This is a genomic window from Tardiphaga sp. GW822-FHT04G09 (genome assembly GCF_058800725.1).
In genome coordinates, this window is sequence record NZ_JBXAMO010000006.1 from 113504 (window position 1) to 227767 (window position 114264).

At 61.5% G+C, this 114264-nt stretch carries 107 protein-coding genes, 1 tRNA gene and 6 pseudogenes (2 of these 114 only partly in view); 63 read left to right on the forward strand and 51 right to left on the reverse strand.

All coding sequences use genetic code 11. From position 1 onward, the window contains the following. From AC1RLZ_RS13385 to AC1RLZ_RS13420, 8 genes are all read left to right on the forward strand, one after another. A protein-coding gene (locus AC1RLZ_RS13385; protein WP_493189021.1) for a polysaccharide biosynthesis/export family protein crosses the window boundary here: on the forward strand, positions 1-555 show its 3' portion. The gene continues 147 nt to the left of window position 1, outside the view; the window shows 555 of its 702 coding nt (coding positions 148-702); its start codon lies beyond the left edge, outside the window; it ends in the stop codon at positions 553-555. Positions 556-861: 306 nt separating this feature from the next. After that, positions 862-2286 (forward strand): outer membrane beta-barrel protein, encoded by a 1425-nt coding sequence (locus AC1RLZ_RS13390; RefSeq protein WP_493189022.1) that lies wholly within the window; start codon positions 862-864, stop codon positions 2284-2286. Beyond that, the gene (locus tag AC1RLZ_RS13395; protein WP_493189023.1) at positions 2267-4579 is read left to right on the forward strand and encodes a polysaccharide biosynthesis tyrosine autokinase; all 2313 of its coding nucleotides are present in this window, start codon (positions 2267-2269) and stop codon (positions 4577-4579) included. The genes AC1RLZ_RS13390 and AC1RLZ_RS13395 overlap by 20 nt, the downstream gene beginning before the upstream one ends. After that, positions 4576-5997 (forward strand): VpsF family polysaccharide biosynthesis protein, encoded by a 1422-nt coding sequence (locus tag AC1RLZ_RS13400; RefSeq protein ID WP_493189024.1) that lies wholly within the window; start codon positions 4576-4578, stop codon positions 5995-5997. The genes AC1RLZ_RS13395 and AC1RLZ_RS13400 overlap by 4 nt, the downstream gene beginning before the upstream one ends. Beyond that, positions 5994-7076, forward strand: coding sequence for a glycosyltransferase family 4 protein (locus AC1RLZ_RS13405; protein WP_493189025.1), 1083 nt, complete (start codon positions 5994-5996; stop codon positions 7074-7076). The genes AC1RLZ_RS13400 and AC1RLZ_RS13405 overlap by 4 nt, the downstream gene beginning before the upstream one ends. 68 nt (positions 7077-7144) lie before the next feature. Further along, positions 7145-8251, forward strand: a complete 1107-nt coding sequence (locus AC1RLZ_RS13410; RefSeq protein ID WP_493189026.1) for an acyltransferase family protein — start codon at positions 7145-7147, stop codon at positions 8249-8251. Positions 8252-8276: 25 nt separating this feature from the next. After that, a complete protein-coding gene (locus AC1RLZ_RS13415) occupies positions 8277-9308 on the forward strand; it encodes an acyltransferase family protein (protein WP_493189027.1) in 1032 nt (343 codons plus the stop codon). 2 nt (positions 9309-9310) lie between these two features. Beyond that, on the forward strand, positions 9311-10750 hold the full coding sequence (locus tag AC1RLZ_RS13420) for an oligosaccharide flippase family protein (protein WP_493189028.1): 1440 nt from the start codon (positions 9311-9313) through the stop codon (positions 10748-10750). A 13-nt stretch (positions 10751-10763) separates the two neighbouring features. Here AC1RLZ_RS13420 and AC1RLZ_RS13425 read toward each other — a convergent pair whose 3' ends face one another. Beyond that, the gene (locus AC1RLZ_RS13425) at positions 10764-11939 is read right to left on the reverse strand and encodes an endo-1,4-beta-xylanase (protein WP_493189029.1); all 1176 of its coding nucleotides are present in this window, start codon (positions 11937-11939) and stop codon (positions 10764-10766) included. A gap of 131 nt (positions 11940-12070) precedes the next feature. On the opposite strand from AC1RLZ_RS13425, the gene AC1RLZ_RS13430 reads away from it, so the two are divergent. The 6 genes from AC1RLZ_RS13430 to AC1RLZ_RS13455 all read left to right on the forward strand — a co-directional run bounded on the left by AC1RLZ_RS13430 (position 12071) and on the right by AC1RLZ_RS13455 (position 17563). Further along, entirely contained in the window at positions 12071-12865 is a 795-nt protein-coding gene (locus tag AC1RLZ_RS13430; protein ID WP_493189030.1) for a WecB/TagA/CpsF family glycosyltransferase, read from the forward strand. Continuing rightward, on the forward strand, positions 12862-14142 hold the full coding sequence (locus tag AC1RLZ_RS13435) for a glycosyltransferase (protein ID WP_493189031.1): 1281 nt from the start codon (positions 12862-12864) through the stop codon (positions 14140-14142). Before AC1RLZ_RS13430 ends, AC1RLZ_RS13435 begins: the two co-directional genes overlap by 4 nt. Before the next feature lie 8 nt (positions 14143-14150). Beyond that, positions 14151-15341 carry a glycosyltransferase family 4 protein gene (locus tag AC1RLZ_RS13440; protein WP_493189032.1) on the forward strand — a complete coding sequence of 397 codons (1191 nt, stop codon included), beginning with the start codon at positions 14151-14153 and terminating at the stop codon, positions 15339-15341. Beyond that, positions 15338-15745 carry a hypothetical protein gene (locus tag AC1RLZ_RS13445; RefSeq protein ID WP_493189033.1) on the forward strand — a complete coding sequence of 136 codons (408 nt, stop codon included), beginning with the start codon at positions 15338-15340 and terminating at the stop codon, positions 15743-15745. The genes AC1RLZ_RS13440 and AC1RLZ_RS13445 overlap by 4 nt, the downstream gene beginning before the upstream one ends. A 19-nt stretch (positions 15746-15764) precedes the next feature. After that, on the forward strand, positions 15765-16160 hold the full coding sequence (locus tag AC1RLZ_RS13450; RefSeq protein ID WP_493189034.1) for a hypothetical protein: 396 nt from the start codon (positions 15765-15767) through the stop codon (positions 16158-16160). A 242-nt stretch (positions 16161-16402) separates the two neighbouring features. Beyond that, positions 16403-17563 carry an acyl-CoA dehydrogenase family protein gene (locus AC1RLZ_RS13455; RefSeq protein ID WP_493189035.1) on the forward strand — a complete coding sequence of 387 codons (1161 nt, stop codon included), beginning with the start codon at positions 16403-16405 and terminating at the stop codon, positions 17561-17563. A 96-nt stretch (positions 17564-17659) separates the two neighbouring features. Here AC1RLZ_RS13455 and AC1RLZ_RS13460 read toward each other — a convergent pair whose 3' ends face one another. The 6 genes from AC1RLZ_RS13460 to AC1RLZ_RS13485 are packed head-to-tail and all read right to left on the reverse strand — an operon-like array spanning position 17660 to position 22633. After that, the gene (locus tag AC1RLZ_RS13460; protein WP_068729678.1) at positions 17660-18064 is read right to left on the reverse strand and encodes a carboxymuconolactone decarboxylase family protein; all 405 of its coding nucleotides are present in this window, start codon (positions 18062-18064) and stop codon (positions 17660-17662) included. A 58-nt stretch (positions 18065-18122) separates the two neighbouring features. Then, the gene (locus AC1RLZ_RS13465; RefSeq protein ID WP_493189036.1) at positions 18123-18845 is read right to left on the reverse strand and encodes an ABC transporter ATP-binding protein; all 723 of its coding nucleotides are present in this window, start codon (positions 18843-18845) and stop codon (positions 18123-18125) included. Beyond that, the gene (locus AC1RLZ_RS13470) at positions 18842-19567 is read right to left on the reverse strand and encodes an ABC transporter ATP-binding protein (protein WP_493189037.1); all 726 of its coding nucleotides are present in this window, start codon (positions 19565-19567) and stop codon (positions 18842-18844) included. The genes AC1RLZ_RS13465 and AC1RLZ_RS13470 overlap by 4 nt, the downstream gene beginning before the upstream one ends. Continuing rightward, entirely contained in the window at positions 19564-20532 is a 969-nt protein-coding gene (locus AC1RLZ_RS13475; RefSeq protein WP_493189038.1) for a branched-chain amino acid ABC transporter permease, read from the reverse strand. The genes AC1RLZ_RS13470 and AC1RLZ_RS13475 overlap by 4 nt, the downstream gene beginning before the upstream one ends. Further along, on the reverse strand, positions 20529-21389 hold the full coding sequence (locus AC1RLZ_RS13480) for a branched-chain amino acid ABC transporter permease (protein ID WP_371424778.1): 861 nt from the start codon (positions 21387-21389) through the stop codon (positions 20529-20531). The genes AC1RLZ_RS13475 and AC1RLZ_RS13480 overlap by 4 nt, the downstream gene beginning before the upstream one ends. A 20-nt stretch (positions 21390-21409) precedes the next feature. Continuing rightward, positions 21410-22633, reverse strand: a complete 1224-nt coding sequence (locus AC1RLZ_RS13485; RefSeq protein WP_493189039.1) for an ABC transporter substrate-binding protein — start codon at positions 22631-22633, stop codon at positions 21410-21412. A gap of 114 nt (positions 22634-22747) precedes the next feature. On the opposite strand from AC1RLZ_RS13485, the gene AC1RLZ_RS13490 reads away from it, so the two are divergent. From AC1RLZ_RS13490 to AC1RLZ_RS13500, 3 genes are all read left to right on the forward strand, one after another. Then, positions 22748-23431: a GntR family transcriptional regulator gene (locus AC1RLZ_RS13490; RefSeq protein ID WP_493189040.1), complete on the forward strand. Its 684-nt coding sequence runs from the start codon at positions 22748-22750 to the stop codon at positions 23429-23431. A gap of 63 nt (positions 23432-23494) precedes the next feature. Then, positions 23495-24385, forward strand: a complete 891-nt coding sequence (locus AC1RLZ_RS13495) for an NAD(P)-dependent oxidoreductase (protein WP_493189041.1) — start codon at positions 23495-23497, stop codon at positions 24383-24385. 12 nt (positions 24386-24397) lie between these two features. Next, positions 24398-25615: an alpha/beta fold hydrolase gene (locus AC1RLZ_RS13500; RefSeq protein ID WP_493189042.1), complete on the forward strand. Its 1218-nt coding sequence runs from the start codon at positions 24398-24400 to the stop codon at positions 25613-25615. 193 nt (positions 25616-25808) lie between these two features. Here the strand turns inward: AC1RLZ_RS13500 and AC1RLZ_RS13505 are convergent, their stop codons facing one another. Beyond that, complete coding sequence (locus AC1RLZ_RS13505) at positions 25809-27683, reverse strand: inverse autotransporter beta domain-containing protein (RefSeq protein WP_493189043.1); 1875 nt, start codon at positions 27681-27683, stop codon at positions 25809-25811. Positions 27684-27897: 214 nt separating this feature from the next. Here AC1RLZ_RS13505 and AC1RLZ_RS13510 point away from each other — a divergent pair. Next, positions 27898-28482 (forward strand): annotated as a pseudogene (locus AC1RLZ_RS13510) (AfsR/SARP family transcriptional regulator); the annotation flags it as partial. Positions 28483-28538: 56 nt separating this feature from the next. Here the strand turns inward: AC1RLZ_RS13510 and AC1RLZ_RS13515 are convergent. The 10 genes and pseudogenes from AC1RLZ_RS13515 to fdnG form a co-directional block, all read right to left on the reverse strand. Then, positions 28539-28688: pseudogene (locus AC1RLZ_RS13515) on the reverse strand (CpaF family protein); the annotation flags it as partial. Between the two features lie 286 nt (positions 28689-28974). Continuing rightward, complete coding sequence (locus tag AC1RLZ_RS13520) at positions 28975-29436, reverse strand: hypothetical protein (protein WP_493189044.1); 462 nt, start codon at positions 29434-29436, stop codon at positions 28975-28977. Positions 29437-29454: 18 nt separating this feature from the next. Next, positions 29455-29550 (reverse strand) — tRNA-Sec (locus AC1RLZ_RS13525). Positions 29551-29676: 126 nt separating this feature from the next. Next, positions 29677-31542, reverse strand: a pseudogene (gene selB, locus AC1RLZ_RS13530) (selenocysteine-specific translation elongation factor); the annotation flags it as partial. Then, the gene (locus AC1RLZ_RS13535; protein ID WP_493189045.1) at positions 31506-32294 is read right to left on the reverse strand and encodes a tetratricopeptide repeat protein; all 789 of its coding nucleotides are present in this window, start codon (positions 32292-32294) and stop codon (positions 31506-31508) included. The gene AC1RLZ_RS13535 and the pseudogene selB, both read right to left, overlap by 37 nt. After that, on the reverse strand, positions 32281-33699 hold the full coding sequence (gene selA / locus AC1RLZ_RS13540; RefSeq protein ID WP_493189046.1) for an L-seryl-tRNA(Sec) selenium transferase: 1419 nt from the start codon (positions 33697-33699) through the stop codon (positions 32281-32283). Before selA ends, AC1RLZ_RS13535 begins: the two co-directional genes overlap by 14 nt. Before the next feature lie 8 nt (positions 33700-33707). Then, entirely contained in the window at positions 33708-34625 is a 918-nt protein-coding gene (gene fdhE, locus AC1RLZ_RS13545) for a formate dehydrogenase accessory protein FdhE (RefSeq protein ID WP_493189047.1), read from the reverse strand. A 72-nt stretch (positions 34626-34697) separates the two neighbouring features. Beyond that, positions 34698-35375, reverse strand: a complete 678-nt coding sequence (locus tag AC1RLZ_RS13550) for a formate dehydrogenase subunit gamma (protein WP_371424856.1) — start codon at positions 35373-35375, stop codon at positions 34698-34700. Beyond that, positions 35372-36313, reverse strand: a complete 942-nt coding sequence (fdxH, locus tag AC1RLZ_RS13555; protein ID WP_493189048.1) for a formate dehydrogenase subunit beta — start codon at positions 36311-36313, stop codon at positions 35372-35374. The genes AC1RLZ_RS13550 and fdxH overlap by 4 nt, the downstream gene beginning before the upstream one ends. Positions 36314-36325: 12 nt before the next feature. Further along, positions 36326-39407 (reverse strand): annotated as a pseudogene (gene fdnG, locus AC1RLZ_RS13560) (formate dehydrogenase-N subunit alpha). Positions 39408-39730: 323 nt separating this feature from the next. Here fdnG and AC1RLZ_RS13565 point away from each other — a divergent pair. The 4 genes from AC1RLZ_RS13565 to selD all read left to right on the forward strand — a co-directional run bounded on the left by AC1RLZ_RS13565 (position 39731) and on the right by selD (position 42248). After that, the gene (locus tag AC1RLZ_RS13565; protein ID WP_493189049.1) at positions 39731-40357 is read left to right on the forward strand and encodes a TlpA disulfide reductase family protein; all 627 of its coding nucleotides are present in this window, start codon (positions 39731-39733) and stop codon (positions 40355-40357) included. Next, positions 40347-40439 carry a twin-arginine translocation signal domain-containing protein gene (locus AC1RLZ_RS13570; RefSeq protein WP_493189050.1) on the forward strand — a complete coding sequence of 31 codons (93 nt, stop codon included), beginning with the start codon at positions 40347-40349 and terminating at the stop codon, positions 40437-40439. Before AC1RLZ_RS13565 ends, AC1RLZ_RS13570 begins: the two co-directional genes overlap by 11 nt. A 143-nt stretch (positions 40440-40582) precedes the next feature. Beyond that, positions 40583-40903, forward strand: coding sequence for a hypothetical protein (locus tag AC1RLZ_RS13575; RefSeq protein WP_493189051.1), 321 nt, complete (start codon positions 40583-40585; stop codon positions 40901-40903). A 295-nt stretch (positions 40904-41198) separates the two neighbouring features. Continuing rightward, positions 41199-42248: a selenide, water dikinase SelD gene (gene selD / locus AC1RLZ_RS13580; protein ID WP_493189052.1), complete on the forward strand. Its 1050-nt coding sequence runs from the start codon at positions 41199-41201 to the stop codon at positions 42246-42248. A gap of 431 nt (positions 42249-42679) precedes the next feature. Here selD and AC1RLZ_RS13585 read toward each other — a convergent pair whose 3' ends face one another. From AC1RLZ_RS13585 to AC1RLZ_RS13650, 14 genes are all read right to left on the reverse strand, one after another. Next, a complete protein-coding gene (locus AC1RLZ_RS13585) occupies positions 42680-44095 on the reverse strand; it encodes an aldehyde dehydrogenase family protein (RefSeq protein WP_493189053.1) in 1416 nt (471 codons plus the stop codon). A 91-nt stretch (positions 44096-44186) separates the two neighbouring features. Further along, entirely contained in the window at positions 44187-44957 is a 771-nt protein-coding gene (locus AC1RLZ_RS13590) for an SDR family NAD(P)-dependent oxidoreductase (RefSeq protein ID WP_493189054.1), read from the reverse strand. Positions 44958-45043: 86 nt separating this feature from the next. Further along, positions 45044-46012: a Bug family tripartite tricarboxylate transporter substrate binding protein gene (locus AC1RLZ_RS13595; protein WP_493189055.1), complete on the reverse strand. Its 969-nt coding sequence runs from the start codon at positions 46010-46012 to the stop codon at positions 45044-45046. 221 nt (positions 46013-46233) lie between these two features. After that, on the reverse strand, positions 46234-47760 hold the full coding sequence (locus AC1RLZ_RS13600; RefSeq protein WP_493189056.1) for a porin: 1527 nt from the start codon (positions 47758-47760) through the stop codon (positions 46234-46236). Between the two features lie 492 nt (positions 47761-48252). After that, on the reverse strand, positions 48253-49023 hold the full coding sequence (locus AC1RLZ_RS13605; protein WP_493189057.1) for an SDR family NAD(P)-dependent oxidoreductase: 771 nt from the start codon (positions 49021-49023) through the stop codon (positions 48253-48255). An 18-nt stretch (positions 49024-49041) separates the two neighbouring features. Further along, positions 49042-49719 (reverse strand): NAD(P)H-dependent oxidoreductase, encoded by a 678-nt coding sequence (locus tag AC1RLZ_RS13610; protein ID WP_493189058.1) that lies wholly within the window; start codon positions 49717-49719, stop codon positions 49042-49044. 28 nt (positions 49720-49747) lie between these two features. Next, positions 49748-50635, reverse strand: coding sequence for a branched-chain amino acid ABC transporter permease (locus AC1RLZ_RS13615; RefSeq protein ID WP_493189059.1), 888 nt, complete (start codon positions 50633-50635; stop codon positions 49748-49750). Continuing rightward, a complete protein-coding gene (locus AC1RLZ_RS13620; protein ID WP_493189060.1) occupies positions 50628-51401 on the reverse strand; it encodes an ABC transporter ATP-binding protein in 774 nt (257 codons plus the stop codon). Before AC1RLZ_RS13620 ends, AC1RLZ_RS13615 begins: the two co-directional genes overlap by 8 nt. A gap of 2 nt (positions 51402-51403) precedes the next feature. Continuing rightward, a complete protein-coding gene (locus AC1RLZ_RS13625) occupies positions 51404-52387 on the reverse strand; it encodes a branched-chain amino acid ABC transporter permease (RefSeq protein WP_493189061.1) in 984 nt (327 codons plus the stop codon). Beyond that, complete coding sequence (locus tag AC1RLZ_RS13630) at positions 52359-53087, reverse strand: ABC transporter ATP-binding protein (protein WP_493189062.1); 729 nt, start codon at positions 53085-53087, stop codon at positions 52359-52361. Before AC1RLZ_RS13630 ends, AC1RLZ_RS13625 begins: the two co-directional genes overlap by 29 nt. Beyond that, on the reverse strand, positions 53084-54235 hold the full coding sequence (locus AC1RLZ_RS13635; RefSeq protein ID WP_493189063.1) for an ABC transporter substrate-binding protein: 1152 nt from the start codon (positions 54233-54235) through the stop codon (positions 53084-53086). Before AC1RLZ_RS13635 ends, AC1RLZ_RS13630 begins: the two co-directional genes overlap by 4 nt. 66 nt (positions 54236-54301) lie before the next feature. Further along, positions 54302-55066 (reverse strand): HpcH/HpaI aldolase family protein, encoded by a 765-nt coding sequence (locus AC1RLZ_RS13640; RefSeq protein WP_493189064.1) that lies wholly within the window; start codon positions 55064-55066, stop codon positions 54302-54304. 39 nt (positions 55067-55105) lie between these two features. Continuing rightward, entirely contained in the window at positions 55106-56005 is a 900-nt protein-coding gene (locus AC1RLZ_RS13645) for a cupin domain-containing protein (protein ID WP_493189065.1), read from the reverse strand. Positions 56006-56084: 79 nt separating this feature from the next. Further along, complete coding sequence (locus tag AC1RLZ_RS13650) at positions 56085-57026, reverse strand: DUF6282 family protein (protein WP_493189066.1); 942 nt, start codon at positions 57024-57026, stop codon at positions 56085-56087. A 214-nt stretch (positions 57027-57240) separates the two neighbouring features. Here AC1RLZ_RS13650 and AC1RLZ_RS13655 point away from each other — a divergent pair, with 214 nt between their 5' ends. Continuing rightward, complete coding sequence (locus tag AC1RLZ_RS13655) at positions 57241-58062, forward strand: IclR family transcriptional regulator (protein WP_493189067.1); 822 nt, start codon at positions 57241-57243, stop codon at positions 58060-58062. Here the strand turns inward: AC1RLZ_RS13655 and AC1RLZ_RS13660 are convergent. From AC1RLZ_RS13660 to AC1RLZ_RS13685, 6 genes are all read right to left on the reverse strand, one after another. Beyond that, the gene (locus AC1RLZ_RS13660; RefSeq protein ID WP_493189068.1) at positions 58059-59105 is read right to left on the reverse strand and encodes a tRNA-dihydrouridine synthase; all 1047 of its coding nucleotides are present in this window, start codon (positions 59103-59105) and stop codon (positions 58059-58061) included. The genes AC1RLZ_RS13655 and AC1RLZ_RS13660 overlap by 4 nt on opposite strands. Positions 59106-59119: 14 nt before the next feature. Further along, a complete protein-coding gene (locus AC1RLZ_RS13665) occupies positions 59120-60022 on the reverse strand; it encodes a beta-keto acid cleavage family enzyme (RefSeq protein WP_493189069.1) in 903 nt (300 codons plus the stop codon). A gap of 89 nt (positions 60023-60111) precedes the next feature. Further along, entirely contained in the window at positions 60112-61158 is a 1047-nt protein-coding gene (locus tag AC1RLZ_RS13670) for an Ldh family oxidoreductase (protein WP_493189070.1), read from the reverse strand. 18 nt (positions 61159-61176) lie between these two features. Further along, on the reverse strand, positions 61177-62217 hold the full coding sequence (locus AC1RLZ_RS13675; protein WP_493189071.1) for an NAD(P)H-quinone oxidoreductase: 1041 nt from the start codon (positions 62215-62217) through the stop codon (positions 61177-61179). Further along, positions 62214-63554, reverse strand: a complete 1341-nt coding sequence (locus AC1RLZ_RS13680) for an MFS transporter (RefSeq protein ID WP_493189072.1) — start codon at positions 63552-63554, stop codon at positions 62214-62216. Before AC1RLZ_RS13680 ends, AC1RLZ_RS13675 begins: the two co-directional genes overlap by 4 nt. Positions 63555-63612: 58 nt before the next feature. Next, a complete protein-coding gene (locus AC1RLZ_RS13685; protein ID WP_493189073.1) occupies positions 63613-64575 on the reverse strand; it encodes a DUF6282 family protein in 963 nt (320 codons plus the stop codon). Between the two features lie 249 nt (positions 64576-64824). Here AC1RLZ_RS13685 and AC1RLZ_RS13690 point away from each other — a divergent pair, with 249 nt between their 5' ends. The 7 genes and pseudogenes from AC1RLZ_RS13690 (at position 64825) to AC1RLZ_RS13720 (ending at position 73098) form a co-directional block, all read left to right on the forward strand. After that, a complete protein-coding gene (locus AC1RLZ_RS13690) occupies positions 64825-65601 on the forward strand; it encodes a DNA-binding transcriptional regulator (protein WP_493189074.1) in 777 nt (258 codons plus the stop codon). A 419-nt stretch (positions 65602-66020) separates the two neighbouring features. Beyond that, positions 66021-66312, forward strand: a pseudogene (locus tag AC1RLZ_RS13695) (hypothetical protein); the annotation flags it as partial. A 254-nt stretch (positions 66313-66566) separates the two neighbouring features. After that, on the forward strand, positions 66567-67067 hold the full coding sequence (locus AC1RLZ_RS13700) for a MarR family winged helix-turn-helix transcriptional regulator (protein ID WP_493189075.1): 501 nt from the start codon (positions 66567-66569) through the stop codon (positions 67065-67067). Between the two features lie 8 nt (positions 67068-67075). Continuing rightward, positions 67076-68989: an FAD-binding monooxygenase gene (locus AC1RLZ_RS13705; RefSeq protein WP_493189076.1), complete on the forward strand. Its 1914-nt coding sequence runs from the start codon at positions 67076-67078 to the stop codon at positions 68987-68989. Positions 68990-69356: 367 nt separating this feature from the next. Continuing rightward, positions 69357-70523, forward strand: a complete 1167-nt coding sequence (locus AC1RLZ_RS13710) for an OpgC domain-containing protein (protein ID WP_493189077.1) — start codon at positions 69357-69359, stop codon at positions 70521-70523. Positions 70524-71105: 582 nt separating this feature from the next. Next, entirely contained in the window at positions 71106-72374 is a 1269-nt protein-coding gene (locus tag AC1RLZ_RS13715) for a M20 family metallopeptidase (protein ID WP_493189078.1), read from the forward strand. Positions 72375-72465: 91 nt separating this feature from the next. Then, positions 72466-73098, forward strand: a complete 633-nt coding sequence (locus AC1RLZ_RS13720) for a trimeric intracellular cation channel family protein (protein WP_493189079.1) — start codon at positions 72466-72468, stop codon at positions 73096-73098. 117 nt (positions 73099-73215) lie between these two features. Here AC1RLZ_RS13720 and AC1RLZ_RS13725 read toward each other — a convergent pair whose 3' ends face one another. After that, the gene (locus AC1RLZ_RS13725; protein ID WP_493189080.1) at positions 73216-74556 is read right to left on the reverse strand and encodes a PQQ-dependent sugar dehydrogenase; all 1341 of its coding nucleotides are present in this window, start codon (positions 74554-74556) and stop codon (positions 73216-73218) included. A gap of 11 nt (positions 74557-74567) precedes the next feature. After that, on the reverse strand, positions 74568-74990 hold the full coding sequence (locus AC1RLZ_RS13730) for a DUF2231 domain-containing protein (protein WP_493189081.1): 423 nt from the start codon (positions 74988-74990) through the stop codon (positions 74568-74570). A 186-nt stretch (positions 74991-75176) separates the two neighbouring features. On the opposite strand from AC1RLZ_RS13730, the gene AC1RLZ_RS13735 reads away from it, so the two are divergent. The 4 genes from AC1RLZ_RS13735 to AC1RLZ_RS13750 all read left to right on the forward strand — a co-directional run bounded on the left by AC1RLZ_RS13735 (position 75177) and on the right by AC1RLZ_RS13750 (position 77250). After that, on the forward strand, positions 75177-75332 hold the full coding sequence (locus tag AC1RLZ_RS13735) for a hypothetical protein (RefSeq protein ID WP_493189082.1): 156 nt from the start codon (positions 75177-75179) through the stop codon (positions 75330-75332). Between the two features lie 403 nt (positions 75333-75735). Further along, entirely contained in the window at positions 75736-76038 is a 303-nt protein-coding gene (locus tag AC1RLZ_RS13740) for a hypothetical protein (RefSeq protein WP_493189083.1), read from the forward strand. Further along, positions 76039-76434: a c-type cytochrome gene (locus tag AC1RLZ_RS13745; RefSeq protein ID WP_493189084.1), complete on the forward strand. Its 396-nt coding sequence runs from the start codon at positions 76039-76041 to the stop codon at positions 76432-76434. A 342-nt stretch (positions 76435-76776) separates the two neighbouring features. Next, positions 76777-77250, forward strand: a complete 474-nt coding sequence (locus tag AC1RLZ_RS13750; RefSeq protein ID WP_493189085.1) for a CYTH domain-containing protein — start codon at positions 76777-76779, stop codon at positions 77248-77250. A gap of 1022 nt (positions 77251-78272) precedes the next feature. On the opposite strand, the gene AC1RLZ_RS13755 is transcribed toward AC1RLZ_RS13750, so the two are convergent. Then, positions 78273-78779, reverse strand: coding sequence for a cysteine hydrolase family protein (locus AC1RLZ_RS13755; RefSeq protein WP_439062502.1), 507 nt, complete (start codon positions 78777-78779; stop codon positions 78273-78275). Positions 78780-78869: 90 nt separating this feature from the next. Between AC1RLZ_RS13755 and AC1RLZ_RS13760 the strand changes: the two genes are divergently transcribed. The 22 genes from AC1RLZ_RS13760 to AC1RLZ_RS13865 all read left to right on the forward strand — a co-directional run bounded on the left by AC1RLZ_RS13760 (position 78870) and on the right by AC1RLZ_RS13865 (position 100797). After that, positions 78870-79805 carry a GlxA family transcriptional regulator gene (locus AC1RLZ_RS13760; protein WP_439062501.1) on the forward strand — a complete coding sequence of 312 codons (936 nt, stop codon included), beginning with the start codon at positions 78870-78872 and terminating at the stop codon, positions 79803-79805. A 359-nt stretch (positions 79806-80164) separates the two neighbouring features. Continuing rightward, positions 80165-81784 carry an FAD-binding protein gene (locus tag AC1RLZ_RS13765; protein WP_439062500.1) on the forward strand — a complete coding sequence of 540 codons (1620 nt, stop codon included), beginning with the start codon at positions 80165-80167 and terminating at the stop codon, positions 81782-81784. Beyond that, complete coding sequence (locus AC1RLZ_RS13770; protein WP_439062499.1) at positions 81781-82101, forward strand: 4Fe-4S binding protein; 321 nt, start codon at positions 81781-81783, stop codon at positions 82099-82101. The genes AC1RLZ_RS13765 and AC1RLZ_RS13770 overlap by 4 nt, the downstream gene beginning before the upstream one ends. Positions 82102-82146: 45 nt before the next feature. After that, a complete protein-coding gene (locus AC1RLZ_RS13775) occupies positions 82147-82974 on the forward strand; it encodes an ABC transporter permease (protein WP_439086149.1) in 828 nt (275 codons plus the stop codon). After that, on the forward strand, positions 82971-83774 hold the full coding sequence (locus AC1RLZ_RS13780; RefSeq protein ID WP_439062497.1) for an ABC transporter permease: 804 nt from the start codon (positions 82971-82973) through the stop codon (positions 83772-83774). Before AC1RLZ_RS13775 ends, AC1RLZ_RS13780 begins: the two co-directional genes overlap by 4 nt. 10 nt (positions 83775-83784) lie before the next feature. Beyond that, entirely contained in the window at positions 83785-84534 is a 750-nt protein-coding gene (locus tag AC1RLZ_RS13785) for an ABC transporter ATP-binding protein (RefSeq protein WP_439062496.1), read from the forward strand. Positions 84535-84551: 17 nt separating this feature from the next. Beyond that, positions 84552-85616, forward strand: a complete 1065-nt coding sequence (locus AC1RLZ_RS13790; protein WP_439062495.1) for an ABC transporter substrate-binding protein — start codon at positions 84552-84554, stop codon at positions 85614-85616. A gap of 45 nt (positions 85617-85661) precedes the next feature. After that, complete coding sequence (locus AC1RLZ_RS13795) at positions 85662-85934, forward strand: hypothetical protein (RefSeq protein WP_439062494.1); 273 nt, start codon at positions 85662-85664, stop codon at positions 85932-85934. A 300-nt stretch (positions 85935-86234) separates the two neighbouring features. Then, on the forward strand, positions 86235-87278 hold the full coding sequence (locus AC1RLZ_RS13800; protein WP_439062493.1) for an ABC transporter substrate-binding protein: 1044 nt from the start codon (positions 86235-86237) through the stop codon (positions 87276-87278). Continuing rightward, the gene (locus AC1RLZ_RS13805; RefSeq protein ID WP_439062492.1) at positions 87275-88054 is read left to right on the forward strand and encodes an ABC transporter ATP-binding protein; all 780 of its coding nucleotides are present in this window, start codon (positions 87275-87277) and stop codon (positions 88052-88054) included. Before AC1RLZ_RS13800 ends, AC1RLZ_RS13805 begins: the two co-directional genes overlap by 4 nt. Further along, complete coding sequence (locus AC1RLZ_RS13810) at positions 88051-88911, forward strand: ABC transporter permease (protein ID WP_439062491.1); 861 nt, start codon at positions 88051-88053, stop codon at positions 88909-88911. The genes AC1RLZ_RS13805 and AC1RLZ_RS13810 overlap by 4 nt, the downstream gene beginning before the upstream one ends. Beyond that, a complete protein-coding gene (locus AC1RLZ_RS13815; protein WP_439062490.1) occupies positions 88908-90581 on the forward strand; it encodes an amidohydrolase in 1674 nt (557 codons plus the stop codon). Before AC1RLZ_RS13810 ends, AC1RLZ_RS13815 begins: the two co-directional genes overlap by 4 nt. Positions 90582-90609: 28 nt before the next feature. After that, positions 90610-91626, forward strand: a complete 1017-nt coding sequence (locus AC1RLZ_RS13820; protein WP_439062489.1) for a pyridoxal phosphate-dependent aminotransferase — start codon at positions 90610-90612, stop codon at positions 91624-91626. Positions 91627-91979: 353 nt separating this feature from the next. Then, positions 91980-93419: an amidase gene (locus AC1RLZ_RS13825; RefSeq protein ID WP_439086151.1), complete on the forward strand. Its 1440-nt coding sequence runs from the start codon at positions 91980-91982 to the stop codon at positions 93417-93419. Beyond that, entirely contained in the window at positions 93416-94837 is a 1422-nt protein-coding gene (gene atzF / locus AC1RLZ_RS13830) for an allophanate hydrolase (RefSeq protein ID WP_493189086.1), read from the forward strand. The genes AC1RLZ_RS13825 and atzF overlap by 4 nt, the downstream gene beginning before the upstream one ends. A 1-nt stretch (position 94838) precedes the next feature. Beyond that, on the forward strand, positions 94839-95822 hold the full coding sequence (locus AC1RLZ_RS13835) for an ABC transporter substrate-binding protein (RefSeq protein WP_439062486.1): 984 nt from the start codon (positions 94839-94841) through the stop codon (positions 95820-95822). 24 nt (positions 95823-95846) lie between these two features. Further along, positions 95847-96644 (forward strand): ABC transporter ATP-binding protein, encoded by a 798-nt coding sequence (locus AC1RLZ_RS13840; RefSeq protein WP_439062485.1) that lies wholly within the window; start codon positions 95847-95849, stop codon positions 96642-96644. 3 nt (positions 96645-96647) lie between these two features. Next, on the forward strand, positions 96648-97472 hold the full coding sequence (locus AC1RLZ_RS13845) for an ABC transporter permease (protein ID WP_439062484.1): 825 nt from the start codon (positions 96648-96650) through the stop codon (positions 97470-97472). A gap of 86 nt (positions 97473-97558) precedes the next feature. After that, positions 97559-97849 carry a gamma-butyrobetaine hydroxylase-like domain-containing protein gene (locus AC1RLZ_RS13850; protein WP_439062483.1) on the forward strand — a complete coding sequence of 97 codons (291 nt, stop codon included), beginning with the start codon at positions 97559-97561 and terminating at the stop codon, positions 97847-97849. Between the two features lie 10 nt (positions 97850-97859). Then, a complete protein-coding gene (locus AC1RLZ_RS13855; protein ID WP_439062482.1) occupies positions 97860-99596 on the forward strand; it encodes a fumarate reductase/succinate dehydrogenase flavoprotein subunit in 1737 nt (578 codons plus the stop codon). 12 nt (positions 99597-99608) lie between these two features. After that, a complete protein-coding gene (locus AC1RLZ_RS13860) occupies positions 99609-99842 on the forward strand; it encodes a 4Fe-4S dicluster domain-containing protein (protein ID WP_184517127.1) in 234 nt (77 codons plus the stop codon). Between the two features lies 1 nt (position 99843). After that, entirely contained in the window at positions 99844-100797 is a 954-nt protein-coding gene (locus tag AC1RLZ_RS13865) for a HEAT repeat domain-containing protein (RefSeq protein ID WP_439062481.1), read from the forward strand. On the opposite strand, the gene AC1RLZ_RS13870 is transcribed toward AC1RLZ_RS13865, so the two are convergent. Then, complete coding sequence (locus tag AC1RLZ_RS13870) at positions 100794-101516, reverse strand: Crp/Fnr family transcriptional regulator (protein ID WP_439062723.1); 723 nt, start codon at positions 101514-101516, stop codon at positions 100794-100796. The genes AC1RLZ_RS13865 and AC1RLZ_RS13870 overlap by 4 nt on opposite strands. Positions 101517-101974: 458 nt before the next feature. Between AC1RLZ_RS13870 and AC1RLZ_RS13875 the strand changes: the two genes are divergently transcribed. The 5 genes and pseudogenes from AC1RLZ_RS13875 to AC1RLZ_RS13895 all read left to right on the forward strand — a co-directional run bounded on the left by AC1RLZ_RS13875 (position 101975) and on the right by AC1RLZ_RS13895 (position 105503). Further along, positions 101975-103384 carry an ABC transporter substrate-binding protein gene (locus tag AC1RLZ_RS13875; protein WP_439062480.1) on the forward strand — a complete coding sequence of 470 codons (1410 nt, stop codon included), beginning with the start codon at positions 101975-101977 and terminating at the stop codon, positions 103382-103384. 32 nt (positions 103385-103416) lie between these two features. After that, a pseudogene (locus tag AC1RLZ_RS13880) lies at positions 103417-103977 on the forward strand (ABC transporter permease); the annotation flags it as partial. Next, positions 103972-104826 (forward strand): ABC transporter ATP-binding protein, encoded by an 855-nt coding sequence (locus tag AC1RLZ_RS13885; protein ID WP_493189137.1) that lies wholly within the window; start codon positions 103972-103974, stop codon positions 104824-104826. The pseudogene AC1RLZ_RS13880 and the gene AC1RLZ_RS13885, both read left to right, overlap by 6 nt. Before the next feature lie 282 nt (positions 104827-105108). Continuing rightward, entirely contained in the window at positions 105109-105261 is a 153-nt protein-coding gene (locus tag AC1RLZ_RS13890; protein WP_493189087.1) for a hypothetical protein, read from the forward strand. Positions 105262-105356: 95 nt separating this feature from the next. Beyond that, positions 105357-105503: a hypothetical protein gene (locus AC1RLZ_RS13895; RefSeq protein ID WP_439086154.1), complete on the forward strand. Its 147-nt coding sequence runs from the start codon at positions 105357-105359 to the stop codon at positions 105501-105503. Between the two features lie 157 nt (positions 105504-105660). Here the strand turns inward: AC1RLZ_RS13895 and AC1RLZ_RS13900 are convergent, their stop codons facing one another. The 6 genes from AC1RLZ_RS13900 to AC1RLZ_RS13925 all read right to left on the reverse strand — a co-directional run bounded on the left by AC1RLZ_RS13900 (position 105661) and on the right by AC1RLZ_RS13925 (position 110901). Continuing rightward, positions 105661-106173 (reverse strand): Lrp/AsnC family transcriptional regulator, encoded by a 513-nt coding sequence (locus AC1RLZ_RS13900; protein WP_439062477.1) that lies wholly within the window; start codon positions 106171-106173, stop codon positions 105661-105663. 211 nt (positions 106174-106384) lie between these two features. Beyond that, entirely contained in the window at positions 106385-107260 is an 876-nt protein-coding gene (locus AC1RLZ_RS13905; protein ID WP_439062476.1) for an ABC transporter permease, read from the reverse strand. After that, positions 107257-108444: an ABC transporter substrate-binding protein gene (locus tag AC1RLZ_RS13910; protein ID WP_439062475.1), complete on the reverse strand. Its 1188-nt coding sequence runs from the start codon at positions 108442-108444 to the stop codon at positions 107257-107259. The genes AC1RLZ_RS13905 and AC1RLZ_RS13910 overlap by 4 nt, the downstream gene beginning before the upstream one ends. Positions 108445-108457: 13 nt before the next feature. Then, positions 108458-109225 (reverse strand): ABC transporter ATP-binding protein, encoded by a 768-nt coding sequence (locus AC1RLZ_RS13915; RefSeq protein ID WP_439062474.1) that lies wholly within the window; start codon positions 109223-109225, stop codon positions 108458-108460. Next, positions 109222-110310 (reverse strand): acyl-CoA dehydrogenase family protein, encoded by a 1089-nt coding sequence (locus AC1RLZ_RS13920; protein ID WP_439062473.1) that lies wholly within the window; start codon positions 110308-110310, stop codon positions 109222-109224. The genes AC1RLZ_RS13915 and AC1RLZ_RS13920 overlap by 4 nt, the downstream gene beginning before the upstream one ends. A gap of 18 nt (positions 110311-110328) precedes the next feature. Beyond that, positions 110329-110901 (reverse strand): carboxymuconolactone decarboxylase family protein, encoded by a 573-nt coding sequence (locus AC1RLZ_RS13925; protein WP_439086156.1) that lies wholly within the window; start codon positions 110899-110901, stop codon positions 110329-110331. A gap of 114 nt (positions 110902-111015) precedes the next feature. Between AC1RLZ_RS13925 and AC1RLZ_RS13930 the strand changes: the two genes are divergently transcribed. Together AC1RLZ_RS13930 and AC1RLZ_RS13935 are read left to right on the forward strand one after the other, a co-directional pair. After that, the gene (locus AC1RLZ_RS13930; protein ID WP_439062471.1) at positions 111016-111411 is read left to right on the forward strand and encodes a hypothetical protein; all 396 of its coding nucleotides are present in this window, start codon (positions 111016-111018) and stop codon (positions 111409-111411) included. A 14-nt stretch (positions 111412-111425) separates the two neighbouring features. After that, the gene (locus tag AC1RLZ_RS13935; protein WP_439062470.1) at positions 111426-111758 is read left to right on the forward strand and encodes a hypothetical protein; all 333 of its coding nucleotides are present in this window, start codon (positions 111426-111428) and stop codon (positions 111756-111758) included. 75 nt (positions 111759-111833) lie between these two features. Here the strand turns inward: AC1RLZ_RS13935 and AC1RLZ_RS13940 are convergent, their stop codons facing one another. The 3 genes from AC1RLZ_RS13940 to AC1RLZ_RS13950 all read right to left on the reverse strand — a co-directional run. Continuing rightward, positions 111834-112406, reverse strand: a complete 573-nt coding sequence (locus AC1RLZ_RS13940) for a helix-turn-helix domain-containing protein (RefSeq protein WP_439062469.1) — start codon at positions 112404-112406, stop codon at positions 111834-111836. Between the two features lie 691 nt (positions 112407-113097). Then, positions 113098-113745, reverse strand: coding sequence for a 2-hydroxychromene-2-carboxylate isomerase (locus tag AC1RLZ_RS13945; RefSeq protein WP_441228869.1), 648 nt, complete (start codon positions 113743-113745; stop codon positions 113098-113100). 24 nt (positions 113746-113769) lie between these two features. Next, positions 113770-114264, reverse strand: partial view of an ABC transporter ATP-binding protein gene (locus AC1RLZ_RS13950; RefSeq protein WP_439062467.1) — the 3' portion only. It continues 222 nt past the right edge of the window; the window shows 495 of its 717 coding nt (coding positions 223-717); the start codon falls outside the window, past its right edge; its stop codon occupies positions 113770-113772.

A 114264-nucleotide genomic window follows, 5' to 3' on the forward strand; every position in this document is an offset into this window, starting at 1 on the left:
ATCTTGATAGTGCCGGTGCTTTCACTCCTGCTTGCTGCAGTCGTTCCGTCGATCGCGCTCGCGCAAGACCAACGGATTTCTGCAGCCTCGCCGTCAGGCACCTATCTTCTTGGACCGACTGACAGGATCCGTCTGAAGGTCTATGGCGAGGCTGATATCACCGGCGAATACGAAGTCGACAGCAACGGATTCGTATCGATTCCACTTGCGGGCCACGTGAAGGCCGCTGGGCTGACCACACGGCAACTGGAAAAGGGCATCGCGTCCGCACTAGCCAAGGGAATCGTGCGAGACCCACGCGTGAATGTGGAAATCGCGCTGTATCGCCCCTTCTATATCCTCGGCGAGGTGAAGAAGAGCGGTGAATATCCTTATCGTACGGGTCTCACAGTGATGGACGCGGTCGCGACCGCAGGTGGATTCACCTATCGCGCCAATGAGAACAAAGTGTATTTGCGTCGATCGGGCTCAACCGTCGAAGAAATCCATGCTCTCGATTCACCCGTGCTGATATTTCCCGGCGACAATGTTCGTGTCCCGGAACGATACTTCTGAGCTCATCATTTTTGATTTTGTCTGATGTGTAGTGACAACGCGCGCCTTCATGTCGCGCGTCGCCATAGTCTCGACTTTTTGCGATGCGTATTCTTGTGCACTGCGATGATTTCATTTCGCACTTCACACTGAAGGCAGCAAGGAGAGGACGTTTCATCAGACGAGTGTTGAGTGCGCTAGTGGGGGCGCGACATTCATCACGGGCTTGCTGAGTTTGTAAGCGCCGAGGTGAATTTCTAAGCGGCAATCAAGTCTCGACGACAGTTCGATAGCGGGGAAATGCAGTTCCTTCGCAAGGGATGAGTGATGAAATGTATGCTTGCGTCAGCAGGATCGGATGCGATCAGCGAAGGACCGGAGGGGCTGCGGTCGATTGCCGTCGCGCGCCGCGCCCTTCGCATCGCTCCGTGGCCAGCCACCGTGATCCTGCTTGGTATTGCATCACCCGCCAATGCTCAGGCGATTCCGGCGACCAACGACGAACTCGCGCCGCCCTGGAATGCGCAACGGATTTTCGAGCCGACCGCGCTGCCCGATCTGGCCGATCGGGATAGTCGGGAAGAAGTAGCGCCCGAGGACATGCCAGTGAAAAAGAGACAGCAACCTGGTTATGAACCCGTCGGCATCCGCCAGGGATCCTGGATGTTCAACCCGTCGCTGATGACGGGCGCGCTCTATGACAGCAATGTGTTTGCCTCGAACACCCAGAAGCGCGGCGACGTCGCGGCGGTGATCGAGCCGAGCCTGCGTGCTCACACGCTGTGGGAACGACACGGCATCGACATCAAGCTCAATTCACGAACCACGGCCTATAACGAAAATTCGAGTCTCGACCAGACCGATGTGAGCCTGAAGGGCGCCGGCTGGATCGATATCGCCAATGACATGGTCGTGCTGGGCAGTTTCCAGATCGCGCATCTCAACGAGGGTGTGGGCTCACTGAGTTCGCCCGCCAACGCCGTGACGCCGACTCCTTATAACCTGATGTCCGGCGACCTCACCGTCCGCAAGGAATTCAACCGGCTCGCGACATCGATCGGCGCGCGGGTCGATTCGTACGATTACGGCACGGCGCGTGCGCAGGATGGCAACCTGATCGACCAGAGCAGCCGCGACGGCCAGATCTATGCGCTTCATGGCCGCGTCGATTATGCGTTCTCGCCGGTGCTCGGCTGGTTCGGCGGCGTCGAAGGCAACCAGCGCAATATCCGCGGCATGCCCGGCCAGACGCTGGACTCCACCGGCTATCGCGCCCTGTCCGGCTTCACGGTCGGTTTCGGCAATTTGATCCGCGGTGAATTCGGCGGCGGCTATGTCGAACAGCGTTTCGACAATCCGCTGATCGGCACCGTCGACGGACCATCCTATCGCGCCAAGCTCACCTGGAGCCCGACGCGGCTGATGGACATCCACGTCAAGGCCGAACAACTCGTGACGCAGACATCCGATACGAGTTCGACCGGCGTGCTGGCCAATGCCGTGCAGGTCGGTGTCGACTACGAACTGCGTCGCAACGTCATCCTGTCGCTGACGGGCGCCTATGAAGTCGACCGCTTCTTCGGCCAGTCCCGCAAGGACCGCGTAACCACGACGAATGCCAGCGTGAAGTATCTGATGAACCGCTTCAGCGCGATCTCGGCCTATCACCGCTACACATCGCGCGACAGCGATATACCCACCTTCAGTTACGACAAACATCAGGTAGGGCTCAATGTTACAGCGCAATTTTGACCAGCCCTTTCCGGCGCCCCCGGAGCCGGTCCCGACTGCGGTTGCAGGCTGGCAGGCGCCGACCGTCGATCTCAGGGAGATGGCGCGCATCCTGCGGCGGCGCTGGCGTGCGGTCGTGTTGCCCGCTGCCGTGCTGGGCGGAATCGCGCTGGCATATGTCCTGACAGCCACCACTCTTTATACGGCGACCTCCACGGTGCTGGTCGATCCGCGCCGCGCCAATGTGGTCGAGACCAACCAGTCGGTGCTGACCAATTTCGGCACCGATGATGCGACCATCGAAAGCCAGACGCTGCTGATCCAGTCGCTGACCATTCTGCAGCGCGTGGCCGACAAATTGAAGCTGACGCAGGACCCCGAGTTCATGGCGAAGCCGGGGCTGCTCGATCCGATCCGGAACCTGTTTCGCAGCGGCAGCCCCGTCGACGGCGTGAGCCCCGAGGACGCCGCGCGCGCATATTCTATCTATCTGCTCCAGCGCCGCATGAAGGTGACACGGCAAGGCACCACTTTCCTGGTCGATATCGCCGTCAGTTCGGAATCGCCTCAGAAGGCCGCCACCATCGCCAATGCCGTCGCCGACGCCTATTTCGAGGAACAGGTGCGCGCCAAGTATGATGCGACGCGCATCGCAGCCAAATGGCTCGGCGGCCAGATCGATGCGCTGAAGAATCGCGTCGTGACCTCGGAACAGGCGGTCGCGGATTATCGCGCCGCCAATAATCTCGCCGTTGCGCAGGGCGTGACCGTCAACGACCAGCAAATCACCGATCTCAACAACAAGCTGATTGCCGCCCGGGTGCAGACCGCCGAGGCGCGCGCCAAGTTCGATCAGGTGCAGCAATTGGCGAAAACCGGCGGCGATGCCGGCGGGCTCAACGCCGCCGTTTCCTCGGAGATGGTGAGCAAGCTGCGCACGCAATATGCGGATATCGCCAAGAACGAAGCCGACCTGACCAGCAAATACGGCCCACGCCATCCGCAGGTGGCGAATGTGCGGGCGCAGCTCAGGGACACACAGCGGCTGATCAATGAGGAAATCGCGCGCATCGTGCAAAGCACGACGCATGATTACGACGTCGCGAAATCCCGCGAGGCCTCGCTGCAGGATAGTTTCGACAAGCTGCAGGGCGTCTCCAGCACATCCGGTCAGGCCGTGGTCCGGCTGCATGAGCTGCAGCGCGAGGCCGAGGCCAATCGCACGCTCTACGAATCGTATCTGGCGCGTTCCAAGGAGACGACGGCGCAGGAAAGCCTGGAGATGCCGGACTCCCGTATCGTCAGCTTTGCCAGCATCCCGCTCAAGCCCTCCGCGCCGAAGACAGCCCTCATCCTCGGCTTTGCCATCCTGCTCGGCCTCGGCGGCGGCACTGTGCTGGCATTCCTGACCGACTACCTCGACGGACGGATCAAGACACTGGAACAGGCCGAAGAGATTTCGGGTGTTCCCGCCCTCGCGGCCTTGCCGTCGATCAGCAGCCGCGAACTCGCCGGACGCGCCAAACGCGGCCGCACCGAACTTGGCAATTACGACCCGCGCACCATGCGACTGCTGCCGGCCGCATTGCAGCCTCCGCTGATGCGTTATGCCATCGAGGAGCCCGGCACATTCTTCGCCGAAGCGATCCGTGCCGTGCGTCTGGCAATCCAGCGCGCGCGCAAGATCGACACGGTCAAGGTGGTGCTGGTGACGTCGGGCCTCGAAAGTGAAGGCAAGACGACTTTCGCCGGAAATCTTGCTTTGTCCTTCGCCACGCTCGGCATCAACACGCTGCTGATCGACGGCGATCTGCGCAATCCCGGCCTGACACGCGCCGTCAGCCCCAATGCCGATGCCGGCCTGCTGCAGGTGGCAACCGGCGAAGTGCCGTTGGAACATGCCATCCTGCGCGATCGCAGCACCGGCCTCTCGATTTTGCCCTCCCCTGCTATCAAGGACGTCGATGCCATCACCGAGTTGATGTTCTCCGAGCAGATCGTCGAAATCCTCGACCGCCTGAAGTCACATTATGAACTGATCATCATCGACTCGCCGCCGTTGATCCCGCTGGTCGACGGCCGAGCACTGGCCGAACTCGCCGACCGAATTCTGCTTGCCATGGCCTGGAATCAGACACCGCGCGAGGTTGTCGCCCACACGATGGAACTGTTGGCTCCGGTGCATGACCGCATTCTCGGTACCGTGCTGACCCAGGTCGATCTCAACAAGATCCGCTTCTATGACTATTACCGCAGCTCGGCCTATCTGAAGCCCTACGGTGTCGCCGCCGCCAGCGCGGGGGCCGCGCGTTGACATTGGTCCGGACCGCGCCGCTCAGGCTCCATCGCAACGGCGGTCTCGCCGCGGCAGGCCCGCGTGCGCGCGTTCCGCAACGACGGCAGATGGTCAATGCCGCTCAGCTCATCAATCTTATGATCATATGCGTCCTGCTGGGCGCCATCGTCGCGATCTTCACGCTGTCCGGCGGCGTTCTGACCAATCTCAAGATCCACTATCTGACACCCGGCGGCAATTTTCTGGAGAAGCTGCACCCCGGCACCTATGCGACTTTCATCGCGACGCTTCTGCTGCTGATGCGCGATGGCGATCCGATCGGCGAGATCAACCGTGCCTTCACGGACGCCAAGCTTTTGCTGGTGCATCTGTTCTGCTGGTTCGTCCTGCTGATTCAGATGTTCGTGCTGGAACGCCCGTTCACCGTCATCATCGACACATTCCTGCTGCCGGTCTTGCTGTGCCTGCTGATCTGGCGGCTGACACCGGCGCAGCGGCGGCCACTGGTCTGGGCCATCCATGCGACGCTGCTGCTCAACATCCTGATTGGTTATTACGAATATTTCTCCGGCCATCGCATCATTCCGCTGACGCTCGGCAGCGTGCTGGTGGTCGGTGAATGGCGCTCGGCCGCGCTCCTTGGCCATCCCTTGACGGCCTCGGGCATCGTCGGCGCCTATATCATGGCGCTGGTGCTGCGACCGGCCATCTGCCCGCCGATCATGATCCGCGTGCCACTGATCGCCTTCAGTCTGGGCTCGCTGATGGCCTTCGGCGGCCGCACCGCGCTGATGACGGTATTGTTCGTGCTGGCCGGTCTCGGCCTGCTCGAAACGATCCGGCTGATCCGCGGCAAGCGCGTGCCGCTGCTGTTTGCAGTTGGCGCAATCTGCTTTCTTTTTGCAGCGGCAGGCGTCGTGTTCGCCGCTCTCTATCTCGGCATCTTCGACAAGATGCTGCTGCGCTTCTCGTCGGACAAAGGCAGCGCCCTGGCCCGCTTTGCGACCTTCGACATGCTCAATCATTTCCAATGGAGCGAACTGATCCTTGGGCCCAATCCGGTTCGCGCGAATGCGCTGCAGTCGCAGCTCGGGCTGAATTACGGCATCGAGAATTTCTGGGTGTCCTGCATCGTGCAATTCGGCCTCATCCACACCATCCTGATCACGCTGGGCCTGACCTGCTTCTTCGTTGAACTTTTGCGCCGGTCTGATCGCGCCGCATGGGCCATCGTGCTGCTGATCCTGATGATCGCCGCGAGTTCGGTGAGTTTCTCGTCGAAGAACATCCAGCTGGCGCAGCTTGTCCTGCTCATCGCGCTGCTGCTGCCGCGCGAACGGGCACCGACCAAGGCGCCGCCCCGTCCACTTCACGCGAGGCCACCGATGGCCGCCCCGCATGTCCGCGCCATCCCCCGGGATCAGGAGTTCGCATGACCATCTATGTCGATCACACCCATCTCGGACGCCACGTGACCGGGCTCGAACGAATCACACTTGAGCTGTTCTCGGAGCAGGCGCTGGCGCCGCTCGATGTCGTGCCCATCACCTCGCGCGGCACCGGCCAGATGGTGGCGACGCAGACTTTCGGTCTGCCGATGCGCCTGGCGTCTCCCTCGTCGTTCCTGCTGTGCCCCGGCTTTCCGCCAAGCCCGCTGCTGCGGATGTTTTCATCGCGTGTGCTGCCCTATATGCATGACGACTTCCTGCTGACGCGACGGGCTGATCTCAATGCGCGTGCGCGACTCTATATGGCGGCCCCCTTCAAGATCGCGCTCAAGAACTATCCGCGCTTCCTGACCAATTCGCGCGACACCCAGCGCAAGCTGGCCGAGCATTGTCGGCCGGACGCCGAGATCACGCTGTATCGCCCGCCAGTGCGCAACGTGTTCAACCTGCAATCCGCCGAGCGCGCCGAACGCGAACCCGAGACGTCGCCGCTGCGCGTCGTGGCCCTCGGCACCGTGGAGCCACGCAAGAACTTCATCGCCGCGGCCAATATCGTCCGTGAACTGCGCCAGCACGGCTTTCCCCGCGCCACCCTCGATATCGTCGGCCGCAAGGGCTGGGGCGATGACTGGAAGACGCTGGAACGCATGTCGTGTGTGAACTTGCATGGCTACCAGTCATCCGAGAATGTGACACGGATTCTCGATGAGGCCGATATCTTCCTGTGCACCTCGCATGACGAAGGCCTCGGCTTGCCGCTGCTCGAAGCCCAGTATGCCGGCCTGCCGATCGTGGCACCGAATGCGCCCGTCTTCCATGAAGTGCTGGGAACATCCGGAATCTTCATCGATCCATCGAACCACGGCACCGCGGCGTCGCAGATCGGCGGAGCCATCGCGGCGTCTCAGTGGCGCAGGCAGTATGTTGCGTCGGCCACCGAGAACCTCGCGCGCTGGAACGCGCTGGCGGCAAGCGACCACGACATAGTCATCGATCTGATCGCCGAACTTGCCGGCGGGCAGTTGGCCGGCCGTCGTCCGGCAGCGAAGCCCACCGTCGCGCATTAGGGCGGCGACGCCTGCTTCCACACCGGATCGAGGGCTCGCCCGGTCCGTTCAACAGAGGATATTGCTTCTTGCAGGATAGCGACACCAGCACACGACATCTCGACGGGCTGCGCATCGTTGCGGCCAGCGCCGTCGTGATCCTGCATTATTCGGATTACATCAAGGAACTGCCAATCGGTCGCTTCATGGTGGACCACACCTGGCACTTCAATCTGTTCGTCGACCTGTTCTTCGTCATCTCCGGCTTCGTCATTGCCAGCCAGTATCTGGCCAAGGTCGGCTCACCCGCTGCGGTCGGCCGCTTCCTGTGGCGACGCCTCGCGCGGATCTATCCACTGCATCTGGCGACGCTGGCTTTCTACATCCTGATCGCACTGGCGCTTCATGCGGGCATCGCCAAGACCGACAACCCGGCGCGTTATCCGTTCTCAGACCTGCCGGCGCAGTTCCTGCTGCTGCACGCCATCGATGGCGACCGGCTGACCTTCAATTTTCCGAGCTGGTCCCTGTCGGCGGAGTTCTTCTGCTATGTGCTGTTTCCGCTGATGGTGCTGACGATCACGCGGAGCAGGATGGTGATCGTGGCCCTCGTCTTGCTGCCGCTGCTGGCCAACAGCATCTATGCCCTGACCATGGGCACCGACCCCTGGCCGGACTGGATCAACAAGGGCGGCGCCTTCCGCGCTTTGCCTGCCTTCAATCTCGGCATCGCCTGCTGGCTGTTTCGCGACAGGATCGCACGGCTTCCGGCAATGCCCGGCCTGCTGACGGCCACCCTCGTCCTGTTCCTGATCTTCGGCGCGCAGCTCCCGATCATGGCAGCACTGGCAGCCATCTATCTCATCGCGATGCTCGCCATCCATCACGACCTCTCCGGCCAGACCACGCTGTTCTCGCGCCTTGGCTTCGAGCGCTGGTCGTCGCTGACCTATTCCTCCTACATGCTGCATATTCCGGTCGCGACTGTCGTTCTCACGCTGGCGGCACGCTTCCTTGCCCCCGTCATTCCCGGCGGCAAGCTCGCTCTGGTGCCGCTGGCCATCGCCATTCTTGCCGCTGTGAGTATTCTGTCCCTGCGCTATTTCGAGACGCCCATGCGGCGTGCTCTCAATGAGGCTTATGATCGCCATTTCAGCACGCGAATTGCCGCGGCGACGGTGCCAAGGCAGACGTGAACTGATGGTGGATGCAACACAGACAATGTCCGGGACGGCGCAGCCGCTGGCTCAAACGAGGACGGCCAGCCGGGATGTGGCCATCGACAGCATGCGCGGCCTCGCGATTCTGATGGTGATCGGCATCCATTCGCTGCAGCAGCCGCTCGACGCATCGTGGAAGACCATGCTCGATGCGGCGCTGCGTCCCTGCGTGCCGATCTTCCTGTTTGCGTCCGGTTATCTGACCGCGCTGTCGGGCCGCGTTCCGCTCGGCAAGCGCGTGATGGCAGCACTGATCCCCTACACAATCGCTTTCGCTGCGGCCTATCTCTACATGGCGCTGCAGAATCCGGCGATGGACCATCGACCGACAACGACGGTCGCCCGTTTCGTGCTCGCCTACGTCTTCGTGTATTACTATGTCTTCGTCTATCTCGGTTGTACGCTCATGCTCTGGCTGACGCTGTGGTTCGCCCATCACGTGCCGACCCAAGCCAATGAGCGACTGCGCATCGTCCTGATGCTTGCCCTCGTCTTCGGCCTGATCATCGGCAGCTATTTCGATCCCCTGCTGATCCAGCGCGGGCTGTCCGAAGGGCTGATCGAGGAAGTGCGCATGCGCGACATCCCGTTCTGGTTCAGCTTCATGGCCCTGGGAATGCTGGTCGCCGGATCGACGGCGCGGCCGGCCCTTCCGGCGATGCGCCTGACACTCACTGCTGCGGCGCTGCTGGCCTATGTGATCTATGCTGCGGTCCGATTGCTGAAGATCGGCGACGCCGCCGATTATGATTCGATGGCGTTCTTCGGCTACGCCGCTGCGCTCTGCGTTCTGTTGCTCGCGCTGGGCATCCGCGCGTCGGTCCTGGCCATGCTCGGATCCGGCAGCTACTTCATCTATCTCTGGCATATTTTCATTGTCATGGCCTTGCGCAATCATGGCGGACTGCGCCAGTTCGGCCCGGTTGCGGGGACATTTCTGATGTATGCGATCACCGTCGCCTTGAGCCTTGGCGCATTGCTCGCCGTGCAACGATGGGCGCCGCCCCGCGCGGCCCGCTGGCTCGGAGCCTGACCATGCTGCTGAAGCGCACGATCCTTTATCTTCCGGCGCAAATCGTCGGACCGATGTTCCAGCTGATCGCGATGATCGTGTGGACCCATGTGGTCAACGAGCACACGCTGGGTGTGATCACGCTGATCACCGCAACGCATGAGCTGCTGCAGATCGCGTTCCTAGCGTGGTGGTCGCAATATGCGCTGCGCTTCTTCGGTCGCTATCAGGACGGCGAACAGGCGGAACGCTTCTACCGCACCGAGAACGTGGTCATCCTCGTGTCCCTGGTGTTGCAGAGCGCCGCCGTGATCGGTGTACTCTATGCGGTCATCGCTACTGACACCAACCCTGCGCTGCTCGGCGCGACCGTCGCTTATGTCATCAGCCGCTCCCTCAATCTCTATATCGCCGAACGTGCCCGGGTCCGGCACCAGATCGGCGTCTATTCAATCCAGCAGATCGTCGGGCCGTCGATCGGTTTCATTTTCGGCCTGGTGCTGATCAAGCTGATCAGCCCGTCGCCGGAATGGCCGCTGCTGGGCTATGCCGCCGCGCAGCTCTTTGCCGCTTTGGTCGTCCTGCCGCGCATTGGCTACAGCCGCCGATTGTGGCCGATCGATCGCGAGATCATTCGCCATGCGGTGAGCTATGGCATTCCACTGATTATCGGCGGCGCGCTGGGCTGGGTCGGCCTCAATGCCTCGCGCTTCATCGTCAACGACATGCTCGGCGTCGCCGCCGCGGGCCTTTTTGCAGTTGGTTACGGTCTGGGGCAGCGCGCCGCGGCGGTGGCAGCGATGCTGGTGACGGCGGCGGCGTTTCCGCTGGCGGTCAAGAGCATGGAGCAAGGCGGCAGCAAGGCCGCGATGCGCCAGCTTGCCGACAACAGTGCGCTGCTCATCGGCATTCTGGCGCCGAGCATTGCGGGCATCTTCCTGCTCCGCGCCGAGATCGTGCACCTGCTGATCGCCACGCCGTTCCAGCAGGTGACGCTGGCAATCCTGCCTCTCTCGGCCCTGGCCGGTTCGATCCGCAACATCCGCGCCCATTTTGGCGACCAAGTGTTTCTCCTGCACAGCAGGACGCAGCTGATGATCGTCGTCTCAAGCATCGACGCGCTGGTGACGATCATGGCGAGCTTCATCTGTATCCACTATTGGGGACTCGTCGGCGCGGCCGGTGCGACGGTGCTGTCCGCCATTGCCGCAGCGCTGGTCAGCTTCATCATCGGCTTTTCCAAATTCGGCCTGACGCTGCCCTGGGCGCATCTCGCCCGCATCGTCATCGCAACCGGGGCCATGGGGGCACTGCTGACGCAACTGCCCGAAGCGCCAAACTATGTCCTGCTGGCGGCCCATGTCGCCGCGGGCGCGGCGATCTATGTGCTGGTCCTTGCCATCCTTTACGGGCCGACATTGCTTCGGATGCTGCGCCGTCAGCCGCAACTCTCGGAGCTCTGATGTCGCGAAAATGTCACGACCGTTTGGCGGTCTCCAGGGCACGGGCCATTGCGTACCACAGCGGCTTTTTTTGCATGTTCTCATCGAACGGCAGCGGCCGCGGCAGTCGCTCTGCGAGAGGAGTCTTCTTTCGCGCGGCGTCCGTATAGAATGAATAGTGATCGGACAGCTGCCACGCGATCACAGCCTTGACCGCCGGAACCTGCAGCACCGTTTCGAGGAATTTCCCGCCGGTCTCCGCGATCATCTTGTCGCGCGTGGCCACATCATCGGGGAACGTGTCGTCACGAACATCGAATTCGGTGATGTAGATATCGACCTTGCGTTCGGCCAGCGCGTGGACGAATTCCAGAAACCGCTGGGGATCATGCGGATAGCGCGGCTGCAGGTGGCCCTGCAAACCGACGACATCGAGCCGGACTCCCGCGTGCTGCAATTCATCGACCAGACGCAATAATCCGGCGCGCACTGCAAGACCGACATCGTCATCGCGTTCCGCCTGTGCCTCATTGAGCACAAACTTGGTCTTCTTATCCACCGCACCGGCGCGGGCGAAGGCGCGCTTGATATAATCGGTTCCAAACGCATCGTACCACGGGCCGAGACGATAGCCGCCGGGCGCCTTGTGACCGGGCCAGAACGGCTCATTCACGACGTCCCATGACTGTAATTTTCCGGCATAACGTCCCGCGACTTCATCGATATAACTATCGAAGAAGGCCTGTCGCTCGGAATTGCTCATGGACTTGATCCATTGCGGAACCCATTCGTTCCAGATCAAACAATGACCGCGCATTGGAATGCGATTGCTCGCACAAAATTGCAGCAATCGATCAGCGCTCTCGAATCGCTTCGGGCCGGCCATCGGCGCAAGCGTGCCCATTTTCAGAGCGATGTCTGTCGTTATAATTTTCGTCTGTGTTGTGTAAAGCTCACGATATCCAACATCCTTGTCGATCACGGGCCCCGCAGCCGCGCCAAACATCAAACCATTTTTTGCCGCAATTGTACCAAGGCTCTGCGTTTGCGTCGCGCCGAGTGCATGTCGTTGCATAGCAAGCGTCGCGCCGGCGATGACTGCGAGCGACTTTCTCCTTGAACATTCGAACATATCCACTCTCCATCGATTCAAAATCGTGACTGCTATCTTTCGATATTGCGCGACAGCATCGCCATCGTTGCGTCGCAATAGTTCGTTTTGATGGCATCACGTCGAGGAGATGATTTTCGACTCACCCTCTTTCTTCGCTGCATCTGTAGCAAGCAAGTTGTGTACTTCGTTCAAGCGTAACTCGGCCACATTGTCATCAGGGGAGCGACATGTTGCAGACGCAGGCGCCACAAGCCCGAAATCTCACCGTTGACGGTGTCACCGTCAACATTTCGTCACTCGACGAAGCCGTTTCATCGATCGTGGAAGCGGCCGAACGCGGCGATAACTTCAGCGTATGCACGCTCAATCTCGATCATGTCGTCCATCTGCAACAAAAGCCGGACTTTCGCGCGGCCTATCGGCGCGCACGCTTCGTGACTGCGGATGGCTTTCCGATCGTCATTCTCAGTCATCTGCTAGGCAAGCCCATTTCGCGAACAACCGGCGCTGATCTTGCTGCTCCCTTGTGCGAAGCTGCAGGCAAGAAGGGGCTTCCCATCTTTCTGTTCGGTTCCGACAGACCGACACTGGACAAGACGACAGCGGAATTGCGTAAGCGATATCAGGGCTTGCAGATCGTCGGCACATTCGCGCCCGGTCGCAACTTCGATGCCTATTCAGCGGAGGCGGATACAGCGATTGCACAGATCCGCGCATCCGGTGCAAAGCTCTGCTTCCTCGCGCTGGGCGCTCCGCGACAGGAAGTGTTTGCCTCGCGTTGTATCGATGAGCTGGACGGCACCGGCTGCCTCTGTTTTGGCGCGGCGCTCGACTTCATCGCAGGTACGCAAATTCGCGCACCCATGTTCACCCAGCGTACCGGCCTCGAATGGGCGTGGCGCATGTTGCGCAATCCGCGCCGCCTTGCGCCTCGTTACGCGCGCTGCGCTGCCGCCGTACCACGTTTGATCGCCAGTACGCTTCCACAAATCCTGAACGCCCGCATGAGGAAAGCCGCATGACCTCGACACTTACTCTGGGGCTTCGCGCCCGGAACGCCGCACCGGCCAAGCAACGCTATCAGATCTGTCTCATCCATCCGTTCGATCCGCGCGGCCAGAAGGTGGGTGGGCTGGAGACCTATATCCGCGACTTCATCACCTTCCATCCCACGGACACCGACATCCTGTTCGTCGGCGTGGATTCGATCGGCGACCTCAAGCTCGGCGAAGTGCGACGGCTGACGTTCCGCGGGCGCGACTTCGACTTTCTCCCGATCCTGCACTATTCCGACCAGCAGGCCCGAGAGGCCGCGCGCACCATCCGCTCGTCACTGACCGGCCAGTTCTTCATGGCCTTGCTGCGTTACTTCGGCCCGGTCTCGCGGTTAATTCGCGAACGCGGCTGCACGGTCGATCTGCGCCGCGTCGAGTTTTCCTGGCTGCCGACGCTGCTGCGCCGCCCGTTCATCCAGATGCTGCATGGCGAGGGTGCACCGAAGCTGCAGATGGATTCGCTGCTACGGAAATATTCGTTCGTGCACAATATCGGCGAGCGTTTCGCCGTCACGACCAGCGCGAAGTTTCTGTGCGTGAACCCGTTCATCACCGAACGCCTGCAAAAGACATATCCCGGTCAGAGCGGCAAGATCGACACACTGTGGACCTGGGTCAATACCGACATCTTCAAGCCGCAGCCGTTTCCGGCGATGACCGAACCGTTCCGGATCATCTTCGCGGGGCGCCTTGACGAGTTCAAGGATCCGCCGTTGATGTTCAGCACCATCGCCCGCCTGCGCGAGCGGCTGCATGGCCATCTCGAATTCCACTATATCGGGACCAGCGATCCGCATCGCTTTGCCGAATTCGCCGCGATCGAAGACATCACGATCCGGCACGGATTCAAGGACGCCGTCGGCATGGCCGCAACACTGGCCAATGCCCATGCAGGCATCCTGACGTCGGAATTCGAGGGCATGCCGCGCTGTGTGCTCGAGACGCTTGCGGTCGGCCGCCCGGTCGTCGCCGTGCATCTGCCGCAACTGGAATCGGTGATCCATGATGGCGAGAGCGGTTACCTGATTTCGCGTAGCGCGTCGCGCGACGAGATGATCGAGAACCTGGCCCAACGTTTCCTCGATACCCGCGATGCGATCGGCACCGGCGAGATCAATCCGGAGCAGGTTGCCAGCGCCATCAATGATTTCACGCCGGCCACGCAACTGGCGCGCGTCTTCACTTATCACCAGGACATCCAGAATTCGCGCAACATGACGATGACGCCCTCCGCGGCACACTGAGGCTATTTGTGAATATCCTGTTGCTATCGAGCGAATATGCTCCCGCACGCGGCGGGATTGGCACCTATGCCCGCGAGATCGCCCTCGCTGCAACACAGCTCGGCGCGCGGGTGACGCTGGTCGCTCCCGATTACGCACAGGATACGTCAACCGATGATCGCGCGATGCCCTTCGCAATCCACCGCTTCAGCGGCGGATTGCATTCGGCGCGTGATCTGCCCGCCAAGATCATGCTGGCGCGCAGCCGCATCGGTACGGCGCCGTACGATGTGGTGCATGCCGCCGACTGGCCGTTCTTTATCCCGATCGCGCTGGCCCGCGGCCGCACGCCGGCGCGAATGCTGATGACCGTGCACGGTACGGAGATCAACGAGACGCAGACGCCGCTGAAGCGGCTGGCGATCCGCTGCAGTGGCGTATTCGGGCCACGCACCGAGGTCGCTGCCAATAGCAACTTTACACGCGACCTGTTCCGCAAAAGATTCGCAATCGACGAACGCCGCATCCATGCCATTCGCCTTGGCGTCTCCGATTTCTGGTCCGGCCGGCGCAGCGATCGCGCCGCCACGCGTGCGATCTATGACATTGCGCCCGACCGCATCGTCATGGTGACCGTGGCGCGGCTCACGCGGCGCAAGGGCCACCACCTCACGCTCGCCGCACTCACGCAGCTTCCTGGCGAATTGCGTCAGCGCGTCACCTGGCTGGTCATCGGTCCACAAGGCGAGGCTGACTATGTCGATGAGCTTCGCGGCATGATCGCGGCGTCGGACTGCGACATCAGACTGCTCGGCGCGCTATCGAATGAAGAAATTCGTGACATCTACGGTGCGGCGGACTTCTTTTGTCTGACCGGCGTGCCGGAGTCGTCCGGCCGCGTCGAAGGCTTCGGTCTTGTCTATCTCGAGGCCGGTGCCACAGGCTTGCCGAGCGTGGCGAGCAATATCGGCGGCGTGCCCGATGCCGTGCTCGCCGGCCAGTCGGGCCTTCTGGTCGCTCCCCGTGTCGACATGATCACCGGCGTGATCCGGCAACTGGCCGAAGATGATGAGTTGCGGGCACGCCTCGGCGCCGGTGCCGCCGCCCATGCGCGTGATCTGTCGTGGGAACGCTGTGCCGCAGAAACCTATGGCCTGAAGCGACCATCGTCATCGGGGGATGCGTTGCAGACCGGATCGGAGCTGAGGGCATCGGCATGAGACAATTTGCCGCCATCATCGCACTGCTCGTGCTCACCGCAGGTGCCGCGCAAGCCGACAATTGCAACAAGAGCCGGGAATATCTGCTCGGCGGCCTTGCAGGCGATCTCACCATGCCGCCCCAGGCCTATGAAGGCCTGTTCAAGGTCTGCACCGAGACGGCGACGATGCCGAACGTCAAAGACGCCTACATCCTGAAGGATGGCGGCATCGCGGTGATCCCGAAACAGGATACGATACCCGCCACGGCGGCGACGCTGTCGCGATTCTGCGAGGCCAACCCCAGAGCCACGCTACGCTTCATCTCCGCCAAGGAGCTTGCGCTCACGAAATCGACGTCGGGCATTGTGCAGATGTCGTCAGGCTCCGCAACATCGTGTAAGAAGATCAAGGGTCTCACCTGAGCCAGAGGGAAATGCCGCCATGCTGAAGCGCATCTTTCGCTCCTCCTCCGAGACGTTCCGGACACGCTCCCCGGAGCGCGATCGCATCACCGATGAACGACTGGTTCTTGCCATTGCGGCGACCATCGACTCCGGCCTGCGCAGTGCAGAATACGAGCATGACGGCCTGAAGCGTCGGCTGGAAGACGTCATCTCCATCGCCGCAATTGTCGGTGGTAACGAAATCGAGGACGTCAACAGCCAGGCTGACCCACGGGCGGAGCTCCTGCAGAAATCGGACGACGAGATCCGCATCGGCGAAGCACGGCTGCGCACGCTCGAGACAAATATCGAACATTTCAGATCGCTGAAGCGGGACCTGAGACGGCGCTTTCCGGGCATCAATCTCGACGCGGCCGCGCCGGCGCCGAAATAGAGCTTTTCCTCCGGTCAAGGGCTTGGACGATCGGCATGTCATACGCGGTCAGCGACGGCCCACGCCCTCCGGCATGATCGATACATCGTAGCCGAGTTCGATGCGATCGGGCATACTGCTCGTGCAGATGTTATCCCACCGCGTCGCTGCCATCACCCCTGCAGGCCGTGATCGACCGCGCATAACTGAATCCCGCCACCACGGCCCCGCCCAGCTGCGGATCGACCGGAGTATCCACATCCATGACTGATCGCGCCGACGCCATTGCCGCCAGGATCGAGACCTTCATCCGCGCCGAAGTCATCCCCTATGAGAAAGATCCACGGACAGGACCTCACGGCCCGAGCGACGAACTGGTGCAGGAGCTGCGCGACAAGGCACGCAAGGCCGGCGTTCTGACCCCGCACATTCTTGCGGATGGATCGCATCTGACGCAACGCGAAACGGCAAAAGCCCTGATCAAGTCCGGTCTTTCGCCGCTGGGCCCGCTGGCCTGCAACACGATGGCGCCCGATGAAGGCAATATGTATCTGCTCGGCAAGGTCGGCACCGCCGAACAGAAGACGCGTTTTCTTGAACCGCTGGTGTCAGGGAAAGCGCGTTCGGCATTCTTCATGACCGAGCCGGCAGACGCTGGCGGCGCAGGCTCCGATCCGTCGATGATGCAGACCACCTGCAGGCTCGATGGCAATCACTGGGTGATCAACGGGCGGAAGAAGTTCATCACCGGCGCGGAAGGCGCCAGGGTCGGCATCGTCATGGCGAAGTCCGAGGACGGCGCCTGCATGTTCCTCGTCGATCTCCCTGATCCTGCGATCCGCACCCTGCGCGTGCTGAATACGATCGACAACTCGATGCCCGGCGGCCATGCCGAGATCGAGATCGACAACCTGCGTGTCCCTGCAGACCAGATGCTGGGCGCGTCAGGCGACGGTTTCAAATACGCGCAGATCCGCCTCAGCCCGGCGCGCCTGTCGCATTGCATGCGCTGGCTGGGTCTTGCGATCCGCGCCAACGAGATCGCCACCGACTATGCCTGTCGTCGCCATGCGTTCGGAAAAGCGTTGATCGATCACGAAGGCGTCGGCTTCATGCTGGCGGAGAACCTGATCGATCTCAAACAGTCGGAACTGATGATTGACTGGTGCGCGGACGTACTCGACACCGGCTCGCTCGGCACGGCCGAAAGCTCGATGGCCAAAGTCGCCGTGTCGGAAGCGCTGATGCGGATCGCCGACCGTTGCGTGCAAGTGATGGGCGGCACCGGCGTTTCGGGTGAAACGATCGTCGAACAGGCCTTCCGCGAAATCCGAGCGTTCCGCATCTATGACGGCCCGACCGAAGTCCACAAATGGTCGCTTGCCAAGAAGATCAAGCGCGACTGGAAGGCGGAACAGCAATGACGCGCACGGCGAAAGTAACCGCCCGAGATACCCGGCTCGCGTTCGCGAGAAGATCGGTATCTCGAGCGTCGACAAGGGACGTGAGGGCTGTCGCTGCTATTCGACCTTGCCCATTTCCTTGAGCACTTCATTGGCGGCCTTGAAGGCGTCGAGGCCAGCCGGGATCCCGCAATAGACGGTGGCGTGCAACAATACTTCCTTGATCTCATCCACGGTGACGCCGTTGGTGATCGCGCCGCGGGTGTGCAGCTTGATTTCGGGCGCGCGGTTCAAGGCCGTGAGCATCGCCAGGTTCAGCATGCTGCGGGTCTTGCGATCGAGGCCGGGACGATTCCAGGCATAGCCCCAGCACCATTCAGTGGTGATGTGCTGGAACGACATCATGAAGTCATTGGTCGACTGCATCGATTTGTCGACATAGGCAGCGCCAAGCACTTCGCGCCGTGCGGCAAGACCGATATCGAACATTCCGCCGAGGGTGATCGTCTGATCGTAGCTCATGTTTATTCCTTCCATTTGCGATTGCCAGGGGTCGACGTCGTTCGCCCGTCTGCCTCTATCATATGCCGAGATAGGCCGCGCGAACGGCAGGATTTTCATTCAATTCTGCAGACGTGCCCTGCAGTGCGATGCGACCGCTTTCCAGCACATAGCCGCGCGTCGCGACATCCAGCGCCAGTCCGACATTCTGCTCGACCAGCAGGATCGACGTTCCACGGCTGTGGATCTTGGTGAAGGCGTCATGCATCTCCTCGACCACCTTCGGGGCGAGACCGTGGCTCGGCTCGTCGAGCAACAGCAGTTTCGGCTTCAGCATCAAAGCGCGGCCCACCGCGACCATCTGCTGCTCGCCGCCGGACAGCGTACCGGCCAGCTGGCTGCGACGTTCGCGCAGACGCGGAAACAACTCGAAAATGCCTTCCATGCGCGCCGGCAGATCGTCGGCATGGCGCGCCGTGAAAGCACCGAGCAGCAGGTTTTCCTCGACCATTATGTCGGGGAACACATGGCGGCCTTCGGGAACATGCGCGATGCCAAGCGTCGGGATGTCGTGGGATGCGCGACCGGAAAGATCATTGCCGGCAAAGCGGAGGGTGCCTGTGACATGCGGGACCATACGCGAGATGGTGCGCAGGATGGTACTCTTGCCGGCGGTATTGGCGCCGATGATGCAGACGAATTCGCCTTCCTGCATCTCGAGGTCGATACCGTGCAGTACCTCGATCTCGCCGTAACCGGCATTCAGGTTTCTGATTTCGAGCAATGGCTGAGGCGCGATCATTTGTGGGCCTCCATCGACCGACCCAGATAGGCTTCCACCACGTTCGGATCGTTGGCGATCTGCTGCGGCGTTCCGTCGGCCAGAAGGCGACCGAAATTGAGGACCAGGATGCGATCGCAGATGGTCATGATCGCCCGCATGTGATGCTCGACCACCAGCAAGGTAATGCCGTCATCGCGCAACGATCTGATCAGATCCATGATCTCCTGCATTTCGACCGGGTTGAGGGCGGCCATGACCTCGTCAAGCAGCAGCACCTTCGGGCCGGTACACAATGCGCGTGCAAGTTCGACGCGCGCGCGCTCGGGAAATGACAGGTTGCCGGCCTGCTTGTGCGCGACGGATTTAAGCCCGACGCGGTCGAGGCAGATCAACGCCTGTGCACGTGCGGTCTCCACGTCATGGCGCAGCAGACCTGCGGTCAGCACGTTGTCGAGCACCGAACTTTCGGCAAACAGCGCCACGTTCTGAAACGTCTTGGTCATGCCCAGTGCCGCGACCTTGTGCGGCTTCTGGCCGACCACACTGGTGCCGTCGAGCTGGATGCTGCCGCTGTCAGGGTGAATGAGTCCCACCAGCGTGCTGAAGAACGTCGTCTTGCCGGCGCCGTTGGGGCCGATCAATCCGACGATCTGGCCCTTCGGCACCGAGAAGGTGACATCGGACAGGGCCTGCAGGCCGCCGAAGCGGCGCGAGATGCCACGCACATCGAGAATTGTCATGAGCGTGCTCCCGTCAGCCGCGCCTTCAGCGCGTCAAACACGGTGATGAAGCCTCGTGGCCGCCACAAAATGACGGCGATCAGGATGATGCCGAAGATCAATTGCGACAGACCGGCCGCGCCCGACGAAAACAGATCATTCATCAGTTCCTCGACCGGTACAATAAACAGCGCCCCAAGGATCGGGCCGATGGCCGTTCCCACGCCACCGAGAATCGCGATCAAGGCCACACGAATGGAGATCGAAGCGGCGTTGAACACCGTATCCGGATCGAAAAACACCGCGACCTGCGCGTAAAGCGTACCGAGCATCGCCATCAAGACGCCGGAGATCACCGCGGTCTGCAGCTTCACCTTGGTCGTATCGATACCGATCACCTCCGCGGCAGCCGGGTTTTCCTTGATGGCGCGCAGCCGGTAGCCCATCGCGCCGCGACGGATGACTTCGAAAATGGCAGTGACGATGACCAGCGCCGCCAGGGCGATGTAGGCGTGCGGCAGCAACTGCTTGAATGAATAGCCCAGGAAATTCGGCGGCACGAAGGGCACCGAGATGCCGACGGGACCGCCCGTCAGCGGCGCCCAGACATTGGCGATGACGCGCATGACTTCACCAAAGGCCAGCGTCGCCAGTGCAAAGTAATGTCCCTGCAGCCGCATGGTTGGAATCGCGATGATCAATGCGGCGACGCCACCGAGCACACCGCCGGCGAGCATGCCAAGCCACGGGCTGATGCCGAACTTCAGCAGCAGCAGCGTGGACGTATAGGCGCCGATACCGAAGAACGCCGCATGACCGAGCGAGGTCTGGTTCGCCAGCCCGCCGATGATGTTCCAGGCCTGCGCCATGGCCGCAAACAGCAGCGTGAAGGTGAGCACGCGAACCCAGTACCCGGTGGGACTGAGCAGCAGCGGCAACACACAGGCGACCGCCAGAACGGCCGCAATCGCAATCCAGCGTTTCATCGGCTAGCTCCCACCAGACCTTGCGGCCTGACCGCGAGTACGAGAATGAAGACGAGGAACAACACCAGATTCTGCAACTGGATCGGAAAGAACAGTGACGACAGCGCCTGAATGACACCAACCGCAAGTCCGCCCACGACGGCGCCGGCAACGCTGCCGAGACCGCCAAGCACCACAACGGTGAACATCAACACCACATACTGACCACCGACGCCGGGGAACACAGTGACATAAGGCAGGATCACTGCACCGCCAAAGGCGGTGAGACCGACGCCCAGGGCGAACGCCATCTTGTACATCAGCGCCGTATCGATCCCCATCAACTGTGCGGCCATGGGGTTCTGCGCCGTCGCGCGCATTGCCCGGCCGAACCAGCTGGTGCGCATGAACCACCACAGCGCCACGCCAGATGCCAGCGACATGCCAAAGGCGATCAGATAGGGCACGCTGATGAACAGCGAGCCAAGCGACAGCGACATGGTCTGATAGGACGTGGTGACCGACCGGAATTGAGAGCCAAACAGCAGCAGCGACCCGTTCTCCAGCACGATCAGCAGACCGACCGTCAGAAAGATCTGCGCCACCGACGGCGCCTTCAACACTCGCGCAATCAATTGCCCCTGCACCAGCCAACCGATGCCGAATGCCACCGCAAACGACAACGGCGCAGCCAGCACCGGATCAAGGCCGAGATAGGCCCATGCGAACCAGGAGACGAACATGCCGATCATCAGGAATTCCGCCTGTGCGAAATTCACGATGCCCATCACGCCGTAGACCAGCGTCAGGCCGATGGAGATGACGGCGTAAACGCCGCCCACCAGCAACCCGTCGAGTATTGCTTGAAGAAATGACACAGGGATCTTTCGTTAGCTCGTCAGGATTTCCAGACCGCGGTGCCCTTGGCGACGTCCTTCGGCCAGACCGTCACGAGCTCCTTGTTACGCCACTGCACCATCACCGGAACGGACAGGACGTTTAGGCCGGTACTGTCGAATTCGACGGCGCCGCCGGTCATCGTCTTGGTCCAGCCACCGGTGAACTTGGTGCCGCGCAGCGCCATGGTGACGTCCTCGGCCTTGGCCGACTTCGCCTTCTCGATAGCCTGCACGAGTACGTCGAGCGCAACGGCGTGTTCGAGCGCCTCATGCACCATGAAATAGCCGTAGCGCTTGCGGAAGCGTTCGGTGAGATCGGGCGCGAGATCGTAATTGGCCGGCGCGATCGAAAGGACGTTCTCTGCAAACTCGCCGAGACCCTTCTCGAAATCCGGAATGACGTAACCGGCTGCACCGCCGATCGCCGGCATGGTGATGCGCTGTTGGCGCATGGTGCGGATCAAGAGCAAGCTGTCATTGAGATAGGACACCGGGAACACGGCCTGCGCACCGGACGTGCGCAGCTTGTTGATCAGCGGCGTGGTGTCGGTGATCCCCAGCGGATAGGCGTCGTCCATGGCGATCTCGATATTCGCCGCCTTGGCTGCCGCGCGAAGGCCTGCCGCCTGCGCGGTGCCATAGGCCGTGTCCTCATACATGATCGCGATCTTGTCGATCTTGGTGCCGGAGGCCTGCGCAATCGCCAGCGTGTAGTCGAGCTGCGCCTTGCCGAGCGCCGACGCCTTGGCAACGATCTGGAAGATGTTCTTGAAGCCGCGGCCGGTGATCTGGTCTGCGAAGGACATGGTGAGCAGCGGAATGTCGCGGCGCTCCGTAACCTCCGAAATCGCAATGGTCAGCGACGATGCAAAGGCACCGAGAATCGCCGTGACGTCATTCTGGGTGATGAGGCGCTGCGCAACGGTGCCCGCCGTGGTCGGCGTCGACGTCGCATCGGCGACGATCAGATTGATCTTGGCGCCGCCGAGCGCCTTGATGCCGCCGGCTGCATTGATCTCGTCGGCGACCAGCTCGATGCCGTTGCGTGAATTGATACCGAACTGCGCATTTGCGCCGGACAGCGGCATGATGACGCCGATATTGACCGGCTTGGCCTGTGCGCGCGCAGGCGACAGCACCATCGGACTCGCCAGCAGCGAAGCCGTTCCGGCAAGCAGCGAACGGCGGCTCAGGCCACCACGATGGGAAGTTGTCTTGGACATGGGCGCTTTCTCCGGATGCAGGAACGGCCTTGGCGGCTTCGTCGCTTATTCGACACAAAACAGACGAACGGTCAAGCTGCTTGACAGATTGTCTGATAGGCGGTCAATTGACGCATGGCCAAGATCGAATCGAACCTGAATGTCTCGCGGGAATCGACCAGCCTGCGACTGCTGGTTGAAAACAGGCTGCGCTCCGCAATCGGAAGCGGGCTGTTCAAGCCCGGCCAGCGGCTGATCGAACGTGAATTGTGCGAACAGGTCGGCGTCGGCCGCACCTCGATCCGCGAGGCGCTGCGGCAGCTCGAGGCAGAAGGGCTCGTCACCACGATCCCGCATCGCGGCCCGATCGTCAGCACCATCAGCGTCGAGGAAGCCGAGCAGCTCTATGATCTGCGCGCACTGCTGGAAGGCTATGCCGGACGTGAATGCGCGCGGCTGCGCGATCCCGGGATCATCGCCCGGCTGCGCAAGCAGTTCGTTCAGATGGGCGCAGTTGCCGGCCAGGAAGACCGCAGCGACCTGTTGGCCGCCAAGACTGAATTCTATGCCGCGCTGCTCGAAGGATGCGGCAACACCTTCGTCGAACGTTTTCTCAAGATGCTACTGAACCGCGTCACTGTGCTGCGGATGACGTCGATGACCCAGTCCAACCGCATCGGCCGCAGTCTTGCCGAAATCGAGACCATCCTTGTCGCCATCGAGGCCGGCGACCAGGATGGCGCCGAGCAGGCTTGCGTCCAGCACATCAAGAATGCCGCCGCGATCGCGCTGGAAGCGTTGCGGCGCGATAATCCCTGAATAGCGCAGCCACCCGCTGCCCGCGAAGTATCCGGTAAGATAAGAACGTAAAGAGGAACGCCCGTGTCGAATTCAGCCGCCATCAATCCGCCCGCCAAGATCGCCGTCATTGGTCTCGGCAATATGGGACGCCCCATGGCCGCATGCATTGCGCGCGCCGGATATCAGGTCGTCGGCTTCGATACATTTGCGGAAGCACGCGCCAAATATGCCGAAGCCGGCGGCACGTCGGCGGCGACCGTCGATGAAGCCGTCAAGGATGCAGCCGCCGTCATCACCTTGCTACCGGATGGCAAGATCGTTCGCGCTGCCGTCGAGGGCTTCAAGGCCAAGCTCGCACCGGGCACGGTGGTGATCGACATGAGTTCGTCCGCACCGATGGGCACGCGCACGCTCGGCGAAGAACTGATCGCAGCGGGTCTCGCGTTCATCGACGCGCCGGTGTCAGGCGGCGTGAAGCGCGCCATCGACGGCACGCTGGCGATCATGGCCGGCGGTGATGGCACGACCATCGATCGTACAGAACCGGTACTGAATGCCATGGGCAAGTCGGTGTTCCGTACCGGCCCGCTCGGCTCCGGTCACGCCGCCAAGGCGCTGAACAACTATGTCTCGGCCGCGGGCCTCGCCGCTGCCGCCGAAGCCGTTGCCATCGGTGGAAAATTCGGCATCGACCCGAACGTTCTCGTCGACGTGCTGAATGCCTCCACCGGACGCAACAACTCGACCGAGAACAAGCTCAAGCAATTCATCATTCCGGAGAAGTACACGTCGGGATTTGGGCTGGCCCTGATGGCGAAAGATATCCGCACCGCTGATGAACTCGCCCACCAGATCGGCGTCAATGCGCCGCTGGCAGATGAAGTCGCCGCGCTGTGGGATGCCGCGCTGGAGAAACTCGGACCATCGGCCGACCATGTCGAGATCGGCCGCTATCTCACTGCCAAGAAGTAGGTGACACCGGGCATGAGCCTGATCGACGAGCTGCGCAATCGACTTGCGGTCGCGATTGCCGCGCCGGAGGTGCAGTCCTTTGCACGCGGACTGGATCTTGAGATCCAGTTTCGGATCGACGGGGCCATCGTCGCGATCGCTTGTCGCAGCAACCAGCCGGTTGTCAGCATACCGAGCCATGCACCGGACATCGCGCTATCCGGGCCAGCGACGGCATGGCTGAAGGTGCTGGCGCCCTGCCCGCCGCCGACCTATCATTCGTTTTCATCGATCCAGCTGCGCAACACCAGCTTCACCGTGACCGGCAATGCGCTGGTCATTGCGCAGGCCCGGGCATTTCTCGAGGCCGTGTTCGCAAATCTGACGACGCCGGCCGCGCATGCGGTCGAAGTCGATCTCACGCGCCTTGAAGGCCGCTATCACCGCGTGCACAGTGCCGGCGGGCAGATTGCCGAAATCTATTCAGAGGCCACGGGCACCGGCAGGCCGGTGCTGTGCCTGCATACGGCGGGTGCAGATACCAGACAGTTTCACGGCGTGATGTGCGATCCGGAACTGGGACGCGACTGGCGCCTGATCGGATTCGACATGCCGCATCACGGCCGCTCGATGCCTCCGATCGGTTGGGACGGCAGCATCTATCAGCTCGATCAGCCGACCTATCTGGACTGGTGCGCGAGCTTCATCGAACAGGCGATCGGCGAACCCGTGGTGGTGATGGGCTGCTCGATGGGCGCCGGCATCGCCATGGCGCTCGCCGCAGAGCGACCCGATCTCGTGAAGGCCGTGATCGCGCTCGAAGCGCCGCTGCGTCCCCGCGGCCGTCGCAACGAGTATCTCACGCATGCAGGCGTCAATGGCGGCTGGCATTCGGCAGCATATGTGCGCGGATTGATGAGCCCGTCCAGCCCCGCTGAGGATCGCCGACGTGCTGCATGGATCTATTCACAGGGTGCGCCGGGCATCTATGACGGCGATCTGGCTTTCTATTCCGACGAGTTCGACGGCGAGCAGATCGCCAAGCTCATCGATGGCCACAAGATCCCCGTCCATCTCCTGATCGGGCACTACGACTTCTCCGCCACCGTGAGCGATGCCTATGCGCTCGCCGAATGGATCGAAGGCGCGGTCGTGACAGAGATGCCGGAGCTCGGGCACTTTCCGATGACGGAGAACCCACCAAAGATGCGTGAGTACCTGCGGCCTGTCTTTGCGGCACTCAGGCGCTAGGCCTTTCGAACATCCGCTTCGCACCAGAAGGCCACTTCTGCCTTGACGTCATTGGGCGAAGCGATCCGATCGCGGCCAGCAATCGCGCTGTGCTGCGACCTCCATCTCAAGCGACTCGAGTTCGACCTCGCCGATGGCGTACTCCGAAGCTCCCCTGCGTGTGTCGCACACGGCCACGAGAGATGGAACATTCTCATGGATAGACGCAGTTGATGCCGTCGGTGAAATACACCGTGCCGGATGAAGCTGGCCCTATGCTGCTGCAACGTTGGTTCGCAGGGCCGTTTAGAACGTTGCCCGTCGAACCGGACATGAAGCTGCTCCTGTCCCCCGGAAGGATCACCGCACCACCGATCGGGCCAAAGATGTTGTCCGTTACGACGGCCGAGGCGTCCCAAGGATAGATGCCCAGCGCGTCGGTGCCTGAGGTCGTAATGTTGTTGCCACGAACATAGGCAGTATGCGAGTTCGTGATTGCGATGCCCGCACCTTGATCGCCCGACCTCGTAATCTGGTTGCCAAGGACCCGGCCATTATTTGAATCGAGAAACTGAACACCAACACCACCCTCGCCCGACGACGCGATCCGGTTGCCCATCGCCTGGCTATTATCGGACCGCAGGAACATCACACCCACCGCAAATTCACCCGTCGTGATGCTGTTACCGAACACAACGGCTCCGTTTGCGCCATCGCCAAAAATTCCGTGTTCATCGCCGGCCCCGGTAGAAGAGTTGGCCACGGTCAACCCGCCAACGACACTCCCCGCACCGACGCGGACGATCCCGTCGCCCTGCCCCCCGGCACTTGCGTGCCCGCTGATGGCACCTGCCGCTCCGGGTGCGATGAAGTTCACCGCCATCCCTGTCGTCGCGCCTTTCACAGCCAGCGCGGTGCCGCCGCCAATGAGAGTCTGGTTCGCGTTGACGCTGGTGCCGGTGGTTACGCCGGTAATTGTGCCGTTAAGAATAACCACACTGCCCGCACCCTGCGCATTGAGCGCGACTTGCAGTGCTGCCTCCGTGCTCGCGTCCACTTGCGTCGCTGTCGTGACAGCCTGGCTGTTCCAGGTGTTGACGGCCGCTTCGCGCACCTCGGCGCGTAGTTGTGCGCCCCGGCCGGTGCCGCTGACGATATCGACATCGCGCACGACACGCTCGGTCATCCGCCGTTCCTGTGCCGTCAGCCGCGCCGCCGGTCGATCCACCTGCAGCGGTACGCGCAGGCGCGCGATCGCAAAGCCCTGCGTGCCGCGCACGTCATCATGTTGCACTTCCGCGCCGAAGGTGAGACGTGCGGCCGAGAATCCTGCGAGATCATCGATCGAGAACTCGATCCGGCCGCGCGGCCCGGCGATATCTTTTGTCACCCCGCCGCCACTGAAGTAGTAACCGCCCCCGTAAACTCGAACCTGCGTCAGCGCCTCGACATCGAACACCGGTGCGCGCCAGCCGATCTCGCCGTCGAACCCGGTCATGGCCCGCTCGACGATCTGACCAATCCCGGGCGTAACGACCTGGATGGTACCGTTAGCAAGTTCCGCGAACGGGGCGCCGCCGCCGGTCGTACCAATCTGCCGGCTCGTATCGCCGAACGGCGCGTAGAGATTGGCGCGGATATCGAGATCCGCCGATATCGCCTCGACGCCCAATGTCACCTGATTGAACGTATTGCCGAGCGCGGTGCGACGCGCGTCGTAATAACCGTAAGCGCCGAGATTCCAGCCGTTATTGAACATGCGGCGGATGCCGAGACCGAAATTGCCTTCGCGGCCATCCTGGGAGTCGAACCGGCCGCGAATGTCCGTGAAGAACAACGTGTTCGGATCTTGCCACAATGGCGCAAACAACCCGGCATCACCGAGTGAGCGGACATTGCCCCAGCGCCCCTCGAAATCGAGATGCGCGCCCCATTTCGGAGTGTCGGCGAGTAGCGGGGAAATTGACAGCGCGACCACAGCCACAACCGCAGCCAACCTGCGAGCTCCCGCCAGTACGGCGGCGGCGAGGCGGCCCGCGGTCGGCAAAGCGAGCGCGGCTATGGAGAACAGCTTCGCTTGCTCCCGCACGCGAAAGGAATCTGAATTATTCATATTTCTCCGCATACATGACCCAACGACCGCGGTTCGGAAAAGGAACCTGAATGATTCTTAAATCCGACCGCCGTCGTCGCAGGTGTTAGCGAGGCGTTACACGGCCGTTAATTCCACTTGCAACGCGTTGAACCCACCTAGAGTGTGCTTTCAAGGAAACGATCATCGTCAACATGTCGCCAGTGGAATGATGGACAGCACGCAACTCCCTAGATTCAGCCTGTCATTGCTCGGGCGGTTCGAACTGACGACAAAGGATGGCGTTGTCCGTCTGCCGAGCAGGAAGCTCGCGGGGCTGTTGGCCTATCTGGCTTGCAAGGCGCCGCAGCCGCGTGAAAAGCTGGCTAACCTGCTCTGGGGCTCGCATTACGAGACCCAAGCCCGGCAGAACCTGCGCCAGGCGCTTTTCCGGCTACGGCGTATTCTGGGCCAAGATGCGCTCATCAACAACGACGATGACGTCTGGCTCGCTCCCGGCCTGATCGATTGCGATGCGGTCCGTTTCGAAGCTTTGAGCGTCGAGGGAAGCTGCGCCTCGCTCGCTGCGGCCTGCGATCTTTACGCGGGGCCACTGTTAACAGATTTGAATATCACAGAAGACGCATGGTCAGATTGGCGCGGCTCTGAACGCGAGCGGTTGGAGGGCATCGCGCTCGACGCCATGGTCGGCCACAGTCGACAGGCGATGCATGCGGGGAATGCGGAGATCGCGTTCAAAGCGGCCAACCGGGCGATCGCAGTGAATGCCCTGCGTGAGGATGCTCACCGGCTGATTGTACAGGCGCTGGTCGCCACGGGGCGCAAGGCCGAGGCGCTCAGGCACTATCAGGATCTCGCCATGGAAATGCAGGGACTATGGATCGCCAGTGGCGGGAAGATGATGTTGACCCGGCTGCCGTCCGGCAAGCGGCAATCGACCATCGGACTGGATTCATCAACGCGCCGTCCAACCTGCGACGCAATCTTCTGCGCCACCTCAATCGGGACATGACGCATGCCCCGCTTTTCCGAGCCGCACGGAGGAGCGGTCATGACGGCGCATGCAGATTTGCAGCACGGTGAGCATTCAACGCGCTCGATCGAATCAATCCTGAAGGCGACTGGCCTGCCGCTGGCGATTGTCGTCGCAGCCGCGATCTGGTTCGCCCGGACGCCGGACAATCTGTCCATCGAAGGCCACAAAGCGCTGGCGCTGTTCGTCGCTGTGAAGGCCCCCGTCTTCGAAAACTCCGTAGCGATCCAGCGATCGAAATCGGTGAGAATTGCGTCAGAAATCGACAACGGGCGTCTCCGGCATGTAATTCTCAAACAGGACCCAGAACGGATTTGGATGCGTTGCCGCGTACCAGGTTTCGAATTCGCGGAGAGACTCGATCACATCGGGCTTCTCTTCGTTGTCATCCGCGCCGGGCGCGAGACTCGCAAACATGGCCTGAGCGACCGGCGCAAAGCGTGACAGGACCTCACTCCGGGCTTCACTGTCATTCACCCATCCCAGTTTTGCACGCAGAACGGCGGTCGCGACCGCGACCGCAATTTCTTCGCTTTCAGCCTGGGCAATGACGCCGGAGAGCTCCTTCATGAGATTCAGTCTTCGAAATGCGAAGGACCGCTGTTTCTCCAGCTCTTTCATCCGCTCGGCGATACTGCGGCGAAACTCGTCCTCCGCCACAGAGCTTCGATCCGCTGATAGTTTCAGCACGTCAATGAAGGATGCTGCGGGATCCATCGCATTTCCTTTCTAGCGTGGCGGAAGAGAGAGGGAGTCGAACCCACCAAGGACCGGCTCGCGGCCCCTCCCGGATTTGAAGTCCGGACGCCCCACCGGGGACGCTTCCCTTCCAAAATTCGAAGCGTTGTCAGGAGCGGCTTCTATCGTTCCGCCGAACAAATCGAGCCGATGCCTATTAACGCGGCGAAGATCGCCTCGGCGAAGCGTTACGCCGTGACGATCGAAGAATTCAAGGATCTGGATCGCGACTTTGCGGCCATTGTCTACCTGATCGCGAAACTGCGAGGCTGTGAACTGTCCAAGCGGCTGACTCTGGCTCAGGCCTGCGACAATCCGGACCATTTCGGCAACCGTCTCCCGCAAGAAGAAATGATCGTGTGCGACCTCGTCGACTCGGCCCATCCGCCCAAGCAGCTTCAACAAGCGCCGTATATCGGTTTCATGCGATCCCAGCACGCCTGCAATGTCACGCACCCTTGGCGGACGAAAACGCTCCGAGCCGGAAAGCAACATCGCTATCCTCGGCCAGAGTTTTTCATCCTCGACGGTCAGGCGCACTTCATGCCCAGCCAGGCGCACCCACGCCCCATCCAGAGCGATCTCCTTGCTGCGGACAAGTCCGCCGAGAATCGACTGCAGCACCGGTGCCGGCAGACGCGGCTCAAGCTGCATCCTCAAGCGCTCGAGACTGATACCCTGTAAATCGGGGTTATCCGCATGGAATGCCTGCAGCGTCGCGAGCAAACTTCGCTTGAACTCAAGCCATACCGATGCGGACATGGCGAATACACCGCCGGCTGTACGCGAAGTGACAGCGGACAAGTGATCGACGATTTCCTGAACGCTATTCTCCGAAAGAACGCGGTCACGCGCAAACGCCGACAGTTCGACAAACCACGGCGGGATCTCAAGCAAGGTCGCCAGCGACACCTCGGGATCGTCGATATGGCAAGCACGCAATTGAGCCATCCGCTCCGGCGACCGCCGCTTGCGGGCCGGGGCGCGCAGATCCAGAAATTTCCCGCCGCCGATTGTCCGCTGGCTGGTGGTGTCGCGCACAACGAATCTATCCCCGACCGCCGCGGCAATGGGCCGATCCAGCACAAGCTGCACCACGCCGGTTTGACCTGGCACTAGCGGCGTATCTTCCAGCAAAACCAGGCGCGCCCCGGCGTCCACGGACGCATGAAAGAGATGGAGGGGCATCCATTGCGTGACTGGCTTGGCCTCCGAAGCGAGCAGCTGTAACTCCACATCAATTCGGTTTGTCGGTGCATGCAGCCTCTGGTCAAGCACCATGTCACCGCGGGTAATCGCGTCCTTGCTGATACCCTCCCCCGCCAGATTGAGAGCACAACGCTGACCGGCAATGCCGCGCGCGCATGGACGGCTCTGCGCATGAACGGAGCGCACGCGAGCCGTCACACCAGGAGGAGAAATCATGACATGATCGCCGTTCGATACGGCTCCGGACAGGACCGTTCCCGTGACGACGGTTCCTGTGCCGGGAAGCGTGAAAGATCGATCGACAGCAAGGCGAAAAAGGTCCGAAGACACTCGCGCGCCGATTGTCTTGGCGACATCGAACAAATGATCCCGCAACTCGGCTATGCCTTCGCCGCGAACGGTCGAAACCCGAAAGATGTCAGAGCCGGCCAGCTTCGATTGCCGCAGCAGTTGCTTGATATCCCTCGACACGCTGTCCAGCCGCGACCGGGAAACAATGTCCGTTTTTGTCAACGCGACAACGCCTCGCTCGATTCCCAGAAGATCGACAATCGCCAGATGCTCCAGCGTCTGAGGCTTGATCCCGTCATCGGCCGCGACGACCAGAATCACGAAATCGATTCCCGTCGCTCCTGCGAGCATGTTATGAATAAATTTTTCGTGGCCCGGAACGTCGACAAACCCGAGGACCGTTCCATCCGGTGCCGGAAGATAGGCAAAACCAAGATCGATGGAGATGCCGCGGGCCTTTTCTTCCTTCAGACGATCCGTTTCCACGCCGGTCAGTGCACGCACCAATGACGTTTTGCCGTGATCGATATGGCCCGCGGTTCCGATAATCATGATGATGGTTCGGGTAGCGGCAGCGCCGCGCATTGTTCAGCTTCCGCGACTTCGGAGTCCGAAAGGATTGAACGTGCCGCAGTGAGAAATCGCGATGCGAGCGGGCTTGCACCGGCATGAGCCCGCAACAGCCAGATCAGAGCCTGGCGCGGATGCCGTTCGACGCCGGCTCCGAGATAATATGCGGCCCCGAGCATCGCCTGACCGTCCGCATCTCCACGCTCTGCACCCCGACGCCACCAGTAAACCGCCAGCGCAGGATCGCGCTCGACGCCAATGGCGTTGTGATAGAGCATTCCAAGACGGGTCATGGATGAGGCAATGTTCTGTTCGGCGGCCGCCAATGCCCATTTTCGCGCATCAGCATAATCGTGAACAATCACTTCTCCTTCGAGCAGCATCCAGCTCAACATGTCCTGCGCTGGCCCATCGCCAGCCTCCGCAGCGGAGCGATAGAGCGCGGCCGCGCGCCTGAAATCCTCCTTGACGCCGTCTCCCCTGAAATAGAGGGCAGCCAGATTTCGTTGCCCCGCCGGATCACCTGCATCCGCCGACAATGTCAGCCAGTTTGCTGCGAGCACGAAATCCGGCTCGACACCCAGGCCTTCGGCAAAGCATGTTCCGATATGGGCCTGCGCCCGGGCTATTCCGGCGTGAGCGAGCGGTCCCCATATTTCAAGGGCTCTCGGATAATCTCCGCGGTTCGCGGCTTCAGAGGCGGCATCCATCTGAGCCGAAACCGATTGCGCATCGATCGTCCGAGCAACGGCGTCAGGCGCTCTCATCGCTTTTCTCCGAAAGGTCGAGCGATTCGAGATTCCTTGCGAACGCGCGTTCGTCATCGAGGCACCGCAGGTCCAGAACCAGCGCCTGCTCCTCGATTCTTCCGACCACAGGAATATCGAGATCGCGCAACTCTTTTGCCAGGCGTTTCAGGAGACGCCCCGCACCACGTGCCGACGACGAGCGGATGGCAAGGCCGGCGCTCGGTATGGTGACCAGCGGCAAAGCTCCCGAACCGATCTGGCTTTCGCAGACCGTAACCTCAACGGAGAACAAAGGGCCGACCGCCGCCTGCACATCTGGCAGCAGCCGGCGCGAACGCGCTTCAATCGTTGATTGGGAAAGCGACAACAGCCGGATAGTGGGAAGCCGCTCGGCAAGCCTGTCCGGGTCGCGATAGAGTTTCAGCGTTGCTTCAATCGCGGCAATCCGCATCTTGTCCAGACGCAAGGCCCGCTTCATCGGATTGCGATTGATGGCGGCGATCAAATCCTTGGATCCCACGATGAATCCGGCCTGCGGACCGCCCAGCAACTTGTCGCCGGAGAAGGTTACGACATCGGCGCCATCCGCAATCGCCTCAGCCACTGTCGGCTCATGGGCAAGGCCGAGCTGCGCAAGATCGACCAGCGTTCCCGACCCCAGATCGTGAACCATCGGGATCTTGCGTTCAGAGGCCAGCGTCGCCAGTTCGCGGGCGCCTACTTCTTTGGTGAAACCTTGGATCCGATAATTCGAGGTGTGAACCTTGAAGATAATTCCCGTCTTCGCGCCGATCGCTCCAACATAATCTCTTGTGTGTGTGCGGTTGGTCGTCCCGACCTCGACGAGTTTCGTGCCCGCACGGGACATGATCTCGGGCATCCGAAACGCCCCGCCGATTTCGATCAACTCCCCGCGCGAAACAATTGTTTCGCGCCGATGCGCAAGGGTGTTGAGCACGATCAGAACCGCCGCGGCATTGTTGTTGACAACAGTTGCATCCTCGGCGCCGGTGAGTTCGCACAAGAGGTCACGCAGGTGATCGTCGCGCTCGCCACGCCGGCCGTTCTCAAGATCGAATTCGAGCGCCATCGCCGAGCGCATCGCGGTAACCGCAGCCTCGATCGCAGATTCGGCAAGAACAGCGCGGCCAAGATTGGTGTGCAGGACAGTTCCGGTCAGATTGAACAAAGGCCGGAGCTTCGGCCGCTCCTGCGCTTCGAGCAGCGAAACAGCCGCTGCGGTCACCTCCTCCGGCCGGTCCGGCACGGCCCCGTTTGCGCGGGATTGAGAGATCACATGACGGACTGCGCCGACGACCGCCGACCTGCCGAAGCGCCTGATCGCATCAGCCGCAACCGCAGTCTTGAGCACTCCGTCCACCGAGGGAAGTCCGCGCAGGTTAGCGAATACGGTTTTCTCCATGACTTGCCTCAATAGCCAAGCAAGAAGAGGTTGAGGCCGCCGCGGTGGTAATCTTCCTCTCGCAGCAAGAGATCCAGTCCCAGGCTGGCGACATCGTCGGCCATCGGATCAAGCTCTTGTTTTTTGTGCTGGTGCAGAATCTTAACGTAACCGCGGCATGACTCGCAGGTTTCCGCCAGGACGGTTCCATCCCCTCCCTCGATCTCGCGGTAGGAAATGCCTTCGGTTGAATTGCACAGCGTGCATTTTATCCTGACATAGTGCCACTGCGTCGCGCACATGGAACACGCGCAGTACCTTGCCCCACGCGCGCCCCGCCATCCCACAACCATTGACGCAACCGGGATTCCGCCGCAGCTCGGACATATGCCGTCACCGACCGGAACGAGCTTTTTCGGGTCCAGCCGTGACGCCAGACGAGCATAATGAACCTGCAAAGCTGCAGCGATAAAAACATGCTCGGCGAATTCCTCGACGGGAATTTCGTTGGCGAGCACAGCCCGCGCCATACAGATCCGCGCTTCGGAATCCGCATCGGTAACACGCGCCAGCGCAGTCCTGGCAGTGTCCGGCATTTCGATCAGCGATACCGCCTGCAGCAAGCGACCGAGCGTTGCATCAAAAGCGGTATCGATCGTGAAGCGGTTGCGATCAAGCGGCGGCATCCCATGGGCGCGTGCGCGCTCGCGGTCCTCGGAGATCGGGAGGTCAATGTCAGGCAGACCGTCCTGCAACCGGTGCTGACATGACGAAAGGTCTGCTAGAAAATAGAGAAAGGGAGCTAGTTCACTTCCGACAGCCAGATCGCGGAAACGCTCTGCTCTGAGTTGAAATAGTGTCGACGGATCGGGGAGACGCGCAAACGGCGGCTCGGCGATCTCGCCGATCGGCACAGCGTCATGCCCAGGCGCGTCGACCTTATCCATCAATGACCTCACGAACCCGCCGGGCCACGTGCACCTCGACAACTCCCTAAGCCGACATGATATAACCCGCGATCAAGAACGACGTCCCTTCCCTCCGACCAATTCCCGTAGCCATTTCCGGTGGTGCCGCCATGCCCACCCGCCGGTGACGCGGCCTCGTGTCATCGCACTGATCGTGCCGCGCACCCAGATGGCTGCATAGACGTGCACGATCCAGACGCAGATGATAGTCACCGCGGCGACCGCATGGACGAGAACGGCGATACGCTTCTGGTCGATCGTCGAATATGCAGCGAAGTACTGGTCCCAGATCACAAAACCGCTCGCGATCAGAATCAGGATGAGAAACGACATCCCCCAGAAAACCGCTTTCTGACCGGCATTGTATTTGCCAACCTCCGGCAAGCGTTCTTCGTGGCCGGTCAGAACGTCCTTGAGCCGCGCGAGCCAGGTGCCATCCTCAGCCTTCCACAAGTTCGCCCGCCAGAACCGAATGAACAGGCCGGTAAAGCTGAAAAACAGCACAACACCGATCCAGGGATGGATCGCACGCGTCCACTGCCCTCCACCGAACAGCCCGGTCAGGAAAAACAGGCTCGGATGAAACAATGCGAGTCCGGACAAGGCCAACAGGACCAGGCAAGTCGCCGTGATCCAGTGGTTGATGCGCGCACCGCCGGTATAGCGGTCGACCGTGACCGGCTTACCGGGGTGAACGGCATCACCCCGTTCAACGTCATAAGCGGTCATGACACGTCACTCCTGGTCAATTGCTCAGCTTTCTCTTCATCCTCTTCGGAAACCTTGTTGGGACCCGAAATCAGATAGTGAAGGAAACCGAACATCGCGAAACCACCCATCGCGGCCAGACCTGCATACTTCGTCACACCCTTCCACAATTCAACGACCGGGCTGATCCTCGGGTCCTTTGCAAGATTCGCGTAAATCTCCGGTTTGTCGGCGTGATGCAGCACGTACATGACATGAGTTCCGCCTACGCCGGGTGGATCGTAAAGACCGGCATTCTTGAAGCCGCGTGACTTGAGATCCTTGATGCGGCCCTCGGCGTGCTGCTTCATCTCTTCCTTGGTGCCGAAGACGATCGCTTGGGTCGGACAGGCCTTCGCACAGGCCGGGCCTTGTCCGACGGCGACGCGATCCGAACAGAGCGTGCACTTGTACGCCTTGTGGTCTACCTGGGAGATGCGCGGGATATTGAAGGGGCATCCCTTGATGCAATACCCGCAACCAATGCATTTATCGTGGTCGAAATCGACAATGCCGTTGGAATACTGCACGATCGCGCCGGGTGCCGGACACGCCTTGAGGCAGCCTGGATCTGCGCAATGCATGCAGCCATCCTTGCGGATCAGCCATTCGAGATTTTGTGTCTCGGGATTGATCCACTCGCTGAACCGCATGACGGTCAGACTGGCCGGCGTGAGATCGAGCGGATCGTCCAGGACGCCAGAATTGTATCCGACCTTTTCGCGCAGATCATTCCACTCAAGGCACGCGGCTTGACACGCCTTGCAACCGATACACTTGGACGTATCGATCAATTTCGCCACGGACGTGAGTTGCCGCTGCGGTGCAGGCACGCTCGACGCCGAACGACGAACCAGATCCTGCTCGCCAAATTGAGCAGGCGTCGGCTTCACGGTTGGGTTCGGAAGCGGAGGAAACATGTGCGTGCCTCCCTATGCCACCGGCCCGGCGATGGGCTCGATATTGACCAGAAACGCCTTGTATTCGGGCGTTTCGATGTTGGCGTCGCCGACAAAGGGCGTGAGCGAATTCGGCCCGAACCCTTTCCTGGCTGCGCCGGTAAAGCCCCAATGCAGGGGAATGCCGACGACATGGACCGCCTTGCCGTCGCAGATCAGCGGTGCGATCCGCTTGGTCACGACGGCTTTCGCCTTCACCGATCCGCGCTTGGACCAGACCCGGACCCATCCGCCCGGCTTGATGTTCTTCTCCGCGGCCAACTGCTCCGAAATCTCGACGAAGAACTCTGGTTGCAATGACGCGTTGATCTGGGCGTGCTTGGTCCAGTAGTGGAAGTGCTCAGTAAGCCGATAGGAGGTCGCCGCGTATGGAAACTCGCTGGCTTCCCCGAACTGCTCCATATCGCCCTTGAAAACGCGGGCGACCGGATTGCCGCGAATCTTGGGTGCAATGACGTTAACGATAGGCGATTCGAAAGGCTCGTAATGCGTCGGGAACGGTCCATCGCGCATCATGCCCCGCGTAAACAGTCGTGCGGTGCCTTCGGGGTTCATGATATAGGGCCCCACCACACCCGGCTTGGCGTTGGGGGCGATGTCCGGCACGTCATAGCCGGTCCATTTTGCGCCGTCCCACCACAGTAGCTTGCGGCTCGGATCCCAGGGGTTGCCGTTGATATCCGCCGACGCACGATTGTAAATAATTCGGCGGTTGACAGGCCAGGACCACGCCCACTTCGAGAACGCACCGGTCTCGTCCGGATCGCTATTGTCGCGGCGGGCCATGTTATTGCCTGCCTCGTTGTAGCAACCGGAATAGATCCAGCAGGCACACGCGGTCTTGCCGTCGTCGCGCAGGGCGGCAAAGCTGACCACCTGCTTGCCTTTCTCCAGCACAACCTTGGTTGGATCGTTCGGGTCGATGACCGTTTCGAGCACCGAACCGTTCAACTCCTTGGCCAGTTCTTCCGGGCTTGGCTCTTCCGGATCCTTGTAATCCCAGGCCAGATTGAGCATTGCATCCGGAAATGCACCGCCCTCTTTCCTGTACAGCTCGTTCAGACGCTGATGGAGCTGCGCCATGATCCATGTGTCGTGCCTGGCTTCGCCCGGCGGCGTGCCCGCCGCCCAGTGCCAATGCAACTGCCGTCCCGAATTCGTGAGCGAACCGGTATCTTCGGCAAAGCAGCTCGTGGGAAGCTGGATCACCTCGGTCTGGATACTCGCCGAGTTGACGTCGTTATGTTCGCCGTGATTTTCCCAGAACCGCGCCGTCTCGGTCTGCAACGGATCCATGACGACGAGGAACTTGAGTCTGGACAGCGCGTCCGTGACTTTCTTGCGGTTCGGGAACGCCAACAGGGGATTGAATCCCTGACAGAAGTACCCGTTCATCCTGCCCTCGTTCATCAGTTCGAAGGCGCGCAAGATGTCGTAGCCCGGAAGATCGAGCTTCGGCAGGTAGTCGTAGGCGAAGTTGTTCTCCGGCGTCGCCGCCGGACCCCACATCGACTTCAAGAAGCTGACGAAGAACTTCTTGTAGTTCTGCCAGTAGCTCATCTGATCCGGACGCAACGGCTTGAAGCCGCGCGTCGACATATAGGTGTCAAAGGTCGGCTCTTTTTCCGTCGGGATGGTCAGATAGCCCGGGATCAGGTTCGACATCAGACCGATATCGGTCAATCCCTGAATGTTGGAGTGACCGCGCAGAGCATTCATGCCTCCGCCGCGCATCGCCGATATTGCCCAGAATGAGCTGCAACATCGCCATGGCTCTAATGTTCTGCGAGCCTTTCGAATGCTGGGTCCAGCCGAGCGCATACATCGATGTCATCGTCTTGGTCGGTGACGAGCACTCCGAGATCATCTGCGCCACTTTCAGGAACTTGTCCTTCGGTGTGCCACAGATTCGCTCGACCATTTCCGGCGTGTAGATCGCAATATGCTGCTTCAGTAGGTTCCACACGCAACGCGGGTTCTGCAGCGTATCGTCGGAGACCACGTAGCCATCCGGGCCAAGCTCATAATCCCAGCTCGACCTGTTGTAATCGCGCTTGGCCTCGTCATAGCCGGTGAACAGGCCATCCTGATAGCCGAAGCCCTCTTTCACGATATAGGGCGCGTTGGTGAATGCCTTGGTGTACTCCCACTGGACCTTGTCGTTATCGATACAGTACTTGATCACGCCGAGCAGGAACGCGATGTCGGTGCCCTGGCGGATCGGCGCATACACATCAGCGACCGACGCCGAACGCGTAAATCGCGGATCGACGACAATCAGCTTCGCACCACGGTTGGCTTTCGCCTCCGTGACCCATTTGAATCCACACGGATGCGCTTCAGCAGCGTTGCCACCCATAATGATCACGAGATCCGTGTTCTTGATATCGGTCCACGAATTCGTCATCGCGCCGCGGCCAAATGTTGGAGCCAGACTGGCTACCGTGGGGCCGTGTCAAACGCGCGCCTGATTATCGAATACCAGCATCCCCGTGCTGCGAACGACCTTGTAGGTCGCCCAGGCCGTTTCATTGGTCGTTGCAGAAGCGGCGAGGAAACCGGTGCTCAGCCAGCGGTTGACCGTAACGCCGTCGCCATTTCTGGCGACGAAGTTCTTGTCCCGGTCATCCTTCATCAGCCGCGCGATGCGATTGAGCGCCACATCCCAGGAGATCTGCTCGAACTTGTCCGAGCCGGGTTTGCGAAGCATCGGATATTTCAGGCGGGTCTCCGCATGCACCATGTCGAGAAGTGCTGCACCCTTGGGACAGAGCGTGCCCCGATTGGTCGGGTGATCTGCATCGCCTTCGATGTGGAGGATGTCGGCCCTCTCACCCTTCGCCAGGCTGCCCTTGGAGTGGATGATGATGCCGCAGCCGACGGCGCAGTAGGTGCAGGTGTTGCGGGTTTCCGTGACTCCGGCCAGTTTAAAAGGGCGGATCGACGATGCCAGAGCCGCCTCAATTCCGCCGAAACCAAGAGCGCCGAGTGTGGTGCCTGCAAGCCCCCCGCCGGCGCTTTTCATAAATTGACGTCGCGAGATTTCCATATTCATGGCTGGTTCTCCTTCGAGATCACGGCCCCACCGGGGGACGCCATGTCGGGCGCGCCATAGGCGCGCTGGAAGTAGAATCCATCTAAGCATCGGTAACGTAATGTTCAGAGATAGTTAAAGTCAACGTATACAAATGTCGCGCATGGAAGAATGTCTGCGGCGCCGCAACATTCAAGCTGATCGGGAAACAGATATCGGATGGCGTTGTAGCAGGTAGTCGCTGCAGTGCGGCAAGCGCTCGATTTCGTCAGCTGCGCTGAAGCGCCTCTGCAAACACGCCGAATTGCGTTGACGCCAGCGCGCGTTGATCCCCAAAATGTAGCGTGACCTATCCCTCGGCTCCCGAGTTTCGGGGCGCGCAATTTGGAGATATAGGGCTCGCGTTCAGAATCGCGATTCTGGCGACATCCTTTGTGTTGGCGTTCTTGTCGGACTCGCGCGCGACTGAATTGAAGCGCATCGACGAACCTGCAAAGCCCGATTTTTCCTTGCCGGGGTTGGACGGGACGACCGTTCCTCTGAAAGCCTTCAAAGGCCACACCGTGCTCATCCATTTCCTTGCGACGTGGTGTGCACCGTGCCGCGAAGAGCTGCCCGCGCTGGCCCGCTTTCTCGACCGCTCGGCAGCTCACGCATCAGTCATCGCTGTATCCGTTACCGATGTCGATCAACGGGTCAAACGTGTCCTCGAACAGACGCCGGTCAATTTTCCCGTGCTGCTGGATCGCGAGCGGACCGTGACGAAGTCATGGCATGTCACCACGCTCCCCACGACCTACGTTCTCGACGCAAACATGAAGCCTTTGCTCGTGGTCGAAGCCGATTTCCAGTGGGACACGGTCGACATTGAGCCCGCAACCGGAAAGCTCATCAAGAACAAGATCCGGGAGCCTGAAACGACCTCCGATTATTCACATCAGGAAAAAAGAGGAAGCGATCATGACCTTTAATCGACGCGATCTCTTGAAGGCCGGCGCCGCGGTCTCACTGGTGGCAGGACTTCCCCGGCACGCGATGGCTCAGGCGCCATGAGGGCGACGTGATGCGGAGTTGCTACCATATTCAGCGGGCCCCGCGCTTGCGCCACCCGTTTTATTTCGTCGGCTCTTCTCCGAGACCAGGAACCTTTTGTTCCGGCCAGCCGTTTTTCATCACATCCCACATTGGAGGCAATGATGAAAAACATCGGTCTTATTCCATTGGCCGCCGTTATCATGGTGTCGGGGACGTATTCGTTTGCCCAGAACAACGATCCGTCGACCAATGCGATGGAACGCCCCGCAGCCGCTCCGCACTCCAGTGGCTCCGGCACCACGCCGGATGGCAAGGGCTCGACGGGCTGGACTGGCGGAGCGCGCGACCAGAACTCTCAAACGATCGGTCAAACCACCGGTTCGCAAGATGCCGAAGCGGCAAAGGATCAGCCTGCGATGGCAACGGGCAAAGATCTGAAAGGGCCAGCGAAGCAGTTTTCTCCTCGTCAAACGCCGGAATAGCATCCAGGAGCAGACTTTCGCGGTCATGTCCTGGAATCTGCGGGCCTGATCGCAGCGGCCTGAATCGCCACAACGGTGCAGATGCGCGCCGGAGGTCATCGCTTGAAGATCGTGAAACGACAACGATCACTGTGAAGCCCATCTACCTGGACTGCAGCACCACGCCACCAATCGATCCTGCTGTCCTCAGCGCGATGCTGCCCTGCCTGCGCGTAGCATTCGGCAATCCGTCGTCGGCGCATGCGCGTCTTCCGATCCGCGGGAATGCCACATCCACACCGCATGAGTTGAACACATGAAGATCCACGACATACGTCTCACCAGCCTTGCGCATGGCGGCGGCTGCGGCTGCAAATTGGCGCCTTCGGTTCTGCAACAGTTGCTCGCGCATCAATCCGCGGCGCAGCCTTTTGCACAGCTGCTGGTCGGCACCGAGACCGGTGACGATGCTGCGGTATGGCGGCTTGAAGATGGAACGTGCGTTATTGCAACGACGGACTTTTTCATGCCGATGGTCGACGATCCCTACGATTTCGGGCGCATCGCCGCGACAAACGCGATATCCGACATTTACGCCATGGGCGGAACCCCGATCATGGCTCTGGCAATCCTCGGAATTCCCATCGACAAGTTGCCCACCGAGATGACGGCAAGGATTCTCGCGGGCGGGGCGGCAGTTTGCGCGACCGCCGGTATTCCAGTCGCGGGTGGTCACTCCATCGATTCTCCCGAACCGATCTACGGACTTGCGGTCATCGGCACCTGCAAGGAAAACGATATCCGCCGCAATTCCGAAGCGCAGGCCGAAGACGCCCTCATTTTGACCAAACCGCTCGGCGTCGGCGTCTATGCGGCTGCTTTCAAGAAAGGCGCGCTATCGGACGCCGCGTATGCCGATATGATTGGTTCGATGACACGGCTCAATCGCGTCGGAACGAAGCTCGCTGCAGATGCGTCGGTACATGCCATGACGGATGTGACCGGGTTCGGCTTGCTCGGGCACAGTTTGGAAATGGCTCGCGGATCGAACGTCAGCATCATATTGAACGCAGCGGATATTCCCCTGCTCCCCGAGGCTCAACGGTTGATTGAACAGGGGTTCCTGACCGGAGCCTCCGGTCGCAACTGGGCGAGTTACGGACACGAGGTTCGCCTCGATCCTGGTTGTCCCGAATGGCAACGCCAACTCCTCACCGACCCGCAAACATCAGGCGGATTGCTGATTGCCTGCCGTGCAGATCGCGCGGAGGCGATCACGCGCCAGATCGTCGAGGATGGTTATCCGTACGCGCGTATTATCGGACGGGCAGAGAGCGGCCAACCTGTCGTTACGGTGATCGGGTGATCGCCGGGGACCACTTTTCCGGCGACCACAAACCGGGGCCCCTTCGCGACATAAATAACGTGTTCAGCCCCGAGGTCAGGTAGACCGGATCAAGCTGGAAGCGGTCTGGCTGTTTGGCCCTGCCGTGCGGATGGCTTCATAGGGGCGCCCATGGCTTCCGGTCCAGCCTGATAAGCAGAAAACGCACTCCTAGAGCATGATAACGGGTTTTCGAAAGGGCTCTCAGAGTAACTATCAATAGCGCCCTATGTTGATCTGGGGACGGGCACGGGCTCAAAGTCGAAGCCCAAATTTCCCCGCGGGAAGAAATGTGCGGCCGCGCGCCAACTTGGAGGAAGCGCGCGACCGCGGCGCCGCGAGAACTACGACATCCTCGCGGCGGACTACTTGCGGCAAACCGCTATTATGTCTTGAGGGCGAAGCTGGCCTCGCTACCCAACGATCGCTTTGACCTCCAGATATTCTTCGAAGCCGAAAACCCCGAACTCGCGCCCATTACCGGACTGCTTGTATCCTCCAAACGGCAGGCTGCGATCGAATGCAGCGCCGTTGAGGTAAACACGTCCTGCGCGGATGCGATTGGCGACGGTGCGCGCTCGGTTGCGATCACGCGATTGCACGAAACCCGCCAGCCCGAACGGCGTATCGTTGGCGATCTCGATGGCCTCATCCTCGCTGTCATAGCTCATGATGGACAATACGGGACCGAACACCTCCTCGCGCGCGATTCTCATTTGGGACGTCACGTCGCCGAACACGGTGGGGCGAACGTAATATCCGCGGTTGAGACCAGCCGGCCGGCCCGTTCCGCCTGTTACCAAGGTAGCGCCCTCGTCGATCCCGGACTGGATCAGGTCCTGCACTTTCCCAAACTGTGACTGGCTGACCAAAGGTCCCATGGTGGACGCCGGATCGAGCGGATCGCCAAGACGAATGCTGCCGACGGCTTCATTTGCCGCGGCGAAGGCTGCGTCGCGCTGTGCGCGCGGAATCAGCATGCGCGTTGGCGACTGGCAGTTCTGGCCAGCATTTGTGTAGCAGGCGTGAACGCCCTGTATCACGGCAGCTTTCAGATCGGCATCCGGGAGGATGATATTGGCGGACTTGCCGCCCAGTTCCTGCGCGACACGCTTGACCGTATCCGCCGCCAGCTTCGCCACCCGAACACCGGCCGTCGTCGATCCGGTGAACGACACCATGTCGATCTCGGGATGGCCGGCGATTGCCTCGCCCACCGTCGGACCATCGCCGTTCACCACATTGAACACACCCGCTGGAATACCGGCGTCATGCACGATCTCGACGAAAAGCATGGAGCTCAGCGGTGCGATCTCACTCGGCTTGAGAATGACCGTGCAGCCGGCGGCCAGCGCTGGCGCGACCTTCGAAGCCACCTGGTTCAACGGCCAGTTCCACGGCGTGATCAAGCCGCAGACACCGATCGGCTCGCGGCGAACGACCCCGCCTGCCATCGGTTCTTCAAACCTGTAGTCCGCAAGCACGCGCGCAGCTTCCTCGAAATGAAACAGCGCAACGGTCGCCTGGCGTTCCATCGCAAAGGTAATCGGCGATCCCATTTCCAGCGTCATCATCCGCGCCAGTTCCGGCAGACGCGCCCGGAAGCCTTCAATGATCTTCTGAAGATAGACGAGGCGGTCTTTCACGCTCACTTCGGAATAGGTTGCGAAGGCGCGGCGGGCCGCCTGCGCGGCCCGGTCAACATCCTGGCGGGTGCCCAGGCTGATCCGCGCGAACGCCTCCTCCGTCGCAGGATTGAAAACTTCAAGAGTTGACGGTGTGACCGGATCCACCCAGGCGCCGTCGATATAGAACTTCAGCTTGTCCATTTTCTCCACCTGTGACGCCCATACGAGGCGTAGTCATTGTGTCCGGGGCTCGCGTTCCCGCCGTCTTGCTGCAACTCCCATCGCAGCGTGTTTAAAGATGCCTGCCCTCGTCTACGGGCACGATGATCCCCGTCGAGCTCGTCAGGTTGACGATGCAGGCCATTACCGCTCTTGCGACATCGTCCGGCGTCGTGATGCGGGCAAGCGGAAGTTTCTCGGCGACCCGCTGCAACTGCTCCCGCGTCCGCCCGGCGACGAAATCTGTATCTACGCCGGCCGGCGAGATGGAAAACACGCGGATTTTGGGCGCAAGCACTTTCGCGAGCGCGATCGTCAGCGCATCGACGCCCGCCTTGGCTGACAGATAAGCGAGGCTGCTGCCCAGTCCCGTGCGGGCGGCAATGGATGAAATATTCACAATGGCGGCACCGCTGCCGCGTTCCAGCAATGGACGGAAAGCACGCACCATGGCGAAAGGCCCCCGCAAGTTGATGGTCACGGTGCGGTCGAAGATCTCGTCGGTCAGCGCGTCGAGGTCTTGGGCGGGTACTGGCGTCGTGGCGCCTCCACAATTGACCAGCACATCGAGCCGCCCATACTCCTTCTGAACCCGCGCCGCCGCTTCGGCGATGGAGGATGGATCGTCGATCGAGATGCGCAGCGCGCGATGTCCGGTGCCCTGTAGCCCGCTCACGACATCTTCCGCCAGTTCCTTGCGGCTGTTGTAACCGACCACGACAGCCGATCCACCGGCGGCGAGGCGTGCCGCTGTCGCCCTGCCGATCCCGCTGCTGCCGCCTGTGACGAGCGCCACTGTGGGAGTCGATAGCACGGGAACATCGATGCGGATCACGTCAGTCACTTAATCACTCCCGATCGTCAGGCGACATGCCTGCACTCAGCTCAAGCAGGACAATGCTACACTGCGCCGTGCCAGCCTCGTTCTTGCTACATTGCAATCTTTGCCGCTTCGATGACCGGCCGCCACTTGGCGAGTTCGGCCGCGACGAATGCCTTGAGATCATCGGGTGATCCGCCGACGCCCAGCAATGCATTCTGCCCGAGAATAGCCTTCCCCTTTTCACTCTGGAGAAAGCTGTTCACGATGCTGTTCAACTTGGCGACGATCTCCGGCGACGTTCCGGTCGGCGCCACCATGGCGTACCACGCTGATGCCTCGAAGCCCTTGAAGCCCGTCTCCTGCACCGTCGGTACGGCCGGCAATTGCGCGGCTCGCTGGCTGGTCGTGACGGCAAGCGCCTGAACTTTCCCGGAGGCGACCAGCGCTACATAGGTCGGCATGAAGTCGATGGCGATGTCGATCTGACCGCCGAGCAAATCCGTCATCAGCGGTGACGTGCCGCGATATGGCACGTTGGTCATCTTGACGCCGACGGACCTCTGCACCAGTTCCGACGTGATGTGCCCGAGCGTGCCGTTGCCGGGATGTCCCACATTGACTTTGTCGGGGTTCTGCTTCGCATAAGCGATCAGCTCTTCGAATGTCTTTGCTGGAAAGTCGGCGCGCGTCGTCACAATGAGCGGAGACTTGGCGACGAGGACGATCGGCGTGAAATCCTTTTCGGAATCATAGGCCATCCCTTTGTACATCAGCTTGTTGAGCGCAATCGGCGCAGGCGTGCCGAACAGAAGCGTGTAGCCGTCAGCGCTCGCCTTGGCCACGGCCGCGCCACCAATGCTGCCGCCTGCGCCCGCACGATTGTCGACAATGAACTGCTTGCCGAGCGCCTCACTCAGCGCCTGGCCAACGGCGCGCGCGAGCGTATCGACGGCGGATCCTGCTGGAAACGGCACGATCATGGTGACCGTCCGTTCCGGCCATCCTTGCGCGACAGCACCGTGGATGGGCGTCAGGGCGAACACGAGACCGCATAGGCCAGCTAACAATGCACGCATGTTTCCTCCGATTTATACAGAGCGGGCTGTGCCCGCTTGTTCGGCGCCGTCTTCCGCAGCGCTTTCCCTGTTCGATGTCCTACAATCAAACCGCCATCGAAGTTGCGGAATGTGCCGTCGTTCCACTGTACGGCATGCCTGCTCACGCGCTTGCGTGAACAATCCCCCGGCAGATCTGCCGGGGCTGTTGTTTTCAACACCGATCCGGTGGTCGACCAGGCTCAGAACGACCGCAGGATCTGAACCGCGCCGTTGTAGAGGTTCTGATCACGCACGGCGTAGGATGTACCGGCCGGCTTGCCGACTACATTGCCGGTGTAGGTGCCACCTAGGCTCTGATCCAGGCGGCTGTAGATGAATTCCGCCGAGAGCGTCAGATTCTGAACGGGCGTCCAGGCTGTTCTGGTGCCGACCTGCGTGGTGGCAAAGTCGAAGTTGTTGCTGGTCCCGGACAGAACGCCGGCGGACGAAGCCGCTGCCGAGGACGAACTGGTGCCGAAGCCCCGCGTGGTCGAGGCAAATGCCCCTGCCAACAGAGCATTTCCCGCGTCGCCGTAAGAGATGTGGCTGTAGTTGGCGAACAGAGAGGTGCGCCACGCCGGGTTCCAGTAATGCTCGAAGAAGCCGCTGACTTCCCAGGCCGAGCTCTGCACGATCTGACCGCCTGGCGCATAGACGCCATCGAGAACGTAGCCGAAGCCGACCGTGTTGCCGTCGAACTTGGCGAACCGGCCGCCGCCCAGTGTATCGACGGTGCCTGCGAAGACATATTTCGCGGCGCCCTTGGCGTAGGAGGCTTCCAGCTTGAGACTGTCGCCCGCGCCGGTGGGCAGGTTCTTGAACTCGACAGCGCCGCTCACGGCGAAGCCGTAGGCATCGTCAGGGTGGCCGGAGGGTTCATTGGTGTAGTATTGAGCCGTCGCCTGATGAAGGGCTGCGGCGAAATGCAGCGTGCCCCATGCCTGATCGAGGCGCAGGTTGCCGACGACGTCCGGCATATGGTTTCCGCCGGTGGCATTACCGAGGAAGGTGTTCGACGACGAGCCATAGAATGCACCGGTGAACTGCGAGGCACCGGGCGCCACGATGAACGTGTTCACGTTCCAAAGGCCGGCATTGCGATAGGGCGACGCATTCTCGAGCGAGATAGTACCAGAGACGCCGTTGCCGAACGACGCCGTGTAGGCCAGTTGGGGGATGCCAGTCGCATTGTTGGAGCCCGCGAAGAAACCGGAGGCAATTGTCGGTTTGGCGAGCGCCCACTGCGGGTCGAATTGCGAGACGGCCTTACCGAAGGTGAAGCCTGCGAACTGGATGAACGCGAAATCTACCTCGACAAAGCCGCCGGCGATGCTCTCACGTCCCTGCGCGAAATCGAAATGGATGTTGGAGAATGTGCGGAGCAGACCATATTCGGTCGCCGTGCGCGTATCGGTGGTCAGCGTCAAGCGCGGCTTGGTGTTGAAATAGTCCTTCGTATAGAGATTGTTGCCGCCGGCGCCGCCGAACCAGTAGGGCACGTCATAGTTGCTCGCGGCATTGAACGCGGTATCGATGCGAAGTGCACCGCCGATCTTAATGCAGGTGTCGGTGCCCGGGATGTAATAGAAGCCCGCGCCGTAAAGCGAGCAGATCTTCACATATTCGACCGCCTTGGCCTTCACCGGCAGATCGGCTGCGTGTGCACCGCCGATCGCGAGAATCCCTGCCGCCGAACCGAGAACAAGAGTCTTGATAGTCGTCGTCATTATAGCCCTCCGAATTGCCTTCGTTTCCTCAGTGAAATCTTACCTAGCCGCGTATCGCCGGCTCGCGTTGTTCGCGAGCGCGTAACGCCGTTTTGATATAAGATATTGATGAGGTGATCAGTCTGTCAACGACGGCGGTGAATTCCTGGCCAATGATGAAAGGAGTGTGTCATTCGCGTTGCATTGACGCACAAAGGAAGGGCGTCGTTTCGTCATCGCGAACAACTATCGAAACACATGCGCGCAGCGCGTCGAGAATGATGATCGCGAACCCGCCAATGGAGGTCGTATCGCCTCGCTGCGGCGTTGCGGCGATCGCTTTAGTGAGTCGCTCCGCAAAATGGAGTGCCTACCGCGGCTCGCAGGCGTGATGATATCATCGGGTATGCAAGGCGCGCGTCCGACATGGTCGGCGTATGAATGTCGCCGTTATTATCGAGCCTGCGTCATTTGGTCCCACAGCGGATGCGAACTGCTGTTCGACGCCCCCTGTCAGCTCACCCCGCCATCGGCGATGATCGTGCGCCCGGTAAGCCATTTCGCCTCCGGCGACGCCAGAAACAGCGCAACACCGGCAATGTCGTCGGTCTGCCCGATGCGCCCCAGCGGCGTCATTGCCGCAATCCCCGCGCCGCGCTCAGCCAGAATCTGCGTCGTCATATCGGTTTCAATCACACCAGGGGCGATCGTGTTAACTGTGATCCCGCGCGGGCCGAATTCCTTGGCGAGCGCATGCGACAGGGCAGCCACCGCCGCCTTGGAGGCTGCATAGATCGAGGTGGTCGGGATTGGCCGGGTGGCCAGCGCGGAGGAGAAATTGATGATCCGTCCTCCCGGCGCGGTCAGATGCGGGAGCGCCGCCTGAATGACCGCGATCGTGCCCAGGACATTGGTATCAAAGGTGGCGCGAAACATTTCGGAGTCGATCGCCTCGAACGGCCGATATTCGGCAATACCGGCGCAGTTCACCAGAATGTCGAGATGCCCGAACCGCGCAAGGACCTGCGCAACCATCGCCCGCGCGTCGTCCGGATTGGAAATGTCACCGGCGACGCCGATGCCCTGCGCGCCCAATTCGGCGATATCACCGAGTACCGCATGTGCCGCTGGGGATTCATTGCGGTAGCCGATCGCCACGCGACTGCCCACGCCGGCAAAACGCCGTGCGATTGCAGCTCCCATCCCGCGCGAGCCGCCCGTGACCAGCACGACCTTGTCGCGCAACAAATCCCGGTCTGGCCGCCCTTGATCGCTGGTGCTCATGATCTGCCTATTTCGATCTTAAGTGACTGCTGTGATGCTGGCGTGCGACGCCATGTCTTCGACGGCCTGCTGCAGCCGCTGGCTCCATTGCCGCAGATACGCTTCGCGGCCTTCGGCATCGACACGCGGTGCTGCGTAAGCGACGAACGGCTCAAGAGCTGTCATGCCGAGATACTCGATCATCAGGCGCTGTGCCGGCCAGAGTACGGTGCCGATGTCGCCATAGACGTCGGCGGCCGAGAACCGTTGCCGGGTGCCGCCGGTGCAGAGGCACAACAGTCCGCGCTTGTCGGGAAAGAAACCGCTATCAAAGCGGCGACCGTCAGCATAGGCGAAGCCATAAGCAAGCACACGGTCGAACCAGCCTTTCAGAATGGCCGGCATGCCGCCCCACCAGATCGGATAGAGCCAGACGACAAGATCGGCGTCGCGAAAGCGCTGCTGCTCACGCACGAGGTCGGCCGCGAAACCGCCGGTGCCATGCGCATGGGCCTGTTCAGTCTGATAGTGAAACCGGTCCGCCTGGGCCACGGCGCTGAAATCGTGTCGTCCGGCAACCGGATCGAATTGCTCGGCATAGAGATCGGACACCACCACCGTGTGGCCGGCCTGCCGCAGCGTCGCGACGCCGGCATCCTTCAGAGCCGCGGTGAACGACGTCGGCTCGGGATGGGCATAGACCATCAGGACATTCATCGCTGTTCTCGTCTGCTGCTTCATCGGATCAGGCGCTCTTGGCCCGGCCGGCGAACAAGCCGCTGGGGAAGAACAGAAGAACGATGAGCAGCACCGTCAGCGCCACGATGTTCTTGAAGCCGGCGCCGAAGAACACGATGGCGCCGGACTGGATGACGCCAAGGAAGATGCCGCCGATCAGCGCCGCCGGCGCACTGCCGAAGCCTCCGATGATCGCCGCGATGAAACCGTTGATGCCGAACGGACCGCCGACGCTGTAGGCCGTGTATTGCGTTGGCGTAATGAGAATGCCGGCGGCGGCGCCCAAAGCGGCGCTAAGTGCAAATGACACGATCAGCATGCGCTCGACGGGAATGCCGAGCAGTGCGGCAGCCTCGCGGTTCTGCGAACAGGCTCGCAAGGCCCGCCCCATCCGCGTGCGGTTGAAGAATTGCGTTAGCGCGAACACCATCAAGGCGCCGCATCCGAGCACCCAGAACAGCTGATAGCCGATCGCGATCGGCCCGATCTTCAGCGGCCCGCCGGAGGTGAATTCCGGATAGGTTCGCGGCTGATCGCCCAGCGTGAGAATGACGACCTGTTCGATCAGAAGCTGGATGGCCAGAGTCGCAAGAATGATCGCGAACAGGGGCGCCTTGCGCCGCCACATCGGGTTGATGATGGCGATCTGAACGAGAACGCCGATCCCCGCAACCAGGATCGTGGAGAGTACCGCGGAGACATAGATCGGCAGGCCGAATTGCGTCAGCAGCGTATGTGCGAACATACCGCCGAGCATGACGAACACGCCCTGCGCGAAATTGACGATGCCGCTGGCATTGTAGATGACGCAAAAGCCGATCGCGACCAGTCCGTAGATCAGTCCGATACCGACGCCGTTGACGAGGCTCTGAACGAGTTCGACTGCGCTAGGCATTTGCTGCCTCCTCCACGCCGAGATAGGCGGCGATGACTTCGGGATGGACCTTGATTTCGTCCGGCGTGCCTTCGGCGATCTTTCGTCCGAAATCGAGCACGGCGATCCGGTGTGCGATCCGCGTGACCAGACCGACATCGTGCTCGATCAGCAGCACCGTGGTGCCCTGGCGATTGATCTTCTGGATGATATGCGCGAGCCCATCGGTCTCCTGCGTATTGAGACCGGCGGCCGGCTCGTCGAGCAGCAGCAGCCGCGGCTTGGATGCGAGTGCGCGCGCAACTTCGAGCAGCCGTTGCTGACCATAGGGCAGCAGTTCGGCATTGAGATCGGCCTGCGCGCCGAGCCCGACGAAATCGAGCAGTTCGCGCGCCCGTTCATGAACTTCGGCTTCCTGCCGGCGGAACCAGGAGGGCCGCAGCAACGCCGCGGCGACGCCGCCTCGGGTCGCGAGGTGGCAACCGACCTCGACATTCTCGGCGACGGACATGCCCTTGAACAGCTGCACGAGCTGAAACGTCCGGATCAACCCCATAGCGGCGATCTGATCCTGGCGCATGCGGGTGATGTCGCGGCCATCGAAGGCGATGCTTCCCGAGGTCGAATTGAGGAAGCCGGAGATCATGCTGAAGAATGTGGTCTTGCCCGCACCGTTCGGACCGATGACCGCGAACAGGCTGCCTTGCGGCACATCCAGATCGATCTCGTTATTGGCGAGCAGGCCGCCGAAACGCTTGGTCAGACCTCTGACCTTGAGGAGAGCCATGGTCACGCTTCCTCTTTGTCTTTGCGCGGGCGAAACAGTCCGCCGAGCGCCGAGAGGCCCTTGGGCGCATAGATCAGCATCAGCAGCAGCACCAGCGCATAGGCGATGTCCTGGAAACGGCCGGTGCTGCGGAAGATTTCCGGCAGGAGGGACGCAACAATGGCACCGACGACCGGACCGATCAGCGTGCCGACGCCGCCGACATAGAGCATCGTGAAGGTCACAATGACCATCTGCGGGCCGAACACTTCGGGACTGATGAAACCGACCGTATGCGCGAACAGCGATCCGGCCGCCGACGCATACAGTCCGGCGATCACGAAGGCGATGAGCTTGAAACGCGAAATGCGAATGCCGAGCGCAGCAGCGCCGTTCTCGCTTCCGGAAATGGCGCGCAGACCGCGGCCAAAACGGGAATCGCGCAAACGCTGCGAGATCCAGAAGCCGACCAGCAGCAGCCCGCCGAGGCAAAGCAGCTTCAGCCGTTCGTCTTCGACGGTCAGGCTACCGATGCCGAGCGGCGGAATGCCGGCATAGCCCATGTAGCCCTGGGTCAGGCTGGTCCACTGGACCGAGATGTCATAGGTAATGAGGCCCAGCGCGAAGGTCGCCATCGCGAGATAGTGGCCGCGCAGGCGCAGCGTCGGATAACCGATCACCAGCGCGGCCATTCCTGCAACACCCATCGAGGCGATGAGGGCGAGCGCAGGCTCCCAATTATACTGCACGCAGAGGATGGCGCTGCCGTATCCGCCGATACAGGCAAAGGCGTTCTGACCGAAGGATGCCTGGCCCGTATAGCCCATGAAGAAATTCAATCCGAGGCAAAAGATGCCGTAGATCATCGCGAGCTGCATCACCGTCAGCAGATAGCCGCCATAAATGAGTACGGCCACGAACAGCAGCGCGCCTGCCCCAAGCAGGCCGATGGAGAACCGGTCGAGACGCGCAACCGGCTTAGGTGAAGTAATAGCGAGCAAGGTCATGGTGCGATTCAATCTCGTGCGTCGGCAACTCGGCCCGAACGCTTCCAGAGGCAAGAATGTAAACGCGCTGGGCGAGCTTGAGCGCGAGCGGCGCTTTCTGCTCGACCAGCAAAATGCCGAGGCCCTCCTTGTTGAGAGCACCGAGCGTCGACAGGATTTCGGAAGCGACGCGCGGCGCAAGGCCGAGCGACGGCTCGTCGAGAATGAGCAGTTTCGGATCCGCCATCAGTGCGCGCCCGACGGCCAGCATCTGCTGCTCGCCGCCGGACATGGACGACGCGGTCTGGTCGATGCGTTCGCGCAGCCGCGGAAACAGGGAGAACACCTTCTCCAGCTGCCGCTCGCTGTGAGCCTGCGGTCCGGACAGTTTGTAGGCGCCCAGTTGCAGGTTTTCCCGCACGCTCATGTCACCGAACAGGCCGCGCCCTTCCTGCACCATGATGATGCCCAGCCCGGCCAGTTCATGGGTGCGCAGATGGGTGACGTCCCGGCCGTTGAAGATAATCTGGCCGGTGCTGGCGATGAGCCGCGTGATGGCGCGAAGCAAGGTGGTCTTGCCCGCCCCATTCGGCCCCAGAATGGTGACGAACTCGCCCGGCGCCACGTAAAGCGCCGTCGACCGCAGCGCTTCGATATGACCGTAGCGCGCCGTCAGATCGCGCACCGCGATCAGTGGGGTGATGTCCGCCGCCGCCGTCATTTCTTGAGAACCAGAACGCCGTCCTTCACGGACGCGATCACATAAGGATTCCGGGTGATGCCAATGTGATTCTCGGCGCTGAAGTCGTAGGACGCGCCTGCACCGTCGTAATGGCCGAGTTTCTCGAAGGCGTCACGCACGGCCGTCCCATCGGTCGAGTTCGCCTTCTTCATGGCGGCGGCCATCATCATGATGGAGTCCCAGGCACGCGAGGCCTGCGCGTTGTCGGACTTGCCGAACCTGGCTTTCATCGCCTTCACGAACGGCTCGGCGGCCGCGCGCGCGGCGGGATCCGTGATGACGCTGATGTCATCGGCCGCCACCTGGATGAGCGGCGACGGAACCAGATACTGGTCGCCAAGTACCTTGCCCGCAGAGAGCAGGATATCGAGCTCGTTGATGCTGCCCAGCATCAGCATCCTGGTCAGGCCGAGGCTCCGGATGTTGTTGGCGACGGTCACCACCGCATTGCCCTGTCCGAGCATGATGATCGCACCGGCGCCGGCCGCATTGATGCGCCCGATCTGGACGCTGAAGTCGGCATCGTCCTGCTGGTAGGACTCGTTGGCGACGACAGTCAGTCCGAATTCATCGGCGCCCTTTTCCGCCAGGCCGCGCATCAGCAGGCTGTAGGGGCTCGGATCGGAGAGGATTCCGACCTTACGGATATCGGTCTTGTCCTTGAGATACTGATAGCGCGCATCCACCTCGAATTTGGGTGGCGGCAGGAACTGGAAGGCCCACTTCTGCTCATCCGGCTGACGCGGCAAGATCGAGCAGAGAAACATCGGCAGTTTGGCTCTGGAGACGAAGCTCGCGGCGGCAAAGTTGCCAGCCGAGATGCAGCCGCTGTCGAAGGCAGCGACCTTGTCATCCGTCATCATCTTGCGATAGACGACCACCGCCTGCTGCGGCGTCGACTTGTTGTCCTCGATCACCAGTTCGAGCTTCTTGCCGAGGACGCCGCCCTGCGCATTGATCGCTTCGACGGCGATCTGCATCCCGTCGCGCCAGTGACCGTCGGTCGCTGAGCCGTATCCCGTTAAACCCAGCGACGACCCGATCTTGATCGTCTGCTGCGCAGACGCCGGCAGTGCCAGCGTGAGCGCGAACAGCGCGGCGAACACTGACGCCTTGCGTGGTCTCATTTCCGTCCCCTGTCTGTTTTTCTTCAGCTTGAGCGCTGATTGCAGATTAATTGGTCTAGCGCGTGCTCATCCGACCTTGTCCCGGACATCGCGCAGGCCGGCAGTCGCCGCCTGGCGCAGGAAGCCCTGATCCGAGGAGAGCACGAAGACGCTGGCGCCGCGCGAATTCAGCCACGCGGCCTCGCTCGAATTGCCGACATAGACGCTGATCGGCTTGTTGGCCTTGCGTGCGGCTTCCGAGATCCGCTCGACCGCGCGCAACACATCGGGCGGGTCCTTCGATTCATCGCCGAAGGCGGCGGTCAGGTCGCCCCGCCCGATAAACAGCGAGTCGACGCCGTCGACGGCAGCGATGGCGTCGATCTCGTCCAGCGCCACCGGATCCTCGATCTGGGCCACGAACACCATCCGGGCATCCGCATCCGCAATGTGCCGCCACATCGGTATGCCGGAATAGCGACCCGCACGCGTGCTGGTCGCAAAGCCGCGGCTGCCGCCGCGATACCGCAACATTGCCGCCACCTCGCGCGCATAGCCCGCGCTCTTCACATGGGGGACCAGGACGCCGGTGGCGCCGCAATCCAGCACCGAGAGAATGGCCTCCGGTCCCGGCACCCGAACCAGCGCCGGCGTGTCGGTTGCCCGCGCAGCCATCAGCGCGATGTCGCTGCTGGTGCGATCGAATGGACCGTGCTCCTGATCGATCACGACGAAATCATAGCCGATATCGCCGAGGATTTCGGTGCCGTGACCGGTCGGTGTCTTCAGAAACGTGCCGACAAGTTTCTCGCCGCCAAGCATGCGCTGCCGAAATGTGGAAGCAGTTGTCATCATTGATAATCCTGTTGCCGTTGTGGGGTGGGCTGCCGGTTACGGCATCGGATATTCATCGGCGTTCAGGATCCAGCCGGGCTTCTGCGAGAAGTCGAGCCGCGGCGGGCAGAAGATGTCGACGAGCTGGTTGAAGTCACTTCCACAGGCCTCGGTGGTGTGAATCGAGGGCGGCGGAATGACGGCGATCGACGGCGTTTTGCACAGTTCGTGATCGTCCTTGCGCCAGTTCTTCTTGTTGATCGTCCAGGGCCAGCGCAGGTGGTGAATGAATTCCCCCTCCACCGCGAGCGAGCACTGCTCGAAATCATCGTGATGATGCGGCGACAGTTTGCTGGCATCGCGGGGGCCGTTATAGCCGTCGAGATAGTTCACCATGATAGTGGTGCAGCGCCAGATGCGACCGAAGCGGCCCGGCTCCGGCGGCACGTCGAGACTGTAGACGCGCAGACGAAAGCCGTCTTTCGGCGCCGGCCATGGTTCCAGCGGTGCGACGTAAGGCTTGGCCGTGGCATATGATGCTGCATTGGCGCATTTCGCCGCGAGATCTTCCGACCGCGTGGTGAAGATGCGAACGATCTTGCCGGCTTCGACGATCTTGATGCTGGACCGTCCAGGCGGCACGAAGGCCAGGGAGCGGCCATTGACGCGCTTGGTGCCCTCCGCCGTGGTGATCTCCACGACCACCTTGGGATCGGACAACAGCACGGCATATTCGTCCGGCTGCTCCTCGCGCGCCAGCACACCGCCCGCCTTTCCTTCCGTATGCACGAGCAGGAAGTTCTGACCGCGCCCATACCAGCTCTTGCCTGACGGTCCATCCTCCTGCGGCGGCTCGTCGTAGAAGCGGAGATATTCGGCCTGGCCGAAAGGACCCGCCGGCGCTGCGTTTGCAGCTGCAGGTGCAAGCTTGGCTCTCGGATCGGTGGTGTCGTACATGTGGGATCTCCCTTGATGTCAATTCTGGGAGCCGGCATTTCACGATGCGCCGGCCTGAGATTGTGCCTTGTCCGGAAAGCTAACTGGCCCGCGCCGTGGCTACGTCTGCTTCGATACCCAGCGCACGCGCGGTGTTGCCGGAGACCATCTTGCGGATCTGATCGTCGTCGTAACCGAGATCCATGCAGAGCCTGATGCCGCGGCGGAAGCCATCGAGCGGGCTGAAGGTTCCGGTCTGGCCGAGGTCGGAGCACAGCATCGTCCGCTCCACACCCGCGGCCTCAATCTGGTCGCGCAAATCCGCGGCCTCACGGCTCTTGAACTTGCAGCCGTCGAGAAACATGCAGAGCGAGTGTTCGACGAAGGCCCCCATCGCCGCGATGCCTTTGACGTCGTTCAACGACGCATCGACGATGTCCTCCGGATGAGTGAACACCAGGCGCTTGACGCCCCGGCGCTGCGCTTCTTCGAAGATCACCCAGGTCTCGCTGACATGCAGGTGGCCGCTGGCCAGCACCATGTCGTTGCGCGCGACGATGTCGAGAATTTCCTTCATGTCATCGCGCACCGACTTATCGTCGTTCAGGACGGGAATTGCGGTGACCGGTCGCATCCGCTCGGTGGAAGCCGGGTGCACCCATTTGGCCGACGCCTGCCATCGCAGATGGTTGGCGGCGGCCAGCGTGGGGAGCCAGACAATCCTGCCACCCAGCGCGGCGGTGTGCTCAACCGCGTAGGGATTGAGACCGCCCACCACATTATTGAGCACGATGCTGGAATAGATCTTCGTCTTCAGCTCGGGAAAGTGCTGCCGGATCAGCTCGGCCGTCATGACACCGCTGTAGTCGTGATCCTTGGTAACGACCGCGGCGAAACCCGCCTGCGAGGCCTGCTGAAGCAACGTGACGTGGTCGATGCCGCGCGGCGCGATGGACGGCCCGCTATGCACATGCGGATCAATCGCGCCTTTCAACAACGCGTCGATGCGCGCCTCGACCTTGGGATCAGCTAACTCTGTCATTCCCTCACCGCATTTTATCCCGACAGCCTCGACCGTCGACTTCGTTAACGTTCGCGACAGCGGAACGTTGTTTCATTTAAGGATACTGGTCGGCGCGAGGGCGTGTCAATAGCTTCCGGCACTGCAATTGCGAACCTCCACGCATCAATCACATTGCACTTGCAATCCACTGCGCTACGTTGTTCAGCACTCGGGAACATGAAATTGAGAAATGATGAGCGATTCAGCATCAACCCGCGTCCACTCCGTGCAACTGGCCATCGACGTACTGGAAGCCGTGGCATTCTCGGACGATGAACTGGGCGTGACGCAGATCGCCGACCGTCTGGGCATGACGAAGGGATCGGTGCATCGGCATCTTCAGACGCTGGTCGACCGCGGCTATCTCACGCAGAACTCCAGCACCTCGCGCTACAGCATCGGTCCGAAAGGCCGGTTGCTCGCCCGGCACGCGCCTGATGCGGATCTCATCCAGCTCGCGGAAGGACCGATGCGGCAGTTGCGCGATGCCCTTGGCCATTTCGTCGTTCTTTCCGAGATGACGCCGCGCGGCGCATTGATCCTGCACAAGCTGTCGGGCACGGCGGCGATTGAACTCGGCGTTCGCCCGGGGAGCGAATTGACCTTCCATGCGTCGGCGCAGGGAAAGGTCCTGCTGGCTTTCGCCCCCAGCCCCATGAGGGCGCGCGTCCTCGCGCAGCCCTTGCAGCGTTTCACCGACAAGACCATTGTTTCCGTCCGCAAGCTCGAACAGGAATATCTGGAGATTGTGCGTCTTGGTTTTGCCACGGCCCCGGAGCAGAGCTTGATCGGGATGAATGCGGTGGCCGCGCCGATCTTCGACGCGCAGGATGCCTGCATCGCCTCGGTCGCCATCGTGGCATCGATCCAGGTCCTGCCGGAGAAGACACGGCCGTCCGACGTCGCCCAACTCATCGAGGCGGCACGCCAGATCTCGCACAAGCTCGGGCACGGTCGCGGCGCTCATCCACCACCACCCGTCAAGCGCAGCGCGCGGACGGCGCGCCCGCGTTAGAGCTGATCGGCAATGTATTTTCTCCAGTTGTCGGTGCGCAGCGGCATGTCGGCAAATGTCTTGCGCTGGTCTGCAGCCCTGCCAACCAGTTCGGCAGCGGTCATCCGCTTGCCGCGCAGGTAAGCGTCGAGTTCATCCAGCGCGGATGAGAGCACGGCCGCGCCGCGCAGCATCACGGCCGATGCCATCTCCACCGCGCCGGCGCCAGCGAGCATCATGCGCGCGACATCGAGACCGGCGCGTGCGCCATTGGTCGCAATCAGCGGCTTGTCGGCGCCAAGCTGTTGCCGCGACACAGCCAGCCAGTGACACGTCAGCGGCAGATTCCAGTATCCACCGACGCCGAGCGTCGTTCCCAGAAACGGCTGCATTGTCTCGACATCCGGTATGAAGCCGAGCAGCCGCCCGGCCATCACCACGGTTTCGCCGCCTGCGCGAAATGCCGCATCTGCCAGGTCCGGCACGCGCTCGCTCTGTCCGGTGATCTTGACCCATAGCGGGATGCCGATCGCCTGCCGTACCGCAGACACGATCAGGGATACCCGCTCAGGATCCAGTTCGGTGGACACCACACCTTTTGCCTGACTGGCATAGGGCGTGCCGATATTCAGCTCGAGAACGCGCACGCCGGCCTGCTCGACCTGCCTTGCCATCTCGACCGTTCGCGGGAGGTCCGCAACGATCAGGCTCGCGACCGCATAGGCGTCCACTTGTCTGGCCTCACGATCGAGCTGGACGGTCTGATCGAGCCATGCATCGAAGCTCTGTGGCGTCAGGCCAGAGCGACAGGCGATGAATGCCGTGTCAGGCGCATTCGGCGTCCACACCATTTCGCGCCACTCGCTGTCGAGCAGCATGTATTCGGCGCGCTGCAGCTGATCACGACCACGCTTGGATTCGTTGACGGATTTGACCACCACCGCGCCGACCCCGGCGCGCAACGCGCGACGTACGCCTTCGGGGTCGATATGGTGCTCCGCGGATCCGGCGATCAGCGGATTCTTGAGGGCCGTCCGGCCGACGGTAACGTTGAGACGCGTCATCCAGCAGACCTCCGTCAACTTGCCGCTAGGCGGGTGGGAACGCCGATGATCTCGCGCGCTTCGCGTGGCGACGCGATCGCTCCGCCGAGTTCCTCGACGATGCGACGAGCTTTCTCCACCATGGCCGCGTTCGATGGCGCGAGCTGTCCGCGCGACAGATAAACGGCATCTTCCAGACCGACACGAACGTGTCCGCCGCACAGATAGGATTGCGCGACATTGTGGAATGACGTCTTGCCGATGCCGATTGCGGTGAACTGAGCATCGGGCGGCAACATGTTGCGGGCGTAGATGACCGTCTCGGGACTTGGCTGGAAACCATAGCGAACACCCATGACGAACGAGCAGAGTACGGGCCCGTCGAGTGTGTTGTCCTTCAGCAAATCATTCATCAGCGCGATATCGCCGGAATCGAACAGCTCTATCTCCGGCTTGACCCCGGCTTCGCGGATCACTTTCGCCATCCGCCTGACATTGCCGGGTGTGTTGATGACGACTTCCCTGCCCGAATTCATGGTGTTGAGATCGAGGGTACAGATATCCGGGCGAAGCGCGGCGATGTGCTCAACACGTTTTTCCGGTGCGATCAGCGTCGTTCCCGCCGCTGCGACGCGCGGCTGGTCCGTGGATGGAACGAAACGGCCGCCGGGCCCCGTGGTGATATTGAGGATCAACTGGGTGTTTTTCGCGCGTATCCGGTTAACGACGTCCCGGTAATATTCGAGCTCCATCGAAGGCTTCCCGGTGGAGGGCTCCCTTACATGGATATGCACGATCGCCGCGCCGGCCTCGGCCGCCCCGAGACAGGCCTCGGCGATCTCCGCCGGCGTGATCGGCAGATGCGGTGTCTGCTCCGGCGTGGTCAGATTGCCGGTGACGGCGCAAGTGATGAAAATCTTTTGACGCGGCGCCTGCATCGCCCGTGCTCCTGTCCATTCTGCGGCCATCGACATGACGGCCGGTCTGATTTCATTTCTACGGTGATGCTTTTTGGCAGCGCGTGCCGTTAAGACGGCAGACGCTCCGGCGATCCCATTTCCTCTGCCAGCGCGTTCAACGTCGCGGACAATGCGCGTGGAATATCGATTCGGCCGCCATCGCTCTCGCGCTTCGTCCAGCTGCGTTCACCCGGCGTACGTGGCGGCACCTGCGCGCGCGACGCGCGAATTTTCGCGAGCTCGGCCGACGCTTCATTGCGGAAGTCTTCGGCCGACCGGAAGTGTTCGATATCGATCGCCAGAAACAGCAGCGAACACAGAAACGGCTTCGAAAGGTCGCCATAGAGCGGCGCGACCTCGTCACCGCCGGGCCCCTGCGACAGCAGGCTGCACATCAGATTGATTGCCAGCGACAGGCCGAAGCCCTTCGCGCCGCCTGACGGCAACAGCATGCCGTCGATCGCGGCCTTGGCATCCGTCGTGGGGTGGCCATTGCGGTCGACAGCCCATGTCGGCGGAAGCGGCTTCCCTTCCCGCTCATAGACACGGATCTTGCCGAGCGCCGCCTCGCTCAGGGCCATGTCCAGCACAAACTCCGGCCCTTCCGACACCGGAAGCGCAATCGAGAGCGGATTGTTGCCGACCAGTTTCTCCAGCCCGCCAGGAGCTGGCATCATCGGCTTGGTGTTGCACATGGCGATGCCGATGCAATCACGGTCACTTGCCTGACGTGTATACCGAGCCGCCGCGCCAAAGTGAAAACTGTTGCGAACGGCCACGACACCTACACCCGTCTCCTTACTGCGCTCAATGGCCATCTGCATGGCCGCGTCACCCACCAGATGGCCGAACATGCCCTGCGCATCCAGCACAGCCATTGCCGAGCGACTCTCAACCACAATCGGCCGTACGGCGGACGACACACTCCCGAGGCGAAGCCGACGGATATACATGTCGGCCTGCGACAGACCGTGCGACGGCAGGCCGGCCACATCGGCATCGACCAACGCACATGCCATCTGCCCGGACGCCAGCGGCGGAAGACCGGCGCGCTCGAACAGATCCGCGAGAAACTCTTCGGCCTCCGCGACCGGCATTGACAGGACATCACTCATCTCGTCGTCTTTCGCGCTCTAGTTCGGTCGACCGTCCGGCACCACATAGGCAAGGGCCGGATCGACAATCAGCACGACCTTGCCGATCTGCTCATTGGCATCCATCAGGGCATGCGCCTTGGCCATGTCCTCCAGCGGAAACGCTGCGCAGATGCTGAGCCGCATCCGACGATCCTCGAGCAGTGGCCAAACCTCGCGCATCAGGGCCTTGGCAATCCAGCCCTTGTATTCGGGTGGACGCGGCCGGATCGTCGAACCGGTCAGCGTCAGCCGGCGGCGCACGATCTGCCGAACATTGATATCGGCGCGTTCGCCGAGATGACTCGCGATCAGGACGAGGCGGCCATCGAAGGCGAGCAGTTCGAGCTCCAGATTGGTGTAAGGACCAGCCTGCGAGTCGAGGATGACATTGATGCCCTGCCCCTTGGTCGCTTCCACCAGGGGCTTGACCCAATCGCAGCGATAGTCGAGCGCGATCTCCGCGCCGAGATCGCGACAGATCTGCCGCTTCGTTTCCGACCCGGCCGTGGCAAAGACACGCGCGGATCGCAGCAGCTTTGCGATCTGGATGGTCGCCATGCCGACACCGCTGGTGCCGCCCTGCACGAGGATGCTCTCACCCTCCGCCAATTTGCCGAGAAGAATGACGTTGTTCCAGCAGGTGAACAGCACTTCGGGGAGCACCGCCGCTTGCGCGAAGTCGTATCCCTGAGGGATCGACATGCATTGTACGGCAGGCACGCTGCAATACTCCGCATAACCGCCGCCTGTGACCAAGGCGCAGACCGCACTACCGACCCGCGGCCAGTTCACATCCGGCGCTGTCGCGACCACAATGCCCGCGATATCGAGACCGGGAATTTCCGTCGCACCGGGCGGCGGCGGATAGAGTCCGCGGCGCTGCTGGATGTCCGGCCGGTTCACGCCGGCCGCCACCACACGCACCAGTACTTCGCCGCGCGCTAAATTCGGCAAGGCCTCTTCGCCAAGTGAAAGCACCTCGGGACCGCCAAAGCGGGCGATCCTCACGGCCCGCATGTCCGACGGAAGCGCTGTCATGACACGGCCTGCCGGCGAGTAGCAGCAGCCGCAACAGTGACCTCGCTCTCGCCATCCGTCTTCGGCAGGACGCGCCATGTCAGCAACATCGCGAATGCACTGGCGGCCAGCAGACCCAGGCTGAGCGCGGGTACCGACATCGCAGCCAGCGCGCTGCCCGACAATCCCGCGACCCACGGCATGAGATTCTGCGCAGCAAAGCCGCCGAGACTGCCGATCGTGCTGATGGCTGCAATCGCCGCTGCCGCATGCGCCCCCTTGAAGATCTGCGACGGCAGATACCAGAAGCATGGAAACATCAGCGAGACGCATGGCGTGCCGACCGCGAGCGCCACATAGCGCATCCAGTTCTCAGTCAACAGGGTCGAGGTGAAGAACGCCCCCATTCCGCACAAAGCGATCACGGCCATGCCGATCAGGACGGTGCGGTGCTCGCGCAGATGGCGGGGGAGCCAAACAAGGACCGCGGCAGCCACAGCCCATGGCAGTGCATTCAGCACACCGTTCTGCGTGCCGGTTGTGCCGAATCCTTTGACGACCGTTGGCAACCAATAGATGATTCCGTAGAGCGACAGCGTGATCAGCGTGTAGACGAAGGAAAACCACCACACCCTTGGGTCGATCAGGACGCGGAGCGGACTGGTATGCATGGTGGTGGCAATTTCATCGCGCCCGAGCGCGGCCGCCAGCCGCGACTTCTCTTCGGACGACAGGAAACCGGCCGTCTGCGGATTATCGGGGAGATAGCGCATCACCAGGACGAACAGGATAGCCGCAGGCGCACCGGTGGCAATGAAGACCCACTGCCAGCCGGCGAGGCCAAGCATGCCGTCGAAATCCAGCAGGATGCCGCCAAACAGCGAGCCGAACATGTTGCCGAGCGGACTACCGATGGTGAGAAGCGCCACGGCCTGCACGCGGTAGCGCTTGGGAAACCAGAGGGTGAGGTAGAAGATGATGCCCGGATACGCCCCCGCCTCGGCCACGCCGACCAGGAAGCGTACCGCCGCAAACATCGAGCCGGTCATGCTGAAACCTAGCAGCACCGTCAGCATGCCCCATGTCAGGAGGATGCGCGCAAACCAGAGCCGCGCACCGAACTTGTGCGCGGCCAGCGCGCTCGGGATTTCAAAGAACGAATAACCGATAAAGAACAGCGAAGACGCTAGTCCGTACACGGTCTCGGACATGCCCAGGCTGTTGGCCATCTGCAGTTTGGCGTAGCCGACATTCGACCGGTCGATCACGGCCAGCATCATCATCGCCATCACAAGCGGCATGACCCGCCACATGATGCGATTCATCAAAGCTTCTTCGCTTTCGCGATCCACGTTCATGGTTCCCTCGTCGATCTTATTTACCGACCTTAGCTGGTCGTTCTTGTCGGTCAGGATTCTATTGAGCGGCGCGCTTCGCCGGCAGATCGAGAAATGCCGCCGCGTTCTCGCTGATCAGTTTCTTGATCGAGGCATGCGGCATCTGCAGATCGAGCAGCATTTGCGTGACGCTGCGGAAACCATCCACCGGACGCTGCGAACCGAGCAGGCCCAGATCGGACGACAGAATGGTGCGGTCCACGCCGGCGACCTCGATGAGATGGGCCAGATCGTCCGCACTGAACTTCTTCGACTTGCCTTCGACGAACATGCAGATGGAATGTTCCATCGTCACGCCGAGCGCGACCAATTGGCGAATATCGCTGTCGGCGAAGCCGACCACATAGGTCGGATGATTGACCATCATCTTCCTGACGCCGCGGCTCACGGCTTCCTCGAACAGGACGTGCTGCTCCGAGACGTGGAGGTGGCCGCCAGCCAGAATGATATTCGCCTCCGCGATCAGATCGATGACCTTCTTGGTGTCATCGGTGAGCTTGCCATTGGCGTCGAGCGCCGTGAGCGGGACCGGATCCAGCATCTTCTGGGCTGTCTTGGGGAACGTCTTGGCCTGACCGCTGGCCTGGACATTAATATGGTTGGCCGCCGACAACGTCGGCATCCAGACGATCTTGCCACCGAGCTTGATGGCATGATCGACCGCATGGGGATTGATACCACCAGACGCATTGTTCAGCGCCACGCCCGAATACAGGTGTACACCGAGCTGCGGAAACAGCTTTTCCAGAATGATCGCGTGCGCCATTCCGGGATAGAAGTGATCCTTGTACAGCACCGCGCGAAAACCCGCGGCGGCAGCGTCCAGCATCTCCTCATGGTGATCGAGTATCCGCGGCATCGCGGCGGGCCCGCTGTGACAATGCAGATCGATCGCATCGACCAGCAGCTCCTCGACCTCCTTTGGACGCGAGAGCGGCGGGAGCGCGACAGTGTCAGGATATGAAACGGAATTCTCGGCCATGATGGCTGCCCTTCAGTGGATGCTGGTTCTGGGAAAATGGCAATCTGCCGATGAATGGCGGGGCTGCAGCCGGCGCGATGACGCCATTGACGCCCAGACCTCTCCGCAAGATACGGCACTTCCTCCCTCGACACGGCTGCGCTTCGGTGGCCTGAACGGACACCGGCGCATTCTGTTGGGCGGATATTGCAACCGGCCAGGCCATTTGCCATACCTATTCGCCAGCGTTCCGCAGAGTGGAATCTTGGCATGGCCCCACGTTCACTGAAGGTCGAAGCGGCAGCACGGACTCTCATCCTGCTGGAGGAGTTGAACCGGCATCGCGTCGCCTCGATCCAGATCCTTCATCTCGCGACGGGCCTGCCGAAATCGACCATCGTGCGGTTGATGAAATCGCTTTGCGCCATGGGCTACGTCGCCAATGACCGCAGGCAAGGCGGCTACACGGTGGCGTCGCGCGTCAAATCCCTGAGCAACGGCTTTCACGGTGACCCACTAGTGGTCGAAGCCGCGCGACCGTGGGCGCTGTCCTTTACAGCCCAGCATCAATGGCCATTGGCGATCGGCGTTCTCGACCACACGTCCGTGGTCGTGCGCTTCAGCACCATTGCGGACAGTCCGGTGTCGCCGTTCCACGGAACGATCAACATGCATCTCAGCCTGCTGCGCCGCGCATTGGGCCGAGCCTATCTCGCCTTCTGCCCCCCTGCGGAGCGCACGATGTTGCTGGACCTTCTTTCACGATCGACGGATGACGAAGATCAACTCGTCGGCGATCGCGCCCAGACATTGTCGATGCTCAGAGCAATCCGGAAGCAAGGCTATGCCGAGCGGGATCGCGCCGTCGACCCTCGCTCATCCGGGACGATCGCCATCCCGATCATGAGTGGAGACAAGGTGCTTGCGACCGTTGGCATGACTTATTTCATCTCTGCCATCGATCGACGTGAGTTGCTCAAAACCTTCCTGCCCAGCCTTCAGACCTTGGCAGAGAACATTTCTCAAAGCGCCGCGGCACTCAAGTGAGTACGATCAATAGCAACCGCGATTTCCACGAAGGTCGCTGGACCCGACGATCGTGGCGCCACGTCAAATACGGCCAGATCAATAGGTCAAATTTGCATTTCGGCGTCAGCTCTGCGCGAATAGCTGCCGCTCTCAGAAACGGAACTCGGCTGGCAGCGTCATCCAAACGCTTCACGACACCGCGCGCGGCGCTGGAAGGCACAGTGACAAGCCATTTAGAAGGGTTGCCCAGATCATCACTTGCAGGTCTGGGATGGTCTGATTTCTTTGGCAATCAGATTTTGCCCGATGAAGCGAGCGCCCTACCAGTACGCATCGCCGCCGTCCATCGGCCGCGCATCACAGGGATATCCCGGATTGGGCGGATCACCCTGTTGCTTCCGACCCATACCAACACCGGTGATATCGCCGTCGGCCATGTCAGCGATGCCGCAGCGGGTATCGGTGAGTCGTTCGCAGAAATCATCGAAAGTCGCCCCGCTCTGCAAGTTTCGCGATTGCACTCACGCCCATTGAACCGGCTGCGCGGTCCGCGCCGCGGTGTCTGACGGCACGCTCCAACCGGAGCGTCTGACCCGATGGCGCACGATGGTGGCGGAGAACCGCAACAATAAACCTAAACCCGTTAAGGCGTCTCGCCAACACAGGAAAACCATTGCGTATAGGCGAACAAGCGGTCGTCGTTGCAGATTCACGCAGCGAGTTTATTGACAGTATACTGAAAGACTGTACACTGTCGATTATCGTTGATGAACGACGACCAGAGTAATTCCGCAGGATGTTAGGGCGCGCGGCTTTCCGCTGCGGCATGTCATCGCGTCATCATGCTCTTGGATATCGAGGGGCCTTCGACGCTTCAGTCCCGATAGCCTGGAATCCGATCTGTCGTATACCTGCCGCGGTAACGCACCGCAGCTTGAGAAACATGAAGGCGTTTGTGGATGCAGGCCCGGACCAAGAGTGCGATGACGGTCAAGGATCCATTGACGTCACTGGACGATGTCTACGGCATGCCGGGCCATCTGTTTCGCAGAATGCAGCAGATCGCCGTCGCTATCTTCATGGAGGAGTGCAAGGCGTTCGACATGACGCCGCTGCAGTATGCTGCGCTTGTGGCAATTCGCGCGCATCCGGGGATTGATGCCACGCGGCTCTCTGCGCTGATTGCCTTCGACCGTTCGACGCTTGGCAGTGTCATCGAACGACTCGAGACGAAAGGACTCCTCGCGCGCAAACCCGGCCCTGACGACAAGCGCATCAAGCTGCTCTACTTGACACGCGCCGGAGCAGACGAGTTGCGCGGTGTCGAGCCGGCCGTCAGCGGCGCCCAGTCCCGAATGCTTGCGGCGCTCAAGCCAGCCGATCGCAAGACCTTGCTCAAGCTGATGGCACGGCTTGTCGATCTAAATAACGAGACATCTCGAGCCCCGGTGCGCCCAGCCGATGCCGGGCGGCGTTCGACATAGGAGGCTTCGTGCAATTTCATTTCAATGGTTTCGAACCCGGTGACCCGGATATTTCGGATACCGCAAAGCGGCACCTCACTTCCGGAAGTTCCGGGACTCTTCCGGAGAAAGTGGACGTCCTCATTGTTGGCTGCGGACCTGCCGGACTAACATTGGCCGCCCAGCTCTCGGCCTTTCCCGAAATAATGACCTGCATCGTCGATCAAAAAGCAGGCCCGCTGCTTCTCGGCCAGGCCGACGGTGTGGCTTGCCGCACGGTCGAAATGTTCGAGGCCTTCGGTTTCAGCGAGCGGGTGCTGCGGGAAGCCTGCTGGATCAACGAGACAACCTTCTGGAAGCCCGCGAAAAACGGGCAAGCAACCATTGCCCGCAGTGGCCGCGTGCAGGACACCGAGGACGGGCTGTCGGAGTTCCCGCATGTCGTGCTGAACCAGGCGCGCGTCCATGACTTCTATCTCGACGTGATGCAAAAATCCCCGGCAGCGCTGGAGCCTTATTACGCGCGCCAGCTACTCGATCTTCAGATCGATACCTCGGTCGCGGCCGACGATGCTGATGCGTATCCGGTAACGGCAAGGCTCGAGCATGCCGGGCAGATCGAAACTGTCAAAGCCCGCTACGTGGTGGGTTGCGACGGCGCGCGCAGCACCGTGCGAAAGTCGATCGGACGCACCCTACACGGGGACTCGGCCAACCATGCCTGGGGTGTGATGGATGTGCTGGCCGTTACCGACTTTCCCGATATCCGGTGCAAGTCGCTGATCCAGTCCGCCAACGAGGGTACCATACTCGTGATCCCGAGGGAGGGCGGCTATCTCGTTCGGCTGTATATCGAGATGGAAAAGCTCGAGGCTGGCGAGCGGGTTTCGAACCGCAAGATCACGGCCGAGGACCTGATAGCGGCAGCGCAGCGCATTTTCAAACCATACGTGTTGGACGTGAAGGAAGTGGCGTGGTGGTCGGTATACGAGATCGGCCAGCGCATCTGCGACAAGTTCGATGACGTGCCGGACGAGGAAATCGCACGGCGCTCGCCGCGCGTGTTCATTGCCGGGGATGCCTGCCATACGCACAGCCCGAAGGCGGGCCAGGGCATGAACGTTTCCATGCAGGACGCTTTCAATCTCGGTTGGAAACTGGCGTCGGTGCTGAACAAACGGTGCGTACCGGACTTGCTGCACAGTTACTCGGCGGAACGTCAGGCCGTCGCGAAGGAACTGATCGACTTCGACCGCGAATGGGCTGCCTTGCTTGGATCGAGCGAAGGATTCGATGCCGCCGAGACCCAGCGATATTTTGTCCGGCACGGACGCTATACGGCAGGCACCGCGGCACATTATCGTCCGTCGATACTCACCGGCGAACCGCCCCATCAGCATCTTGCGGAAGGGCTGGTGATCGGCATGCGCTTTCATTCCGCACCCGTGATCCGCCTAGCAGACGCCAAGCCACTTCATCTGGGTCACGTGGCCAAGGCCGATGGCCGATGGCGGATTTTTGCATTTGCCGGAACCGAGGACCCCGCCGCTTCCGACTCCGGCATCCGAGCCTTGTGCGAATTTCTGGACAGCCCCAGTTCTCCCGTGCGGAAATTTACCCCGGCGGGCCAGGACATCGATTCCGTGATCGACGTTCGTGCGGTGTTCCAGCAGGACCGTCGCGAACTTGCCATCGAAGCCATGCCACCATTTCTATTGCCCCGGAGGGGGCGTTACGGACTGTACGACTACGAGAAAATGTTCTGTTCGGACGTGAAGGGCGGCGACATTTTTACTATGCGCGGCATCGATCGCCGATCCGGCTGCATGGTGGTCGTACGACCGGACCAATATATCGCGGACGTTCTTCCGCTCGACGGATTTGGCCAGCTTGCTGCATTCTTCGATAACTTCATGATCCAGAAAAACGCAGTATTCGGGTGATTGGTACCGCCCTTCGATGTTGCCGGCGAGCATCAATACGGACAGCGAGATGCAATTCGCCGCGTGACAGAGAGCCCGCCGTCCGGTTGCTGCCGAGCCTTGATCTTTGCGCCACGACGCATACGGGGCGCCTCGTTACTTCGGCTCCAGCTTCAGCAGCCGGGCCGCGTTGTCTTCCGACATCATGGGCGTTGGGTATTGAAGAATTTGATTCAACACCGAGGAAGGTCGATCCAGCGCGTCGGAAGATGCGACGTTGATATTGGCGGCCAGGGCGAGTACCGCAGCTATCTATCGGCACGTGCTTCCAACGAAGGGGGGCCGGCCGTAAATGCCGCGTCGTAAATGAGGCAGAGGGAGCAACACTGTGACAATCGAGGTCGTTTTGCCGCCAAGAGGGCGAGACTATCGCCTTGATCTGCTTCGCGGGTTTGCCAACTGGGCGATTTTTCTCGACCACATTCCGAACAACGTGGTCAACTGGATCACTCAACGCAATTATGGATTCAGCGACGCTGCCGACCTTTTCGTTTTCATCTCCGGCTACACGGCATCATTCGTCTACGGGCGAATGATCGTTGAACGAGGCTTCGTCATAGGTGGGACCCGTCTCATCAAGCGTGCTTGGCAGATTTACGTCGCGCACATCATCTTGTTCGTGATGTATATCGCTGAAATCGGATATCTATCTCACCGCTATGGCGATCCAAACCTGAATAATGACTTCAACGTTGCTGGATTTATGAATGATCCAGCCAGAACCTTGTATGAAGGCCTCATGCTTGCGTTCAAGCCCGTAAACATGGACGTTCTGCCGCTATATATTCTCCTCATGGTCATTTTCCCTCTTGTATTGTGGGTGATGTTGCGACGGCCGAACTTAGCGCTCGCACTATCCTTTCTTCTTTATCTGGCAGCGCGTTATTTTGACTGGAATCTGCGCGCTTACCCAACCGGTTACTGGTACTTCAATCCATTTTGCTGGCAGCTTCTTTTCGTCTTCGGCGGATGGTTCGCACTTGGGGGATCAATCGAGTCGAGGCCGTTAATTCGGTCACGAGCGCTACTGGTGCTAGGTAGCGCCTATCTCGTCTTTGCTCTGGTCATGACGATGGCCGGTCGATTTCCGGAAGTCGCCCACCTGATGCCCGCAAGGCTCGTCGATACATTTAACCCGAACGACAAGACTAATCTTGCACCTTACCGCCTTCTCCATTTCATCGTACTATTCTTCTTCATCTCACGGTTTATGGCGCGCGACTGGCCGGGCCTGCAATGGCCCATTCTGCAACCTATGATCAAGTGCGGCCAGCAATCTCTTGAGGTGTTCTGCATCGGCGTCTTTCTCGCGGTCGCAGCCCATGTCATTCTGGTTGAGGTTTCGAGCGCTATCTGGATGCAGATTGTTGTGAGCGTCGTCGGCATCGCATTGATGACGGCGGTCGCTTACTACCGCTCCTGGTCTAAGCTTGCCGACAAGAAGCCGGAAAAGTTGCACCCATCTCCTCCGCCGGACAGACAACAGACAGTGTGATCGGAGATGTCCGCCGGATGTGCGGCTCGTCGTGGGTATGACCGCGACCGTCGAAATCCATCCGAAATCGGCAAGCGTATCCGGCGCTGCTCCTGCCACCGTAGTCAGGTCGAACCACCCATGACCGGGAGATATCAGCACGGATATTGACGCTCGCAGCATGTAAGGCAGATACGAGGAGGCTTATTCCACGCCGTCCAAGGTTACGCGTAATGGATTATTGCGCGATGAGACTTGGTGCGTCCGCAGATGAGACTTGGTGCGTCCGCAGATGAGACTTGGTGCGTCCGCACCAGCAAAGAACGATAAATGAGTTTTGTGAGCATCGCCATCGTGTTCGATGACTCGTCGAATGGGGACCTCTTTCAACAGATAGACGATCAGGTTGAGAAATAGGCTACCAGGCTTGATTTGGACTGAGCACCTGGGGCCACTTTGCGAGGACTTGGTCGCGCCAGTCCAGCGGCGCCGACTGTCGCAGGATGACCTCGCGGCAATTTGATTTCGTTCCTCGCTAGCGGCTTGTGCTTCGACCAAAAGAGGGCAAGGTTGCATGACTTTGAGAATGCGAGGGAGGCGTCGATGAACACGAACAATGCGAACTCTTCCGACCCGGTCTTACGCAATCTTGACGGCCTGCTCCCCGATTTGACCGAGTTCTACAAGGATGTGCATGCACACCCGGAATTGTCGATGCAGGAGACGCGAACGGCAAAGCTCGCGGCGGACCGCCTGCGCGCGGCCGGCTATGAAGTTACGACGGGCGTCGGCAAGACCGGTGTGGTTGGCCTGCTTCGTAATGGCGACGGCCCAACTGTCATGCTGCGCGCTGATATGGATGCGTTGCCAATCCAGGAAACGACAGGCCTGCCCTACGCCAGTAAGGTTACAGCGACAGATCGAGAAGGCCAGACGGTGCCTGTTTCGCATATGTGCGGCCACGACATGCACGTGGCCTGGCTCGCCGGTGCAGCCAGGCTGCTCGCCGACGCTCGATCAGCCTGGCAGGGTACTTTGATGGCGGTCTTTCAGCCAGGAGAAGAGACGGCGGAAGGTGCAAAGGCCATGATCGAGGACGGTCTGTTCAAGCGTTTCCCAAAGCCCGACGTGATCCTCGGCCAGCATGTCATGGTGGGTCCTTCGGGTACGGTCGCCGGACGCGCCGGCGCCATCACGTCCGCGGCGGACAGTCTGCAGATCCGCCTGTTCGGACGCGGCGCGCATGGCTCAATGCCGCAGGCAAGTATTGATCCTGTGATCATGGCCGCATCCACGGTCATGCGGCTTCAAACTATAGTGTCGCGCGAGCTTGCGGCCGCTGAAGCGGCGGTAGTTACGATTGGCGTTTTGCAGGCAGGCACCAAGGAGAATGTCATTCCCGACGAAGCCATCATCAAGCTTAATGTCCGAACGTTCGATGCCGGCGTCCGGACACGGGTACTGGCCGCAATCGAACGGATCGTCAACGCCGAGGCGGCCGCTTCCGGCGCGCCCCGCCCGCCCGAGATCACGACGCTCGATAGCTATCCGCTCAACGTCAATAATCGAGACGCAAGCAAGCGGGTGGTCGACGCGTTCCGGGGATATTTTGGAGCGGACCGGGTCCGGGAAACCGGCCCGGCGCCGGCCAGCGAGGATTTCGGATCGTTTGGATCGGGGTGGCACGTTCCCTCGGTTTTCTGGTTTGTCGGCGGTACTGATCCGGAGACTTATACGAAGGCGAAAGAGGCAAACCGGCTCAACGAACTTCCGGTGAACCACAGCCCAAAATTCGCACCCGTTCTCCATCCCACCTTACAAATGGGAGTTGAAACGCTGGTCGTGGCAACCCGCGCATGGCTGACGGTGTAAGATATGATAGTCGATTGGGTCCCATTTACCGAAAGCGCATCTACCTTTCGGTTGAACGCCTGAGAGCCCGCTTATGGAGCAACTCCCGCTTGTGCTCGATCTGACTGGTACCTTCGTCTTTGCGCTTAGCGGCGCATTGGCAGGCGTCACACGAAAGCTGGATTTATTCGGCGTTCTGGTATTGTCGTTTGCGGCGGCTACTGCGGGCGGCATCGCCCGAGACGTTCTGATCGGCGCGATTCCTCCCGGCGCCATCAATGACTGGCGCTATCTCGCCGTGTCGCTCTTTGCCGGCGTAGTCACTTTCTATTTCTCCCCCCTGGTCGTTCGGATGTCGAACCCGGTCTCTCTATTCGACGCCGCAGGACTCGCTTTTTTTGCCGTCGCAGGCGCGTCCAAAGCGCTCGCCTACGGACTGAACCCGGTCATGGCGATAGTGCTCGGCATGGTGACCGGGATCGGCGGCGGTATGGTTCGCGACGTGCTGCTGGCCGAAATCCCGACCGTGCTGCGTGCAGAACTTTATGCGGTCGCGGCGCTGGCCGGCGCGGCAGCTGTGGTCATAGGGCATGCACTAGAGCTTCCTCAAGTCCCCGTAACGACCGTGGGGTTGGCATTATGCTTTTTTCTTCGCGTGATGGGGATCAGATATAGCTGGCGGCTTCCAACCGCCGGTGGAGACAAGCGATCCCCCGGGAGCACCGACACGACGATCGATCCGTAGCCATCGAAAAGGAAGCGCGAGCAGAGCATGACTGCTTCAACAGCCAATTCAGTGATGTTCGGACTGACTACAGCCCGCGGAAAATTCCGCGCGCCATCGCGAGGAGTCCCGACGCGTCTACTGATTAGTCGATAACTTTTCTCGGCCGACCGAGCCGCTCACTCTCCAGACCGTATTCCCGACATCGTCAGCAACGACCAGAGCACCGGTCCGGTCAAGCGCCACGCCGACCGGCCGCCCGTGAACCGTTTTTTTATCCGGTGCAAGGAAGTTCGTCACCACCGGGGTCGGCATCCCGCTCGGCTGTCCATTCACGAAGGGAACGAAGATCACCTGGTAGCCGTTCAGCGGGTCGCGGTTCCAGCTGCCATGCTGGCCCACAAACGCGCCATCGGCGAACGCCGGTGACAGCGTTTCTCCTTGACTGAATGCGAGGCCGAGTGCCGCAACATGGGAGCTGAGGCCGTAATCCGGCTTGATCGCCTTCGCCACCATCGCAGGATTCTGCGGATGGACGCGTTCATCCAAGTGCTGTCCCCAATAGCTATAGGGCCAGCCGTAGAAACCGCCGTCCTTGATGGACGATAGATAATCCGGAACCAGATCCGGCCCGATCTCGTCCCGCTCGTTGACGACAGCGAACAATTGCCCCGTTCCAGGCTGGATGGCGAGGTTCGTCGGATTGCGCGTTCCAGTCGCGAAGAGGCGCTTGGCCCCCGTCAGGCGATCGACCTCGTAGATGGCCGCACGCCCTTCTTCGATGTCTATCCCATTCTCGGCGATGTTGCTGTTAGAGCCGACCCCGACATAGAACTTTGACCCGTCCGGGCTGGCCACCATGGACTTGGTCCAGTGGTGGTTGATCGGGCCTGCGGGCAAATCGGCAAGCTTTGTGCCGGGCGCCGTAATCTGCGTCTGTCCCGGTGTGAACGGAAAGGCGATGATCGCGTCGGTGTTGGCGACGTACAAGGTGTCCGCCACCCACGCTACGCCGTATGGCGAGTGCAGGTGATCGACCAGAACAGCCTTCATCTCCGGAACGCCGTCGCCATTGGCGTCACGCAACAAAGTGATGCGATTGCCGCCCTTGTCGGACGCACCGGCTCGCGCCTTAACTTTTCCTGAGATGTAATCCTTGGGGCGAAATGGCATGGTACCGGGACCGTTGCTTTCGACGACGAGGATATCGCCGTTGGGCAATGGATAGACGATGCGCGGATGCATCAGTCCGGTCGCCATCGCCTGGATGCGCATGCCGGCGGGAACTGTTGGCGTTTCCTCGGTCTTCCAGCCAACCGCCTGCGGTACGCTCATGGGCGGCACCAGATACTGGTGAGGTTCGGGAAGCTCTGGATTCGATCCATATTGTTTTGATGGATCGCCGCCTTGGTCACTGCAGGCGGACACCAGCGTGAGAATCATCAGCCCCGCAACCGCTCGAACTCGATTCGCGATCATTCGCTTTCTCCCTAGCCCGCAGTCTTGACGGCGGTAACACACCAACCGCGAAGACCGGCGGCAAGCAGCAGCATCGTAACGATGATCGATAGGCCAATGCCGGTCGGGACAACCGAAGTCCACCCGTCTCGCGTATGAACGAAGACGTTGACCAGCGAAAGAACTGCGGCAGCCCCTACCAAACAAAAATCAAACCAACGGATCGGCCCGGCCCTCCCGAGCGCGAAGTCAATGACCAGGAAGATCGTGGCGATAAGCGCCAGCACGAGCCCCCCAGTGATCAGCCAAACAGAGAAGTTGGCCCACTGCATCAGCGAGTTGCTCGTGTACATATAGTCGGTGAATAGAGCGGCCATGAGCAACGCGCCACCCAATCCAACAAAAAACGGATGCAGCGGCGCATGTGCACGGCTCCTGTCATTTGGACCGACCATGTCTTTCTCCTCGCTTCCATACTCGCCTGAGATCTGTTGCATAATCCTGCACGCCCCCGGGGGGGGCGAAAACAACCGACTTCTCAGTTTCGATACTTAGCGGAAGACTCTTATCGGGACTAGGATGTAAGCATCACCATATATTGATGCTAACGTGGAGAAGGAAACGCAGCCTTCGCCGTAGCGATGCCCGCCATTATCGGCGACGTGTCGCCCTCGCGCTGCGGCCGCTCGATCTTCCAACTGCTTGGGCTTCATCCTCAATCTTTAGAAATTCGCCTGTGCTTCATGGCGTTCGATCCGTTGATCATAGCCGTCTCCACTCTGTCGATGGCTGAGTGAACGGCCGCCTTCTGTCGAGGCGCGATATCTTCATCGGGTCTTGCACGGTGTTTGGCTATTTCGACGGAATGTATCCGTGTCGCGCGTACCCTTGTTGCTCTGGGGATAGGTCAGTTTCGTTTACGCATTTTCTCCCATGCTCCCGGTGCATCGGGATCGGGCGCGACTATCGAATTGCAGTTCATCTGAGGCTCATTCCGGCGCGCTCGCTCCGAAATTTCTGATGGTTCAGATTTCATTGAGTGATACGTGTTGCAAACTGACCATACCGAAAGTGGCCGGTGTCACGAGGTGGGCTGGGACGGTAATTTCAGTGAACTTCGTGTGCAGGAAGGTCGGCGATGATAGAACAAGGCTGTTTCAAAGGTCTCACACGACCAGTCTCACGTAATGGAGCGCCGTGATGCCGAACCCATTGAAAGCCCCTGCAGTGAGAAAGATCGGTGTGGGTCAAGCCGTTATCTTGCTGTCGTTATTCGCCATGTTGCTGTTCGCCGTGGTGTGGGCCTCCATGGCTTGGACATCAGCGGAAGACGTACAGATGTCAATCCACGGATGGATCGCGCTCATCCTTGGCGTAACGTTTTCCTTGCTTATCGGCTGTGGTCTTATGGCCTTGATGTTCTACAGCAGCCGTAGTGGGCACGATGAAGCGGCAACACCTGACGTGCGACGGCAGTCGGATACGCTTGAAAAGGACGACTGAGTGAGAGCGTCAATCCGCTGCGCGGCATACTTACTTATCTTATTTACCGCCTCTCAAACTGTCGCGGAAGATATTGAGCGCGGGCGGCGTATCTACCAGGCTTGCGCATCTTGTCACACTCTCGAATCCGATCGCAGTACGTTTGGTCCGAGCCTTAAAGGCGTCCTCGGCAGGCATGCGGCCGCGGTCCCTGACTACAAATATTCAACAGGAATGCGAGACGCAGCTAACGCTGGCCTGGTATGGAATGACAGTTCGCTAGCCGCGTTCTTGAAAAATCCAAAGAAAGTCGTTCCCGGCACAACGATGCGGTTCTGGGGGCTCTGGGATGGAGAGGTTGGCGACCTTCTTGCCTTTCTGAAAGCTTCAACCGTCGCCCCCTCAGGTCGGCGTTAGGCGCATCGCGCTTACACGCGAGAACCTAATTGACAAGCTCACCGAAGCGCCATTCGGCAGCGACGATCATTCCCTTCACTTGGGCGGGCTCATCGCTATGAGCGTATTCGAGCCCCAACATGGATACGAAAATACCTTCATCAACAGCCTCGTTTCTCTTCGTCAGTCCTTCAAGGTCGCCAAGGAATCTCCAATTCCACACGACACATCGCCATGATCGCATGTCCGTTGCGCTGCCGCTGGCACCCGGACTTCGATCGGGCGCATCCGAAATTGACGCGCATGCACCCGGCGGCATAGGAAGTAGCCACTCGGCACTTTGATAAAGGGTAGGCTGCCGTCATGGCCCAGGAAATTGAGCGAAAATTTCTGCTCGCCGACGATCGATGGAGATCATCCGTCGCCGAGAGCGCTCGAATAAAGGATGGGCTCGTCGCCAATACCAATGGCCGCAAGACGCGGGTTCGGATCATCGGAGAACGCGCCACGATAACCCTCAAAGGTCAACGTCATGGGCTGGCACGCTCCGAGTTCGAATATGCGATCCCGGTATCGGATGCCGAGGAAATCCTGCACACGATGTGCGATGGCCGCATTGTGGAAAAGATCCGGCACTACGTTCCGCATGCGGGAGTGACCTGGGAAATCGATGTCTATCACGGCAGCTTGACGGGGATCGTGATCGCCGAAGTCGAATTGAAGCGAGAGGATTTCGAGCTCAAACTGCCGGACTGGATCGGAGAGGAAATAACTGGAGATCCGCGATACAGCAAAATCAATATGGAGGCGGCGGCGAACCGGCCCGAACAGCCGTAAACTTCAGTCGTTCACCGCCCGAGCGGTCCGCTTCTCGTTGCTCAATCCAAATGCAGCCTGCGACACGCATTGCGACGTGAGGCTCCATTTCCGGCTTTGTCTGCGACCGCCTTAAAGGCAAGATGATCGGCGGCAATGATCGATAGAGAAGATCGGGCAACCTCCGAAGGGACCGGCCTCGCACGGGCGGGGCTGGAAATGATCGAAAGATGTGGCCAGGAAATGCGCGAGAACATCGCGAAATGGCGCTCCGTAAGGGATATCACGGAACGGAAAGAAACCAATTTCCCCAATAAAATCAATAGGCGAACCTGCCCTATGTTGGGCATGTAGGACGTCATGTAGGACGTCGCAAAAACCGTTTTGTTCACGGTCTATCTGATCACCGCGACGCCATCCCCCTCCGCGAGGCGCAACTTATTCTCGCGGATTCGATACAGCCGCCGGGCCAAAAAGCTAGGGTTGCAACCGATACCGGACGACGGAAAGATCCTCTAAAGCCGATGGCCTACGCTAAGGCCGCATGGATGACTGAAATCCCTAACCGCCGGTCATTCGTTCGTTTAGCGAGCAATGTGATTGCGCTCGCCGCGGTCGGCGCCGCTGGCATTCGCTTCGTTGGGAGCGATTGACGCGTTCACGGCCTCAATAAGAATCATCCCGGCAGCTCATCCTGATCGCATCGATTTCATTCACGTTCGGAAAGTCGATTGGCATTCGCCATTTCGGGCCCGCTTTTCGCGTTTGCCTATGCGTCTTCGGCCTTTGCACAGTCCGGGCCAACGCCTGACGTTACCGACAATGAAATCGTCGTCGGGCAGACAATGCCGTACGGCGGACGCGACTTCCAGCGCCAGTAGTAGCGAAAGCCGGCCTTGCGCCAACGCCCAAGCGTCTTGGGCCGGATGATTGTGAGAACTTTCAGGATGGCTGGAAAGCAGCTTTATTGGACCGTGATCGCTGCCATCACTTTCTGAGCACGAAATGACGCTGCCGGATTGACAGGACTATCTGTCGATATCTCACGAGCTCCATAGGTCCGTTACGCTGACGATAAGACCCTTCGATCCCAGAGCATTTAACGCGATATTGTGAACTGTCTCAGTCGGAGCACTGCAGAGTTCACCGATGACCCGGACCGACAGGTCGTCAGCCGCGCGCGATAGGGCGGTGAAGACGACACAGTTCTGCGTCATCATTCCACAGATCAGCAATTCGTCGGTTTTCGTTAAATGAGACAATAGTTCCGTCTCTTGGAAAGCGTCGGCGAACTGTTTGATGACGACAGGAGCATCGGCTGCAGCTGCAAGAACGGCTGGTCGGATGGCACTACCTGGGCCGTTTGCCGCGAACAAACCGGCGTCTGCCTTCGACACGTGTCGAACGAGGACGACGTTGTCTCCTGAAGCTCTTGCCCGCGCGATGGCGGACACGATGCGAGCCTCAATTTCATCGGGCTTCCATAGTGGAAGAAGGCCACCGGGGAAATATTCGTTCTGGACGTCGATCACGAGAAGCGTGCGGGTCATAATGGGGCTCCTGAGGTTTCAGCGACCTTTACTCGCGCACACCAGCGTCCGTCAGTGGCCCGATGGACATTTTTGGTGTAGATCGGGCCAATGCGAATTGCCGTCCTCGCCTACGATCACATCAGTCCTTTCATGCTGTCCACGCCGCTCGCAGTGTTCGGCGAACCGTTCCTGGCCAGCGGTCATCGGATCGACGTCTGCTCAAACGAGCCTCGTTTAAAGACCGCAGGCGGATTGACGATCGAGGCGAGCTATCCGTTGGAGGCGGCCCGCGAGGCTGACGTCGTGATCCTGCCGGGCTGGCGGAACGTCGACGAACCGCTGTCGTCGGATATCATCGCGGAAGTGCAAATGGCAGGCGAGCGCGAGGCGATCGTCGTCGGCCTTTGCCTCGGAGCCTTTGGTCTGGCCGAAGCCGGCTTGCTCCATGGACGCCGCGCGACAACGCACTGGGCTCAAGCGAAGACGTTCGCGCTACGTTATCCCACGGTCGACGTCGATGCCGGCGCACTCTTTATCGACGAAGGGCAGATATTGACCTCGGCGGGCATCGCATCCGGGCTGGACTGCTGTCTGCATCTGCTCGCCCGCATGTCCGGGCTCGGCGAAGCCAACCGCGTCGCCCGTCACCTCGTTCTTGCGCCGCAACGCTCGGGCCAGCAACCGCAGGTGCTTGAGCGCCCGGCGATCGGATCGTCCTCCGATCGGCGTGTCACCGAAATTCTGGAAGGGCTGCGCGCAGATCCGACCCGGACGCCGTCGCTCGACGAACTGGCGGAGCGTGCCGGCATGAGCCGCCGAAGCCTGTCGCGTCATATCCGCTCGCGGACCGGCGGCAACCTCGGACAATGGCTGAAGCAAGTGCGCCTGTCGCGCGCCCAGGAGATGCTGACATCCGGCGTACATGGCATGGAAGATGTCGCCCTTCGCAGCGGATTTCCAGATGCGCACGCATTGCGGTCAGCATTTCGTGCCGAGCTCGGGCTGACGCCGACGCAATGGATGGCGCGGCAGAAAATCGGCTGATCGCAGACCAATCGATCTGGAGCTGGCGATCGCCAGAGCTCCGTCATTCTAGAACCTCAATGACACGAAGATAGTTTTCGCCTCTCAATGATGGCGGCAACATCTCGATCATTTTCGATAACGTTCATTAGCCGAAATGAAATTCTTGTTCTTGCTGAACGAAGAGCGCACTCAATCGCGGATTGCGACGTCGGTCTCTCAAGGAAGCGATAGTTCTTTCTTCACCCCGCGCCATTGCGGCGTGTTTGTCCTCCGCTTGGAGCAATATCTGAAATTGCCAGAGCGAATGTTGTGGGCAAACATTCACGATAGCTTCTGACGCCTTGCGGGCGTATCTCGATTTGCAGCGGAGATATTAAATGAGCGACAACGCGCCTCGCGTCGATGCACGCACAGCGGACGCCGTCGAGCTCGATGCAGATGTGCTGGTGCTCGGCGGCGGCCCGGCCGGCACCTGGGCGGCAATCAGCGCTGCCGGCGAAGGCGCGCGCGTCGTGCTCGTTGACAAAGGCTTTTGCGGGACCTCCGGCGCCACAGCACCATCCGGCACCGGTGTCTGGTACATCGATCCATCGCCTGACAAGCGCGAGGCCGCGATGACCAATCGCGAGAAGATGGGCGGCTATCTGCAGGATCGCCGCTGGATGTCCCGCGTCCTCGACCGCACCTACGACCAGAGCAACAGACTGGCGGAATGGGGCTATCCCTACCCGACCGATGACAGCGGCCGATCTCAGCGCAATTCGCTGCAGGGGCCGGAATATATGCGGCTGATGCGCAAGCGCACCAAGGCCGCGGGTGTCACGATCCTGGATCACAGTCCGGCGCTGGAATTGCTGGTCGATGAAGCCGGCGCCGTCGCTGGCGCCGGGGGCCAGCAGCGCCAGGACGGAAAGCCATGGCGCGTGCGCGCTGGTGCCGTCGTCATCGCGACGGGCGGATGCGCCTTCCTCAGCAAGACGCTGGGCTCGAACGTTCTCACCGGCGACGGATATCTGATGGCCGCCGAACTCGGCGCCGAGCTGACCAGCATGGAGTTCTCCAATCCCTATGCGATATCGAGCGCATTCGGATCGGTGACCAAAACGCTGTTCTTCGGCTGGGGCACCTTCACCTATGAGGATGGGACGCCGGTGCCGGGTGCTGCGTCGAAGGGCGGCCGTTCGGCCATCGCGCGCGCATTGCTGCAGGGTCCCGTCTACGCGCAGCTCGACAAGGCCGATGCTGACATTCAGGAGGCCATGCGCGTCTCGCAGCCGAACTTCTTCCTGCCTTATGACCGCACGGGCGTCGATCCTTTCACCCAGCGCTTTCCGGTCACGCTGCGTCTCGAAGGCACGATCCGCGGCACCGGCGGCCTGCGCATCGTCGATGACAGCTGCGCCACCACCGTGCCCGGCCTCTATGCCGCCGGCGATGCCGCGACGCGCGAACTCGTTTGCGGCGGCTTCACCGGGGGCGGCAGCCACAATGCGGCGTGGGCGATGTCGTCCGGCTACTGGTCGGGCCAGGGCGCGGCACGTTACGTCAAGGGCACGCGCCGTATCCGCCGGAATGCAACGGGCGCCGGCACCGTGGGCCTGCAGGAAAGCACGCGCCCGACATTGAACGGCGCGACCCTTGCCACAGCCGTGCAGAACGAGGTCTTCCCGTACGAGATCAACTATTTCCGCGAAGCTGGTCGCCTGACGGCATCGCTCGCGCGCCTCGACACACTCTGGCACGACGCCACCAAGGCAGGCGCTGTGTCGGGCATCGACGCGGTCCGCGCGCGCGAAAGCGCCGCGATGCTGGCGACGGCACGCTGGATGTATCGCAGCGCGCTGGCGCGCAAGGAAACTCGTGGCATGCATCGGCGCGACGACTTCCCCGAGCAGGATCCGTCGCAGCGCCACTACATCACCACCGGCGGCCTCGACGAGGTCTGGACAGCTACCCGTCCGCACGCCGAAGCATCTCTTGCGGAGGCTGCAGAATGATCGAGGTCATCGATTCCGAAACTTGCACCTCCTGCAATATCTGCGTCCGCGTCTGCCCGACCAATGTGTTCGACAAGACCGACGGCATGCCCGTCATCGCCCGGCAGGACGACTGCCAGACCTGCTTCATGTGCGAACTCTACTGTCCGGAAGACTCGCTCTACGTTTCGCCCTTCGCGGACGAGCCGGTCAGCCTCGCAGCTGCGGAACTCAAGCAGTCCGATGTACTCGGCAGCTATCGACGCGCTGTCGGCTGGACCAAGGAAACGCGGGATCAGCGCGGCATCGATCGCAGCTATCGACTCTTCGGCCACTGACAATACCCGGCGGTGTCGGACGCATTGCGCGTCCCGGAGCTTCGCATGAACGTCAGATCCGTGGCCGTCGACCGTGTCGTCGATCGCTTTCCCGCCGTTCGCCGCATCTGGACGGCGCGCGCGGTCGGCCATCGGCTGCTGCCGCTTGCGATTCCACTGATCATCCTGATCGCATGGCAATGTGCGGCATCGCTGCGGCTTCTGCCGGTGCAGATCCTGCCGCCGCCGCTACTGGTGGCGACCACCGCCATCGACCTGATCCGTGGCGGCGAGATCGTCGACGGGCTTCGCATCAGCCTGTGGCGGATCGGGATCGGCTTCGCCATCGGAGCTGGCGGCGGCCTCGTCTTCGGCGCGCTGCTCGGCCTGTCGCGCACCGTCGAGGCCTATTGCGGACTGACCTTCAGACTGCTCGCCCAGATTCCGTCGCTCGGCTGGCTGCCGATCCTGCTGCTGATCTTTGGTCTCGATGAGACGCTCAAATTCGTTCTCATCGCGAAGGCCAGTTTCGTCCCGACCGTCATTGCCACGTCCGAAAGCGTCAAACAGATCCCTGCCCCGTTTCGCGAGGTTGCGCGCGTGTTGCAGCTGCCGGCGCGATCCTATCTGCGCCGCCTCGTTTTGCCTGCAACCATTCCCGGTATTTTCGGCGGCCTGCGCACTGCCTTGAGCCATGCATGGATCGCGCTCATCGTGGTCGAGATGCTCGCCGCCACCGAGGGCGTCGGCTACACGATGGTGTGGGGACGCACCCTGTTCCAGATCGACATCGTCATCGTCGGCATGGTGGTGATCGGCCTGATCGGCCTCGCCATGGATACCGGCCTTGCGCGTATCGAGCAACGACTGCAGCACTGGGAGGCGCGCCCATGAGCGGCGCGATACCTTCCGAAGCTCTGCGAGCAACGCGCGGCGGCGCATTGCCGTGGTCGCGCGGTCTGGTATTGCCGCTCGCCCTCGCGCTCGGCTGGGCCTGGGCGGTACATGTCGGCTGGCTGTCAGGCCCGCTCGCCATTCAGCCCGAGCGGATTCTGCTCGCACCGTTCGACGATGCGGCCGGCCGCGAGATCTGGCGAGCGATCGCCGCCAGCGCGCTCCGTTACGCCGGCGGTGCCGGCATCGGCATCGTGCTGGGCCTCGCGCTAGGCACTGCGATGGGCCTGTCCTCCACCGTCGAACGGGCGAGCGGCGGCTCCTTCCATGCGCTGCGCCAGATCACGCTCTTCGCCTGGATTCCATTGCTCACGGCCTGGTTCGGCAACGGCGAGGCCAGCAAGATCGTCTATATCGCGCTGTCAGCCTTCTTTCCGGTCGCACTGAACACCGCCACCGGCCTGCGCAACGTGCCGACATCCTATCGCGAAGTGTCGCGCGTGCTCAGCCTGTCGCGCCGGCAAGAAATCCGCCGCGTGCTGCTTCCCGCCGCCCTTCCGGCCATCACCATCGGCATCGAGATCGCACTGATCAGCGCGTGGATCGGCACCGTCGGCGCGGAATATGCGATCGGCAACGGGCGCGGCATCGGCACCTTCGTTTCCGAAGGGCGTGAACAGTTTCGCATGGACATCGTCATCATCGGCGTCATCGCGCTCGCGGCCACCGGCTATCTGGCGACACGTGTGTGCCGCCGGCTGTCGTCGCTGGCCTTGACGCGCGCCTCCGGCCTCACGTGATGGAAACCGCATGACAGAATTCACCGAACTCGCGATCCGGCATGTCACCAAGACCTATGTGGTCGACGAGACGCCGCTGCCCGTGCTGCAGGATGTGTCGCTGTCCGTGTTGCCCGGCGAATTCGTCAGCATCGTCGGCGCCTCCGGCTGCGGCAAGTCCACGTTGCTGCGTCTCATCGTGGGGCTCGACGACGACTATCGCGGCGAGATCCTGCTCGGCGGCACGCAGGTGAGCGGCCCCGGCGCCGACCGCGGCATCGTGTTTCAGGATCACCGGCTGTTTCCGTGGTTGACGCTGACAGAGAATGTCACGCTTGCGCTCGATGCCTTTCCGCTGCCGACGGAAGAAAAAGCGCGGCGCGTCCGCGACTCCATCGCGCTGGTCGGTCTGTCCGGCTTCGAGTGGGCACGCCCTGAGCAGTTATCCGGAGGAATGGCGCAGCGCGCCGCGATTGCGCGTGCGCTGGTTCGGCGGCCTGCAATCTTGTTGCTGGACGAACCGCTTGGCGCTCTCGACTCGCTGAACCGCACGCGACTTCAGGACGCGCTGCTGGACATCTGGGAGGCGCAGCGGACCACCGTGATCATGGTGACCCACGACGTCGAGGAGGCCGTCTATCTCTCGACCCGCATCGTGGTGATGGAGCCACGCCCCGGCCGCATCCGCAGCGTCATCCCGGTTGAACTGGCCGCACGCGACCGCGCCGCGCCCGATTTCCTCGCGCTCAAGCAGCGCGTTCTCGCCGATCTCCGACACTGAAACCAGGAGCAACCATCATGGATAGGATCACGCGACGCAGTTTCACCGCTGGCGCCGCCGCGCTGCTGGCAGCCGGCACAGTGGCCCGCGCCGCCACCGATACGCCGGAGACGATCCGCTTCGGCGCCTTCGGTGCCGGCTTCGGACAGCCCTACGGTGTGGCGACCTTCGGCGTCGCCCAGGCCAAGGACTTCATCGCCAACGAATTCAAGGACACGCCGGTCAAGCTGGAATGGACCTATCTCGCGGGCACCGGACCGGCAGTCAATGAAGGCATCGCCAACGGACGTATCGATTTCGCTCAGTACGGCGCATTGCCGAATGTGATCGGCCGCGCCAACGGCCTGCCCACCCGCGTGCTCTTGAATTACGGTCCTACCACGATCTTTGGCGCCGCACGCAAGGGACTGCCTATCCATTCGATCAAGGATCTCAAGGGACGCAAGGTCACCTTCCAGAAAGGCACCATCCTGCATTGGGCGTTCCTGCGCGCGCTGCAGGCAAATGGCCTGACGGCCAAGGACCTGACCGTCGTTGATCTCAAGACTGCCGATCAACTCGCTGCGCTGGCCGCCGGCAGTGTCGATGCCAGTATCGGTTCGAGCTCGGTGCTGTCGCTGCGCGAGAAGGGCATCATCGATATCTTCTACACATCGAAGGACATCGGTCCGAAGGCCACCGGCTTTGGCGGCATTCTCGTCACCGATCAATTCCGCGAGAAATATCCCGACGCGACGCGCCGCGTCGTCACCGGCCTTCTCAAGGCGGTCGCGTGGATCGGCGACGAAGCCAATCGCGACGAGGCGTTGCGTATCTGGTCGAAATCCGGCACGCCCTACGAGGCCCTGCAGGAGGAGTTCCACGGCCAGTCGCTGAAGGAGGCGTTCAATCCGCTCGTTGACGAATTCCTGCTGGCCCAATTCCAGGATGTCGTCGATTTCTCCAAGTCCGAAAAGCTGATCCGCAGCGATATCGACGTGAGGGAATGGGTGCTTGCGGCGCCGATCAACGAGGCACTTGCCAGCCTCAAGCTCGAGAAATTCTGGACGCCGCGACATGCCGATGGATCGCCGAAAGCATAAGGCAACGATTCCGGTTGTCCGGATCGTACTGGGTGGGAGATTGTGATGATCGATTTTCCGCTCAAGCGACGCTATGAGCGCGATCCCGTCGATCTCGACGAAGCGGACACACGGGCGGCATTCGACGCCTGCGACGCCATTCCATTGGCGATGCGGGCGCGCGCGCAGACCTTGCGCTCGCTGGACCGCTGTGTCCGGCTGCGGCGAACGCTGCGGACACAGCGCCCGGATCGTCCGCAACTGCGCTCCGCCCTCAAGGCCGAGCAACGCGTGCTGGCCCTGATCCGCCAATGGGCGGACGGCCAACGCATGCGGTGAAGTGAAAAGCCTCCGGCGCGCTACCCTAAGAGTAGGTCCGTTGTTCTCCCGACACGCTTTCGGACAGAAGCTTTATCCAAGAAATGCAGCATATCCGAAATTGCCGCTGGCCCACCGCGCAACGTATCTTCTGCGCATATGCACAGTCCGCTCACCATTGCGGCGAACAATGCGACCGCGGCTCATCCAGCACAGGAGCCCGGACCGGCTCGCGGTGTGCCGGCGGATGCGGCGCGCCGAAGCACGGATATTTGCGACCGACGACATCGACATTTGGCCAACCAACCCAGGATCCGATACGTGACAATTTCCCGCCGAGGCGTTCACCCTCCTTCGCTCAGCCGCCGCAATCTTCTGATCGGCGCAGGCGCTACGGCCGCCACCGGCCTTCTCGGCGCTCCGGCCATCGCGCAGACGCATAGCAAGGCCGTGCTCGCCTATGGCAGCACCGGCTACACTTGGGCCCTCCCCTATGTCGCCGAAGCTGCCGGCCTCTGGGAAAAAGCCAATGTCGACCTCACGACTTCATCCTTCGAGACCGGGCGCGACGCCATGCAGGCACTGCTGTCCGGCTCAGCCGATTTCTCAGCCTCCACGGATACGCCGCTGGTGTTCGCTGCACTGACCGGACTGCGTCCCGTCGCCGTGATCAACTACAGCCGCTACTCGCGCGACATGAAGCTTGCAGTGCGCAAAGGTGGCGCTATCGATCCGAAGAATCCCGCAAGCCTCAAGGGTCGCAAGATTGCCACCCGCATCGGCACGTCGGGCCAATTCTTTCTCGCCAAATATCTCGAACTCGCCGGCCTTAAACTGCAGGACGTCACCGTCGTCGATCTCGCGCCGAATAACATGACGACGGCGCTGGCGCGCGGCGATATCGATGGCTTTGCCTGGACCAGCCAGACCGTCGGCGTGGCACAGAAGCAGTCGAATGGCCAGGTCGATGAAATGACGCTCGACGGGATAGAGAAATATTTCCAGAGCCACCAACTCCTGCTTACCACCGAGCGCGTGCTTAAGGAGAAGCCGGATTTGGTCAACACTGCGGTAAAGGTATTCCTGCAAGCCGAAGCTCGCATCGCCAGCGATAAGAACTGGCCGCAGATCATCGCCGACCGGATCAAGACGCCAGCCGGCGACATCACCGAGGCAACCTCGACTTTCACTTTCAAGCTCACCTTCGACGATCGCTTCGTCGACGATCTCGTTAGCCAGGCCCAATGGGCGATCGATGCCGGACTTGCTAAGCCCCCGAAGGGCGAGTTGCGTCCGCTGCTGCGCAGCCTTGTCGTCGATTCGCCGGTCAAGGCTGCGCAGCCAGACCGCGTGACCCTGACGTGAGCCGAGGTACTGCATCGCTGATCGACGTCTCAGGCGTTTCGCAAATCTATGCGGGACGCGACGGTGCTCCCACCTGGGCGCTCCGCGACGTCTCGCTGCAGATCGGCGACGGCGAGTTCGTCTGCCTGATCGGGCCGTCGGGCTGCGGCAAGACCACGCTGCTGCATCTGATCGCCGGCTTCCTGCAGCCGAGCCGCGGTAGCGTCGCATTCCAGCAGCAGCCAATTCTGGGCCCGGGCCCCGACCGCGGTGTCGTGTTCCAGGAATATGCACTGTTCGCCTGGATGACGGCGCGGCAGAACGTCGAATTCGGCCTGCGTGCCAAGCCACTGTCGCGCGGCGCGCGCAGGCAACTGGCGCTCGATGCGCTCGGCCGCGTCGACCTGCTCGCCGCTGCGGACAAATATCCGCACGAACTTTCCGGCGGCATGCGCCAGCGCGTCGCCGTCGCGCGTGCGCTCGTGGTCGAACCGAAAGTTCTGCTGATGGACGAGCCATTCGCTGCCGTCGATGCGATGACACGGCAGACCCTGCAGGACGATCTGCTGCAGCTGTGGAAAGAAACCGGCGTCTCGGTCGTCTTCGTGACCCACAATATCGACGAGGCGATCGTCCTCGCCCAGCGCGTCGTCGTGATGGCGCCTCATCCCGGCACCATCGTCTCGGAGCGCATCATCGACGCCGACTATCCCCGCGACCGCGGCTCGACAGCGTTCGGTGAACTCTACGGCTCGATCTCCGGCGAACTGACCAATGGTACGCGAAGGGCCGCATGACGACGATTTCAGATATCGATCTGGCCGACGATGCGCATCCGGCGTCGCCCTCCTTCGAGGCCCAGTTCCGTGCCGCCAATGACCGCGCACGGCGGAAGGCTCAGCTCACGCGTCTGGCCTTGAACATCCTCGGCCTCGTGCTGTTTATCGCCATCTGGGAAGCGATCCCGCGCTATTCGGACTGGGTCAACGAAGTCTTGTTCCCGCCGCCAAGCACCGTGTTGCAGGCCTTCATCCCAATGCTGACGTCGGGCGAGATCGGCCGCAACATCGCCATCAGCCTGCAGCGCGCCGGGCTCGGCTTCGTCATCGCGCTCGCTTCGGGCATCGGCCTAGGCCTCGTCACCGCGCGTGTTCGCTGGCTGCAATATCTCACCGAGCCGCTGCTGCACGGCTTTCGCGCCATTCCGACGATCGCGCTGGTGCCGCTCTGCGTGCTCTGGTTCGGCATCGGTGAACCGTCGAAGGTGGTGCTGGTTGCATGGGGCGCATTCTTTCCGATCTGGATCACCACCTTCATCGGCGTGCGTGACATCAATCTCATCTATCTGCGCTCGGCCGCCTGCCTCGGCGCCAGCCGCCGCGACACCTTGCTGCTGGTGGTGTTGCCGGCCGCGCTTCCCTTCATCCTGTCGGGCATCCGCCAGTCCATCGCCGTATCATTGATCGTGCTGGTTGCCGCCGAACTGTCCGGCGCATCGGCCGGTGTGGCCTATATGATGTCGCAGGGGCACCAATTGTTCCGCGTCGACATCATGTTCATCGGCCTCGCGCTGCTCGGCACCTTCGGCTTTCTCGCCGACCGCGTCTTCGTCGCGCTCGCGCGCTGGCTGTTCCCCTGGTACGCGGCGTCATGACAACGCCTGCACTGCGACAGCGGATCTTCGAGAATGCGAAGATCTGGACGTTCGACCGCGAACGGCCCACCGCGCAGGCCATCGCGATCGACGGCAACGTGATCGTAGCCGTAGGCGACCGCGACGCCGTGCGCGACGCCGCGCCGGATGCTGAACGGATCGACCTGCAGGGCGCCTGTATCATTCCGGGCTTCAACGACACTCATGCGCATATGGAGCGTGAGGGGCTGAAGACGCTGCGCCCCTCACTCGCCGGCGCCAGGTCTGTCGGAGACATCCTCGCGCGCATCCGAAATGCCGCCGCCAACACGCCGCCGGGCGAATGGATCGTCACCATGCCGGCGGGCACACCGCCCTTCTTCTTCGACGGCGTCTCCGCCCTCGCCGAGCAACGCCTGCCGAACCGCCACGAACTCGACGCCGCAGCGCCCAATCATCCCGTTTATATCCAGGGCGTGTTCGGCAACTGGGGCAAGCCGCCGGGCCACTCGGCACTCAATACGCGCGGGCTCGAACTCAACAATATCGGACCCGACACACACCCGCGCATCGGCGGCGTGGAGATCGAAGTCGATGCGCAGGGCGCACCGACCGGCATAATCGTCGAGCACAACAACCGTCCGACGGTGGAATTAGACATCCTGCCCGCGGTGCCGCGCTTCGGCTTTGCCGACCGCCTCGAAGGTGTCCGCCGCTCGCAGCGGCTCTACAATGCCAAGGGCACCACCAGCATCTATGAAGGCCACGGCTCCGCCGCCGAGACCATCTCGGTCTATCGCCGGCTCTGGGAACTCAACGAACTCACTATCCGCGCGGGCCTCGTGCTGAGTCCGAGCTGGAACGACCTGATCGAGGCTCGCCGCATCATGCGCGACTGGCTCGCCACCGCACGCGGCAGCGGGCTCGGCGACCGCTGGCTGCGCGTCTCCGGCATCCATATCGCCTATGGCGGCGATCCCGTCGTCGCCTGCTGCGCCCGCGCGCATCTGCCCGACACTGGCTGGTCTGGCTTCGTCGAACAGGCGGTGACGCCATCCGACTTTCGCGAGGCCTGTTTCCTCGCCGCCGAATTCGACTTGCGCCTGCACACCATCGTCGGGGACCAGCTGCACGAGATCGTCCCCGTGCTGCGGGCGGTGAACGAGCGACATCCGATCGCTGAACGCCGCTGGGTCATCGAACATATCGGCCGTGCGCGGCCTGAGGACATCCGCGCGCTCAAGGAGCTCGGCGTCTATGTGACGACGATCTCGACTTATTATCTCTGGAAGGGCGGCAGCAAATATCTGAACGAGGCCGATGGCGGAAATGGCGTCGTACCTCATCGCGCCATCCTCGATGCCGGTATTCCCCTGGCCATCGCCACTGACAATATTCCCTATGATCCGTTCTTCACGCTGTGGACCACCTGCGCCCGCGAGGAGCGCTCCACCGGCCGCGTGATCGGGCCTGATCAGCGCCTCGATGCGCATACGGCGCTCGAACTCTTCACCGCCGCCGGCGCTGCGCTCACTTTTGACGAAGGCTGGAAGGGCCGCCTGAAACCCGGCTTCGCTGCGGATCTCGCGGTGCTGTCCGATGACCCCACGACACTGCCACCGGCGGAGCTGAAGGATCTCTCCTGTCTGCTCACAATGGTCGACGGGCGCATCGTCCATGACGTATGCTGATGCCGCAAAGCGCGTATAGTCCGTCGCCATGACCGACGCACCCCGCTCCATCATCCGCCTGTCGCATAACGAGAGCCCGTTCGGCCCTTCGCCGCGCGCACTCCGTGCCATCGAAGAGAACCTTGCCCATCTCGACCGCTATGTCAGCGCCGAGCTGGACCAGCTCACTACCGCCATCGCCGCGCATGAACGTATCGCGCCGGAGCAGATCGTGCTCGGCGAAATCCTCGACGTGCTAGGGCTGTATCTCTCCGCGCAAGGCGGCCCCGGCGGCGAGTTCATTTATTCGGAGCCGGGCTATACGGCGCTGGTCGATGCCGTCGCGCCAGCCGGCGGCAAGGCCATCGCCGTGCCGCTGGATGATCGGCTCAACAACGACCTTCCGGCCATTGCCCGCCGGGTGAATGCGCAGACCCGCGCCGTCTATCTCGTCAACCCGCACAATCCGAGCGGCACTGTTAGTCCAGCCGAGGAATTCATCGCATTCGTCCGCGATCTATCGAACCGCGCGCTGGTGATCGTCGACGAAGCCTATCTCGACTACACGCCAGATCCGGAACGGCGCGCCGTGGCTGGCCTCGTGCGTGACGGCCATCAGGTCGTCGTATTCAGGACTTTCGCCAAGATCCACGGCCTCGCCGGTCTCGCCATCGGCTATGTGCTGGCGCCTGCCGAGCTCGCCCGATCGCTCAGGCAGATCGGCATTGGCGCGTTTCATGGCCTCAACCGCCTCGGCCTGGTCGCCGCTCAGGCAAGTCTGGCCGATCGCGAACATATCACCGCAGTGCGCACCGCGGTTGCCGCCGAGCGCGAGAGTTGGCACGCGTTGTTTCGCGCGAACGGCGTTTCCTTCTCTGCAGCGCAGGGCAATTTCGTGTTCTTCGATGCCGGCCAGCGACACGGTGATGTGACTGCAGCCCTTGCGGCGCGGGACATCGCGATCAAGCAATCCTATCCCGCGCTGCCGACCTGGCTGCGGATATCGATCGGCCTGCCCGATGACAATGTATTGGCGCGCCAGGTCGTCGCCGACAGCCTACGCTGATCACCAACAATGGCACCGAACGCCGGCAGGCGTATTTCAGAAGAAGTACGGCCACCAGCGCGCGCATCAAAGCGTGCGGAGGAAGGCGACGACCGCCACGCAGCATCCGGATAACGCGGATGCACCGCTTTCGCGGCATTCCGCGCCCACACCTCGCCGCCGCCGATCTGGCGAGCAGGCGTCGATCTGCTCTCTGAGAGAATGCTTTCGCAATATCTTTGTTCTCGAAAACTGCGCATGACAGTCGCCGCAGTTCGAATATCGCCTCGCAGCTCAATTCGGCAATTAATTGCTGCAAGGCGAATGTCGCGACGCCTACCCATTGTCTTGTCAAGCACACAAGGGGATGAGGCATGGCAATCCAGAGCGCTTCTGGTCAAGCGAATGTATCGGATGCAACAAGCGGCGCAGACGTCGCATTTCTTTCCGCTGTCGAACTTGTTGAGCTTTATCGTCAGCGAAAACTGTCACCTGTCGAAGTCACGCGCGCAATTCTCGATCGCATTCAACGGCTGGAGCCGAAAATCAATGCATTTGCCTTGCTTGACGCAGACTCTGCACTCGCATCCGCTGAAAGATCTGAACAACGTTGGCATCGTGGTGAACCTGCAGGTCTGATCGACGGTGTTCCGGTTGCGCTGAAGGACCTGATCCTGGCGAAGGGTTGGCCAACGCTGCGCGGCAGCCGCGCGGTCGATCCGAACCAGGAATGGAACGAAGATTCGCCGGCGACCGCGCGCCTGCGCGAGCACGGCGCCGTCGTGCTCGGCAAGACCACCACTTCCGAATTCGGCTGGAAGGGGCTCGGCGACAGCCCGCTGACCGGCATTACCCGCAATCCCTGGAATACGGCGCACACACCGGGCGGCAGCAGCGGCGGCTCGGGTGCGGCGGCGGCGATCGGCTTCGGCCCGCTGCATGTGGCGACCGATGGCGGCGGCTCGACGCGGCTTCCCGCTGCACATAGCGGCGCCTTCGGCTTCAAGCAGACATTCGGCCGCGTGCCGGTCTATCCGCCGTCGCAGAACGGCACGTTGTTTCACGTCACCCCACTCACCCGCTCGGTGCGCGATGCCGCACTGCTGCTCGACGTCATCGCGCGGCCCGACCTGCGCGACTGGAATGCATTGCCGCCGCAGGACGTGGCGTGGCAGAGCGGGCTTGAGGACGGCGTCAAAGGTTTGCGCATCGCTTATAGCCCCGCCCTCGGCTACGCAACGGTCGATCCCGAAGTCGCAGCCATCGTCGACAAGGCGGTGAAGGTATTCGCTGATCTCGGCGCCATCGTCGAGCGCGTCGATCCCGGCATCGAGGATCCGCTGCCAATCTTCCTGACTTTCTGGCAGGCCGGCGCCGCGAAACTCGTGGACAGCTTCGCCCCGGAACGGCGCAATCTCAGCGAAGCCGGCCTACTGGCCGCAGCCGAACAGGGCCGCGCGATCGGCGTCGTGTCCTACGTGAAGGCCATCGATCAGCGTGAGGCGCTGGGTCGGCACTTCAGTCGCTTCCATCAGTCCTGGGATCTGCTGATCACGCCGTCCACGGCATTTCCTGCTTCAGCCATCGATGCATCGCAGGCCGATCTTGCCACGCGGCCCATTCGCTCGCCCTTCACCTATCCGTTCAATCTGACGCAACAGCCAGCGGCATCGATTCCGGCCGGACTGACCGCGGCGGGTCTGCCGGTCGGCCTGCAACTGATCGGTGCGAAATTTGATGATGCGAAGGTCCTGCGCGCAGCGCGGGCATTCGAGATCGCGCGGCCCTTCGCAACACCGAAGGATCCCACGTGAGCTACCCTGCACCTGAAATCGAACTCGATCTGCCGACGCTTTCGGCCGCCTATGCGGATGGATCGCTGGCACCTTCGCGAGTCGTGGAGTCGATCCTCGACACGATCACAGCGCGCGGGGATGATGGCGTCTGGATCGGGCATGTCGGACGCGACGCGGTTTTCGCCCGTGCGCGTGAACTCGAAGGACAGTCGACCTCCGATCGCGCGGCCGCATCGCTCTGGGGCGTGCCTTTCAGCGTGAAGGACTGCATCGACGTCGCCGGGCTTCCTACGACATCGGCCTGCCCCGACTATTCCTATGTCCCCACCCGGCATAGTCCCGCGGTCGCGCGGCTGCTGGCGGCCGGGGCGATCCTGATCGGCAAGACCAATATGGATCAATTCGCCACCGGGCTCGTGGGCGTCCGCTCGCCCTATGGCGTGGCACGCAACCCGTTCGATGCCGACTACATTCCGGGCGGATCGAGTTCGGGTGCCGCCGTCTCGGTCGCGGCCGGCCTCGCCAGCCTGGCGCTCGGCACCGACACCGGCGGTTCGGGCCGCGTGCCCGCCGCGCTCACCAACGTGGTCGGTCTCAAGCCGACGCGCGGCCTCATCAGCGGTGTCGGCACGGTGCCGGCCTGTCGCTCCATCGAAACGATCTCGGTGTTCGCGCTCACCGTCGCCGACGCGCAGGCTGGCTTCGACGTCATCCGCGCCCATGATCCGGAAGACCCGTTCGCGCGGCCGCTGACGCTACGCGAAGCGGACGCATGGCCGTCGTTCCGCTTCGGCGTGCCCGCGGCGCCCTGGCTAGAGTTCTTCGGCGACACGGCGGCGGCCGCACTGTTCGATGCCGCCGTCGCGCGCCTCACGGCGATCGGCGGCGTGCGCGTCGAGATCGACTTCGCGCCGTTTCGCGAAATCAACGACATGTTGTTCCTCGGCCCGTGGCTGGCCGATCGCTACGGCGCGCTGAAGCCGTTCCTTGATCGCGACATCGATGCCGTGCTGCCAGTCACTCGCGACATCCTGCTGGGCGGTGCGCGGATCACGGGCGCGCAGGTCTTTGCCGGTCAGCAGCGTCTCGCCGAACTGAAGCAGAAAATCGACGCCGGTTGGCGCGACATCGACGTTCTCTTCGTGCCGACGACGCCCACCACCTACAGGATCGGCGAGATCGCGGCCGATCCCATCACCCTCAATGCCCGTATCGGCACCTACACCACATTCGTCAATCTGGCCGATCTCGCCGCAGTCGCCGTGCCCTCGGGTTTTCTGCCGAACGGCCTGCCGCAAGGCGTGACGCTGATCGGCCCAGCTCTGTCCGACCGCAGCCTCGCACGGCTGGCCGGCCGGTTTCATCAGCATTCCGGACTGCCGCTCGGTACGCACGGTCTTGGCATCGCGCCCCCATTCTCAACAAGGAGCTTGTGACGTGACGAATTCAGAACGGTTTTTCAGCCATGCCAGGCGATTGGCCCGCACCGCGTTGGTGCTGGGCGCGGCATTCGTTGCCTCGGCTGCGACGGCGCGCGCGGAGGATGTGACGATCGGCGCCGGCCTCTCCATGGGTTGGGGCCAGTTCTTCGTCGCCGATCAGGCCAAGACCTGGGACAAGCAGGGCCTCACGCCCAAGACCACGATCTTCGCCAGCGGCCGCCTCGCACTCGACGCTCTGGTCGGCGGCGGCGTGGTGGTGGCGACCGCAGCCGAAACGCCGGTGCTGTTCGCGAATCTCAACGGCCTGCCGGTGCGCATCATCGCCACGCTGAATCGTCAGGAATCCTTCGACCTTGTCGCCGTCAAGGACATCAAGACGATCAAGGATATCAAGGGCCGCAAGATCGGCTATTCGCAAGGCACCAACGCGCACTACTACCTGTCGAAGCTGCTGAAGGAAGCCAATCTGACCTTCGCAGACGTCACCGCCGTCAGCCTCAACCCCGGCGACTTCGTGACCAGCCTGTCGAATGGCGCGGTCGATGCATTCATCTGGACCGAGCCGCATATCTCGCTCGCGCTCAAGCAGGGCGGCGACAAGTTCCATGCGATCCGCTCGCCCGGACTCTATGTCGGATTTTCTACCGTGATCGCGCTGCAATCGACCATCGACAAGAATCCCGACCTGCTCGTGAAGGTGCTGAAGTCGCTGATCGATGCCAACGACCTCATCAAGAAGGATCCGAATGCCGCAGCAGCGCTGATCGCCGAGCGCATCAAGGTCGATCCGGAGATCGTCCGCAACTTCCTGCCGCGCACCCGCTTCAATATCGATCTCGAACGCGCGGATCTCGTCGCCGAACTGCAGACGCAGGCGAAATGGGCGATCGACAACAAGCTGGTGCGGCCGGACGTCAAGGTGCCGGACTTTAACACCGTCGTAGTCGGCTCGCTGCTCGACAAGGCGCGCGAGAAATAGAAACGGCGTCACCGGAGTCGTCGCATGAATGTGAGAGTGGACGTTTCCACGGCATCCGCGGTCCAGCGGCCGCTCATCGCCTGTCACGAGCTCGGACATGTCTATGACTCCGGGCGCGGCCGCACGGTCGCGCTTGACCAGGTGTCGTTGACCATCCAGCCCGGCGAATTCGTCTGCGTCCTCGGCCCGAGCGGTTGCGGCAAGACCACGCTGCTCAATATCCTCGCCGGCTTCGTGCAACCGTCGCATGGCGAGGTGCTGATCAACGACCATGCGATCGCCGGGCCGAGCCCCGAACGCGGCGTCGTGTTCCAGGACTACTCGCTGTTTCCATGGTTGACCGCGAAGGCCAATGTGGGTTTCGGCCTGCGCATGGCCGGGCGCCCGGCCGCGGAGCGCGAGGCCGTCGCCAGCGATCTGCTCCGCCAGGTCGGACTGCCGGAGGCTGGCGACAAATATCCGTTCGAACTGTCCGGCGGCATGAAGCAGCGGGTAGCGATCGCCCGCGCGCTGGCGACGCAGCCGGCACTGCTGCTGATGGACGAGCCGTTTGCCGCGCTGGATGCCATGACCAGGGCTTCACTGCAGACAAGGCTGATCGACCTGCAGCAGCAGAGCGCGCAGACGATCCTGTTCGTCACGCACAATATCGCCGAAGCGCTGGTGCTTGGCACTAGGCTGATCGTGATGTCACCGAATCCCGGCCGCGTGGTCGAGGATATCGTGATCGATCTCGAACGGCCGCGGCGGCGCACCACGCCGGCCTTCAACGAACTCTACGACCATGTGGCCCGCGCCATCGGTCTCGACACGGCAGAATAGGCGATGGCATTCAAGCTGAAGCGAAACACAGTTGCAGGCGCGTTCGGCACCGTCGGCTTCTTCGCGATCTGGGAGGCGATCAGCCGCAGCGGCCTCGTCAACAACATCATGCTGCCCGCACCAACCGCCATCGTGCTATCGGGCTGGGAGCTGCTGGCATCCGGCGAATTGCTACGCCATCTCGGCGCCAGCCTGTGGCGCTCGCTGCTCGGTTTCGTTGTCGGCTCGGTCCTCGCTATTGCAGTCGGCGTCGCGATGGCGCAACTGCCGCTGCTGAACGCAACCCTCAACCCTCTCGTGCAGATGTTTCGCGCCATTCCCGCACTGGCCTTCGTGCCGCTCGCGATCTTCTGGTTTGGCATCGGCGAACTGTCCAAGGTGTTCCTGATCGCCTGGGGTGTGTTCTTCCCTGTCTGGGTCAATACCTATCTCGGGGTGCGCGACACCAATCCGCTGCTCGGCCGCGCCGCGGCGAGCCTCGGAGCGCGGGGCTGGCGCAAATTCGCCTTTGTCGTCATTCCCGGCGCCCTACCATTCATCATTGCCGGCCTGCGCGTCAGTCTGTCGGTCGCGCTGGTGCTGCTGGTCGCCTCCGAACTCGCGGGCGCTGCATTCGGCGTCGGCTATCTCATCCAGATGTCGCAGCAGGTGTTTCGCGTCGACTACATGTTCGTCGGCCTGATCGTGCTCGGCATCATGGGTGTGGTTGCCGATTTTCTGTTCGAAGGCGCCGTACGCCGCCTGCTGCCCTGGTATGGCGCTGAGAAGTCGCTGCGCGGAGCGGCCGGGAACAGGAAAGAGCGCAAGCTGGCGGAACCAGCCGCCTGATTTGGGCACACCGCGCGGAAAGCAATTTATTGCAAGCCGTGTCGGCGACCGACGGTTACAGATCGATGCAAAGCTGGAGATTGCACATGCAACCGACCGAAGTCGCATTGATCGAAGACTACACCGTTCTCGCCGTCACCTGGGACGACGGCGAAACCAGTCGGCTGGATGCGGTAACCCTGCGCCAGGCCAGCCGGGCGGCGAGCGAGATCCGGCGCCAGGCCGAGGGCGTGGAGCTGATACTGCCGCCGGCGTTTCGCATGCAGAGTGTCGAGCCGATCGGCAACTATGCGCTGCGGCTATTCTTCTCCGACGGGCACGATCGCGGCATCTATCCGTGGGTGTATCTGCGCGAACTCGCCGGCCACGCAGCGTAAGGAACAGGCTATGGATGAGATCAAGCAAGGCCTGTCAGAAATCGAATGCGACGTGCTGGTGATCGGCGGCGGCACCGCCGGTCCGATGGCTGCCTACAAGGCCAAGCGCCGCAATCCCAAGGCGCGCGTGGTATTGCTCGAAAAGGCCAACGTGAAGCGGTCAGGCGCTATCGCCATGGGAATGGACGGGCTCAATAATGCCGTAGTGCCGGGCTTTGCGACGCCGGAGCAGTACACCAAGGAAATCACCATCGCCAATGACGGCATCTGCGATCAGGCGCCCGTCTACAAATATGCGTCGCGTTGCTTCGACGTCATCCAGGAATTGGACAGTTTCGGCATCAAGTTCCAGAAGACTGAGAATGGCGATTTCGACGTCAAGAAGGTTCACCATCTCGGCTCCTATGTGCTGCCGATGCCGAATGGCGAGACGGTCAAGAAGGCGCTGTATCGTCAACTGCGCCGCGAAAAGGTGCTGATCTCGAACCGCTACATGGCGACGCGGCTGTTGACGGCGAAGGACGGCCGCATCGCCGGCGTCATCGCCGTCAATACTCGCAGCGCGGAATTCCTGGTGCTACGCGCCAAGACCGTGATCCTCTGCACCGGTGCCGCCGGCCGTCTCGGCCTGCCGCAGTCCGGCTATCTCTGGGGCACCTACGAGAATGCGACCAATTCGGGCGACGGCTATGCGATGGCCTATCATGCCGGCGCAGGGCTCGCGAATATCGAATGCTACCAGATCAACCCGCTGATCAAGGACTACAACGGCCCGGCCTGCGCCTATGTGGCCGGTCCGTTCGGCGCCTATACGGCGAACAGCGAGGGCAACCGCTTCATCGAATGCGATTACTGGTCCGGCCAGATGATGCAGGAGTTCTACAACGAACTGCAGTCGGGCAAGGGGCCGGTATTCCTCAAGCTCAACCACCTGCACAGCGACACCGTCGGCCAGATCGAGGCGGTGCTGCACAAGGTCGAGCGGCCGTCGCGCGGCCGGTTCCACGAGAACCGCGGCACGAACTATCGCGAGAAGATGATCGAGATGCATATCTCGGAAATCGGCCTGTGTTCGGGCCACAGCGCCTCCGGCGTATTCGTCGACGAATTCGCCCGTACCACCGTCACGGGTCTTTATTCGGCGGGCGACATGGCAAGCGTGCCGCATAACTACATGCTCGGCGCCTTCACCAATGGCGCGGTAGCCGGCGAACATGCGGTGGATTTCGCTGCCGAGGTCGACTTCCCCGATTATGACCGCGACGATGTGGTGCGCGAGCAGGAACGCGTGCTGGCGCCGACGCGGCGTGACGACGGCATTCCGCCGAACCAGCTCGAATACAAGGCGCGCCGCCTCGTGAACGATTACCTGCAGCCGCCGAAGGTCACTGCCAAGATGCAGATCGGCCAAGCGCGCTTGGCGGAAGTGCGCGACGATCTCGACAATGAGATGGTGGTGCGCGACTCGCACGAGCTGATGCGCGCGCTGGAAGTGTCGTCGATCCTCGACTGCGCCGACATGGCGGCTTACGCCTCCTTGTTCCGCACCGAAAGTCGCTGGGGCCTCTATCACAACCGCGTCGATTATCCCGAGAAGAACGACGAGGACTGGTTCTGCCACAGCATCCTCAGCAAGCGGGACGGGCGCATGACTGCCGAGAAGCGTGCCGTCGAGCCCTATCTCGTCCCGATCGATGAGAGCGAACGCGACGCCTATGATCGCCAGCGCATACGCCAGCACGCCTGAGACGGAGCATCCATGCCCATTGCCTATGCACCCACCACCGTGCCCGTCGTCGTGGACGATGCCAAATGCATCGCCGACAAGGGCTGCACGGTCTGCGTCGATGTCTGTCCGCTGGACGTGCTGCGGATCAGCGACCTCACCGGTAAGGCCTATATGAAGTATGACGAGTGCTGGTACTGCATGCCATGCGAGACCGATTGCCCCACCGGGGCGGTGACCGTCAACATCCCCTATCTGCTGCGCTGACATGTCTGCATTCGAATCCTTCATTGACGTCGCCGAGATCGCAGAAAATCTGCAGAGTCCTGATGCCTCGGTACGCCGCCTCACGGTGATCGAGATCGCCGAGACGGCGAGTGACGAGGCCGTGCCGCATCTGGTCACGGCCATCAGCGACACGGCACCCGAGGTCAGGCTGCAGGCCGCGCGCGCGCTTGGCGAGTTTGATGGGCTTTCGGTCGCGCAGGCGCTGGTGCGCGGCGTGACGGATGCCGACCGTGACGTCGCGTCGGCTGCCGCAGAGAGCCTCGCCGAACTGCGCGATGCTGCGGCCGATGCAGCCCTGCTGCCGCTGGTGTCGCACCAGTCGGCCTTTGTTCGCGAAGCCATATTTAGAGCACTGAAGGAGCTGCGGAGTGCGATCGCCCTTGGCCCGGCCATCTTGGCACTGCAGGATGTCGATCCCGCCGTGCGCGTGCAAGCGGTGGGCGTGATCGGCTATCTCAAGAGCAACGAGACCCTGCCGTCGCTGATCAGTGCGGCGCGCGATGCCGATGCGCAGGTGCGGCTCGCTGCGGTCAACGCGCTGTCCTTTGCCCGCAATGCGGTTGCTGCGCAGGCGGCTTCGGGCGCGCTGGCCGACGACGCCTGGCAGGTACGCGCCGCCGCGGCCGAAACGCTCGGCCGGATCGGCGAGACTTCGGCTGCCGCAGCCGTGAGAGGCGCGCTCGGTGACACGTTCTGGCAGGTGCGCCAGAAGGCGCTGCAATGCCTCGGCAAGCTGAAGGCGCGGGATGCCGTCCCAGCCATTCTCGGCATTCTGGATGATCCCCTACCCTCGTTGCGCAAAGAGGCAGCTGCGGCCCTGGGCGACATCGGCGATATCAGCGCACAGGCACCGCTCGCTGCGCATGCCGCCGATATCGATCCGGACGTGCGCAAGACCGTCGCCTGGGCGCTCGGCCGACTGCTTGAGCGCTAATCCTTCAGCAGTATCTGTTCGAGCTGGTCGAGGCGGTGGATGCGGATAACGCCGCCATCGATGGAGACGATGCGCTTGGCGTGGAACCGCTTCAGCATCATCGTGACCCACTGCCGGGTCGAGCCCACCATCGCCGCGATCTGGTCGTGCGTCACCTTGCGGTTGATGACGACCGCGTCGCCGTCGGCCACGCCATAGAGCTCCGAGAGGTTCAGAATGTATTGCGCGAGGCGCTCGATCACCGACCGCGTGCCCAGCATCTGCGCCATCGACGAATAGCATTTTCCCTTGGCAACCAGCCCGTCGATTAGCGCCAGCGCGAAAGTGGGCATGCGCAGCAGCAGCGCCTGCAGTGTCGCGCTGGAGAGATGCGTGATATCGCAATCCTCGATGGCGACGCCGGACCACATATGGGTGCCGCCGCCGGAAATCGCCGGACCACCGATGAAGTGGCCGGGCGTCCAATAAGCCAGGGTGATCTCGCGTCCGGTCGGCGCGGTGTAGAACACCCGGACCTGGCCGCGCTCGATGATAAAAATTCCCTGATGATGCGCGCCCTGGCTGAAGATCGCCTCGCCTTGCCGCATCGTGAATTGGCGTCCGCTCTCGCGGATCTGCGCGCGCTCCTCCACTGTGAGGCGGTCGAGAAAATGGGCGCCATCGTTCAGGTCGTCGATCGTCTCGCTCATGAACAGCGCCGAAAGATCGCTCTGCCGCATAGCCGGCGCGGTTACGATCGAGCGACCGGATGCAACGCCCGTGGATGACGGTGATGTCCGGCATGCGTGCCCGCCACGCAAGGTCACGGCGGTTGCGGGAAGATACGCCTCACGAGAGTCCGAAAGCGTTTTCAGGCTGGCCATCGCATTTTCACTTGTGCTGAAGGTCTTGAAGCGAGGCTAATGGTGCGGCGCAGAGGAAGTCCACTCTTTTGAGCATCTCCAGATCGACTTGAAACGCCTGATGCGCGGATCGACGAAGCACGAGGGAATTCATCTGTAATGCATCGAACTCCTGCAAGATAATTTTCGGCGCCCCTCGCAGGCGCAACGCCGCGTCATGTTCGCTCGCCTGCGACGCCGGCGCGCATCGCAACTAATTGCTTCAGCGGCATCGTGCGCCGGTTCAACATCCGGGCGGAGCGTATCCGATCACTCGGATAACCAGGGGACATGCCATGAAACGATTTGGATTGGGGATTATTGCGGCCTTTGCGATGACGTGGGCAGGAACCTCGAGCGCCGAGACCATCCGCGTCGCACTCGGCACGCAGGATACGACGATCAATTGCGCCACCGGCGGGCTGATCGTCCGCGAACTCAAGCTGCTCGAGAAATATCTGCCCCGGGACGGCAAGTACAAGGACGTCACCTACGACATCCAGTGGAAGAACTTCACCAGCGGGGCTCCGCTCACCAACGAGATGGTGGCCGGCAAGCTCGATTTCGGCGCGATGGCGGATTTCCCGGGTTCGCTTAACGGCGTCGCGTTCCAGAAAGCCGGCCGCCGCAGCCTCTTCATCATCACGCTATCCGGCAGTACCAAAGGGAGCGGCAATGGCATTGTCGTTCCGACGAGTTCGCCCGCGCAATCGATCGCCGACCTGAAGGGCAAGACCATCTCGGTGCCATTTGCGTCGACGTCGCACGGCATGCTGCTACGGGCGATCAAGGCGCAGGGCTGGAATCCCGAGACCGACGTCAACATCATCACCCAGGCGCCGGAAGTCGCCGGCCCCGCGCTGCAGACAAATAAGATCGAGGCCCATGCCGACTTCGTTCCGTTCGCCGAATTATTCCCGTGGCGCGGCTTTGCCCGCAAGATCTTCGATGGCTCGCAGGCGGATGCGCCGACCTTCCATGGCGCGCTGGTCGATAGCGAATATGCGGACAAATATCCGGAGATCGTGCAGGCCTATCTGAGCGCGAGCATCGAGGCGGACCGCCTGTTCGCCGCCGAGCCGGAGAAATACAGCGAACTGATCGCCAAGGTAACCGGCATCGAGGCCGAGGTGAACTATCTGTTCCACGGCCCGCTCGGGCTGCAGACGCGCGGCCTGACCTGGAAGCCTGAATATCGCCAGGCGGTGCAGACCTCCATCGATACGCTGAAGCTGCTCAAGCGCGCCGATGGCGATCTCGATATCGACAAGTTCGTCACCGACAAATATATCCGCGCGGCCTTCGTCAAGGCCGGGCGCGACTATGATGCGGAGCTCAAGGATTACGCTCAGCTCGCGCTGAAGGCGAAGGACGCCCTGACCGGTGCCGAGATCACCGATGTCAGCCGGGTCGCGCAGATCTGGGTCAAGGACGAGCCGTTGGTGCGGCACTATACATCGCCCGAGAACGCCCTGAAGGCTCTGGCGGCACTGGAAAAGGACGGCAAGAGCGCGCGGGTCGTCTACGCGCAGGATCGCGAAAGCGGCATCAAGCTGTTCGCGCAGCAGGCCTGGTTCGTGCGCGCGGCCAATGGCGAACTCGGCGCCTTCCTGTCGCGCGGCACCGCCGAAAAATGGGCCGCGGCCAAGGGCGGCCAGGTGGTCGATTTCGCCGGCGCGCGTGAAGCCGTGGTGGTGAGCCGCTGATGGCGACGGCGACGGGATCAGGCGGTATGCATATGGGCCGCCTGCTGGTGCAGGTGGGATCGATCCTGGCCTGCATTGCGTTCTGGCAGGTGGCGTCCACCCTGCGCCTCAATCTCGGGATCGTCACCTTCCGTAACGTGCCGCCGCCGACCGAAGTGCTGCAGTCGCTGATTGTGCTGCTGCAGTCACCCAAGCTGCTGGCGCATCTCGGCAGCAGCCTCGGACGCGTCTTTGCCGGCTACGGGGTCGCGGCACTCTTGGGAATTCTGCTTGGCTTTGCCATCGGCCGGTCGCGTGCAGCGAGCGACGTGCTGCTGCCGCCGCTGGAACTGCTGCGCCCGATTCCGGCGGTCGCCTGGATCCCGCTGTCGATCCTGATGTTTCCATCCTCGGAACTGTCGATGATCTTCATCACTTTCATCGGCGCGCTGTTTCCCATCGTGCTCAATACCATTCACGGCGTTGCCAATGTGGATCGCCGCCTGGTCGCTTCGGCGCGAAGCCTCGGTGGCAGCCGCGCCGCCATCCTGTGGGAGATCGTACTCCCGGGCGCGGCGCCAAGCATCGTCACCGGCCTCGCGATCGGCATGGGAACATCGTGGTTCTCGCGGGTTAACGGCCACGGCGTCGGCCTCGGACGAATTGCGATCGAGGACGCATCGATATCGCTTGGTCATGGCGACGATGCCTTCGAGGCGGTCGCCGGTCTCGACATCTCTGTCGCGCCCGGCGAGTTCGTCTGCATCCTGGGACCGTCGGGCTGCGGCAAGTCCACCCTGCTCGGCGCGCTGGCGGGACACGTAGCAAATACCAGCGGTAGCCTTACCGTGGACGGACAGGCGATTACCGGCCCGAGCCCGGATCGCGGCATCGTGTTCCAGCAGCACACCCTGTTCCCTTGGAAAAAGGTGCGTGAAAATGTCTGCTTCGGGCCGAAGATGCGCGGCATCGGCAAGGTTGCGCGGCGACAGCTCGCGGACGAATTGCTCGCGCTGGTCGGGCTATCCGGCTTCGAGGAGTTTTATCCGTCACAGTTGTCAGGCGGCATGCAGCAGCGTGTCGAGATCGCGCGCGTACTCATCAACCAGCCGCGCGTACTTTTGATGGACGAGCCGTTTAGCGCGCTCGATGCCCAAACCCGATCGATGATGCATGAGTTGCTGCTCGACATCTGGACCGAACGCCCCACCACGCTGATCTTCGTCACGCATGATATCGAGGAGGCGCTGTTTCTCGCCGACCGTGTGATCGTGATGAGCCGGCGCCCTGGGCGGATCGTCGAGGATCTGCGAGTGCCATTCGCGCGTCCACGGCCGGCTGATATTGTCACCGAGATTGAATTCGCGCGTCTGAAGCGGCACTTGCTTCTGCTTCTCCGTCCGGATCAACAGTCTACTGCGCTGTCTGAACACCAGAGCGAACACGCGTTGGCGCCGAATTAGTTGGCGAGCCGCTCTTGTCGCGCAAGGCCGCCATCGCAGAATTCGACTATACCCTGCGGGGCGCGAGTTGGCCGCCGTACCGAGCTGCGCGGTCCCTGTGCCGAGACGTCGCCTCTAAGCCAGCGCAAGGAAGGCGAATAAAACTGTCCGAAACCGGCAGCGCGGAGAATTCTGAACCGCTGACTGCACCACAGACAGAGCGCGTATCGCTATTTTCTCCGCCCGCTTGAACGCGGAAGCAACCTGCCTTCAAATAGGCAGATGACCGATTGGAGAAAGACCGTGCGAGATCTATCAGCCGAAGCCCGCTCACATCTTCGTGCCCGTTCGTCGTCGAACTGCGCCGCGGTAAGGTTTCACACCGTCGCCGTCTACAGCTCTCTGGCGTTGATCGCCGCCATCGTATTCGGCGCGGTTTCGGTGCGCCCGTTCTAGTTCCGACGTCGCGTACCCCGGGATCTTGCGTGTTTGGCTGGCAGACAACATTCGCGATCCGGCGCTACTGCAGGTGATCCAGAGGAGCAATTGGGATGAGCGACCACCCGCCGATTTTGCGGCAGTCATTCTCGGGCTGGACGGCTTTGTTGCCGGGACTCATCCCTGCATTCCTGTTTGTGACAATTTACGGCATGCGGCGCGCATATGATCTCGTGGGCGCAATAGCGGCCTCATTTTGACGCGCAGCATCGTTGTCATCCGTCTTTGGCAGGATGAACACCAGGTTGGTGATAGCACCGTGGCAGCGCCGGCCCTTACCTTGCTGACCACATGGGCAGCCCACAGCGTCTCCTCTGAGTTGCGCGCACCATCAACATTTCGGACACTAATGACGTGTCAGCGTTGAGCCGGCTCGGGCGCGATCGGCAGCGAAGTCGACGACTTCAACGTCTTGACCACATAATGCGGCCGCGTCGACTTGATCCGCACCAGTGCGTTAAGCTGACGATGGAATTCCTCGAATTCGGATGCATCGCTGACGACGATGCGAAGGCAGTAGTCCACGTCTCCCGCCATGCGATAGCAAGCGACCACTTCCGGCATATCCTTGACGACCGACGAGAATTTTCTGAGCCAAGCCTCCGAATGATCGTCGCTCTGGACGTCGAGAAATATTGTCATATCCAGACCGACCGAGGATGGATCGACCAGCGCAACCTTGCCGACGATGACTCCATCGCCCTCCAGCCGCTTGATGCGCTTCCAGCAGGGCGTCGCAGACAGCCCCACGATATCTCCAATGTCGGCAACCGACAGTGACGAATTCTCCTGGATCAAGGTGAGGATCCTGCGATCGATGGCATCGAGACGGCGACCGATCGGCGGTTTCGTTACATCAACATCAGTCATATGCGCCGCCCGCAAGGATCGGAGCTAAGGGTCGGTGCGTCGGTATGAAAGAAGAACAATCCGTCTGGGTGGCTGTCGTACAAGGGCGTTTCGACGACCCGCAAAATGGTTTTTGGATTCTGCGACATTTATAAACTCCTCGATGGCTGCGCGGTTTGCTTCCAAAAATGGTGGATCGAACCGTTCGACCCTTCGATCTCGTGTGATACTGTCATGCCGGCACGCGCATGCGGCCGGGCGCGGCGAGCCGGATCAGCACGCGCGCTGCCGCGTCGAGAAGAAAGCCAAGCAATCCGATCATGAGCACCATGGCCATCAACTCGGAGTAAGCGAGCCGATCGCGGGTATCGAGGATGAAATAGCCCACTCCCGCCGACACCCCGAGCATCTCGCAGGGCACGAGCACGATCCACACGACGCCGATCGCCAGCCGCAGCCCGGCCAGGATATGGCCCAGCACGCCCGGGATGATGACATGACGCAGCGTCTCCCAGCGCGTCGCCGACAGGCTGCTGGCAAGGCGGAGCCAACTCGGTTCGAGCCGTCGCACGCCTTCCGCGGTGTTCAGCAGGATCGGCCAGACGGCGGCGAATGCGAGCAGGAAATAGATGGGGCGATCACCGATGCCGAACACCATGACGGCGATCGGCATCCAGGACAGCGGCGAGATCATGCGCAGAAACTGAAACGCCGGTGATGTCGTCGCATCGAGACGTTGCGAGCGACCAACTGCGAGGCCGATCGGCACACCGATCAACAGCGCGAGGCCGAGGCCGACCAGGACACGGCGCAAGCTCACGAGCAGATGGATCGACAGGTCAGATTGCGTGAGCAGCGTCAGCAGACTGGCGAACGCTGTGCCCGGCGCGAAATGACGCACGAAACTCCCTTTCGGGGGCAGCAGCTCCGTCCCGATCCACCAAAGGACAATCAGGACAATCAACCCGCTGGTGCCCAGCACCACCGTCGATAGCCGCACAGTCCAACGCGAACGCGCAGCGCGGATGGACCAGCGTCGCCTGCTCCCGTCACTGCTTTGCGCATCGAGTCCGGCCGGCGCGATGCCGGCCTCCAGGCTGCTCGTCACGCGACCACTACTTCCGTTCGCGTGAACGATTCCGGTAGCCCAAATGCGGCCATGCCGCCTGCTGCGGTCACCGCAGCCTTGACGAAGCGGTCATCCACAAGCTCCCGTGCCGCGGTTGCGGGATCGAGCCTGTCGAGGAACGCGCGGTCGCCTTCGATCAGCGTGTCCTTCAACCGACGCACCAGCTCCTCGGTATAGCTCGGATACGGATAGGGCTGGAAATCGATACGCCGCTCACGCCACACCGCGTTCCGGATCGCGCCGGATTTGAGATAGGCGGCATTGTCGGCCTCGGGCGGCGAGAGAACCTTCTCCAGCACCGCCGTCGTATGCGGCGTGTACTTTTGGGCCCCCTCCTTGGACAGCAGCGCGGCGGTCTCGGCGCGGTTCTCGCGGGTCCAGAGTTGCGCCTTGACCATGGCGTTGACGACCTTCTGCGACCATTCCGGCCGCTGCTGCAGATCGCGCTCATGCATGAAGACAACGCAGCAAGCGTGATCCTTCCAGACGTCGCCGGTGAACCGCAGGATCTTGCCGACCCCCAGCGTCTCGGCCGTGGCATTGAACGGCTCAGCGACGATAAAGCCAGCAATCTGATTGGACGCGAGCGCCGGGACCATGTCGGCCGGCGCCATGACGACGAGGTTGACCTCGTTGGCTTGTGGCGCTCCGGTGCGCTTGCTCACCGGGATCAGACCGTTCTCCCGTAGCAGCGCCTGCAGAACCACGTTGTGGATCGAATACCAGAATGGAATGGCGACGGTCTTGCCGCCGAGTTCCTTGACGCTATTGATCTGCGGCCCGACGCTGAGGCCGGATCCGCCGGTATGATTCCAGGCCACGACCTTGGCCGGCGCCTGGCTGCCGAAACGTGCCCACACCGTCATCGGCGACAGCAGGTGAACAACGTTGACCTGACCGGAGATGAATGCCTCCAGCACTTGGGCCCAGCTGCGCAACATCACCGGCTTCTCGGCCTTGAGGCCTTCGGCTTCGAAATAGCCCTTGCCGTGAGCCACAAGCAACGGCGTGGCATCGGTGATCGGGAGATAGCCGATGCGTACCGGCGCATCCGCTTCCTGCGCCCTCGCCTCATAGGCACGCAGCAACGGAAGCGCCCCCGCCGCGGTGAACAGTGCCGACAGTTTGATGAGTTCGCGGCGCGAGAACTGATCCATGGACATGCGGTTACCTCATTCAGTTGCGGCGCGATGCGCCTTTCAAGGCCTTAAGAATGTCGATCCGGATGGCGCCGAGTTCTGCGACATACTCGTCGCGCGGCTTCGGTAGCTCGATCACCCAGTCGCCGACCTGGCGCGCGGGCGCGCCGCCGAGCAGGATGATCCGGTCGGACAGCAACAGCGCTTCGTCGATGTCATGTGTGATGAGGACGGCCGCCGTCTGGTGATCGCGAACGACTTTAAGCAGCAGATGCTGCATCTCTTCCCGCGTAACCTCGTCGAGCGCGCCGAATGGTTCGTCGAGCAGCAGGATTTCCGGCGTGCGCGCAAGGCAGCGGGCGAGCGCTGTGCGTTGCGCCATGCCGCCGGACAGTTGATCCGGATAGAGGCGGCGGGCATGGCCGAGACCGACCTCGTCGATGGCGGCATCCACACGCGCGCGACGCTCGGGCGCCGACAGCTGCGGCTGATGCTTAAAATCGAGACCAAAGGCGACGTTGCGCTCCAGCGACAGCCACGGCAGCAGGCTCGGATCCTGAAACGCCATCGCGACGCGTGGATGCGCGCCGTTTAGCGGGCTCCCGCGCACCTGTACCGTCCCACCGGTCGGCTGCATCAGACCCGCGAGCACGCGGAGCAGACTGGATTTCCCCACCCCACTCGGCCCCAGAATGCTGACGGTTTCACCGGCACGAAGCGACAGGCTGAAGTCTTGCAGCACGTGTTCGCCCGCCGGCGAATAGCGGAGCGCGATATCGGCAGCTTGCAGCAGGGCCTGCGTCATGCGTTCTCGACGATCGCTTGACGCCGCTCGTGTTCGCGCAGCACCGTCTTGAGCTGCACCAGGCTTGGCGTGATGATCGGCACAAAGGCCGCCTCGCGCAGCCGACGCTGGAACGACCGGCCGGGCTCCGACAGATAGGCCTGGCCGCCAGACGCCGCGAGCTCGAGCTGCACGGCCCCTGAGACAATGGCAGCGAGTTGCAGCCGAAGCCGGAAAAGCGGGGCTGGCGCCGCGATGAAACGCGCATCGAGCAATCCTGCCGCCAGTTGCCCTTCCGCGATATCGAGGTCACGCGACAACGCGTCGACCTCGGCTGCAAGTACGTCGCGATTCCTGTTGAGCCTAAGCTCAGTCTCCGCCAGCGAACGCCTCGCAAGACCGATCGACATGGCGCATTGCAGACCGAGAAATGCCGGACGGACCTGCGGCAGCCACACGCCGGCATCGGGATGGATGATGTCATCTTCGCTCACGCGAACGCCGTCGAGGTCGACAGCGGCCGTGCTGGTGGCGCGCATTCCCATCAATGCCAGATCGGGCGAGCGCCTCACCCCCGCGTTGTCCGACGACAGGCTGGCGACGAACGGCGTCGATCCGCCTTCGCCCTGCACTGCTGCCGCGACGTCGAAGCCCGCCGCACGCAGATTGGTCACCCATGGCAGCTTGCCGGTAACGGTGCGCACGCCGTCCTGTGCCGCGGCCTTGATCTGAAGCGCCTCGACGCCCGACAGAAACTTCATCGCATTCGAGAGCCCGGTCGCGCCCGCGCGGCGCCCCGACAGCAGGTCCGGCAGCAGTCGGTCCCGCAGCCTTTCATTGGGACTCTGGAGCAGATATTCGATGAATGTTCGATGCCCCCAGAACACGAAACCCGCTGCCAGAGAATGGCTGGATACAGCGGCTATCACTCCGACGGCATCGTTGATGTGACCACCCAGACCGCCTTGCGCGCGCGGCACGCCGATGCGCAGCACATCCGCGTCTGCGAGCCGTGGCAGAATGCTCGCCGCGCCGTCCGCTCGCTCATCGAGATCATCAGCGTTGGACGCGATCCAGCTTTTCAATTCGGTTGGAAGTTGCGCCATCGACACTGGCCCGGCAGACTATTCGGCCGCGGCCGCCGACGCGTTCGTCCAAGCGTAGGGACGCAACTCGTCGTTAAGCGGTGGTTGTCCGAGATTATTGGCGAAATTGCACAGTGTCGCGAGGCTGACGCCAAGCACGACCTCCAGAGCATTGGCATCGGTGAGGCCGGCGAAGCGAAACGCCGTTACCTCGGCGTCGGAAACCGCACCGCGGCTCCGAATGACGGCGCGTGTGAAATCGGCAATGGCATTCAGTCGATCATCCGGAACCTTTCGGCTGTCGCGCAGCGCTTCGACCACCGCCTCCGAGAGCCCGGCTTTCTTGTAGGCGACCGCCGTATGTCCGGCGACGCAGAAGCCGCATCCATGCGTTGTCGCCGCCGTGATCTGCACAACCTCGCGCTCTGCCAGGCTCAAACCGCTCCGCACATTGATGGCAGATACCGTTTGATAGGTTTCCAGCGCGGCCGGCGCATTGGCGAGCAACCGCACAAGGTTGGGAAGAAAGCCGCTATTAATCTGCGCGGTCTGCAAGCCAGCCTTCGCAGCATCCGGGGCGTTCTCGATGGTGAGCAACGGAAGTCGGGACATAGATGCAGCTCCGCTCGCATGATGCCGGGCAATGATGCCTCATCCATCATCAACTGGCGCCAGTTGTAGCGACTTCGCCTGCGATGCAAAGGCGCCAGCGAAAAAGAGTAAGTCTTGATCGCGTCAGCCAAGTTTCGAAAAGAGACATGCCGTAATCTGGCGATTGGCGCAGCATTCCGACTGCTCATCGAAACACATCGCATCGCGCTCAGTCGCGCCGGTACAGGCATCAATCCTGCACGCACAGACGCCGCCGCGTCGTCCCGATTTGCAGCTCGAATCAACGGGGCGATCCAGTCGTCGTATCGCGCTGAAGGACGCGACTACACGTATACCGACGTCTGCTATAGCAATCGAATATCCAATATCACGGACACATTCGCCATTGGGATAGCCGTCCAGCCGTCTTCTTGGATAAAAGCGCGACGGCAGGACATTCTCCAATTGAACCTTATGTCAGCACGTTTAGTTTTCCAACAGCAGGCAGGACAGATCGTTTCTGCTGAATGAATTGGAGACTGACAATGAACGCAGCAATGCAGATGATGCCGATGCCCATGATGATGGGCGGCATGATGAATCCGATGATGTCGGGTAACATGATCAACCCGATGATGGCCGGCGGCATGATGAACCCGATGATGATGGGTGGCATGCCGATGATGGGCTGCCAGATGAAGTGCACCATGACCGCCAACGGCATGACCTGCGAAATGATGCCGATGGATCCCGCCATGAAGGACATGTTCATGAAGTGCTGTGAGAACATGATGAGCATGATGCAGATGGGCATGCCGATGATGATGAATTGCGGCGGCATGATGATGATGTGCATGCCGATGAAGACAGCGGCCTGATCGGCCTCTCTTCGCTGACAGACATGGCGGGCTGGCTTTGTCAGCTCGCCATTTTCGTTTCTGGCGGCCCGATTGCTACGACGCGATGTCCGCATAGGTCATGACGAGATAGAGCACGGCCTCGCTCGCGACGAGATTTCGGTAGACATGCGGCACGTCCGCTTCGAACAGGACGGCGTCGCCTTCGGCCAAGGTCTGCGGCTTCTCCGATCCCACGGTAAGTTCAATCACGCCCTTCACGACCACCAGATTCTCACGCGTCCCAGGCGCATGCGCCTCTGCCGACTCGCGATGCAGAGCTGCGATCTTGAGCTCGTAAAATTCGACGTCGTGATTTCCCTCAAACGGAAACAAAGCACGCGAACTGAACTGCCCCTGGCTCGACGTGAGCAGCTTCGCCTCAGAACGCCGCAACACCACCGATCCACGCGGCGCCTCGGAATGCAGCAGGTTTGCGAACGGAACGTTCAACGCATTCGCGACCTTCCACAACAGCCCGATCGTCGGCACGCTCTTGCCGGTCTCTATCTGGCCGAGCATCGCGCGGCTTACGCCCGACTGCTTGGCAAGCCGTTCCAGCGAATCTCCACGACGGGTTCGCAGGCGCCGCACATTGCGACCGACAATCGCCGGAAGATCCGTTGGCATGTCGGGCGCAGCTAGATGGTGAAGCTGGTCGTCAGCGACAGGGCTCAATCTACCGTCGCTCACAAAGCGTCCCGATTTGTCGAAGCGGTTGCGGCCATCGGGACTGGCATCCAGACCATCATCGGCCAGAACCAGTAGACCGCTCCCTGATAGAAATTGACTTGCTCTGACGGAGCGCTCGACTCGCGAACTGCAGTCTTGCGCGCCCGATAGGCGCTGAGGTCGATTACGTTTGCTGAACTATCTGTCACGCAATTTTCCATATCTTCAACAGCTTGACCGATATGGTATTGATGTCGGGGCTCGAAACAAGCCGCCGGAGAATAAAACAACAGACGTGCTGGAGGGCGACGCGGCAAAGCAAGTTATACTAGGCACGCGGCAGGCTGCAGCATACCTCACTCAGATGTAGTTTCAGTTGTCTGATCTTACCCGTGCGCTTCGCCACGATCACGGCTGCATGCCGGATAGCGTGCTTCTCCGCCGCAGGCATGCACCGGCCATGATATCTGCCTCGCCGCCCAGGCCGGACTTGCTTGCCGGAAGTGTCGTGGGCCTTGCCGATCCTCGCATCGGTGTGTCCCGGATGAGTTCGAGTTCGGGATACGCCTCCCAATCGAGCGGTCTTCGCACCTTCCCGCATGATGCCGTCAAGTGACGAGTAAATCCTCAGGAGTTCGCTCAGGCAGGATCAATCTGCTGCTCGGACATCCGGCGTCGCGATCGGCGGCCTTTGCGACGTGATCGCCTGTTCGAGATGATCGAGACGATCCTGCCCCCAGAAGGGTTCGTCGCGATAGAAGTAGAAGGGCGCACCGAACAGCTTCCTGTCGACAGCCTCGCGCGTCAGGTTCACCTCGCGCTCTTGCACGGCAAGGTCGTTGGCGCCGGACAGCAGCCGTCGCCCGTCGAGACCGCTCTGATCGGCCAGACGCACCAGCGTCTCGGCATCAGTAACGTCCAGTTCATCGGCCCACACCGCCTTGAGTCCGACATGAACGAAGGCTGCTACGTCGCGACCCTCGGCAATTGCGACCAGCAGCATGCGATGTCCGAGCGACGGGTCGGCAGGATAAAACTTCGGCCATGTGACGAGCGGAATGTTGCGGATCGCCTTCCAGCGCTCCATTTCGACGAGCCGATAGGCCTGGCGCTGGAGCGGCCGCTCACGAACCGGCTTGCCGCCGCCCGCCGCAAACACCGTCAGCAGATCGATAGGCTTGTAGACAACGTCGACGTGGTGGCGTCTCACGATGTCCTGGAACACCAGGCTGCCGATGTAGGACCACAGCGAGATAAAGCTGAAATAGTAATCGACCCGGGGATGTTGCTCGGCCATGCCGTGTCCTTCTGAAAGTAAAACCTAGATTCCAAGATAAGCGGCGCGAACCGACGGATCACGCAATATCTCTGCCGCAGTGCCGGCCGCAACACTGCGGCCCTGATCAATGACATAGGCATGATCGGCGAATTCGAGCGCGGTTGCCACATCCTGTTCCACGACCAGCAGGCTCGTCCCCGCCGCATTCACCTTGCGCAGCGCCTCGATCAATTCATCGACTACTTTTGGCGCCAGTCCGAGTGACAATTCGTCGATCAGCAGCAAGCGCGGCGCCGCCATCAACCCGCGGCCGATCGCACACATCTGCTGTTCGCCGCCTGATAGCGTAACGGCATCCTGCCTGCGCCGCTCACGCAGACGGGGAAATAGGTCGAAGACGCGCTCGATGTCGGCGGATATCGCCCCGCGATTGCTGCGGCCATAGGCGCCGAGCATCAGATTATCTAGCACCGACAGGCCGGCGAACAGGCGCCGTCCCTCCGGCACATGTATCAGGCCACGGCGGACGAAATCCAG

Bases quoted from the DNA above. Each gene is read 5' to 3' on its own strand.
- AC1RLZ_RS13870 (WP_439062723.1), bottom strand. From the start codon at position 101,516: ATGCGGCAGAGCGATCTTTCGGCGCTGTTCATGAGCGAGACGATCGAC.
- AC1RLZ_RS13700 (WP_493189075.1), top strand. From the start codon at position 66,567: ATGACGGTCAAGGATCCATTGACGTCACTGGACGATGTCTACGGCATG.
- AC1RLZ_RS13760 (WP_439062501.1), top strand. From the start codon at position 78,870: ATGCGAATTGCCGTCCTCGCCTACGATCACATCAGTCCTTTCATGCTG.
- AC1RLZ_RS13860 (WP_184517127.1), top strand. From the start codon at position 99,609: ATGCCCATTGCCTATGCACCCACCACCGTGCCCGTCGTCGTGGACGAT.
- AC1RLZ_RS13430 (WP_493189030.1), top strand. From the start codon at position 12,071: ATGTTGCAGACGCAGGCGCCACAAGCCCGAAATCTCACCGTTGACGGT.
- AC1RLZ_RS13850 (WP_439062483.1), top strand. From the start codon at position 97,559: ATGCAACCGACCGAAGTCGCATTGATCGAAGACTACACCGTTCTCGCC.
- AC1RLZ_RS13485 (WP_493189039.1), bottom strand. From the start codon at position 22,633: ATGTCCAAGACAACTTCCCATCGTGGTGGCCTGAGCCGCCGTTCGCTG.
- AC1RLZ_RS13570 (WP_493189050.1), top strand. From the start codon at position 40,347: ATGACCTTTAATCGACGCGATCTCTTGAAGGCCGGCGCCGCGGTCTCA.
- AC1RLZ_RS13395 (WP_493189023.1), top strand. From the start codon at position 2,267: ATGTTACAGCGCAATTTTGACCAGCCCTTTCCGGCGCCCCCGGAGCCG.
- AC1RLZ_RS13755 (WP_439062502.1), bottom strand. From the start codon at position 78,779: ATGACCCGCACGCTTCTCGTGATCGACGTCCAGAACGAATATTTCCCC.
- AC1RLZ_RS13780 (WP_439062497.1), top strand. From the start codon at position 82,971: ATGAGCGGCGCGATACCTTCCGAAGCTCTGCGAGCAACGCGCGGCGGC.
- AC1RLZ_RS13640 (WP_493189064.1), bottom strand. From the start codon at position 55,066: ATGACAACTGCTTCCACATTTCGGCAGCGCATGCTTGGCGGCGAGAAA.
- AC1RLZ_RS13455 (WP_493189035.1), top strand. From the start codon at position 16,403: ATGACTGATCGCGCCGACGCCATTGCCGCCAGGATCGAGACCTTCATC.
- AC1RLZ_RS13855 (WP_439062482.1), top strand. From the start codon at position 97,860: ATGGATGAGATCAAGCAAGGCCTGTCAGAAATCGAATGCGACGTGCTG.
- AC1RLZ_RS13475 (WP_493189038.1), bottom strand. From the start codon at position 20,532: ATGAAACGCTGGATTGCGATTGCGGCCGTTCTGGCGGTCGCCTGTGTG.
- AC1RLZ_RS13740 (WP_493189083.1), top strand. From the start codon at position 75,736: ATGCCGAACCCATTGAAAGCCCCTGCAGTGAGAAAGATCGGTGTGGGT.
- AC1RLZ_RS13915 (WP_439062474.1), bottom strand. From the start codon at position 109,225: ATGACGCAGGCCCTGCTGCAAGCTGCCGATATCGCGCTCCGCTATTCG.
- AC1RLZ_RS13605 (WP_493189057.1), bottom strand. From the start codon at position 49,023: ATGAGCACCAGCGATCAAGGGCGGCCAGACCGGGATTTGTTGCGCGAC.
- AC1RLZ_RS13680 (WP_493189072.1), bottom strand. From the start codon at position 63,554: ATGAACGTGGATCGCGAAAGCGAAGAAGCTTTGATGAATCGCATCATG.
- fdhE (WP_493189047.1), bottom strand. From the start codon at position 34,625: ATGGATAAGGTCGACGCGCCTGGGCATGACGCTGTGCCGATCGGCGAG.
- AC1RLZ_RS13770 (WP_439062499.1), top strand. From the start codon at position 81,781: ATGATCGAGGTCATCGATTCCGAAACTTGCACCTCCTGCAATATCTGC.
- AC1RLZ_RS13600 (WP_493189056.1), bottom strand. From the start codon at position 47,760: ATGACGACGACTATCAAGACTCTTGTTCTCGGTTCGGCGGCAGGGATT.
- AC1RLZ_RS13660 (WP_493189068.1), bottom strand. From the start codon at position 59,105: ATGACGCGTCTCAACGTTACCGTCGGCCGGACGGCCCTCAAGAATCCG.
- AC1RLZ_RS13470 (WP_493189037.1), bottom strand. From the start codon at position 19,567: ATGACAATTCTCGATGTGCGTGGCATCTCGCGCCGCTTCGGCGGCCTG.
- AC1RLZ_RS13885 (WP_493189137.1), top strand. From the start codon at position 103,972: ATGGGAACATCGTGGTTCTCGCGGGTTAACGGCCACGGCGTCGGCCTC.
- AC1RLZ_RS13610 (WP_493189058.1), bottom strand. From the start codon at position 49,719: ATGAATGTCCTGATGGTCTATGCCCATCCCGAGCCGACGTCGTTCACC.
- AC1RLZ_RS13595 (WP_493189055.1), bottom strand. From the start codon at position 46,012: ATGCGTGCATTGTTAGCTGGCCTATGCGGTCTCGTGTTCGCCCTGACG.
- AC1RLZ_RS13775 (WP_439086149.1), top strand. From the start codon at position 82,147: ATGAACGTCAGATCCGTGGCCGTCGACCGTGTCGTCGATCGCTTTCCC.
- AC1RLZ_RS13750 (WP_493189085.1), top strand. From the start codon at position 76,777: ATGGCCCAGGAAATTGAGCGAAAATTTCTGCTCGCCGACGATCGATGG.
- AC1RLZ_RS13670 (WP_493189070.1), bottom strand. From the start codon at position 61,158: ATGAGTGATGTCCTGTCAATGCCGGTCGCGGAGGCCGAAGAGTTTCTC.
- AC1RLZ_RS13535 (WP_493189045.1), bottom strand. From the start codon at position 32,294: ATGAGAGCGCCTGACGCCGTTGCTCGGACGATCGATGCGCAATCGGTT.
- AC1RLZ_RS13725 (WP_493189080.1), bottom strand. From the start codon at position 74,556: ATGATCGCGAATCGAGTTCGAGCGGTTGCGGGGCTGATGATTCTCACG.
- AC1RLZ_RS13795 (WP_439062494.1), top strand. From the start codon at position 85,662: ATGATCGATTTTCCGCTCAAGCGACGCTATGAGCGCGATCCCGTCGAT.
- AC1RLZ_RS13655 (WP_493189067.1), top strand. From the start codon at position 57,241: ATGAGCGATTCAGCATCAACCCGCGTCCACTCCGTGCAACTGGCCATC.
- AC1RLZ_RS13500 (WP_493189042.1), top strand. From the start codon at position 24,398: ATGAGCCTGATCGACGAGCTGCGCAATCGACTTGCGGTCGCGATTGCC.
- AC1RLZ_RS13685 (WP_493189073.1), bottom strand. From the start codon at position 64,575: ATGGCCGAGAATTCCGTTTCATATCCTGACACTGTCGCGCTCCCGCCG.
- AC1RLZ_RS13730 (WP_493189081.1), bottom strand. From the start codon at position 74,990: ATGGTCGGTCCAAATGACAGGAGCCGTGCACATGCGCCGCTGCATCCG.
- AC1RLZ_RS13900 (WP_439062477.1), bottom strand. From the start codon at position 106,173: ATGACTGATGTTGATGTAACGAAACCGCCGATCGGTCGCCGTCTCGAT.
- AC1RLZ_RS13465 (WP_493189036.1), bottom strand. From the start codon at position 18,845: ATGATCGCGCCTCAGCCATTGCTCGAAATCAGAAACCTGAATGCCGGT.
- AC1RLZ_RS13820 (WP_439062489.1), top strand. From the start codon at position 90,610: ATGACCGACGCACCCCGCTCCATCATCCGCCTGTCGCATAACGAGAGC.
- AC1RLZ_RS13925 (WP_439086156.1), bottom strand. From the start codon at position 110,901: ATGTCCCGACTTCCGTTGCTCACCATCGAGAACGCCCCGGATGCTGCG.
- AC1RLZ_RS13825 (WP_439086151.1), top strand. From the start codon at position 91,980: ATGGCAATCCAGAGCGCTTCTGGTCAAGCGAATGTATCGGATGCAACA.
- selD (WP_493189052.1), top strand. From the start codon at position 41,199: ATGAAGATCCACGACATACGTCTCACCAGCCTTGCGCATGGCGGCGGC.
- AC1RLZ_RS13575 (WP_493189051.1), top strand. From the start codon at position 40,583: ATGAAAAACATCGGTCTTATTCCATTGGCCGCCGTTATCATGGTGTCG.
- AC1RLZ_RS13415 (WP_493189027.1), top strand. From the start codon at position 8,277: ATGTCCGGGACGGCGCAGCCGCTGGCTCAAACGAGGACGGCCAGCCGG.
- selA (WP_493189046.1), bottom strand. From the start codon at position 33,699: ATGGAGAAAACCGTATTCGCTAACCTGCGCGGACTTCCCTCGGTGGAC.
- AC1RLZ_RS13405 (WP_493189025.1), top strand. From the start codon at position 5,994: ATGACCATCTATGTCGATCACACCCATCTCGGACGCCACGTGACCGGG.
- AC1RLZ_RS13940 (WP_439062469.1), bottom strand. From the start codon at position 112,406: ATGCCAACGGATCTTCCGGCGATTGTCGGTCGCAATGTGCGGCGCCTG.
- AC1RLZ_RS13620 (WP_493189060.1), bottom strand. From the start codon at position 51,401: ATGGCTCTCCTCAAGGTCAGAGGTCTGACCAAGCGTTTCGGCGGCCTG.
- AC1RLZ_RS13765 (WP_439062500.1), top strand. From the start codon at position 80,165: ATGAGCGACAACGCGCCTCGCGTCGATGCACGCACAGCGGACGCCGTC.
- AC1RLZ_RS13635 (WP_493189063.1), bottom strand. From the start codon at position 54,235: ATGAGACCACGCAAGGCGTCAGTGTTCGCCGCGCTGTTCGCGCTCACG.
- AC1RLZ_RS13585 (WP_493189053.1), bottom strand. From the start codon at position 44,095: ATGGACAAGCTGAAGTTCTATATCGACGGCGCCTGGGTGGATCCGGTC.
- AC1RLZ_RS13645 (WP_493189065.1), bottom strand. From the start codon at position 56,005: ATGTACGACACCACCGATCCGAGAGCCAAGCTTGCACCTGCAGCTGCA.
- AC1RLZ_RS13420 (WP_493189028.1), top strand. From the start codon at position 9,311: ATGCTGCTGAAGCGCACGATCCTTTATCTTCCGGCGCAAATCGTCGGA.
- AC1RLZ_RS13935 (WP_439062470.1), top strand. From the start codon at position 111,426: ATGAACGCAGCAATGCAGATGATGCCGATGCCCATGATGATGGGCGGC.
- AC1RLZ_RS13945 (WP_441228869.1), bottom strand. From the start codon at position 113,745: ATGGCCGAGCAACATCCCCGGGTCGATTACTATTTCAGCTTTATCTCG.
- fdxH (WP_493189048.1), bottom strand. From the start codon at position 36,313: ATGTTTCCTCCGCTTCCGAACCCAACCGTGAAGCCGACGCCTGCTCAA.
- AC1RLZ_RS13490 (WP_493189040.1), top strand. From the start codon at position 22,748: ATGGCCAAGATCGAATCGAACCTGAATGTCTCGCGGGAATCGACCAGC.
- AC1RLZ_RS13840 (WP_439062485.1), top strand. From the start codon at position 95,847: ATGAATGTGAGAGTGGACGTTTCCACGGCATCCGCGGTCCAGCGGCCG.
- AC1RLZ_RS13785 (WP_439062496.1), top strand. From the start codon at position 83,785: ATGACAGAATTCACCGAACTCGCGATCCGGCATGTCACCAAGACCTAT.
- AC1RLZ_RS13735 (WP_493189082.1), top strand. From the start codon at position 75,177: ATGCCCGCCATTATCGGCGACGTGTCGCCCTCGCGCTGCGGCCGCTCG.
- AC1RLZ_RS13845 (WP_439062484.1), top strand. From the start codon at position 96,648: ATGGCATTCAAGCTGAAGCGAAACACAGTTGCAGGCGCGTTCGGCACC.
- AC1RLZ_RS13460 (WP_068729678.1), bottom strand. From the start codon at position 18,064: ATGAGCTACGATCAGACGATCACCCTCGGCGGAATGTTCGATATCGGT.
- AC1RLZ_RS13520 (WP_493189044.1), bottom strand. From the start codon at position 29,436: ATGGATCCCGCAGCATCCTTCATTGACGTGCTGAAACTATCAGCGGAT.
- AC1RLZ_RS13435 (WP_493189031.1), top strand. From the start codon at position 12,862: ATGACCTCGACACTTACTCTGGGGCTTCGCGCCCGGAACGCCGCACCG.
- AC1RLZ_RS13895 (WP_439086154.1), top strand. From the start codon at position 105,357: ATGAGCGACCACCCGCCGATTTTGCGGCAGTCATTCTCGGGCTGGACG.
- AC1RLZ_RS13625 (WP_493189061.1), bottom strand. From the start codon at position 52,387: ATGACCTTGCTCGCTATTACTTCACCTAAGCCGGTTGCGCGTCTCGAC.
- AC1RLZ_RS13675 (WP_493189071.1), bottom strand. From the start codon at position 62,217: ATGACAGCGCTTCCGTCGGACATGCGGGCCGTGAGGATCGCCCGCTTT.
- AC1RLZ_RS13445 (WP_493189033.1), top strand. From the start codon at position 15,338: ATGAGACAATTTGCCGCCATCATCGCACTGCTCGTGCTCACCGCAGGT.
- AC1RLZ_RS13390 (WP_493189022.1), top strand. From the start codon at position 862: ATGAAATGTATGCTTGCGTCAGCAGGATCGGATGCGATCAGCGAAGGA.
- AC1RLZ_RS13910 (WP_439062475.1), bottom strand. From the start codon at position 108,444: ATGTCCATGGATCAGTTCTCGCGCCGCGAACTCATCAAACTGTCGGCA.
- AC1RLZ_RS13875 (WP_439062480.1), top strand. From the start codon at position 101,975: ATGAAACGATTTGGATTGGGGATTATTGCGGCCTTTGCGATGACGTGG.
- AC1RLZ_RS13920 (WP_439062473.1), bottom strand. From the start codon at position 110,310: ATGGCGCAACTTCCAACCGAATTGAAAAGCTGGATCGCGTCCAACGCT.
- AC1RLZ_RS13665 (WP_493189069.1), bottom strand. From the start codon at position 60,022: ATGCAGGCGCCGCGTCAAAAGATTTTCATCACTTGCGCCGTCACCGGC.
- AC1RLZ_RS13690 (WP_493189074.1), top strand. From the start codon at position 64,825: ATGGCCCCACGTTCACTGAAGGTCGAAGCGGCAGCACGGACTCTCATC.
- AC1RLZ_RS13865 (WP_439062481.1), top strand. From the start codon at position 99,844: ATGTCTGCATTCGAATCCTTCATTGACGTCGCCGAGATCGCAGAAAAT.
- AC1RLZ_RS13810 (WP_439062491.1), top strand. From the start codon at position 88,051: ATGACGACGATTTCAGATATCGATCTGGCCGACGATGCGCATCCGGCG.
- AC1RLZ_RS13790 (WP_439062495.1), top strand. From the start codon at position 84,552: ATGGATAGGATCACGCGACGCAGTTTCACCGCTGGCGCCGCCGCGCTG.
- AC1RLZ_RS13715 (WP_493189078.1), top strand. From the start codon at position 71,106: ATGAACACGAACAATGCGAACTCTTCCGACCCGGTCTTACGCAATCTT.
- AC1RLZ_RS13650 (WP_493189066.1), bottom strand. From the start codon at position 57,026: ATGACAGAGTTAGCTGATCCCAAGGTCGAGGCGCGCATCGACGCGTTG.
- AC1RLZ_RS13815 (WP_439062490.1), top strand. From the start codon at position 88,908: ATGACAACGCCTGCACTGCGACAGCGGATCTTCGAGAATGCGAAGATC.
- AC1RLZ_RS13615 (WP_493189059.1), bottom strand. From the start codon at position 50,635: ATGCCTAGCGCAGTCGAACTCGTTCAGAGCCTCGTCAACGGCGTCGGT.
- AC1RLZ_RS13550 (WP_371424856.1), bottom strand. From the start codon at position 35,375: ATGACCGCTTATGACGTTGAACGGGGTGATGCCGTTCACCCCGGTAAG.
- AC1RLZ_RS13450 (WP_493189034.1), top strand. From the start codon at position 15,765: ATGCTGAAGCGCATCTTTCGCTCCTCCTCCGAGACGTTCCGGACACGC.
- AC1RLZ_RS13630 (WP_493189062.1), bottom strand. From the start codon at position 53,087: ATGACGGCGGCGGCGGACATCACCCCACTGATCGCGGTGCGCGATCTG.